At 46.3% G+C, this 115,343-nt stretch carries 91 protein-coding genes and 1 tRNA gene (1 of these 92 running past the window's edge); 67 read left to right on the top strand and 25 right to left on the bottom strand.

What is annotated here, in order from left to right; translation table 11 throughout:
- The 4 genes from clpX to rdgB all read right to left on the bottom strand — a co-directional run.
- On the bottom strand, positions 1 to 669 hold the 5' portion of the coding sequence (gene clpX, locus ACZ2XM_RS13715) for an ATP-dependent protease ATP-binding subunit ClpX (protein WP_490589595.1). The gene continues 609 nt to the left of window position 1, outside the view; 669 of the gene's 1,278 nt are visible here — the first part of the coding sequence; its start codon is at positions 667 to 669; the stop codon falls past the left edge of the window.
- Between the two features lie 143 nt (positions 670 to 812).
- On the bottom strand, positions 813 to 1,442 hold the full coding sequence (gene clpP, locus ACZ2XM_RS13710) for an ATP-dependent Clp endopeptidase proteolytic subunit ClpP (RefSeq protein WP_490589656.1): 630 nt from the start codon (positions 1,440 to 1,442) through the stop codon (positions 813 to 815).
- Positions 1,443 to 1,827: 385 nt separating this feature from the next.
- The gene (tig, locus tag ACZ2XM_RS13705; RefSeq protein WP_490589596.1) at positions 1,828 to 3,168 is read right to left on the bottom strand and encodes a trigger factor; all 1,341 of its coding nucleotides are present in this window, start codon (positions 3,166 to 3,168) and stop codon (positions 1,828 to 1,830) included.
- Positions 3,169 to 3,533: 365 nt separating this feature from the next.
- On the bottom strand, positions 3,534 to 4,244 hold the full coding sequence (gene rdgB / locus ACZ2XM_RS13700) for an RdgB/HAM1 family non-canonical purine NTP pyrophosphatase (RefSeq protein WP_490589597.1): 711 nt from the start codon (positions 4,242 to 4,244) through the stop codon (positions 3,534 to 3,536).
- A 695-nt stretch (positions 4,245 to 4,939) separates the two neighbouring features.
- Between rdgB and sodB the strand changes: the two genes are divergently transcribed.
- From sodB to ACZ2XM_RS13680, 4 genes are all read left to right on the top strand, one after another.
- Positions 4,940 to 5,569, top strand: a complete 630-nt coding sequence (sodB, locus tag ACZ2XM_RS13695; protein WP_490589598.1) for a superoxide dismutase SodB — start codon at positions 4,940 to 4,942, stop codon at positions 5,567 to 5,569.
- Between the two features lie 446 nt (positions 5,570 to 6,015).
- Positions 6,016 to 6,237, top strand: coding sequence for a hypothetical protein (locus tag ACZ2XM_RS13690; protein WP_490589599.1), 222 nt, complete (start codon positions 6,016 to 6,018; stop codon positions 6,235 to 6,237).
- A gap of 103 nt (positions 6,238 to 6,340) precedes the next feature.
- A complete protein-coding gene (gene sodN / locus ACZ2XM_RS13685) occupies positions 6,341 to 6,829 on the top strand; it encodes a superoxide dismutase, Ni (protein WP_490589600.1) in 489 nt (162 codons plus the stop codon).
- 1 nt (position 6,830) lies between these two features.
- Complete coding sequence (locus tag ACZ2XM_RS13680; protein ID WP_490589601.1) at positions 6,831 to 7,181, top strand: S24/S26 family peptidase; 351 nt, start codon at positions 6,831 to 6,833, stop codon at positions 7,179 to 7,181.
- A 30-nt stretch (positions 7,182 to 7,211) separates the two neighbouring features.
- On the opposite strand, the gene ACZ2XM_RS13675 is transcribed toward ACZ2XM_RS13680, so the two are convergent.
- The 4 genes from ACZ2XM_RS13675 to ACZ2XM_RS13660 all read right to left on the bottom strand — a co-directional run bounded on the left by ACZ2XM_RS13675 (position 7,212) and on the right by ACZ2XM_RS13660 (position 10,821).
- Complete coding sequence (locus tag ACZ2XM_RS13675; RefSeq protein ID WP_490589602.1) at positions 7,212 to 7,949, bottom strand: hypothetical protein; 738 nt, start codon at positions 7,947 to 7,949, stop codon at positions 7,212 to 7,214.
- 41 nt (positions 7,950 to 7,990) lie between these two features.
- Complete coding sequence (locus tag ACZ2XM_RS13670) at positions 7,991 to 8,962, bottom strand: DUF72 domain-containing protein (protein ID WP_490589603.1); 972 nt, start codon at positions 8,960 to 8,962, stop codon at positions 7,991 to 7,993.
- 61 nt (positions 8,963 to 9,023) lie between these two features.
- Entirely contained in the window at positions 9,024 to 9,413 is a 390-nt protein-coding gene (locus ACZ2XM_RS13665; RefSeq protein ID WP_490589657.1) for a diacylglycerol kinase, read from the bottom strand.
- Between the two features lie 418 nt (positions 9,414 to 9,831).
- On the bottom strand, positions 9,832 to 10,821 hold the full coding sequence (locus ACZ2XM_RS13660) for a polyprenyl synthetase family protein (protein ID WP_490589604.1): 990 nt from the start codon (positions 10,819 to 10,821) through the stop codon (positions 9,832 to 9,834).
- 754 nt (positions 10,822 to 11,575) lie between these two features.
- On the opposite strand from ACZ2XM_RS13660, the gene fadB reads away from it, so the two are divergent.
- The 7 genes from fadB to ACZ2XM_RS13625 all read left to right on the top strand — a co-directional run bounded on the left by fadB (position 11,576) and on the right by ACZ2XM_RS13625 (position 18,490).
- A complete protein-coding gene (fadB, locus tag ACZ2XM_RS13655) occupies positions 11,576 to 13,735 on the top strand; it encodes a fatty acid oxidation complex subunit alpha FadB (protein WP_490589605.1) in 2,160 nt (719 codons plus the stop codon).
- A 42-nt stretch (positions 13,736 to 13,777) separates the two neighbouring features.
- On the top strand, positions 13,778 to 14,950 hold the full coding sequence (fadA, locus tag ACZ2XM_RS13650; RefSeq protein ID WP_490589606.1) for an acetyl-CoA C-acyltransferase FadA: 1,173 nt from the start codon (positions 13,778 to 13,780) through the stop codon (positions 14,948 to 14,950).
- 197 nt (positions 14,951 to 15,147) lie between these two features.
- Entirely contained in the window at positions 15,148 to 15,561 is a 414-nt protein-coding gene (locus ACZ2XM_RS13645) for a hypothetical protein (RefSeq protein WP_490589607.1), read from the top strand.
- 332 nt (positions 15,562 to 15,893) lie between these two features.
- Entirely contained in the window at positions 15,894 to 16,469 is a 576-nt protein-coding gene (locus ACZ2XM_RS13640) for an isochorismatase family protein (protein ID WP_490589608.1), read from the top strand.
- Positions 16,470 to 16,603: 134 nt separating this feature from the next.
- Positions 16,604 to 17,248, top strand: coding sequence for an HD domain-containing protein (locus tag ACZ2XM_RS13635; protein WP_490589609.1), 645 nt, complete (start codon positions 16,604 to 16,606; stop codon positions 17,246 to 17,248).
- Between the two features lie 88 nt (positions 17,249 to 17,336).
- Complete coding sequence (locus tag ACZ2XM_RS13630; RefSeq protein ID WP_490589610.1) at positions 17,337 to 17,672, top strand: hypothetical protein; 336 nt, start codon at positions 17,337 to 17,339, stop codon at positions 17,670 to 17,672.
- 209 nt (positions 17,673 to 17,881) lie between these two features.
- Positions 17,882 to 18,490 carry a DUF1287 domain-containing protein gene (locus ACZ2XM_RS13625; protein ID WP_490589611.1) on the top strand — a complete coding sequence of 203 codons (609 nt, stop codon included), beginning with the start codon at positions 17,882 to 17,884 and terminating at the stop codon, positions 18,488 to 18,490.
- Between the two features lie 136 nt (positions 18,491 to 18,626).
- Here the strand turns inward: ACZ2XM_RS13625 and asd are convergent, their stop codons facing one another.
- On the bottom strand, positions 18,627 to 19,523 hold the full coding sequence (gene asd, locus ACZ2XM_RS13620) for an archaetidylserine decarboxylase (RefSeq protein ID WP_490589612.1): 897 nt from the start codon (positions 19,521 to 19,523) through the stop codon (positions 18,627 to 18,629).
- Positions 19,524 to 19,796: 273 nt separating this feature from the next.
- On the opposite strand from asd, the gene dtd reads away from it, so the two are divergent.
- The 4 genes from dtd to ACZ2XM_RS13600 all read left to right on the top strand — a co-directional run bounded on the left by dtd (position 19,797) and on the right by ACZ2XM_RS13600 (position 23,827).
- Positions 19,797 to 20,237 carry a D-aminoacyl-tRNA deacylase gene (gene dtd, locus ACZ2XM_RS13615; RefSeq protein ID WP_490589613.1) on the top strand — a complete coding sequence of 147 codons (441 nt, stop codon included), beginning with the start codon at positions 19,797 to 19,799 and terminating at the stop codon, positions 20,235 to 20,237.
- Between the two features lie 315 nt (positions 20,238 to 20,552).
- Positions 20,553 to 21,254: a phosphate regulon transcriptional regulator PhoB gene (gene phoB, locus ACZ2XM_RS13610; RefSeq protein ID WP_490589614.1), complete on the top strand. Its 702-nt coding sequence runs from the start codon at positions 20,553 to 20,555 to the stop codon at positions 21,252 to 21,254.
- Positions 21,255 to 21,387: 133 nt separating this feature from the next.
- The gene (gene phoR, locus ACZ2XM_RS13605) at positions 21,388 to 22,782 is read left to right on the top strand and encodes a phosphate regulon sensor histidine kinase PhoR (protein WP_490589615.1); all 1,395 of its coding nucleotides are present in this window, start codon (positions 21,388 to 21,390) and stop codon (positions 22,780 to 22,782) included.
- Positions 22,772 to 23,827, top strand: a complete 1,056-nt coding sequence (locus ACZ2XM_RS13600; RefSeq protein ID WP_490589616.1) for a hypothetical protein — start codon at positions 22,772 to 22,774, stop codon at positions 23,825 to 23,827. The genes phoR and ACZ2XM_RS13600 overlap by 11 nt, the downstream gene beginning before the upstream one ends.
- Before the next feature lie 51 nt (positions 23,828 to 23,878).
- Here ACZ2XM_RS13600 and ACZ2XM_RS13595 read toward each other — a convergent pair whose 3' ends face one another.
- Positions 23,879 to 24,424 carry a M23 family metallopeptidase gene (locus tag ACZ2XM_RS13595; protein WP_490589658.1) on the bottom strand — a complete coding sequence of 182 codons (546 nt, stop codon included), beginning with the start codon at positions 24,422 to 24,424 and terminating at the stop codon, positions 23,879 to 23,881.
- A gap of 500 nt (positions 24,425 to 24,924) precedes the next feature.
- On the opposite strand from ACZ2XM_RS13595, the gene ACZ2XM_RS13590 reads away from it, so the two are divergent.
- A complete protein-coding gene (locus ACZ2XM_RS13590) occupies positions 24,925 to 25,629 on the top strand; it encodes a 3'-5' exonuclease (protein ID WP_490589617.1) in 705 nt (234 codons plus the stop codon).
- A 64-nt stretch (positions 25,630 to 25,693) separates the two neighbouring features.
- Here the strand turns inward: ACZ2XM_RS13590 and ACZ2XM_RS13585 are convergent, their stop codons facing one another.
- Both ACZ2XM_RS13585 and ahr read right to left on the bottom strand, forming a co-directional pair.
- Entirely contained in the window at positions 25,694 to 26,617 is a 924-nt protein-coding gene (locus ACZ2XM_RS13585; RefSeq protein ID WP_490589618.1) for an alpha/beta hydrolase family protein, read from the bottom strand.
- Between the two features lie 364 nt (positions 26,618 to 26,981).
- Positions 26,982 to 28,061, bottom strand: a complete 1,080-nt coding sequence (gene ahr, locus ACZ2XM_RS13580) for an NADPH-dependent aldehyde reductase Ahr (protein ID WP_490589619.1) — start codon at positions 28,059 to 28,061, stop codon at positions 26,982 to 26,984.
- Between the two features lie 374 nt (positions 28,062 to 28,435).
- Here ahr and ACZ2XM_RS13575 point away from each other — a divergent pair, with 374 nt between their 5' ends.
- The 3 genes from ACZ2XM_RS13575 (at position 28,436) to ACZ2XM_RS13565 (ending at position 33,036) form a co-directional block, all read left to right on the top strand.
- Entirely contained in the window at positions 28,436 to 30,148 is a 1,713-nt protein-coding gene (locus ACZ2XM_RS13575) for a molecular chaperone HscC (protein ID WP_490589620.1), read from the top strand.
- 71 nt (positions 30,149 to 30,219) lie between these two features.
- Positions 30,220 to 32,115, top strand: a complete 1,896-nt coding sequence (locus tag ACZ2XM_RS13570; protein ID WP_490589621.1) for a J domain-containing protein — start codon at positions 30,220 to 30,222, stop codon at positions 32,113 to 32,115.
- 312 nt (positions 32,116 to 32,427) lie between these two features.
- The gene (locus ACZ2XM_RS13565) at positions 32,428 to 33,036 is read left to right on the top strand and encodes an LOG family protein (protein WP_490589659.1); all 609 of its coding nucleotides are present in this window, start codon (positions 32,428 to 32,430) and stop codon (positions 33,034 to 33,036) included.
- Positions 33,037 to 33,166: 130 nt separating this feature from the next.
- Here the strand turns inward: ACZ2XM_RS13565 and ACZ2XM_RS13560 are convergent, their stop codons facing one another.
- Together ACZ2XM_RS13560 and ACZ2XM_RS13555 are read right to left on the bottom strand one after the other, a co-directional pair.
- A complete protein-coding gene (locus ACZ2XM_RS13560; RefSeq protein ID WP_490589622.1) occupies positions 33,167 to 34,801 on the bottom strand; it encodes an FAD-dependent oxidoreductase in 1,635 nt (544 codons plus the stop codon).
- A gap of 281 nt (positions 34,802 to 35,082) precedes the next feature.
- The gene (locus ACZ2XM_RS13555) at positions 35,083 to 35,694 is read right to left on the bottom strand and encodes a YceI family protein (RefSeq protein ID WP_490589623.1); all 612 of its coding nucleotides are present in this window, start codon (positions 35,692 to 35,694) and stop codon (positions 35,083 to 35,085) included.
- Positions 35,695 to 36,326: 632 nt separating this feature from the next.
- Between ACZ2XM_RS13555 and ACZ2XM_RS13550 the strand changes: the two genes are divergently transcribed.
- Both ACZ2XM_RS13550 and ACZ2XM_RS13545 read left to right on the top strand, forming a co-directional pair.
- Positions 36,327 to 36,761, top strand: a complete 435-nt coding sequence (locus ACZ2XM_RS13550; protein ID WP_490589624.1) for a COG4315 family predicted lipoprotein — start codon at positions 36,327 to 36,329, stop codon at positions 36,759 to 36,761.
- Between the two features lie 539 nt (positions 36,762 to 37,300).
- Positions 37,301 to 37,582 (top strand): type B 50S ribosomal protein L31, encoded by a 282-nt coding sequence (locus ACZ2XM_RS13545; RefSeq protein ID WP_490589625.1) that lies wholly within the window; start codon positions 37,301 to 37,303, stop codon positions 37,580 to 37,582.
- 102 nt (positions 37,583 to 37,684) lie between these two features.
- Here ACZ2XM_RS13545 and ACZ2XM_RS13540 read toward each other — a convergent pair whose 3' ends face one another.
- The 3 genes from ACZ2XM_RS13540 to ACZ2XM_RS13530 all read right to left on the bottom strand — a co-directional run bounded on the left by ACZ2XM_RS13540 (position 37,685) and on the right by ACZ2XM_RS13530 (position 41,349).
- Entirely contained in the window at positions 37,685 to 38,434 is a 750-nt protein-coding gene (locus ACZ2XM_RS13540) for an SGNH/GDSL hydrolase family protein (RefSeq protein ID WP_490589626.1), read from the bottom strand.
- 209 nt (positions 38,435 to 38,643) lie between these two features.
- Complete coding sequence (locus ACZ2XM_RS13535) at positions 38,644 to 40,041, bottom strand: nicotinate phosphoribosyltransferase (RefSeq protein WP_490589627.1); 1,398 nt, start codon at positions 40,039 to 40,041, stop codon at positions 38,644 to 38,646.
- A gap of 228 nt (positions 40,042 to 40,269) precedes the next feature.
- The gene (locus ACZ2XM_RS13530; protein WP_490589628.1) at positions 40,270 to 41,349 is read right to left on the bottom strand and encodes a bifunctional nicotinamide-nucleotide adenylyltransferase/Nudix hydroxylase; all 1,080 of its coding nucleotides are present in this window, start codon (positions 41,347 to 41,349) and stop codon (positions 40,270 to 40,272) included.
- A gap of 287 nt (positions 41,350 to 41,636) precedes the next feature.
- On the opposite strand from ACZ2XM_RS13530, the gene ACZ2XM_RS13525 reads away from it, so the two are divergent.
- The 7 genes from ACZ2XM_RS13525 to ACZ2XM_RS13495 all read left to right on the top strand — a co-directional run bounded on the left by ACZ2XM_RS13525 (position 41,637) and on the right by ACZ2XM_RS13495 (position 50,505).
- Entirely contained in the window at positions 41,637 to 42,266 is a 630-nt protein-coding gene (locus ACZ2XM_RS13525; RefSeq protein WP_490589629.1) for a LysE family translocator, read from the top strand.
- A gap of 513 nt (positions 42,267 to 42,779) precedes the next feature.
- The gene (locus tag ACZ2XM_RS13520) at positions 42,780 to 43,835 is read left to right on the top strand and encodes a histone deacetylase family protein (RefSeq protein ID WP_490589630.1); all 1,056 of its coding nucleotides are present in this window, start codon (positions 42,780 to 42,782) and stop codon (positions 43,833 to 43,835) included.
- Between the two features lie 198 nt (positions 43,836 to 44,033).
- Entirely contained in the window at positions 44,034 to 45,308 is a 1,275-nt protein-coding gene (locus tag ACZ2XM_RS13515; protein WP_490589631.1) for an NRAMP family divalent metal transporter, read from the top strand.
- Between the two features lie 110 nt (positions 45,309 to 45,418).
- Positions 45,419 to 47,095, top strand: coding sequence for a thiamine pyrophosphate-dependent enzyme (locus tag ACZ2XM_RS13510; RefSeq protein ID WP_490589632.1), 1,677 nt, complete (start codon positions 45,419 to 45,421; stop codon positions 47,093 to 47,095).
- Between the two features lie 76 nt (positions 47,096 to 47,171).
- The gene (locus ACZ2XM_RS13505) at positions 47,172 to 48,533 is read left to right on the top strand and encodes an NAD-dependent succinate-semialdehyde dehydrogenase (protein WP_490589633.1); all 1,362 of its coding nucleotides are present in this window, start codon (positions 47,172 to 47,174) and stop codon (positions 48,531 to 48,533) included.
- Between the two features lie 235 nt (positions 48,534 to 48,768).
- The gene (locus ACZ2XM_RS13500) at positions 48,769 to 49,698 is read left to right on the top strand and encodes a LysR family transcriptional regulator (RefSeq protein ID WP_490589634.1); all 930 of its coding nucleotides are present in this window, start codon (positions 48,769 to 48,771) and stop codon (positions 49,696 to 49,698) included.
- Positions 49,699 to 50,139: 441 nt separating this feature from the next.
- On the top strand, positions 50,140 to 50,505 hold the full coding sequence (locus ACZ2XM_RS13495) for a DUF6984 family protein (protein ID WP_490589635.1): 366 nt from the start codon (positions 50,140 to 50,142) through the stop codon (positions 50,503 to 50,505).
- A 152-nt stretch (positions 50,506 to 50,657) separates the two neighbouring features.
- Here ACZ2XM_RS13495 and ACZ2XM_RS13490 read toward each other — a convergent pair whose 3' ends face one another.
- Positions 50,658 to 51,383, bottom strand: a complete 726-nt coding sequence (locus tag ACZ2XM_RS13490) for a tyrosine-protein phosphatase (RefSeq protein WP_490589636.1) — start codon at positions 51,381 to 51,383, stop codon at positions 50,658 to 50,660.
- A 305-nt stretch (positions 51,384 to 51,688) separates the two neighbouring features.
- Between ACZ2XM_RS13490 and nfuA the strand changes: the two genes are divergently transcribed.
- Both nfuA and ACZ2XM_RS13480 read left to right on the top strand, forming a co-directional pair.
- Positions 51,689 to 52,336 (top strand): Fe-S biogenesis protein NfuA, encoded by a 648-nt coding sequence (gene nfuA / locus ACZ2XM_RS13485; RefSeq protein WP_490589637.1) that lies wholly within the window; start codon positions 51,689 to 51,691, stop codon positions 52,334 to 52,336.
- 201 nt (positions 52,337 to 52,537) lie between these two features.
- Positions 52,538 to 53,836 carry an O-acetylhomoserine aminocarboxypropyltransferase/cysteine synthase family protein gene (locus tag ACZ2XM_RS13480; protein ID WP_490589638.1) on the top strand — a complete coding sequence of 433 codons (1,299 nt, stop codon included), beginning with the start codon at positions 52,538 to 52,540 and terminating at the stop codon, positions 53,834 to 53,836.
- A gap of 118 nt (positions 53,837 to 53,954) precedes the next feature.
- Here the strand turns inward: ACZ2XM_RS13480 and ACZ2XM_RS13475 are convergent, their stop codons facing one another.
- Entirely contained in the window at positions 53,955 to 54,968 is a 1,014-nt protein-coding gene (locus tag ACZ2XM_RS13475; RefSeq protein ID WP_490589639.1) for an adenosine kinase, read from the bottom strand.
- 50 nt (positions 54,969 to 55,018) lie between these two features.
- A complete protein-coding gene (gene rsmI / locus ACZ2XM_RS13470) occupies positions 55,019 to 55,858 on the bottom strand; it encodes a 16S rRNA (cytidine(1402)-2'-O)-methyltransferase (protein ID WP_490589640.1) in 840 nt (279 codons plus the stop codon).
- Positions 55,859 to 56,123: 265 nt separating this feature from the next.
- Here rsmI and ACZ2XM_RS13465 point away from each other — a divergent pair, with 265 nt between their 5' ends.
- The 8 genes from ACZ2XM_RS13465 (at position 56,124) to hisC (ending at position 64,551) form a co-directional block, all read left to right on the top strand.
- Positions 56,124 to 56,531: a YraN family protein gene (locus ACZ2XM_RS13465; protein WP_490589641.1), complete on the top strand. Its 408-nt coding sequence runs from the start codon at positions 56,124 to 56,126 to the stop codon at positions 56,529 to 56,531.
- 225 nt (positions 56,532 to 56,756) lie between these two features.
- The gene (locus tag ACZ2XM_RS13460) at positions 56,757 to 57,728 is read left to right on the top strand and encodes a BON domain-containing protein (RefSeq protein WP_490589642.1); all 972 of its coding nucleotides are present in this window, start codon (positions 56,757 to 56,759) and stop codon (positions 57,726 to 57,728) included.
- 138 nt (positions 57,729 to 57,866) lie between these two features.
- Positions 57,867 to 58,850 carry an alpha/beta hydrolase gene (locus ACZ2XM_RS13455; RefSeq protein ID WP_490589643.1) on the top strand — a complete coding sequence of 328 codons (984 nt, stop codon included), beginning with the start codon at positions 57,867 to 57,869 and terminating at the stop codon, positions 58,848 to 58,850.
- 145 nt (positions 58,851 to 58,995) lie between these two features.
- The gene (locus ACZ2XM_RS13450) at positions 58,996 to 59,250 is read left to right on the top strand and encodes a BolA family protein (RefSeq protein WP_490589644.1); all 255 of its coding nucleotides are present in this window, start codon (positions 58,996 to 58,998) and stop codon (positions 59,248 to 59,250) included.
- Between the two features lie 75 nt (positions 59,251 to 59,325).
- The gene (gene murA, locus ACZ2XM_RS13445; RefSeq protein WP_490589645.1) at positions 59,326 to 60,594 is read left to right on the top strand and encodes a UDP-N-acetylglucosamine 1-carboxyvinyltransferase; all 1,269 of its coding nucleotides are present in this window, start codon (positions 59,326 to 59,328) and stop codon (positions 60,592 to 60,594) included.
- Positions 60,595 to 60,859: 265 nt separating this feature from the next.
- Positions 60,860 to 61,537: an ATP phosphoribosyltransferase gene (gene hisG, locus ACZ2XM_RS13440; protein WP_490589646.1), complete on the top strand. Its 678-nt coding sequence runs from the start codon at positions 60,860 to 60,862 to the stop codon at positions 61,535 to 61,537.
- 284 nt (positions 61,538 to 61,821) lie between these two features.
- Positions 61,822 to 63,114 (top strand): histidinol dehydrogenase, encoded by a 1,293-nt coding sequence (hisD, locus tag ACZ2XM_RS13435; RefSeq protein WP_490589647.1) that lies wholly within the window; start codon positions 61,822 to 61,824, stop codon positions 63,112 to 63,114.
- A gap of 342 nt (positions 63,115 to 63,456) precedes the next feature.
- On the top strand, positions 63,457 to 64,551 hold the full coding sequence (gene hisC, locus ACZ2XM_RS13430; protein ID WP_490589648.1) for a histidinol-phosphate transaminase: 1,095 nt from the start codon (positions 63,457 to 63,459) through the stop codon (positions 64,549 to 64,551).
- Positions 64,552 to 64,714: 163 nt separating this feature from the next.
- On the opposite strand, the gene ACZ2XM_RS13425 is transcribed toward hisC, so the two are convergent.
- Both ACZ2XM_RS13425 and ACZ2XM_RS13420 read right to left on the bottom strand, forming a co-directional pair.
- Positions 64,715 to 66,388 carry an anthranilate synthase component I family protein gene (locus ACZ2XM_RS13425; RefSeq protein WP_490589649.1) on the bottom strand — a complete coding sequence of 558 codons (1,674 nt, stop codon included), beginning with the start codon at positions 66,386 to 66,388 and terminating at the stop codon, positions 64,715 to 64,717.
- Entirely contained in the window at positions 66,389 to 67,678 is a 1,290-nt protein-coding gene (locus ACZ2XM_RS13420; protein ID WP_490589650.1) for a beta-ketoacyl synthase N-terminal-like domain-containing protein, read from the bottom strand.
- 596 nt (positions 67,679 to 68,274) lie between these two features.
- On the opposite strand from ACZ2XM_RS13420, the gene ACZ2XM_RS13415 reads away from it, so the two are divergent.
- The 15 genes from ACZ2XM_RS13415 to ACZ2XM_RS13345 all read left to right on the top strand — a co-directional run bounded on the left by ACZ2XM_RS13415 (position 68,275) and on the right by ACZ2XM_RS13345 (position 89,664).
- Complete coding sequence (locus ACZ2XM_RS13415) at positions 68,275 to 69,603, top strand: EcsC family protein (protein WP_490589651.1); 1,329 nt, start codon at positions 68,275 to 68,277, stop codon at positions 69,601 to 69,603.
- 393 nt (positions 69,604 to 69,996) lie between these two features.
- The gene (rpsL, locus tag ACZ2XM_RS13410; protein WP_025646352.1) at positions 69,997 to 70,371 is read left to right on the top strand and encodes a 30S ribosomal protein S12; all 375 of its coding nucleotides are present in this window, start codon (positions 69,997 to 69,999) and stop codon (positions 70,369 to 70,371) included.
- Positions 70,372 to 70,560: 189 nt separating this feature from the next.
- Positions 70,561 to 71,034, top strand: coding sequence for a 30S ribosomal protein S7 (gene rpsG / locus ACZ2XM_RS13405; protein WP_490589652.1), 474 nt, complete (start codon positions 70,561 to 70,563; stop codon positions 71,032 to 71,034).
- A 600-nt stretch (positions 71,035 to 71,634) separates the two neighbouring features.
- On the top strand, positions 71,635 to 73,761 hold the full coding sequence (gene fusA, locus ACZ2XM_RS13400; RefSeq protein ID WP_490589653.1) for an elongation factor G: 2,127 nt from the start codon (positions 71,635 to 71,637) through the stop codon (positions 73,759 to 73,761).
- 213 nt (positions 73,762 to 73,974) lie between these two features.
- Positions 73,975 to 75,165, top strand: a complete 1,191-nt coding sequence (gene tuf / locus ACZ2XM_RS13395; RefSeq protein ID WP_490610537.1) for an elongation factor Tu — start codon at positions 73,975 to 73,977, stop codon at positions 75,163 to 75,165.
- A 413-nt stretch (positions 75,166 to 75,578) separates the two neighbouring features.
- Positions 75,579 to 75,654 (top strand) — tRNA-Trp (locus ACZ2XM_RS13390).
- Positions 75,655 to 75,705: 51 nt separating this feature from the next.
- Positions 75,706 to 76,188: a preprotein translocase subunit SecE gene (gene secE, locus ACZ2XM_RS13385; protein WP_490589744.1), complete on the top strand. Its 483-nt coding sequence runs from the start codon at positions 75,706 to 75,708 to the stop codon at positions 76,186 to 76,188.
- Positions 76,189 to 76,211: 23 nt separating this feature from the next.
- Positions 76,212 to 76,742, top strand: coding sequence for a transcription termination/antitermination protein NusG (nusG, locus tag ACZ2XM_RS13380; protein WP_490589745.1), 531 nt, complete (start codon positions 76,212 to 76,214; stop codon positions 76,740 to 76,742).
- Positions 76,743 to 76,866: 124 nt separating this feature from the next.
- A complete protein-coding gene (gene rplK, locus ACZ2XM_RS13375) occupies positions 76,867 to 77,298 on the top strand; it encodes a 50S ribosomal protein L11 (protein ID WP_490589746.1) in 432 nt (143 codons plus the stop codon).
- Positions 77,299 to 78,000, top strand: coding sequence for a 50S ribosomal protein L1 (rplA, locus tag ACZ2XM_RS13370; protein WP_490589747.1), 702 nt, complete (start codon positions 77,299 to 77,301; stop codon positions 77,998 to 78,000). It begins immediately after the preceding gene.
- A 413-nt stretch (positions 78,001 to 78,413) separates the two neighbouring features.
- Complete coding sequence (gene rplJ, locus ACZ2XM_RS13365; RefSeq protein WP_490589748.1) at positions 78,414 to 78,941, top strand: 50S ribosomal protein L10; 528 nt, start codon at positions 78,414 to 78,416, stop codon at positions 78,939 to 78,941.
- 101 nt (positions 78,942 to 79,042) lie between these two features.
- Positions 79,043 to 79,417: a 50S ribosomal protein L7/L12 gene (gene rplL / locus ACZ2XM_RS13360; protein WP_201498657.1), complete on the top strand. Its 375-nt coding sequence runs from the start codon at positions 79,043 to 79,045 to the stop codon at positions 79,415 to 79,417.
- 998 nt (positions 79,418 to 80,415) lie between these two features.
- A complete protein-coding gene (gene rpoB / locus ACZ2XM_RS13355; protein ID WP_490589749.1) occupies positions 80,416 to 84,522 on the top strand; it encodes a DNA-directed RNA polymerase subunit beta in 4,107 nt (1,368 codons plus the stop codon).
- Between the two features lie 236 nt (positions 84,523 to 84,758).
- Positions 84,759 to 89,006: a DNA-directed RNA polymerase subunit beta' gene (rpoC, locus tag ACZ2XM_RS13350; RefSeq protein WP_490589750.1), complete on the top strand. Its 4,248-nt coding sequence runs from the start codon at positions 84,759 to 84,761 to the stop codon at positions 89,004 to 89,006.
- Between the two features lie 133 nt (positions 89,007 to 89,139).
- Complete coding sequence (locus ACZ2XM_RS13345; RefSeq protein ID WP_490589751.1) at positions 89,140 to 89,664, top strand: DUF6586 family protein; 525 nt, start codon at positions 89,140 to 89,142, stop codon at positions 89,662 to 89,664.
- Between the two features lie 170 nt (positions 89,665 to 89,834).
- Here the strand turns inward: ACZ2XM_RS13345 and ACZ2XM_RS13340 are convergent, their stop codons facing one another.
- The gene (locus ACZ2XM_RS13340) at positions 89,835 to 92,591 is read right to left on the bottom strand and encodes a penicillin-binding protein 1A (protein WP_490589752.1); all 2,757 of its coding nucleotides are present in this window, start codon (positions 92,589 to 92,591) and stop codon (positions 89,835 to 89,837) included.
- A gap of 184 nt (positions 92,592 to 92,775) precedes the next feature.
- On the opposite strand from ACZ2XM_RS13340, the gene ACZ2XM_RS13335 reads away from it, so the two are divergent.
- The 11 genes from ACZ2XM_RS13335 (at position 92,776) to ACZ2XM_RS13285 (ending at position 110,329) form a co-directional block, all read left to right on the top strand.
- Complete coding sequence (locus ACZ2XM_RS13335; RefSeq protein ID WP_490589753.1) at positions 92,776 to 93,831, top strand: pilus assembly protein PilM; 1,056 nt, start codon at positions 92,776 to 92,778, stop codon at positions 93,829 to 93,831.
- Complete coding sequence (locus ACZ2XM_RS13330; RefSeq protein WP_490589754.1) at positions 93,831 to 94,502, top strand: PilN domain-containing protein; 672 nt, start codon at positions 93,831 to 93,833, stop codon at positions 94,500 to 94,502. Before ACZ2XM_RS13335 ends, ACZ2XM_RS13330 begins: the two co-directional genes overlap by 1 nt.
- Complete coding sequence (locus ACZ2XM_RS13325; protein WP_490589755.1) at positions 94,499 to 95,212, top strand: type IV pilus inner membrane component PilO; 714 nt, start codon at positions 94,499 to 94,501, stop codon at positions 95,210 to 95,212. The genes ACZ2XM_RS13330 and ACZ2XM_RS13325 overlap by 4 nt, the downstream gene beginning before the upstream one ends.
- Positions 95,212 to 95,757, top strand: coding sequence for a pilus assembly protein PilP (locus tag ACZ2XM_RS13320; RefSeq protein ID WP_490589756.1), 546 nt, complete (start codon positions 95,212 to 95,214; stop codon positions 95,755 to 95,757). Before ACZ2XM_RS13325 ends, ACZ2XM_RS13320 begins: the two co-directional genes overlap by 1 nt.
- Positions 95,758 to 95,783: 26 nt before the next feature.
- Positions 95,784 to 98,168: a type IV pilus secretin PilQ gene (locus ACZ2XM_RS13315; RefSeq protein ID WP_490589757.1), complete on the top strand. Its 2,385-nt coding sequence runs from the start codon at positions 95,784 to 95,786 to the stop codon at positions 98,166 to 98,168.
- A 185-nt stretch (positions 98,169 to 98,353) separates the two neighbouring features.
- The gene (aroK, locus tag ACZ2XM_RS13310; RefSeq protein WP_490589758.1) at positions 98,354 to 98,902 is read left to right on the top strand and encodes a shikimate kinase AroK; all 549 of its coding nucleotides are present in this window, start codon (positions 98,354 to 98,356) and stop codon (positions 98,900 to 98,902) included.
- Between the two features lie 193 nt (positions 98,903 to 99,095).
- On the top strand, positions 99,096 to 100,187 hold the full coding sequence (gene aroB / locus ACZ2XM_RS13305; RefSeq protein WP_490589759.1) for a 3-dehydroquinate synthase: 1,092 nt from the start codon (positions 99,096 to 99,098) through the stop codon (positions 100,185 to 100,187).
- A gap of 202 nt (positions 100,188 to 100,389) precedes the next feature.
- Positions 100,390 to 101,475 (top strand): hypothetical protein, encoded by a 1,086-nt coding sequence (locus ACZ2XM_RS13300; protein ID WP_490589760.1) that lies wholly within the window; start codon positions 100,390 to 100,392, stop codon positions 101,473 to 101,475.
- Positions 101,476 to 102,461: 986 nt separating this feature from the next.
- A complete protein-coding gene (gene gltB, locus ACZ2XM_RS13295) occupies positions 102,462 to 106,925 on the top strand; it encodes a glutamate synthase large subunit (RefSeq protein WP_490589761.1) in 4,464 nt (1,487 codons plus the stop codon).
- Between the two features lie 481 nt (positions 106,926 to 107,406).
- Complete coding sequence (locus ACZ2XM_RS13290; protein ID WP_490589762.1) at positions 107,407 to 108,828, top strand: FAD-dependent oxidoreductase; 1,422 nt, start codon at positions 107,407 to 107,409, stop codon at positions 108,826 to 108,828.
- Positions 108,829 to 109,039: 211 nt separating this feature from the next.
- Positions 109,040 to 110,329, top strand: a complete 1,290-nt coding sequence (locus tag ACZ2XM_RS13285) for an FUSC family protein (protein WP_490589763.1) — start codon at positions 109,040 to 109,042, stop codon at positions 110,327 to 110,329.
- Between the two features lie 32 nt (positions 110,330 to 110,361).
- On the opposite strand, the gene ACZ2XM_RS13280 is transcribed toward ACZ2XM_RS13285, so the two are convergent.
- Both ACZ2XM_RS13280 and ACZ2XM_RS13275 read right to left on the bottom strand, forming a co-directional pair.
- A complete protein-coding gene (locus ACZ2XM_RS13280; RefSeq protein ID WP_490589764.1) occupies positions 110,362 to 111,567 on the bottom strand; it encodes an ABC transporter substrate-binding protein in 1,206 nt (401 codons plus the stop codon).
- A 233-nt stretch (positions 111,568 to 111,800) separates the two neighbouring features.
- A complete protein-coding gene (locus ACZ2XM_RS13275; RefSeq protein WP_490589765.1) occupies positions 111,801 to 112,868 on the bottom strand; it encodes an ABC transporter substrate-binding protein in 1,068 nt (355 codons plus the stop codon).
- A gap of 599 nt (positions 112,869 to 113,467) precedes the next feature.
- Here ACZ2XM_RS13275 and ACZ2XM_RS13270 point away from each other — a divergent pair.
- The 3 genes from ACZ2XM_RS13270 (at position 113,468) to ACZ2XM_RS13260 (ending at position 115,169) form a co-directional block, all read left to right on the top strand.
- Entirely contained in the window at positions 113,468 to 113,764 is a 297-nt protein-coding gene (locus ACZ2XM_RS13270) for a hypothetical protein (protein WP_490589766.1), read from the top strand.
- 140 nt (positions 113,765 to 113,904) lie between these two features.
- Positions 113,905 to 114,675: a 3-oxoacyl-ACP reductase gene (locus ACZ2XM_RS13265; RefSeq protein ID WP_490589767.1), complete on the top strand. Its 771-nt coding sequence runs from the start codon at positions 113,905 to 113,907 to the stop codon at positions 114,673 to 114,675.
- 227 nt (positions 114,676 to 114,902) lie between these two features.
- A complete protein-coding gene (locus ACZ2XM_RS13260) occupies positions 114,903 to 115,169 on the top strand; it encodes a hypothetical protein (RefSeq protein WP_490589768.1) in 267 nt (88 codons plus the stop codon).
- Positions 115,170 to 115,343 lie beyond the last annotated feature (174 nt).

Raw genomic sequence — 115,343 nt, 5'->3', positions numbered from 1 at the left:
TTGCTGTACGCCTTCGCCCGATACATCACGCGTGATAGATAGGTTTTCACCTTTTTTACTAATCTTATCGATTTCATCAATATAGATAATACCTTGCTCGGCTTTGCCCACATCATAATCAGCGGCTTGTAGCAGCTTTTGTACAATGTTTTCGACGTCTTCTCCGACATAACCGGCTTCCGTCAAAGTGGTAGCATCGGCCATCGCAAACGGCACATCTAGCAAACGGGCAAGGGTCTGCGCTAATAAAGTCTTACCGGAACCGGTCGGGCCGATCAGCAAGATATTACTCTTAGACAGCTCAACCATGGCATCATCAGCGCCAATTTTAGCTTTCTTTTTATCAGCTGCTAACTTTTGGCTGACTTTGAGACGTTTATAATGGTTATAAACCGCAACGGCTAGCGCTTTTTTGGCAGAATCTTGACCGATGACATACTCGTCAAGATGGGCGCGCAGCTCTTTAGGTGTCGGCAGTTTTTTATTGACCCACGAGGTATCGAGGTCATCATCTGAGCCTTCCATACTGCTATCGCCATCAGCGATTAAGTCAGTGCATAGCTCAATGCATTCGTTACAGATATTCGCATCATCAGCGGCAATAAGCTGCTGAACGTCATCTTTTGCTTTACCACAAAACGAACATTGTGGGGTTTTATCTTTTGCCATATAGGCGCTCCTAAAAATTGAGTGTCCGGCGAAAATATAGGGATAGACTGGTCAAGTCCGGTCGGTTTTTTAGCCATAAATTTGCGACTAAAAAACGGCCAGATAAACTTAAAAGGGTCTACCCTTTAGCGTCGTGAGCGCTGTTACTCTTGTTCAGGGCGACGGTCTAGTACTTCGTCCACTATGCCATATTCTTTGGCTTCAGGAGCATCTAGCCAGAAATCACGCTCGACATCACGCTCAATTTTTTCTAGAGGCTGACCGGTACGCTCTGCTAGGATACGGTTAAGGCGATCACGAATCTTTAAGATTTCGCGGGCATTAATTTCGATATCAGTCGCTTGACCTTGCGCACCACCAGACGGTTGGTGAATCATCACACGAGCATTGGCTAGCGCATAACGCTTGCCTTTTTGGCCCGCAGCTAGCAAGAATGAGCCCATGCTATAAGCGCCGCCCATACAGATAGTAGAGACTTCAGGTTTGATGAAGTTCATGGTATCAAAGATAGCTAGACCTGCGCTGACCGAGCCGCCTGGTGAGTTGATATATAAGTGGATATCTTTTTCTGGGTTTTCAGCTTCTAAGAACAGCATCTGCGCCACGATTAAGTTGGCCATATGGTCTTCTACTTGACCGGTCAAAAAGATAACGCGCTCACGCAATAGACGTGAGAAGATATCAAAAGAGCGTTCGCCGCGGGCAGATTGCTCAACGACCATAGGCACTAGCGCATTGCTTGGCACTTGGCTTACAGACTGATGCGCGCTCATAAGCAAATCAAAATGCGGATTGGCGGTAATACGTTCGATGTCGGACATAATAATTTCCTATCGCTATAGTTATAAGAATTAGAGAATAAAGCGGGTAATGGCTAAAGGGTAAACAAAGCTAAGGGCTATTTTATCAATTAAAGCTAATGCTCTATACATTGCAGAGGATGGCTCTACCAATAAAGGCCGCGAAACTACGCTCGAATACTTGTCTTAATAGGGGGTAATAGCTATTTTATCAAGGGATAACTCGACAGTTTACCTATAAAAATGCCCCAACGTCACCGTTAGGGCATCTCAATCTTCTTATGCAGCAGGCTTTCGCAAGCGATACTGCAAATTCAGACAACGACTGACAGTGAGCAAGTGCTCTGCCATTCGAGGATTACATCCCAGGCTGTTGCTGCTGTGAAGCTAGCAAGTCTTGATAGCTGACCTCTTTATCAGTCACTTTAGCTTCTGACAATAGATAATCAACCACTTGGTCTTCTAAAACTACCGATTCGATATTAGCACGTTGCTGTTGATCGTTCGTGTAGTATTCGATAACTTCAGCTGGATCTTCGTAGTTTTCAGCCGCTTCTTTGATGAAAGTCTCAACGCGAGCTTGATCTACTTCTAGTTTTTGTGACTCAATGACGCGAGCTACGATAACGCCTAGACGGGCAGCGCGGATAGCTTGCTCTTCGAACAACTCATCAGGCAGCATGTCTTTATTGAAGTTGTCAGGGTTAGCGCCAAACTGTTGGGCGAAACGCTGCATCATCATATTACGCTGACGCTCGATTTCTTGATCAACCATAGCTTGTGGGACGTCAAATTCGTTTTTGTCTAGCAAGCCGTCAAAGACCGCTTGTTTGACTTGGCTACGCGCAGCATTTTTGATTTCGCGTTCCATGTTTTTACGGACGTCAGCTTTTAGCTGCTCAAGGCCGCCTTCTGTCACACCGAATAGTGCGAAGAATTCGTCGTTAAGTTCTGGTAGCTTAGACTCTTCCACTTTTTTCAAAGTGATTTTGAACTGAGCTTCTTTACCGGCTAAATCTTCAGCTTGGTATTCTTCTGGGAAAGTCACGTCGATAGTTTTTTCTTCGCCGGCTTTCATGCCTTTGATACCGTCTTCAAAACCAGGAATCATTTGGCCGCTGCCGATGACTAGTTTGAAATCTTCAGAGCTACCGCCTTCGAATTTTTCGCCGTCAACGCTACCTTCAAAGTCGAAAGTGACTTGGTCGCCTTCGTCTGCTGCGCCGTCTTTATCAGCAAACTCTTGACGCTGCTTTTGTAGGTTTTCGATCATCGTGTCGACGTCTTCTTCTGCTACTGACGCAGTATGACGCTCAACTTCAACTTCGCTCACGCCTTGGACTTCGATTTCTGGGAAGATTTCGACAGTTGCTTGATAAACTAAGAAGTCGTCTTCAAGTTTTACGTCGTCGATGTTAGGCATGCCCACAGCGCGGACGTCTTCAGCTTTAATCGCTTCAAAAACGGTATCACGGATAACGTCGTTGATCACTTCTTGCTGGATACCAGCGCCGTACTGGGCACGGATATGTGAAACTGGCACACGACCTTTACGGAAACCGTCGATTTTAGCGGTTTTAGCAACTTGGTTGATGCGGCCGTTGACTTTGTTTTGAATCTTTTCAACAGGTACCTTAACGGTAAGTTGAGTTTGATTGTCTGAAAGCTTATTAGTAGTAACTTGTAAATCTGTTGCCATGTTGAATACACCTTTGGGTTAATTGGGGGCAAACGGCCGGGCAAACTGGGCGCCGATAATCACCGATTGCCACGCTATAAGTACGAAATAACAGCTAAAAAAGCGGATTGCGGTTCAATTTGAACCAAAAAACTGGTCTTGCGGTAAAATTTTAAAAGTAGAATAGTATAGTCTATCTCACTATTAAAGTAAAAGTTATCTACTTGCGCTAGTAAAGGACTAGGTGAATAGCGGCTCTAGAGGACTGTCATGTCACTAATCATTGAGTCATTAGGCAAAAAAAGCTCATTTCACCAACCAATAAAAAACCACTAACCATCAAATAAAACCTCAGGAAAAACAAGCCGTTAAAAATCATAAACGCTTTATACCGTCGTCAGTTGTGGCAGTAATTTGGCAATAGCTTGGGCGCGATGGCTAACTTGGTTTTTCTGAGTACTGCTCAGCTCAGCGGCGCTACTGTTTAACTCGGGCAGCCAAAATAATGGATCATAACCAAAACCGTTGTCACCCCGCGGTGCCGGTAAAATTTCGCCTTGCCACAACCCTTGTGCAATAATAGGTAAAGGGTCGTCGGCGTGTCGCACCATGGCGAGGACACAGACAAACTGGCCGGCGATAGGCTCGTTAGGGTTATTAGCTAGGTTAGCGTTAGTGGCTTGGTTAGAATTGTTAGGACGGAAAGCCTGTAAGTCCGCCAATAGTTTGGCATTATTATTCGCATCATTGCCATGCTCGCCAGCATAACGCGCTGAATAAATCCCCGGCGCATTGCCCAATAGCGGCACACACAAGCCAGAATCATCGGCAATAGCGGGCAGACCACTGATACGACTGGCATGACGCGCCTTGATAATGGCGTTCTCTATAAAGCTTAAGCCGTCCTCTACAGCATCTTCGATATCCAACTGGCCTTGTGGGATAATCTCCACATCGAGCTCGGCGGCGGTGAATAGGCGCTGGAATTCAGCCAACTTACCTTTATTGTTACTGGCCAATACCCAACGTTTACCAGTCGGGTTAGAAGTGTCCAGGCTATCAGGAGTTCGCTGTTGCAAAGAGGTAGGGGAGTTCATTTTGCCTCGCTAGCTATTATTAAAGGTATGGGAAAAGAGTAAAAGGTAGTTGTCGATTGAGCGACTATTTATGAAAAGTAAGCTTGCCCTATAAGGAGTAAGTTTGTCGGCTAAGGCCACACGCTACAAGGTTGAAATATAGTCAATTGTATAACATTCGGTAACTGTGCTGCTGCCGCAAGCTTGTTATACTAGCTGACAAGACTTAAGACAACAGACTTTGACTGTGCTTTAGTTAAGATAAAAAAAGTCGTTGTTCTATTTTGCAAGACTACTGCAGTGCTGCTATTGGTTTAATACAGTCTATCTATAGATAGGCGAAACTAGAATAGCGTTATTAATAGCTAAGTTTTTTAGGGCACTCCCTTGTGCTGATAACTTCGCATAGGTAACATAAGTCGCTGTAGTAACTATCGATGTATAAATGATGAGCTATGTTTATACGTAATAGATAGCAGTTATAAATAGAAGTTAAGTAAGTTGGAGGGCTGCCACGTGCAGTCACATCATTATACTTTCAATAACAATTCAGCCATTTTGACCGAAACTCTGCGCTGCTGTAAGTGACTATTAATGAGTCTTTTGCACAGCACGAGTGTCCTAATATTGTCTATGAGACAGGATTAGAGCGCCATTAGTCTACAACGCTAGGCTAGAAAAAGAGAGGCGGTTAAACTAGCCAAGGATAAAATAATATGTCAAACATTACCCTTCCTGAACTACCTTACGCCAAAAATGCTTTAGAGCCACATATCAGCGCAGAGACGCTAGAGTTTCACCATGACAAGCATCACGCAGCTTATGTGAACAAGCTAAACGAATTGCTACCTGGTTCGGGCTTAGAAGACAAAACTTTGCCAGAAATCATCGAAGCTACTGCTAAAGATGACAGCAAGCAAGGTATGTTTAACCAAGCCGCGCAAGTTTGGAACCACACGTTCTACTGGAACTGCATGACCCCAGAAAACGGCGGCGGCGCTCCAACAGGCGATCTACAAGCGAAAATTGACGAAGATTTTGGTTCGTATGACAAATTCCGTGAAGAATTCAAAAATGCAGCTTTAACTCAGTTTGGCTCAGGTTGGGCTTGGCTGGTTGCTGACTCTGTAGGCGGCAAACTGTCTATCCTAAAAACAGCCAACGCTGACACGCCACTGGCTCATGGCAAAGTTGCTGTGTTGACTTGTGATGTTTGGGAGCACGCTTACTACATCGATTACCGTAACCGTCGCCCAGACTACGTAGATACTTTCCTAGATAAACTAGTGAACTGGGACTACGCAAATGCGAAATACAAAGGCCAAGACGCTGGCGTTGAAGAGTAAGTTTAGCTTATAAATTTACGCTTTAAGTTTAAGTCTGATGATAGAAAAGGATACCTTCGGGTGTCCTTTTTTTTGCGTCCGTTTTTTATGAATGGCGTTGTTATGACCACGGTCTATTTAATTAACTTAGCTACATAGTCGTAGGGATTAGTAAAAATAATGCTAGGCGAAAAATAACAAATAACTAGGTCTATGCTAGAGCACACTATCGACCAATGAGTTATATCTACTAAGTGGCAGCTTGCCCTAATGAGAAGAGTTTACATTTATAGTGAATAAAGGCATAAAAAAATATATAATACTGTTAAGTTTATCTAACTTATTGCATTTAATTAAGCTACATGACCAGATTGAATAGCTAAAATATTTAAGTAGGATAAGTACTTACTATAATTGCTGCATACAAGTTTTCTGCTATTTTGCCTGTGCCTATTTAGGAGCTCCCTATGTACCGTCTTTCTACTATCTCGACTGCCTGTAGTGCCCTGCTGGCCTTGGCTGTAAGTCTTACGATGAGCACGTCAGCTTTTGCTCACGCCGGCCATGACCATGCTGCGGACACTTCGCTACTGATGCATATGCTGTTTTATGGCAGCCTTATTTTGCCCATTGCACTAGGGCTTTGGTTTGGTTATCGCTATGTGAAGCAACACAAGGCTCGCCGCTAACGGTCAATCTTGACCGCTTATTCAGCACGACGTTATGACGTGAGTGCGCCTGCCTTGGCAGCGTCTCCCATTTATTTATCTTATGAAAATAAAGGAACCTGACATGCTACATTCTCTGCTTCAAAGACTCGATCGAGTGCGACCCATAACTACGGTATCGGCCCATTGCGATATCCCTTGCGGTATTTATGATCCGACCCCGGCACAGATTTATGCCCTTAGCGTATTGCGCTATTGCCAGCAAATTGCAGGCTTGAGCGATAGCTTGGAGGATCGAGCAAAGTTAGGGCGTTTGGTGGCGGATAAAGAAAAGCATGCCGAGGCCGTCAAGCACGAAGTGCGTATTATTTGGGGTGATTATTTTAAAGGCGACTTGCTAAAGAAATATCCAGACCTGCATGCCTTGACCCATGACATTATGCTAGCGGGCTCCGCAGCCAAACAAAGCATCAGTAGTGATACTGCCAAAAAGCTCGTTGTTCTATTAAACGAATTTACGAAAATATTTTGGGACTCAAAAGGTATTGAGACGTATCGCGCCGCCTGTCCATATGAGCCCAAAGTCGATACGGTATACCCGAAGCTGGGCTAGAATGAGCAAAACTGAGATAGGCGCTATGCTTAAAATTAGCTTATTAAAAGTAGATGGTCACAGTATGCACCCGGCGATTACGTCGGGTGTTTTTGTCTTGGTATGGCGTTGGCAAATAGCCAAGCACCGTCAGCGGTTACGAGTAGGCGATATCGTCGCAGTAGAGCATGCCCACTATGGCAAGATTATTAAACGTATCTGTCAAGTGCGCCTAGACAGCAATGGTCAGGTCATTGCTTTACGCCTGCGCGGTGACAATGAGTTGGCTAGTGTTAGCGAAGCCAGAATGGGCTGGGTGGGTGTGGATAGCGTGATAGGTAAGGTGGTTTATGTGGTAAAGGCTAAGCCTTAATTCACAATTTTCAATTTAACCTTTTTCAGGTTACCAGTAATTAGCGCCACGAATTTGGTTAGCTGTAAGCGCCTCGCTCGACGTATTCATTAAAGTCTCGGCCTTAGAAAATATTTTCTGCAATAAAGCTTGCTCTTTATGAGGCAAACGGTACTTAGTAATGAGAGTACTGTACGAACCTACGGACGGTAGATCCACTGAATAATGTAAATATAAGTCATCCTTTTCATAGGAGAGAATGACTTCTGACATATACTCACTTCCTGAACTCATTAAGTAGATATAGTCGTCAAGTTCATACTTTTCAAAACGCCAAGAGTTGTCAATTTGCCAAGTGCTTTTCCAGCCTAACCAAGAAGAGACAGCGTCTTGACCTAAATAGGGTAATGGCGACTGGTTTGACAAGCTATCTTGCACAATACAGCTAGGAAAGCTGTCCACCAATTTATGCAGGCTGATGACGCGAAAGTCGAAAGACAGCTCACGAGCTTCCCAGTTTTCACGCCGGTTGGTTAACTCGCCTTCGATGATATAAGACTGCAGTATCTCAGACGGGCGTTTATCCCACCAACCATTCAGCTCAGAATGCGGAGGTAGCCATAGAATAAAAGCTCGCCCTTCTAGAGCAAAATCCTCATTTCTACCGAGAACGATAGGGTAGTTTTGACCAACTTTTGGCAATAAAGTATCAAGCTCAATAACCTCTGCAAAACTTTGATCCCAGCATAGCTTAGACCACTGCATAGTTTGTAGCAGCTCAATCCTCATACAGCTCTCAACCTTAGCTTTTTAATAACTTATAAGACTTTCTATAAAACTCTAAAATTCAAAGCGGTCAAAGCCTCGCGCAGCATCGCAATATTATAATAAGCGTGCGCGTTTACCGAGTTTTGAAAGAAGACGTATAGCTCATCAAAATGCTGGCGTTGATTGGCAATTGCCTGTGCCCAGCCCTGCATTTCTTCGACTGTATAACGATAATCATGACGGTCACTCGCTGACATCGCCTCCCACCACTGTAAATTATTACCATGCATACGCAGATAGCCGATACGACTACCCGAGCTGGCCTCACTTTGTGTCAAGATAAAGCGCGAGGGTGGTAGTCCCTGCACTTTTGGATAATCCACACTACACCAAATCAGCCCTTGTGCGCGGAAGCTGTCGATGACTTGGGGCACGTGCCAGCTGGCATGACGGAATTCTATAGCTAACGGGTAGTCGCTAAACCAGCCGACCAATTGTGCGAGATACAGCCGGTGTGCTTGCGTGCGGTCAAAACCATGCGGGAATTGCAGTAGAAGGGGAGCGAGACAATCGGCTTCGATGATGGGTTTTAGTGCTTCAATAAAAGCTAAAGCGTGCTCGGGAGAGCCGGTGCGAGCATGGGTAAAGTCCTGATGTAGCTTGACGGCAAAGCGCACTTTGGCATCGGATTTGCGCAGCATCCCCGCAAAAGCTTTCTGGCCAATAGGCGCATAAAACGTACTGTTGACCTCTACTGCGCCATATTGCTTGGCATACTCAGCGAGGAAATCTGTTTTTTTGGTACCAGTAGGATACAGCGTACCGAGCATATCGGTGTCGCTATAGCCGCCTGTGCCTAAATAGACTGTGGGTGATAAAGACGACTGATCCACAAGAGCAGCTTGATTGGAGGACTCTAGCGAACTAGCAGATGTCAAGCCTGCAATGTCAGAAACCAGGTTAGTCTCTTCCTCAAGCCTTTCGTCATCAAATAAGACTTCAAAAAGGGGTAGAAGAGTATTATCAGTCGTCATAGCGTCGTCTAGTCCTTAGCTTTACCGGCTTATTTTATAAGTTAACTTTACTGTATCTACTCTACATCCCCCAGATAGCCAGCGACCATAAAAGGAACAGCAGCAGCAAGGCTAAAAATTGCGCGGCGGAACCGACGTCCTTAGCAATCTTGGCTAAGGGATGCTGTGCGGTAGAAGCATGGTCCACGCTCGCTTCAATGCCCGTATTAAATAGCTCGACAATGAGTGATAGAAAAGACCCTATTAATAGCATCATTTTAATAGGGAGGGCGAAAGGCACAAAGACAAGGGCAATAAACAATGCCAAATTTAGCCAAAGCACTTGGCGAAAGGCGGCCTCATTCTTATAAGCCGCTATAAAGCCATCGGTTGAATAGCCTGTAGCCTTAATAATGCGCTTAAAGCCAGTCTTGCCTTTGGTACTGCCGGCAAAATTATCGGCCGCTTGCATACCTGCTGAAGGGGTTTGTTCGGCATGGTCGTTATGCACATGCGTGGATTGCGGAGTCGATTTCGGATTAGACGGTAAGCTCATACAATATCCAAATAAAATGGACAGCGGCTAAGGCTGGATCTGATTTACAACGTTAGCGTGTCACGGAGCAAAAGGCAGCTTGTCACCGTGCTAGCCCTAATTTAGAGAATTTATTTTGCTTACTATACGATAAAAAGCGGTCAATACCCTGATTTTATTTGAGGATTAATGTTGGTTTTTGCTAATGCTGGTGGGTTGGCTGAGTTGACCACTATAAGATGGTTTTAGCAAAGAGACCCTTGGTTAATAAACCCTTGGTGAATCAGAGCAACAAAACGTAAAAAGGTGAGCCCGATAAGCCCACCTTTTTATATGTATAGCGTTTTTGCATCGGCTATTTTTGCCGTGACCATAACCAATCAGCCAACTGCATCAGCTCATTATCTAGACCAAAAGCTTGCTCAATAGCTTGTTTGCCCGCAGCAAATAACGACTTGGCATACTCACTCGCAGAGTCCACACCCATGAGTTTCACATAAGTGGACTTGTCGAGGCGCTCATCGCTACCGGCAGTTTTGCCCAAGTCATCCGTGGTGGCGGTGACATCCAAGATATCATCCTGTACTTGGAAGGCCAGACCGATATTGGCAGCAAAGGTCTGTAGTGCCTTTAGTTCTTCAGCATTAGCTCCGGCACATAAACCGCCCATCAGGGTAGCCGCTTCAATCAGTGCGCCGGTCTTATCCCGGTGAATAGCTTCAAGGGCGGTTTGCTCAACTGGAGCGTGTTCAGCATTCATATCCAGCATTTGCCCTGCCACCATGCGCCGAGCACGGGGGGCAAAAGTTTGGTTTAGACGCATAGCTAAAGCAGCATCAATGGGCGCAAAACCTGCAATATCAGCGCTTAATACTTCAAAAGCTAATGTTTGTAGCACATCGCCTGCTAGCAAAGCCGTGGCCTCGTCAAAGGCAATATGGCAGGTGGGGCGACCACGACGCAGCTCATCATCGTCCATGCAAGGTAAGTCATCATGGATGAGCGAGTAGGCATGCAACAGCTCAACGGCTAACATAGCACGGCGGCAAGGGTCGTTGAGACAGACTTGGTTTAAAGCCGCAGCGTCCGCATCATGAACAGTTTGCCCCCGCTGTACCGTCAAAAAAGCACTGGCGGCCAATAGCGGACGTACCCGTTTACCGCTGCCACTCATGGCGTAGTCACAAGCCTCCGCTATGGGGGACGGCAGGGCAGCGTGGTGTAATAAACGAGCGGTATCTTGGTTTAATAACTCAATAATAGAGGTTTTAGAGGCGGCAAAGGCAGAAGGGGGCAAAGAGGGTGCTGCCGCAGAAGGGGCAGAGCCTAGAGAGTCTGTAGTCATAAAATTTTCAGTAATATTAGTAGTAGCAATGGGTATCCGCCCAGTCTTTAAGGAAGGTTTTGGACTTTTATAAAGGCTTTCGTATAAGAGCCTTCTGTATAAGAGCTTTTCGTACATCGCCAGTCGCATTAAATTACGGACAACAGCAGCGCCGACCTTACTCTAGAACGGCTATCCTAATCGCTCCTTCAGTAGCTAAATCATGCCACTAACGGCCATTAAGGATTATTATAATAAGTATAACAATATTCCTCGGATAGGTGGTGTAGCATGTGTATTGAGTCCGCAATTATGAGACGACTCAAGCAACCGATTACAGCCCGTTGTTGCAAAATAAAAAATCGAGCTTAGTGTTAAATTTTGATTTACCTAGCGTTATTATTCCTGACTTAAATCGGCTGTTGTTAATTATGACTTATAAGTCAGAGGGAACGCTGTGACAGATGGGGGGCAAATCCCCTACACTAAGCTCTGAAAGCCAACGCGCTATTGCGACAGTCTCAGCGCTATTGTATAGCTATAAGCATTCTTATTAATAATCACCGTTTACCTCTACTACAAGACCGCAGTAGGATGAGTACGTTTGGCTCTTTGCATACGTCTCATTAAAGACTTACGACTGTAGCAGCACGCAACGCTTAATGTAAATTCGGCGCTGGCGTGTATTTAAGCATTCGCTGCAAAAGCGCACAGTCATTTCAAGTCACTGATAATTCTACTTGCACAATAACCCTAAAATAACTAGGAGCTACGAATGGTTTATCAAGGCAACCGCATCTCGGTGTCCATGCTAGATGATGGCATCGCAAACATGCAATTCAACGCAGAAAATGAGAGCGTCAACAAGTTTGATGCCGAAACTAATAAACAATTTGGCGAAGCCGTTAGCGCACTAGAACAAGCGAGCGACGTAAAAGGCCTAATCGTGACTTCAGGCAAAGGCGTGTTTATCGCTGGTGCTGATATCACTGAATTCGTCGGTTATTTCCGCAAAGAAGCGTCAGAGATTGAAAGCTGGATTTTAGAAATCAATGCTATCTTCAACCGTTTTGAAGACCTACCATTTCCGAAAGTTGCCGCTATCAATGGCGCAGCGTTAGGCGGTGGTTGTGAGATGACTTTGGTTTGTGAATACCGCGTCATGAGCGACAAAGCACAAATCGGCCTACCAGAAACCCAGCTAGGGATTTTCCCAGGCTTCGGTGGTACTGTGCGTACGACTCGCGTAATCGGCGTAGACAATGCTATCGAATTAATCGCTACGGCTAAAGCACAAAAACCTGCTGACGCTATTAAAGTTGGTTTGGTTGACGCGGTAGTAGCAGCTGATGACCTGCAGAATGCTGCCATTGATTTGGTTAAGAAATGCATCGCAGGCGAGCTAGATTGGCAAGCTAAGCGTGAAGAGAAACTACAGCCGGTCAAGCTAAATCAGCTTGAGCAAGCTATGGCAATCAGCAGTGCTAAAGGCGCTATCTTCGCGAAAGCCAACCCTAAGCAGTACCCAGCACCCGCTATCGCAATCGAAGCTATCGAAAAGCATATCAACTTGACGCGTGATGAAGCGATTAAAGTTGAAGCAGCTGGTTTTGTGAAAGCAGCGAAAACCCCACAAGCGGCGAGCATGGTTGGTCTATTCTTAAACGACCAAGCTGTGAAGAAACTGGCTAAGCAACACAGTAAGCTGGCGCATGATATCGACGAAGCTGCTGTATTGGGCGCAGGCATCATGGGTGGCGGTATCGCTTACCAAGCGGCCTCAAAAGGTCTGCCTATCATCATGAAAGACATCAAGGCTGAGCAATTAGACTTGGGTATGGGCGAAGCCAGCAAAATCTTGAGCAAAATGGTTGGCCAAGGCCGTATGACCCCAGCGAAGATGGGCGAGACGCTAAGCCGTATCCGTCCTACTTTGAACTATGGTGACTTTGCTGAAACCGATATCGTTATCGAAGCGGTTGTAGAAAATCCAAAAGTTAAGCATGCGGTCCTAAAAGAAGTGGAAGGTCTAGTGAAAAAAGACGCCATCTTAGCGTCAAACACTTCTACGATTTCTATCACGTATCTGGCTGAAGTGCTTGAGCGTCCAGAAAACTTCGTAGGTATGCATTTCTTTAACCCAGTACACCGTATGCCATTGGTTGAAGTTATCCGTGGTGAGAAGTCTTCAGAAGAAGCCATTGCTACCACTGTGGCTCTAGCGTCTAAAATGGGCAAAGTACCTGTTGTGGTGAATGATTGCCCAGGCTTCTTGGTCAACCGCGTCTTATTCCCTTACTTTGGCGCATTCGACTTGCTGCTAAAACAAGGCGCAGACTTCGTCCATGTGGATAAAGTCATGCAGAAGTTCGGCTGGCCAATGGGTCCTGCTTATCTGATCGACGTGGTCGGTTTGGATACCGGTGTCCACGGCGCTGAAGTGATGGCAGAAGGCTTCCCAGATCGCATGAAGCCAGACTATAAAGGCGCTATCAAGCATCTATTTGAAAACAATCGCTTAGGTCAGAAAAACGGCGTTGGCTTTTATAAATACGAGACCGATAAGCGCGGCAAGCCACAAAAAACGGCTGACGAAGCGACTTATGAGCTATTAAAAGCGACCACTGATGGCGACACGCAAACTTTCGAAGATCAAGTAATCATCGATCGTATGATGCTAGCTTTCTGCAACGAGACCGTTCGTTGCCTAGAAGACAACATCGTCGCGACGCCAGCAGAAGCCGATATGGCTATGATTATGGGCGTAGGCTTCCCACCATTCCGTGGTGGCCCATGCCGTTACATCGATCAGCTCGGTCTGGACAACTACTTAGCCCTATGTGAGCAGTACGCTCATCTTGGCAAAGCCTATGAAGCGCCACAGAAAATTCGTGACATGGCCGCCGCTGGTGAGACCTTCTACCCAACCGCCTAATAACGATGCCTATAGTTATAAAAAATTTGAAAGGAGCTTTAAATGACAACTTTAAGTCCAAATGACGTAGTCATCGTAGATGGCGTTCGTACCGCGATGGGTAAATCTAAAAACGGCATGTTCCGCCACGTGCGCGCTGACAGCATGTCTGCTGAACTGGTCCGTGCGTTGGTTAAGCGTAATGACTTTGATCCTAATGACGTCGAAGACATCATCTGGGGTTGTGTCAACCAGACTCTAGAGCAAGGCATGAACATCGGCCGTAACATCGGTCTATTGGCTGATATCCCTAAGACTGCGGGCGGCCAGACTGTCAACCGTCTGTGTGGCTCTTCTATGCAAGCGCTACATACGGCCGCTGCGCAAATCATGACCGGCCAAGGTGATACTTTCATCATCGGCGGGGTTGAGCACATGGGTCACGTAGGCATGATGCACGGTATCGATCTGAACCCTGCGGCTTCTAAGCACTATGCCAAAGCCTCAAACATGATGGGCCTAACTGCAGAGATGCTAGGCCGCATGAATGGCATCACTCGTGAGCAGCAAGATGCTTTCGGTCTTGAGTCACATCGCCGTGCTTGGGAAGCGACGCAAGCGGGTCGTTTTGACAATGAAATCGTCGGTATCGAAGGCCATGACGAAAACGGTCACTTGCAGCTATGCACGGTCGATGAAGTGATTCGTCCAGACGGTACTATGGAGCAAATGGCGAAGCTACGTCCTGCCTTTGACCCTGCCAATGGTACGGTAACTGCGGCGACCTCATCTGCCTTGTCAGATGGTGCTTCAGCTATGCTAGTGATGAGCGCGCAAAAAGCCAAAGATCTAGGTCTAAAGCCACGTGCTCGTATTCGCAGCATGGCTATTGCCGGTTGTGACGCGGCTATCATGGGTTACGGTCCTGTACCAGCCTCTCATAAAGCGCTTAAGCGTGCTGGTCTCACTATCGATGACATGCAAACTATTGAGCTGAACGAAGCCTTTGGTGCGCAGAGTTTAGCGGTATTGAAATCATTGAACTTGTTAGAGAAACAAGATATCGTCAACGTCAATGGCGGCGCTATCGCTCTAGGTCACCCACTCGGCTGTTCAGGTGCCCGTATCACGGTCACGCTATTGAACGCGATGGAGCAAAAAGACACTGAAATTGGTCTAGCGACTATGTGTATCGGTCTGGGCCAAGGTATTGCTACCATTATTGAGCGTGTTTAGCCTGTATTGAGCCTGTGTAGCTTTAACTAGCACAGGCACTAGGGTACGCCCTAGCGCTCAATATTAAGGTGTAAATTAATGCCACAAAAAACGCCCCTAGCTTAACGTTAGGGGCGTTTTTTATTGTTAGAATAAAGGGATTAGAGAGTGAAGAACAAGACACTGACCTTTACCCTGACAGTAAAAGGATAATCCTGATGACCGCACCAACTGCTAATAAGAATAACAGCATCACTTCTCCCAAAACTGCCGCCAAGCTGGCCCTAATAGCCCTTATCGGTGCTGGCGCAACGTGGTTTGCTACCCAAAAAAATCTAGCGGAGGTGCTTGCGCCCAATGCTAATGTGGATAGCTTACGACCGCAACTAATGCATGGGCGAGTGATTAAAACCCTAGAGCAATTTAGCTTTAGCAGTGCCGAGGGCGGTCAGTACCATATTTCTGATCCCAATAACCTGCTTGATAGTATCGCCAAGCAGCGCGGTATTGAAACCCAGCTATATGAGCTGCCTGAGGTCACTATTAAAGGGGTGGTTAGTAAAGTGGGTAACTATGGCCATATGGGCCGCTTTGAGCGACAAATTATCGTCACAGGTCTCGGAAAAGCTTAAGGTAGGTCTCGATAAAGCTTAAAGTATTATGAATTTGCCAAGTCAGCTGCAAGTCAGCTTTTAGGTAAGTTGTCTCTATTGTATCTACAGGGCAGCCTTAGCTTTGTCCTAGCGTTTAATTGCTGATCCTCATTGACCCCATCAGCAAAGTATGACTAAATGAGAGGGGCATTAGCTTTAATTTTTATTGGTATTTCATCAGGATGATGAGACCGATAAGCTAAAATCCTAATTAATAATTCTAATTATTAAAAGAGCTCTATTAGCCACTAGTCATATAAATACCGTCTTTATAAATTAAGTTGAATAACAACCGACACAAGGAGTGTGTTATGTCTACGATTACCACCGATAAAACCTATCGAATCATGCGTGAAAACTGCCAAGCCATGATTATCGATGTCCAAGAAAAGCTCACCCCACATATTTATCGTAATAAAAAAATATTAAGCAAAATCCTAGTATTAATCGAAGGGCTGCAAGCGCTCGATGTGCCCATTATGCTCAATGAGCAGTATAAAAAAGGGCTAGGCGAGACCCTGCCTGAAATTATGGCCGTATTGGACACTAGTAAAGCTAAGACGATAGAAAAAGTCACCTTTAGTGCCTGCGATAATGATGATACGTGGAACCATTTAGCGCAGCAAAACCGCAATGCTGTGTTGTTATTTGGGGTAGAGACCCACGTTTGCGTAATGCAGACTGCGTTGGATTTACTGGATAATGGTATGGAGCCTATTATTATTGCCGATGCGACGGGCTCGCGTAATGCTTATGACCGTCGCCAAGCGATTCGCCGGATGCGTAGAGCAGGGGCCGTTATCACCACGACCGAAGCGATTCTTTTTGAGCTATGCCGCTCAAGCAAAGACCCTGCCTTTAAGACCATTAGTAATTTAATCAAATAAAGGTTTAACGGCAGGGCTTGTGTTAAGACGTGAGTTGCTATTAATTTAATAAGTTGTCCTTATTTCAATAAGTCGTCCCCAATTCAATAAGCTGTCCTTAATGTTAGGGCAGCCCAACCCAAAAAGTGAGCGCTATGACTTCTCCAAACCAGCCATCATCATCTGAGCCAGCCTTAGCATCAGACATAAACCAGCATAAGCATGATATAGAGGATATTAGCCATTTTTTATTAGAGCTAGACGCCTTAAAGCATGTAGAGCGGCGCAATTATGTGACTGGTGGCGCGCGTAGGGAAAACTCTGCGGAGCACTCCTGGCATTTAGCCATGGCTTGTTGGTCGATAGCGGAGTATTTTAAGTTGCCGCTGAATCATGAGCAGCTATTAAAGATGGCCTTGATTCACGATTTGGGCGAGATTGATGCCGGAGACACCTATCTGTATGACACGCAACGCAATGATGCGCATCATGCAGAACGAGACGGTATTGTGCGTTTACAAAACGAACGCGGCAACGGTATTGGTAACCTCACTGAGCTGTGGGAGGAGCAAGAGACCGGCGCTAGTGCAGAGACCCAGCTGATTAAAGCGGTTGATCGCCTGCTGCCATTTTTATTAAATTTAAAAACAGACGGCGGTATGTGGCAAGCGCACCAAGTGACTCGCAGCCAAGTGGTGGCCACGCAAGCCTTTATTGCTAAGAGCTTCCCTGAGATGCATCATTGGTTAGCTAAGCAAGTGGCTTATGCTACTGAGCAAGGCTGGCTAATTGACAGTTAGTTTAAGGCGCTAAGCCCTTATTAACTATGGTTCATGCGCAAATTGCTATTTAACTGAATTTTAACTTGCCTCGTTATGGACACCTGCCATGAAGAAGCACACCGTTATTAGTCTGCAAGTAGGATGCTCTCTACTGCTAGCCTTGATAGCGGCGATTGCCTATGCCTGGCATTTGGGGATACTGGATACATTTGCTTATATGTATGAGAGCTTTGGCACTAAAGAGTCGCTATGGTTCCGTATCGTATTGCCCTACGCGCCCCATATTTGGCTGATAGCGCTAGTAGATGGTGTCTTGCTTGCTTATGTCCTAGGGCGTAAAAGAGCGCATTATTTATGGACATTATTGGGGTTTTTTACCGTTCAGCTCCTCATATTGCTAGCCGTCATGTATAGCTCGCAAGCGTATAGCAGTTTTGTATAATGCCAGATGGGTTGGGGTAGCGTGATTACCTAAGGCACAGACTCAATAAAAAAGTCTTGCAATCCCGCCATCCTTCGCAAAATGCGGCCTAACAAAGTGCTATCCGATGACTAATAATGAGGGATGAAGTATTGAACCGTCAGCACAACGCTCACTTAATTAAAAGTCGCTTAACTACCGTCCAGGATACTCAAGTCGAGGGGCAGGCTATGACTATAGTGAAGTCTATTGCAGCTAAAATAAGCATGGTGCTGTTGGGCTTAGTGATGACCAGCAGTATAGCGCTGGCGAGTCATAGTGCGTTGACCAGTAATGGGAGCAAACTGGCTCGCGATGCTAAAAAACAGATTGGCGTCACCACCAGTTACGACCCTACTTACCGTAAGATAGACTTTCCGCGTGGTGATGTGCCTATTGAATCAGGGGTGTGTACCGATGTGGTGATTCGCGCTTATCGTTTGCAGAATATTGACCTGCAGCAATTGGTGAATCACGATATGAAAAAGAACTGGGGCAAGTATCCCAAGATTTGGGGGTTAACCCAACCCGATAAAAATATCGATCATCGCCGTGTGCCCAATTTAGAAGTGTTTTTTGCCGAGCATGGAGAGAGCTTATCCAAGACCGATATTGAGAGCTTTAAAGCGGGAGACATCGTCACGTGGCGCTTGCCCAAGAGCAATTTACCTCATATGGGTATTGTCTCGAACAAGAGGACGGCTGAGGGAACGCCGTTGATTGTCCATAACATTGGCCGCGGTACCCAGCAAGAAAATATTCTTTTTGCTTTCCCTATCAAAGGTCACTATCGGTACTAATAACAGCCAGTACTAATAACAGCGTTTCGAAAGAAATTTAGTCAGCAAAAAGCCCTAAAGTAAAGCCGCTTCCTCTTATTGGAAAACGCTAAACTTTAGGGCTTTTTTAATGGGGTATAACGAGGCTTAGCGGGTATTATTTCGCGTTAGTTTTGCCCAATAGCTGACCCATTTGTACGGTGGTGTTGTGGTCCAAACCCGCTTGCCATTCAGTACCCGCTGCTTTTGGCAACAGGACAATCGCGGTCGAACCGAGGTAAAAACGGCCCAACTCATCGCCTTTATTCAAAGTCATATCATGCTCTTGCACCTGAATGCTGTCTGTACGCTGCAGCTTACCCGTAGCTACGGTCTCGATACCAGCAACAATCATCGCGCCGACCATAACCACAGACGCCATGCCAAAGTCAGTCTCGAACATACACACCAAACGCTCATTACGCGCGAATAAATCTGGGACACCCGCCGCCGTGGTATTATTTACGGAGAATAATGAGCCCGGCACATAGCGGGTCTTCACCAAACGCCCTGTGAAAGGCATATGGACGCGGTGATAATTACTCGGCGCTAGATAAACTGTAGCAAAGCTGCCATCCGCAAAGTAGTGACCATCATCACTATCGGCCAATAGGTGACCGGCCGTATAATAGGTGCCTTTGGCTTGCAATAGTTTGTCTTGCTCAATCTGGCCTATTTGCGAGATGCTACCATCGGCTGGCGAGACGATACCCTGCTCCGTAGCATCAATAGGGCGAGCCTCTTCCGCTAATTCACGGGTAAAAAAGTCGTTAAAACTTTCGTAGGCATTAAAGCTCTTGCGCTCGTACTCATCTAAAGTAATGCCATAAGCTTTAGCGAAAGTACGCACAAAGGCTTTTTTGACTAAAGGATGGCGACTGGCGGCAAAACGGCCAGCGACTTGGCTCAGGCGTTGCTGCGGTACCAAATGCTGGGCCGCAGTAAAAAGCTTGTCTTTACTCAATGGGTTATGGTTCAAAGTGTTTTTAAGCTGATCTTTTAAAGAGTTTTTCATGGTCATCACAGAGCGCTAATAGGCATTAGAATGAGAGTTAACAAATACTTGTGCTAGTTTATCATGATTCAAATATTAGCTGCGTTGAATTCTAGTTGCTACGCAATGATGGTATTAACTAACAGGCGCTAGTTGACCATAGCAAACCGGCTGAGGATAAAGTGGAGCGGGGATTTGCGGTCCGACTTAGCGCTAAATCCAACGGGCTATAAGTATTTATTTTACTATTTGTAATGGGTATTAATCATTAAAAGCAACGGATAAGGACTAATAATGAAAGCAGTCATTCAACGGGTTAGCCACGCCAGCGTGCAAGTTAATGGGCAAACTATTGGCGCTATCGAGCAAGGGATTTTGGCGTATATTGGCTTGGGTCACGACGACGATATTAAAATAGCGCACAGAATGATTGATAAAATTCTGACTTATCGACTTTTTGAAAATGCAGCCGGTAAGTTGGATAAAAATGTGCAAGAAATGGACGGTGGGTTGCTACTAGTATCGCAATTTACCTTGCAAGCGAAAACCGATAAAGGCCGTCGCCCTGATTTTGGCCCAGCTATGACACCAGAAGCTGCGCAAGCTTTGTTTGCTGAACTCAGTGCTTATGCTAGTGCGACTTACCCTAAAGTGGCCTTTGGTCAATTTGGAGCAAATATGCAAGTCCTAGCCAATAATGATGGCCCTATCAATTTCATTTTAGAGGTGAATTGAAGTTAGCAATAAACTGAGTTTAGAGAAGAGTGAATGGTCAGCAGTCATTGAGCTTTAGCAATATATTAGGGGCAATATTAGCCGTAAGGAAAGACAAATACCTGTTTATACTACAAATATCCCTATTTAAAAGAATAAAACCAACTTCTGTCCTACTTTGTCATAATGCTGTCATATTGGTAGGTTGTAATATAACCGTCATATTTCTGCCGAGTCGGGCAGCGATTCGCCGTCATGAGCCCGTAGTTACAGGCTAGGGTTATGGGCTTAATCATCAATAATAGTAGCAGCACATAATAATATTAAGGGTAGGGTATGAATAACGAAACGATTTTGGTCGTAGAAGATGAGCCAGCGATTCGCGAAATGATTATGACCACGCTAGAGATGGCAGGGTTTGACTGTGTGCAAGCGGAAGACGTGTCAGGCGCCCATCGACAAGTGGTCGACCATCGCCCTGCCTTAATTTTACTCGATTGGATGTTGCCCAATGGTCAGTCGGGGATTGATTTTTGCCGGATGCTTAAAAAAGACGAGTTGCTCTCTGAGATTCCGGTCATCATGCTCACCGCCAAAGGGGAAGAGGACAATAAAGTCCAAGGTCTCGATGCTGGCGCGGATGACTATATCACCAAGCCTTTCTCTACCCGTGAGCTCATCTCGCGAATCAAAGCGGTGTTGCGTCGCAGCAGCGCCCTGTCAGGGGATAAACCCATTGAAGCAGAAGGCCTCAGTCTCGATCCGGTCAGTCAGCGGGTGTCAGCCGATGGCAATCCAGTAGATATTGGCCCAACCGAATATCGCCTATTGGCTTTCTTTATGAGTCATCCTGAACGCGCCTATACCCGTACGCAACTGCTAGATCAAGTTTGGGGTGGCAACGTCTATGTTGAAGACCGCACCATCGATGTGCACATTCGCCGGTTGCGCAAAGTGTTAGAGCCATATAACTATGCGGTCTTTATCCAAACTGTGCGTGGCACGGGCTATCGTTTTTCTACACAGATTAGCGGCTGACCTGTAGCTTATGTTATTGCGTGCTGCCTTTTCTTGTGCGCTGCTTTACTTTTAATACCGCAATTTTAATAGCCTGATCTAAGGGTTATGCGCCTGCAGTGGTGAACCATCAGCCACCCTAAGTTGGATTATCATGAGTCAGCCGACCGCTTCGCAAAAATACGCCCTATTTTGGGCAGACTTTCGCTGGTTGCTATTTTGGATGGCGCTGGGCGCCTTGGTAGGGTGGTACTATCACGCCATCACTTGGGGCATCATTGCTGCGCTAGTGCTATTTCATTTATTACGCCTCTATGCCTTGCAGCGCTTTAGCCAGTGGGTCAGATCGCCTATCCAAACGCCGCCACCTGAGATGTCAGGGGGCTTAACGTTTGTGGCGACCCAACTATATCAAAGCCGCAGCAAAGAGCAAATCACCCAGCAAAAGATGATGGGCTTGGTCAAAAAGATTCGCAGCTCGCTATTGGCATTACAGGATGCGGTTATCTTGTTGGACGCGGATGACCGCCTAGAGTGGTGGAACCAAGCTGCCGAAAAAATGTTAGAGCTGCGCTCCGAGGATCAGGGCAATAGCATCTTTAACCTAATACCTCTCGAAGAGTTTCGCGAGTATTATGAAAATGCTGCTGCGCCCAATGATGGTATCCGTCTTAACTCATGGAAGGATGCGGCGCGCTACGTGCAATGCGAAGTGACCCATTTTGGTGATGAAAAACTCTTGCTTATCTATGATGTCACCCGCTTGCAACACCTAGAGCAGATGCGCAAAGATTTCGTGGCCAATGTCTCGCATGAATTACGTACCCCCTTAACCGTAATTATGGGCTATATTGAGACTTTTGCCGATCAGCCTGATATCGATCCAAAGTGGCAGCGCGGCTTTAGTCTAATGAGTCAGCAGACTCGGCGTATGAACAGTATTATCAATGACTTGCTAATGCTATCGCGGCTAGAGAATGAAGAAAAGCCCGAGCCAAAGTGTGTGGATATGCCCAAGCTGCTCACCCATTTATTCGATGATGCGCAAATTTATAATAGAGAGTATGGGCATCTAATCGACCTGCATTTGGACTCACAAGCCAATATTTATGGCTCCGAGATGTACTTGAACAGTGCGCTGCTGAATCTGGTCACCAATGCGATTAAGTATACGCCAAAAGGCGGCGAGATTAGTATCAGTTGGACGGCCGTCAAAGAAGGCTGTGTGTTTGCGGTCAGTGATACCGGTATCGGCATTGCGCCGGAGCATATCGAGCGTCTAACCGAACGTTTTTATCGGGTAGATAGTGGTCGTAGTCGCGGTACCGGGGGCACGGGGCTGGGTTTGGCCATCGTCAAACATGTCCTTTATCAACATGATGCCACCCTAAAGATTGAATCGAGCGAAGCGCATGGCTCCACTTTTAAAGTGTTCTTTCCTAAGGCTAGAATATGTGATGCCTGTAGCGAAGAGGGCTCCGAATGGCGTTGGGGTCAAGGGTTTATAGATAGCGAAGATGAAGATGAGGTGGATGACCATGACCAGTAAATTTAAGAGGAATCCTAATACTGCTATGACTATAGCTTTTGGCTTACTGCTATTCAGCTTAGCGTCGTCTGCCCAAGCCATTAGCTGTGAGACGCGGCTAAACCGGATTGTTTTGCCCGGCTACAATGCCGCCTATCCTAATGTAGCGAATCCCGCTATTAAAGCGACGTTAACCAATAATACCGCAGCCTCTAGTGTCATTACTATTACTAATAAAACCAACAAACTCGGCACTCTAATTATCAATAAAGCCAGTTTAACGATGACCGATTTAACCTCAGGCACTGCTAAGCCGGAGCCTTTAGATATTTACCCTGCCTATCTGCGTGATTATGTGGCCTTGTGCCTGACCCCGTCAGTAGATAGCGCTAAAAAAGAAGAGGCTTTATTAGTAAATGAGCTAATGGGCCGGCAAGCGGTACGTAAAGTCTCTAGCGCCCCGTATCAACGTTATAACTTTGGTCCGTTACTAAAAAACGTTACGAATGATAAAGCTATCGGAATTATCGGTGACGACTATAAAAGACTGATTATAAATATCGAGTCTGTTCAGCAGATGGCTGCAGGCAGTCAGCGCTATCAATTGCATGGTTATTCCAAGGTCGGGCGCAATCGTAATGACTTTGCTGGCAGGATGACGCTAGCTGATATTTATATCGCCACGCAGCCGAGCTTGGGAGTGGATGAGTCTTATAAAGGCATAGTGGATAAACAAGGGGTTGCCGTCTTTGATTATGTTTTATCCGAAGACCGGCAGCAGCCCTATAGTGGGGGTTTCGTCGGCAAGCTATATGTTAAGTGGTATACCTCAAAGCAAGATAATCAGCTGCATTTTGATGATATAGACCGCCACTCTGATGGCTATTTTAATCTAGTCTTCAACGGCGAATGGCGCAGTTATCGTGCAGGCAGCTTACCAAAACCGGCTATTTGGTCGCTGTATAATATGGCAGATATCCTAGCGCCTGATTTAAATATTGGCGCAGGCGAGTTTTATCCCAATCCTAGCTATCATAATAAAGGCTGGGCCGATTATAACTATTGATGGCGACTTTATTAAAAAGTTTCTGTCCTGCTTTGTCCCAACGGCTTAGTGCTAATTTTTGGCCAATAAAGGGTAGGGGTTGACCGCGCTGCCCTTAATATAAATCCCATAATGCACATGCGGTGGCGTGCCCTTAGCATTGCCACTGTCGCCCACATAGCCAATCACTTCTCCGGCATCGACCCAGTCGCCTTTGTGAATATCAGCAAATTCCTCAAGATGCGCATAGTAATGTCCCGCACCGCCAGGCCCCGCAATCACTACCACATTGCCCCCCAATCTATCCTGACCCACTCGCTGCACGATACCATGAGTCGTCGCGTGTATCGGCGTTCCCCGTTTTGCGAAAATATCAATGCCTTCATGGGTGCGCCCTTCACTACGGGCTCCGCCCCAGGTGTCGGTCAGATGCCGATCTATCAGCGGATTGGGGAGGCTGTTTTCCGTCGGTAAGTCCTGCTGCATCAAAGTCATATATTGCCAACTCTGGGTCGCATAGGGTTGCAACTGTTGCCGTAGGCTAGGAATCAGCTGATCTAACGCCATTAAAAATATGAGTAATATTGCTGCTTTAATCAGTAAGCCGAACAGGCGCATTAGCAATGGGCGTTGTGGGGGCTTAGGCGTTAAAGTTGATGGCTTGGCAATCAAGCTAGGTGCTTTGTGCTCAACGATGTTTTTAGGTTTAGGAGACGGGTTATCAGACATTGGCTAGGCAGTCGCTATAGGTAAAGGTAGCAAGGGAGGATCAATTTAGCATAACGGTTATAAAAGAGATGAGCATGAAAAATTGGTGAAAATAGCCAGCTCGTAAAAATAATCCCATAAGATAAAGGCTTGAGCCTAATCAACTTTAAGAGCTATAAACTTTAACTATTTACCCTAGAAAAAACCGCCGCTCGCACGCATTATAAAAGAAACTATTTATGATAAAGCGTGCTCCTCTATGCGGATTGTCCAGCTATAGTCAATCCACTCGAAATTTGACCTAGAGCCACTGATATAAGTTTGCGCCAGCCTCAGTCATATTATGACTTCTAGCCAGAAAATTTATATTAGTAGCTCATGATGTCCCCGTTTTAACTAGGATTGACTATATGACGATTCCTGAGACGCCAGCTATTACAGCCCTAGTCATCGATACTGAGACCGACCAAGGCCGCGATGCTCGGCCCATTCAAGTGGCCACTATTAATGCAGCTACCGGTTACGAGTGGATGGCTTATTTTAATAGTGGTCGACCTATCTCACCCTTTGTGACCAAAATTCATGGGATTACTGATGAAGATGTCGCGGGGCTTGATAGCTTTGAATTAGAAAAATTCGAGCTGAGCGATTATCTCATTGGCCATAATGTGCGCTTTGATTGGAAAGTTATTGGCCGACCCTCAGCGAAATTGATTTGTACTGTACGGCTGGCGCGTCTCGCTTTTCCTGAATGGCACCGCTATAGCCAGTCTAAATGTATCGAGCAGTTGCTAGGGTTAGAGGCCGCACAAGCTATGACGGTGGCAGCGCACGATGCCCTTGGTGATGCGCGGATGTGCTATCTGCTCTACCAAGCTTGCTGTGAGCGTTTGGGGATTGAGACTACGGATTTTGTCACGGCGCATAAGCTGTCTAATACCGCCAACCCTATCGCCAAAATGCCCTTTGGTAAGCATAAGGGTGAAGCAATTAAGACCTTGCCCATCGGCTACGTAAAGTGGCTGCTAGACAATGTTGGCGGCATGAAACCCTCGCTATACTCTGCGCTACAAAAACGGCTGAAGCAGGAAGAAACGGATGCTGATACTTACTAATTTTCAATAAGTGATTCTTTATTAATTAATTTAAGCCATTTCCCAGAATTACTCTTCACCCTTGTTAATCACTATGCTGCGTTAACCACGTTGTAGCCATCTCCCAGAGAGCTGGGGCTTTGCCAGCAAGTTTGCGGCTAAAATATTTCATATGACCAATCTCATTGAGCCCAAACTCTGCAGGCTCAACACGACGTTTTTCAGCCGCCATATTGGGGAAAACGCGTAGCATATCAGCGACATTTTTATCATTAGCAATATCATCATCGCTAAAGTACAACCATAGTGCTGGTGTCGTGACATCATCGTAATACTGCGTATGGATAGTTTTGCCAAAAGCCGTTTTGATATAGCCGGCACCATTACACCATTCGCGCCATTGTGCCGCCACACCACGCGGTAACGGCTCGCCCATGCCCATCTTGTCAGATGGGGTATAGCCTAGCGCTAGATTGCCTACCGGAATAAACGCATCCATAAAAAACATCGCTTTAGCGCGATAGGGCATAGTCATATTTTTAATACGACCAGACGAGCAAGCCACGTTAAATACCGAGGTCAGCGTATCATGATTGGGCATCAAGCCGATCAGCTGACCCCCGGCGCTATGACCGATTAAGTGATAGCTGGTATCAGGAAATTCGTCTTGTAAGGTCTGCAATACCGCCGGCAAATCATGGCGGCCCCAACTAATCAGGGAGGCATCACATTTGGCTAGCGGACAGGTGAGTGAGTCGCCGATGCCTTCATTATCAAAGGTGAGTACACCAAAGCCTTGCTCGGCCAAATAACTGGCGAAACTATGGTAAAACTGCTGCTTAATCCCGGTGGCGGGAGCAATCATAACGGCGGCTTTTGGCGTAGCGTTTGGTCGATAAAGCGTCGCTGCTAGTGGGCGATTGCGCTCCGTCAAAATAGTCAGCGATTCTTTGCTAAAGGGAGCAGCCGTGGTCTTGGCGGCGGTAGGTTGGTCTATAGTGTCAGTCATAGCGGGTCACTTGGTCTGTTAATCTAAGAATGTTTTTAGGACGTTATTATTATAAAAATACTTATTAAAAAGATAATTGATAAATGGTTAAAGTCTAAAAAATAAGTACCATTTTTAGGCACTTACAAGGCTCTCTAAAACCTAACCACCGCTAGTACAAGGATTAGGAATAGTTAGAATAAAAGTTAGTATTTAAATATAGGCAAGTTTAAATAAATTCGAGTCATAATAGGCCGTGCAACTGGTAAAAATTTTTATGGCTGGTTGTATGCCAAGAGCTTTCAAAGGCTGCAAAAAATTTCTTCCAGTCGCACTGTATTGGTTTTAAATCGAATCAACTATAGTTTATTCGGAATAAATGCCGTTATGTAAAGTCGTTTTTTAGCACAATACGATAGCGAGCTTTACCGGCACGCATATGCTCGATAGCCTCATTAATATCTGACATAGCATAATCTTCAGTGATGGGCTCGACACCCGCACGGGCAGCAAACTGAACCATTTGACGCAGTTCAGCAGCCGTGCCTGTAGGTGAGCCTGCGATAGCTTTAGCACCACTAATGAGGCTAAAGGCTTGCACGTCCAGTGGTTTCAATACGGCGCCAACGTAATGTAATTTACCTTCAGGCTTGAGTAGGCTTAGATACAGGTTCCAATCTAACGCCACGTTCACCGTTGAAATAATCAAATCTAAAGAGCTGCGAGCGGCTTTCAAGGCGTCTTTGTCTTTAGAGTCGATAATATGGTGCGCCCCCATTTCACGGATTTCATCATATTTTTCAGGACTGCTACTAAAGGCGGTCACTTCACAGCCCCAAGCGTTTAAGAAGTCTAGTGCCATATGACCCAGGCCGCCGATACCAATGACGCCGACTTTCTTACTAGCGTCCATTTGATGCTGGATGATAGGACGATATACCGTGATACCGCCACACAATAATGGCCCGGCTTTAGACTCGTCTAATTCAGCAGGTAAAGGAATCACCCATTGCCACTGCGCGCGAACTTTATCAGCAAACCCACCAGAATGGCCGACGATAGTAGCGACTGATTTTGGGCAAACGTTACCTTTACCTTCGATACAGACATCACAATGCTGGCAAGACTCAGAAGTCCAACCTAGGCCTACGGTTTGGCCGATCTCAAGCCCTTTTACAGCAGCGCCCATTCTATGCACTTTACCAACGATTTCGTGACCGGCGACGACTGGATATTGGCTTTGGCCCCACTCGCTATCGATGATAGATAAATCTGAGTGACAGATGCCGCAATAGCTGACCGCAATTTCGACTTCATCTACCTTTAACTCGCCGGCATCAAAGTCATAACGCTCAAGTTTGCCACCCGCTTCCATAGCGGCGTAGGCACGGATAGTATTGTCAGCATCGGCTGGTTGGTTATTAGTAGTTTTAGCATCAGTAGCTTGTGGCGTAGCAGTAGACATACAGCAGCTCTCTTATAGTTGGGATTAGCATAGGAAAAGGCGACAGTTACAAAAGTCAGCCCATAAGTCAACAGCATACAAAGGTCTAGCTAAGGTTACTATAGGGACTTAGTATCAGTCGTCTAAAAATTATCAGTGAATAAAGGGAGTTTAGTATCAGTACCTTATTATTTAAAATAACCAACAGACGTCTAATATTCAGCAGTTGCTATTAGGTAGATAATAACGACTTTGCGCAGTCCCAGTTAGTCTGTAGAACCACAATTATTCTACACAAATAATTAAAACGTATAACTGCTAACGCCTCATAAAATACTAAGCCATCAGCTGATGAGCGGTGGGCAAATTAACGGATAAACCATAGGGATAAAAGTATGATTATAGGTATCGACCTAGGCACGACGCATAGCCTATTGGCGATTTGGCAAGATGGTGCGGCGAAATTAATTCCCAATGCGTTAGGCTCGCTGTTGACCCCGTCAGTGGTGAGTATTGATAAGGATGGCTCGCTGCTAGTGGGGCAAGCGGCCAAAGAACGCCTGATTAGTCACCCTGAGCAGACGGCTAGTGTCTTTAAGCGCTTTATGAGCAGTCAAAAGGTTTATCGCTTGGGCACGCAACGCTTTAGTGCGGAAGAGCTGTCTGCTTTGGTGCTCAAGTCACTCAAGGCTGACGCCGAAGCGTATCTGGGTGAGCCAGTGACCGAGGCGGTGATTACCGTACCCGCTTATTTTAACGACCATCAGCGTCAGGCAACCAAGCACGCTGCGCAAATGGCAGGCCTGAATGTGCGGCGTTTATTGAATGAGCCGACAGCAGCGGCGATGGCCTATGGTCTGCATGAAATGGCAAAAGATAGCGAATTTCTTGTGTTAGATTTAGGTGGTGGTACCTTTGATGTCACGCTATTAGAGCTATTCTCTGGAGTGATGGAAGTGCGGGCGAGTGCGGGTGATAATAGCCTCGGTGGGGAAGACTTCACAGAGCTACTCGTGCAAGGCTTTATAGGTCGCTGTGAGCCGAGCCAGCCCTCGCATGAGTTTTGGCAACCCTATATCTCACTGTTACATGGTGAAGCAGAAACCTGCAAACGAACACTGACACATAGCAAACAGGCGACGATGACGATGGCTGTCGATGGGGTTATTTACACGTGGACAGTGACAGAAGCGGCGTTTGAAACCCTGTGTGAACCCTTATTCCAAAGGTTCCGTGACCCTATCGAGCGCGCAGTTCGCGATGCCAAGCTGCGTATTAAGACTCTTGATGAAGTGGTGCTAGTCGGTGGCGCTACCCGTATGCCGGTATTCCGCCAGTTGATGACCCGCTTATTGGGCCGTTTTCCATCCGTGCAGCTTAACCCTGATGAGACTATCGCTATTGGCGCGGCTATTCAGGCGGGTTTGGTAGCGGAAGATGCCGCCTTGGATGAGGTGATTCTGACCGATGTTGCTCCATATTCTATGGGGGTCGATACCACGATTGAGATTCGTGAAAATCAATATCAGCATGGGGTCTTTGCGCCTATTATTGAGCGTAATACGGTGATTCCGACCAGTAAAGTCCATACGTTCTTCCCCATGAATGACCAACAGACCAAGGTACAGTTTAATATTTACCAAGGAGAGGCGAGACTGACTCGTGACAATATCAAATTGGGCGAATTAAGCGTAGCGCTACCCGCCAGTTATCGCGGTAAGGCGACTGAGTTGCCCATCGATGTGCGCTTCTCTTACGATATTAATGGTTTGTTAGAAGTTGATATTGATATGACTGATAGCGAGCAGCGTTATAACCTAGTGATTCAAAATGGCGCTAAACAACTGTCTTATGACGAGATTAAAACCTCGAAAGACCGTCTGTCCAATCTCAAAGTGCACCCCCGCGACCAAGCGCAAAATCGCAGTTTATTAGCGCGGGCTGAACGACTCTATGCTCAGCGACTCGGCTATGAGCGCGAGCAATTGGCAAGGTTGATTGGTTGGTACGAAAGTATTCTAGATGGACAAGACCCGCAGCAGATTCGCCAAGCTAATACCGATTTGGGGCAAAGTCTAGAGCAGTTTGAACGGGAAGATTGGTTTTAATAGATAGTTCAGAATTAACGTGTATAACCTTATAAAAATGACCACTGCCAACCGCTATTAGAGATGAGAATATGGAAGACTGTTGGGAGCGTTTGGGAATTGCCCCCACTGCCGATACTGCTGCTATTAAAAAGGCTTATGCCAAGCAGCTTAAGTTTAATAAACCCGATAAAAATCCTGAGGGATTTAGGGACTTACGCGCGGCGTATGAGCGTGCTTTAGACGAAAGCTATTGGTATGCAGAGGATGAAGAAGAGGAAGGCGCCGCAGAGGGTTTTGTAGAGGTGGCGTCTTTAGCAGGAGGCACTGGAGCAGAGGTCGAAGCGTCTTATAATGAAGCTTCTGATAATACAATTAATGACTCTGCTACGAGAGCTGCATTAGCGGCTATTGATGAGCCGGTTATTCATGAGACTGTTAACAATGCCGAGGTAATAGAGCAGTCTGAAGCAACGGATTTAGAAGCCGCTGATTTTGACGAAACTGCTGTCGACGAAAGCTTGACCGCCGCTTTTTTTGCCCCCTCACCGTGGGCTGCCGAGTGGCAGCAGATTGCAGATGGTACAGACTCTGCAGTTGCTAATCGTGATCAACGCTTACAGACACTATTACACACCCAAATCAATGCTCCGCGCTCGCTTGATGAGCAAAATGATTTTGAAGAAGCGCTGTTGGTCTGGTTGGCTGAGCAACCGCCTGTATTTACCGGCAGCTATCAATTGGCCAAGACCTATTTTCATTGGGACAGACGTTTGGAGCATTGGTCGCGCAATGACTACCCTTGGTTTATGCTCGAATCGCTGGATCAGCGCTATCAATATGTTACCTATTTTCGCACACCAACGGCTTTTCGTGAGTTTCTGTCCCGTCATTTTCCTACTGTAGCAAGCTATTGGCCTATAGAAGACTTAAACCCTATAGACAGCAAAGAAACAGAGGCCGTTAATAAAGACGTAGTGCCTATTAAGCTAAAGCGCAGCCAGGTTTTTAGACAGCTGTTCTTTCCATTTCGAGTCACTGAGCTGGCGCAAGAGCTGACGGCTTTGGATGTAGAGCTAGACTACTATATCTATGACCATCCGGCAGCCAATGCCTTAGCACTGATAGCGGCTGATCATGATCATCAGGGGTTGACCGCGCATTATTGGCAGCATGACTCGCCGTTAACTGCTTTTAAAGGTTGGGTATTACGGCGGTTTATTTATCCGCAAGATTTTATTTTAATCGGTGGGGTTATTGCAGCGGTTTTAGGCGGTTTGTCTTTATTTTCTGAGCAGCCGTGGGAGAGCTTTTATAACGATGGCTGGGGCGTGTTTGCTGCGGTATCGCTATATTATTTATTTTGGCAATTGCAGTTGCGCTTATTTGCCACTCCCAATAAGTTTGTCTCCTACGAGCCTTGGCATACCGGTTGGCGCAATGCCAGTATCGCCTTATTTATCATGGGCTATATCAGCTGGCTAGATATCTCTAATCTAGACCCTTTGGCTATGCCCACCTCTGCAATATACTTTTTAACCCACGTGGCAGGGGCCAGCTTATTAATGGCGGTGACGACGCGGCAGAGCAATGGGGTCGTCACTGCGATCTCTTGGCATGCCGGCTTGCTGCTGTTGGTGCTTACCGTGCTCATTCCGCTGCTCGTGCTGCAGGTGGGTGAGGCGCCGTATACCAATCTTGAAACCTTACCCATTAGCCCGCTTTTTTGGTTGTTATTGGCCGCCCCAGCAGCGTTTATTAGTTTGGGTGACACCTATCCGCGGTTAGAATGGTTGGCCAATTTAGGCTATCAATTACTCAAGGTCTGGCACTATCTGATGTTGGTCGGTGGCTTTATCTTATTCACCTACTGTGCTGATATCTTACCCAAGATGGACTTTGGCTTCACTGCGCTAACGATTATGGTGATTACTATTATTATGGCATTCGGTATAGCCGTTATTTCAGAAACCTTTACCGAGAATTAGAGGGAGGATAGCCGGTAATAGTAGGGATGAGCATTTTGTAAACTTAACGGATTAAGTCTGTTAAAGGCTTTTATTGCTAGGCATCTGTATTCTAGTGTTCGTTTTTCTTGTACTCGCGCCTTATTTGCCCCACTATAGGACTAGGTGATTAAAACCAACTGTATTTAGTTCACTGCCACAATCCTAACCTTCAAATAGGGATAAACAATGAGAAACACATCGGGCGAAAATATGCCAAGCGCAGCAAGTAATCCACAAGAAGATAATTATAATTCCAACTATAAAGTACTAACCGGCACGGACCTAAAAAACATGGCCACTGCCGTAGATAAATCAGACATCACCCAGCCTTTAGTAGCCGTGTATTGCGGCTCACGTTCAGGTAATGATCCGGTCTATGAGCAGGCCGCTCATGAGTTGGGTAAGGCGCTCGCTGAAAATGGTTTGGGCCTCGTCTATGGCGGCGCTAGTATCGGTTTAATGGGCGCTGTCGCTGACGAAGCTATTAATAATGGTGCCCAGGCTGTCGGCGTGATTCCCACCTTTATGCTCAAGCACGAAATTGCGCATCAAGGCTTAACCAAGCTGCATTTGACCGACACTATGCACACGCGCAAATCTATCATGGCGGAATACGCCGATGCGTTTGTGACCCTACCAGGGGGTTTAGGCACGCTAGAAGAAATCATGGAAATCGCCACTTGGCGTCAGCTTTACCAGCACGAAAAGCCGATGATTATCATGAATATCAATGGTTATTATGACCGTATGATTGAGCACTTGCGCTATACCGCTGAGCAGGGCTTTATGACGGCAGAAGACTTTGAGCGCCTGATTGTATGCAATACGGTAGCCGAGGCGGTCGAGATGCTGCATCATGTGGTCAAAATCGAAGATAGACTCGATACGGATAGATTGTAGCAGGGCAGGCTGTCACGATTTAGCAGTGATAAATTAGCAGTGACAAAGCTTGCAGCGTAAAAAACAAAAGGGTTAAACAGTCTGTCTGTTTAACCCTTTTTTATTGCTTTAATTGATAGGTCTATTACCGCTAGCCCGCTGCTTGTGAGCCTGTATCAGTGGCTAATTCATTCATGGTTTCACTGACCTGTTTACCAGGAATGCCATGGTTCACTTTGCCCATCGGGGTGGGGAAATGGCGTTGTTTGGCTAAGGTCTGCGCAACTTCATCAATATTGGCACTCGTCACGCTATCCAAATAAGGCCAATCGTGAGTATGGCGTTTTTCTTCACCCTCTGCGGCTGCAGTTAATAAGCCTAACTTAATCAAGGTAGCCACGATTTCATCAGCCGCAAGTAGAGCGGACGAGGCTTTGACATTTTCGGCGCGCGCATAGCGCTTATCATCATAAAGACTGACATCAGCGACGCGTAGGGTATCGTCTTTACCAGGGATTTGCTGGCCCCCATATAAGGCATTGCCAACCGTAATGGCACTCTTAAAGCTGGGCAAATACTGCGCAACGAATTCAATAGCCCGCTGACTACGAGCCTTTAGCGCAAAGGGATCCCAACCTTCTTCGATATACTCCACATATTTATGCGGTAAGCTAGGCTGCGAGCTGTCATTGGAAGAGGCCACTAAGCCATCTTTAAATAACGTGATGTCTTTACTCATACCATGAATTTGAAAAAATCCATCGGGATAAGGCGTTAATTGCGCCATACCGTGTGGGGTACCGCGCTCGCCATAGATGATGATCTCAGGGATTTGGGCACCATCTAAGTCCCAATAGGTCACGTAAGAGGATTTAAACTCCACCATTCGCTCACTATCTACGCCGACCATATCGTCGATGATACCCGTTCGGAATCCACAAGCATTGATCAGATAATCCACTTCGACGCTGTTAATGTCTACCGGGGTTTCATTCTCTGTAGGATTAGCCGCTCCTTCAAGGATGGGCAGGTTATCTTCAATTTTTGGCTTGGCATTGATTTGATATTCAATACGCCATTTCGGCGAACCCGAAGCCGACTCACCCTTAGATGAGGGCAAGACTTGAATCACCGTAGTGTTGGTATGCACATGAGCACAAGGTTTGTCCGCTAACGCTAGAGTCGCTGATGCCGCTAGACGGAAGATATTCCAACCGTATTCTTGTGCCACGATAATAGGAAATTGTACTTTGTCCAAGTCCAAGTATTTCGCTACCGGTATCATCCATTCGTCTGTGGACTGTGGAATCTTCTGTTGTGGCCGCTTAGCTAACGCCTCTAAAGTAGCTCGGTCATACAGCTGATAGTAGTCGTCAGGCTCACCCAAGACTTTATTGGCCGGATCCCGCTCGATAAGCGCTCGGTAAGCGTCGGTCAAAATATCCAAGCGTGGCAGTAAGTCTTGCGGCGTGCCATCATCATGGGTAGGGACGGCAAACACAGTCGGACGCACATCAATGGTATAGGGATACAGGCGCAGGATATCGATACATTGCTCAAGCAGCGCCACGCAATCTTCATCGGGAATCTCACGATATAAGTTGCCGCCGGCATGCAAATGGCACATCGGCGGCCCATCAATCAGGCTAGCACTGCGCTCAAACAGATAGGTCTCTACCCCCAATTCAGCCAAACGAATCGCAATAGTAGAGCCCGCAGTACCGCCACCAATAATACCCACGCGAGTAGGGGTGCAGTCGTTATCTATATTATTTAATTTATTCATATTATTCATATATTCTTCTAAAGCGGCAGGCTAAGGAGTAATCGTGGCGCAGGGAACACCATCTCTCATTCATCGATACGATGAGCAATGTGCAGCGGTCACCAGCCAGTCGGCAAGCGCTGTCTGCGCCTATTGCAACATTAAGGCTAGCTAGCCCTCTGCAAACCGACGCCAATTGAGGCAAGCAGGACTATCTTAAAGCTAGGTTATGCTACCGCTTTTACCTATTTTCAACCCCCAATAAACGACCTAAGCAGTCGAAAATTATTGGCCAGTAGGGCTTAGTTCATTTTAATATAAGTCAGCTCGCCATCAATCTGAATAGGCACTTCATTAGTAATCACTTTGGCAAAAGTATCCATGCCATAAGCACTACGATCAATCACCCCAGTCGCTCGGAAGCCAATCACAGGCTCTTTAGTCATAGGACTCTCTGCGATTTTTTTCAAAGTGACGTTTAAAGTTAAAGGTTTGGTCTTGCCTAATAGGGTGAAGTCGCCAGTCACTTTTGCTTGCTGTGGGTTAATGAAATTCACGTCTGTAGAGACAAAGGTCATGGTTGGGTACTTCTCGCTATTAAAGAAGTCCTTAGTCCGTAAATGCTCATCTCGTGCCTCCCAACCGGTATCAATACTAGCGGTATCAACGGCAAAACGCATCGTGGTCTCGTTAGGTTTTTTAATATCGTAATGAACAGCGCCTTCTGCTTGTTTAAAGCGACCCATGGTCGTTGAGTAGCCTAGATGCTCGACTGCAAAGCCAATACGCGTATGCGAAAGATCTAACTCCCAATGTTGCGGGAGGGCAGGGCTACTAGCCGCCATAGCGGATAGAGGTAAGGTAGCGGCCAGCAAAAGACCAACAACGGTAGAGGTTTTTGTTATGTATTTCATAATAGAGCCCTATGACTTATTGTAAGGTGAGTAATAAAGTGAGATGTTGAAAAACAATTTGATAAAAAACAGTTTGATAAAAAACAGTTTGATAAAAAATAATTTAATAAAGAATTATCCTAATGACTAGCGCTGATTTACGGGTTAAGAGCATCATAGAAATGCTATTTATTATTGTAGAAAGTTATTATTGTGGAGCACACTATTGCCTAAAATTCTTTTTGTAAATTTTTAGCGGTTTTGTAGGGTTTTATGCAATGACAAAGCGGCCACATCTGTAGGTATGGTATATTTTAATGGCTTGAAAGTGCCCGCACAGCTGTAAAGAATACAGTCCAAAATCTTAACTAATGGATTTATGAAGGGGCGGGTTAATGACTAGTTTTTATAGGCCTTATCATAGCTATTTTCAAGCTGAATTACTGTTTAATATTGATACGCAACCTATATATTTAGCGCTTATAACGATATTCAAACGATTGTATTTAATAGTCTCTTTATCAATATTGATGGTTAAATAGGTTTCTGTTGAATAAGTAGTAGCGCTAATTTATTAGGCTGCTTAGCTAAATAGTTTACTGCTGTTTAACGCAAGATTGCCTACCTATAACTGTGCAACTAAAGGAATTACTATGAAACGGATGATTATTCTATCGGCCTTAACTGGCGTATTGGCTCTAACGGGTTGTTCCACCCTAAAAAATGTGGTGGGACAAGATGATTCGGGTATGCACGAAGCCCATAGCACCAATGCTAATACGGCCCCAGTCACGAGTAAAAATGGCGTATTAGTCGATTCAGCCAATCATATGACGCTGTATACCTATGATAAAGATTCTATGAATAAGTCAGACTGTGGCAAGGTTTGTTTGGTCGCTTGGCCTGCCTTTATGGCCCCTAGTGATGCCAAAGCTTCTGGTAAATTTGCCCCGTTTAAGCGTGAAGATGGCAAATATCAGTGGGCGATGAATGGTAAGCCTTTATACTTCTATGCCAATGACACGAAGTCTGGTGATAAGAATGGCGATGACAAGTTTGATGTTTGGCATGTTGTGCCTGCTAACTAAGCTTAGCGCTGTGGTAGAAATCAAGAATTGATTCTTAAGGTAGGGCGGGCTTGGCTAATAAGTCGCCCTATTTTTATGGGCGCTAGTTACGGATAGGATGATTCAAAAATTGACCTATTTATTAGCGGGTAAATGACGATTATAAGCTCCGCTATGTACATAGGCAGTCCACTCAATTTTGGGTGCTGAGTCACTGGTATCAGTTTGCGCCTGCCTCAGTCATTTCATGACTTCCAGACAGAAAATTTATGTCAGTAACTCGCTGTGTGCTAGCTTTAAATAAGATTGACTATAAGTAAAGCCACGCAAATCATCTTGCAACTGTCGCAAAAAATCGTTAAAATCGCCCTTTAAATTTCCCGCTGGGGAAGGCTAAGACTGCAAACTATTGGTGTCATGTGCTGGAATAAGCCAGTGATATGATAGCTGGTCGTTACTATGCCCCTTAGTGCCTCAGTTACGTACCCCGTAATCGTTAACCCTACTTATATAGGCTTAGCTCTATATTATGCGGTGCATCGGACTCAGAGAGACTTATCATGCGTAAAGATATCCATCCTAACTACCAAGAAGTATTATTCCACGACACGAATGCTGACGTATTTTTCTTAACTCGTTCAACGGTTAAGACCAAAACGACTCGTGAATACGAAGGTACTGAATACCCGTACTACCCACTTGATATTTCAAGCGCTTCACATCCCTTCTATACTGGCGAACAACGTAAGTCTTCTACTGAAGGCCGTGTTGCTAGCTTCAACAAACGCTTTGCAGCGTTTGGTGGCCGTAGCAAGAAAGCTACTACTGATTCTGCAGAGTAATTTTTCGCAGAACGGGCACAATAAAAACACCGCTAAATTAGCGGTGTTTTTTTATGGGTAAATTTTATGACTAGTTTTTAGTATTACTTAGTTTGGCGATGTCTAAATCAGTTTTTCTATTTGCGCGGCGAGCTCAGTAGCCCAATAAGCATAGGCTTTAGTATTAGGGTGTAGGCCGTCAGAGGCAAACATATCGTTGACATCAAAGTCGGCTTGGGTAAAGTCGATAGGCGCATAAGTGACATCTTCATATTGCTCACAAACGCGCTGCAAAGATTTATCGAGTCCAGCTGCTTTAGCACCAATAAAACCATTTAAAGGTTTCGGTAGTGCGGGCATCTGTGCCATCGGGGGCAGGCAAGGGAAGATAATCTGCTTAGCGCCAAATTTACGCTTGGCGACGGCGATAATCTCTTCGATTTGCATGCGCCAGCGTTTTGGTGAGACGCCTTTGGTGGTGTCATTCACGCCGACGTTGACGATCATAATATCGATAGGGGTAGCAGGCGGTTTGAGCAAATACAAACGGCGTAGGCTATCAAAACTCGTATGGCCTGAGGTTGCATGCAGTGCCCAATCGATTTGTGAGAACTTAGCTTGTAGCACAGGTGACGCTTGTAAATTAGCAACCAGCTGGCCACCGAGCGCTTGCTCTTGAGTATCGGTACCAACACCGGCTGCCGCTGAATCGCCAACGATCATTAAGTTTAAGGTTTTAGCAATCTGCGTGTTGTTAAGCTTGACGCTGCCATGACGTTCTCCCGTAGCTTCCGGAAGGCGCATCGCAGTGCGCTTCATTTGTTTGCCTTGATGGATGTAGAGCGGGATAAATAAGATGTCTTTTAGTTGCATAAGGGTCACTGGGTCATTTAGGGAGATAGGGGGCAATGAATTGCCTATTCTTTCAATATACTATTTTATACAGAGCAGAGCTATATCTCAGCAGTCACTCCTTTTTTATAGCGTTATAGAAAGCAAAAAACCCCGCCAATAATGACGAGGTTTTAAGTCTAAACCATTAGCTTATGACTAATTATGACTAAATGGGTCTTAAGCAACAACTACCAACCCGTGCGCTCACGAATCGTGGTTAAGCTATCATCAACCAGCAATTTACCATCGACGAAGACATCGCGAAGTAAGTTGCTACCGGTATCCGCTAGCGCCTCTTCTTTCACGGTGCTGACTTTGCCATTATCATCTTGAACTAATGCTAAACGGCCCTTTTTAGAGCGTTTAGAGCGGCTGGTAATGGGGTCTTTGAAAATTTCTTTCCATTCGCCATTGATACGTACGGCACTGGCTTTCATCGCCCAGCTCATCGTATCGCGGGTGACCTGCTGTAGTAGACCGCCACCCATACCAAAGGTGACGTTTTCAGCGCTAAAACCAGCGCCTATGACGGTATCAAGTATTTTACCCAAGCTTTGCGGATTGATACCATCGCCTTGGATGAGGCGCACGTAGTCCGGCAGCACCTTATAGCCTTTGCTATTCGTAGTCGTACCAAACTTCACAGCCAGACGCTCTAAAGCCTCACGCACGACCTTCGCAGGGTCGCCACTGTCCGGACGAATCACTAGAGTGCCGCCCATATTTTTGACATCTTCTTTTAGCGCGTCGCCCCAGATATTATCAATGGCATTCCAAAGGTCATAGCTGTCAGAGACTACCGCTACAGTATTGCCTTTACCGCCAAACTGCTCGAGCATATTGGCAAACGCGGCTTCCTCATTTTCACGGCCCCAAGCGGTCATCGTACTGTGCTCAGCCGCAGGAATTGAGAAGGCGGGCATGTCTTTATCCATACCATACCAACGACTGGCGGCGACCAAGGCGGTCAAGCTGTCCGTACCCGAGAAGTTGACCAAATGCGCCAAGCTGCCCAATGCTACAGTCTCCATGCTCGAGGCACCACGCGCGCCAAAGTCATGCAGCTTAAACGGCAGGCCTGCGGTGCTATCAGCGGTCTTTTCTAACGCTGCTTTGATAATCGTCTTACAGTAGTACGATAAGCTCGCTACCGTAGATGGGTACCAAATGGCACGCAATAATGAGGTTTCAAGGTAGCTCGGCAGCCAATAAAATTCAGGGTCGGTATTCACAATCTGGCAGACCACATTGGAAACGGGAACTTTCGTGCCTTCGGGTACTGCTTGGATGCGCACCGGCAGATAACCACCGTGTTTATCGACCAAACGCTCCCAACCAGACCGGTTAAACGGTAAGCCATGCGCTTTGATAACCATTTCAGCTTCATCAATATGCGCCATAGTAATGGGCTTATCGAGATACTCTTTGATATACGCTTGCAGACCAAAAAATATCACATCGTAGTCGCCACGACGCGCTTCGACATAGCTCGACATATACTCACTACCCGGCGGATACTGCAGCCAGTGTGAGGTCTTATAACTGTCTGAATTTAAGATTAAATTATCAAAATTGCTGGTAAACATACTCACAGAACTCCTCTGCTTTTTAAAATATCACGGCTAACTTGCGCCACGCTACTGATATTGATTTGGTATTGACTCAGTATTGACCTAATGTAATGCTTAAGGTTAATTAAGATGGTCATACTAAGTCAGTAGAGGCCAACTCGCCGTGATGGGAAGCCCTAGCCGTCTATCGGCAGGGGCGGAAACTCTAAGTGTTGTGGTAAGTTGCGCAGGCTGCAATAAATCCTACAGCCCCACCATCTTACAAATAATCGCATAATGGTCTTCAAACATCTTTTCAGCCTCTAACTCTGCGAGCGGTAACCAAAACGCTTGGGTCGCATCATCGCCACCTTTCACCTTGGGCAAGCCACCAGCGTCATTTTTTAGCTGAAAATAAAACGCTTGGGTAATCGTACGACCGCGAGACGAGCGGTACGGGTCATCGAAGGTATGTTGGCTGTGTCGCGAACCGCGCAGTACCGGCTCTGGTACCTTCAGACGGGTCTCTTCTCGCAACTCACGGACGCAAGCATCAAGCAAGGTCTCTTTTTGATCGATAAAGCCACCAGGTAATGCCCATAAGCCACGACCGGGCATGCCACGACGCTCGACCAATAAGATATGACCAGACTGCACGACCACCGCATCAGCGGTCATAAAGGTCGGTGGGTAGGGGGTGTTTTCCCATTGCTTCTTATAATTGTCGACGAACCAAGCTTCTTCTTGCAGTTGGTTGTATTCCTCAGTTTTTTTGAAGTCATCGAGGACCTTACGCGTCGAGTCAGGGGTGCGGTCTAGCGTGGGCGTCGCGCCCATCAAATAACCTTCGCGAACTGGGGTCGCCGATAGATTTTCATAATTAGGCACTGACACTGCCGCCCAATTTGGGAACAGTGACAGGTAATACGACGAGCTGTCTTTCGAGTGACCAATCAAGCCGATATCGGCATTCAAATCGCCGGTGACCGACTTCACGCCAGCTTGCACATATTGCAACCAGCGTGTGTCGTTATACAGCGCATCATCTAGCCCGACGCAATGAATACGGGCGGCATCTGCCTCTGAGTAGGCGCCTTTAATCATCTGCGCGCGCTCAGCTACGGAAAAAGGATTGCGCAAACTGCGCGGCAAATTCGCCGAGCCAATAAGCATAATGACTTTATCCGCCCGCTTTAGCGCCTCATCGATGACTGCCTTATGGCCCAAATGAAACGGCTGAAAGCGACCAATAAACACCAAATACTCAAAATGACGAGCATCGTCTTGCTTATTAGCGGGCTGCTTATCCGCCCCCACTGGGCTGTGCTCAGGCAATGTACTCATAAACGCAAACTCCTTGCGGTAACTGGCTATAACAACGGTCTAAACTCTAGCAATGGTCCAGCTCTACTTTGGTAATGGGCTACCAATAATGGCTTTATTATCACTGAATAACGCCAATACTGACACAGCGTTATACACACTGACAAGTGCTAGGTGGCGATACGCTACATAATTGCTAAGCTAGGGGAGAATTGTGGTTGCTAAGGTGGAGGGTGATGATAAGATTTAGTTTTTTGCAGCGCAGCTTAGCAATAACCAACAATCCTGTTTAGTGAAGGTAGACCAAGATGTTCGGTATTCAAAATTTTGAAGCTTTTTTAGCGGCCAGTATTATGCTCAATCTCATACCGGGCCCGGATACCTTTTATATTTTAGGTCGAAGTTTATCGCAGGGACGCATGACAGGGATTGCCTCTGCGCTCGGGGTATCTGGTGGTGCGGTTTGCCATACTTTGGCTGCTGCCATTGGTTTATCTGCCCTGATTACTGCCTCACACACGGCGTTCTGGGTGGTGAAATTGTTGGGCGCGGCTTATTTAGTGTACTTAGGTATGCAAATGATTAAGCACAGTAAAGTCGCCTTTCATAGCGTCGCTACAGGCCCCAATCGCCAGTTCTTCTCTGTTTTTAAACAAGGGGTACTGACCAATGCTCTAAATCCTAAGGTAGCGTTATTCTTCTTAGCCTTTTTGCCTCAATTCATTGATGCCAACGCTGGCTCGCCCTTTCTCAGTTTTATCATCCTTGGCATGACGTTTGTAGTGACCAGCACCGTATGGGGGTTTTGCTTAGCCTTCTTATCGTCAACTATCAGTCAAAAACTCAGGGAAAACCCTAAATATCTTGAGTACCTCAATAAGATGACCGGTACGCTGCTGATTGGCTTAGGGATTCGCTTGGCTTTGGATAAGTCGTAGCTTAGTGGGGCTTAAGGAAGCCGTAAGGCTGATGTTTTAAGGAGCCAATAATTAAACCATTAAGCTAGTGATAGAACAGCACTTCGATAGCGTAGAGTTGACTAGATTATCACTCGTTACGTCCAAAAAAATTCGGCATGTCCTACTCCCAACCCTCGTTTTTTGACGAGGGTTTTTTTATTGCCTAAATTCCGAAGTTATAGAAAAAATACGGTCACTCAAACGGTATCTATTCAAGTCTTTATCTTCATCAAAGCGTAGTCAATGATAGGGTATTAGCTATACTTATAACCGTTATTATTTTATATCGTTTGACGCTGATTATTTGGCGCAATATATTGTATATCAATACATTTGATACTTTTTTAGCAAAATTAGCTGCTAATTCATAGTTGGGTATTAAATAAAATAATATGACAATGATGCTGGTAAAGTTTTTTTAAAGCTTATTAATGGAGTAAGCGGTCTGTTAGTCATAGACCATAAAATTTTAGAGTAACAAGGATGTACTCAATGAAAATTTACAGTCACGAAAAGCAAATGCTACACCATCCGCAAAGTTATTTTTCTCGCGGTAAGATGCGTCAGCCGCAGGAGAAGCCTGAGCGTTTGACGGAACTAATGAAAGCCCCAGAGGCATTGGGCCTGACAATTACTACTGCAAAAGATTTGGGCATTGCTCCCATCTTGGCCGTCCATGATTTTGATTACGTCGATTTCCTTAAAAATGGTTACGCAGAGTGGGTGGCTGTAGATGAGGATTTGGGAACGGAGATTCAGACGACCATTTATGCCCCGCATAACAATGCTGCATTAGGAATCTTGGCCAAAGCAGCGAAGTATCAAGCAGATGGTAGCGCACCTATTGGTCAGCACTCTTGGGAATCTATCTACTGGTCGGCGCAGACTGCGCTTAATGCCGCAGAAAACCTATTAACCGCTCAAACTTTGACGGATAGCCCTGAGCAACACCAAATCCAAATATGCCTAACGCGACCTGCCGGCCACCATGCTCGCAAAAGCGCAGCAGGGGGCTTTTGCTATCTAAATAACGCCGCCATTATCGCTGAACACCTGCGCCAGCAGTTTCAAAAGATTGCCATTATCGATACCGATATGCATCACGGCCAAGGCATTCAAGAGATTTTCTACGATCGTAATGACGTGTTGTATACCTCCGTACATGGTAGCCCTATTAATTTTTACCCAGTCGTAGCCGGTCACGAGCACGAAAGAGGGGTCGGTGCAGGCCAAGGCTACAATGTCAATTACCCTATGCCGCATGGCACCGATGAGGCTGGGTTCTTCCAATATGTCGATAAAGCTATCGACACTCTAAAGCTATTTGATCCCGACGTTATCGTGCATGTTTTAGGCTTTGACGTCTATGTCGATGATCCTCAAGCGAAATGCGCGGTCAGTACGGCAGGGTTCAAGACGTTAGCGCAAAAGCTTAAAGCGCTTAATAAGCCAGTAATCGTTTTGGTAGAAGGCGGTTACTGCATAGAAAAACTCAATGAAAATTTGCAGTCATTTATGGTTGGATTTACCACAACAGGGGAGGAGTAGCCGCGTCGTAACCATTGATAGTTAACGATTACCTGATAAAGGATTTATAAGGTAACTGCTTGTTCAAATCATGATAAGGATGTTTAGTATGAGAACTTTAATTTTAAAGGCTCCCGATTATGCCAACCTGTATTCTGAAATATTAAATATAATTAATTGTCAGAACCAGTCTTCTATTATTACTGATGTGAGGTTTTTATGTCTAAGCAATTGACTCACACTTCAAGTAATAGCACTAAGCAGAAAGATTTTAGTTGGCGTACTCTTGGCCCTGGCATTTTATTAGCCTCGGCTGCTATTGGAGGATCGCATTTAATATCATCTACCCAAGCAGGGGCAACTTATGGTTGGCAGCTTGCAGGGCTTATTATAATAACCAATCTATTAAAATATCCATTTTTTCGTTTTGGTACTGATTATGTCTATGGTACTGGTGAGTCTCTAATCGCTGGTTATTATAAGAAATCAAAACTTTATTTAGGTATTTATCTGTTTTTGTCTATGTTTGCGTCGGTAGTTGGTACAGGCGCTGTTGCCTTGCTTTGTGCTGCTATTCTAGGATTTATGCTACCTGCTAGCCTTGAGTTATCAACAATTACCTTGTCTGTCATTGTTATGGTTATCTCTTGGCTATTTTTGGTTGCAGGACACTATAAGCTGCTTGATAGTGTTAATAAATGGATCATTATTGCTCTAACACTTGGATCTCTGGTTGCTGTCATTATGGCTGCAGGTAAGCCCAGCGTTATGACAACAGACTTTGTGGTAACTACGCCTTGGAATCTAGCTACTTTAGGTTTCCTTGTCGCTTTAATGGGCTGGATGCCTGCACCAATGGAGTTTTCTGCCATTAATTCAATGTGGATATCTGCAAAAATAAAGGCTGAAGACACTACTTATCGTCAAGGTCTAATTGATTTTAATGTAGGGTATTCAGTCTCTACTATTTTGGCATTAGTATTTCTAGCCCTAGGAGTATTTGTGCAATACGGATCAGGTCAAGAAATTCAAACAGCAGGGAGTGATTACGTTGGTCAGTTAATTAATATGTATACAGCTACTATTGGTGAATGGTCAAGATTCCTAGTGGCGTTCGTGGCTTTTATGTGTATGTTTGGCACTACACTCACAAGTGCAGATGGAACAGCTCGAGCAAACTCTGAATGTTTACGACTCTTTAGAGGGAATAAAGAGATTACTAATAAACAAATATTTTTTTGGACAACCTACGCTATTGTTGGTGGATTAATTATTATTATATTCTTTACTGGGCAACTTGGCTCAATGCTTAAATTTGCAATGATAGCCGCTTTTATTGCGGCTCCTATTGTCGGTGGTTTGAATTATTTATTAATTAAGGATTACAAAAAATTATCTACAGTAATGAATGTATGGGCAATTCTAGGGCTAATTTTCTTGACAGCTATTGCTTTGTTATTTATATCTAATTTATTAGGTTTTTTCACTGTCTGATACGTAAGTAAATAAGTGGTGGTTTCATAAGATTTTCATAGGACAGTCATAATAATAAAGTTAGTAAAAATTATTTTACCGAATTATTAAAAAATATTAAGGGAATAATAATGAGTAATACAATTCACGGTGGTCAAGCGATTGTAGACAGTTTAAAGCTACATGGGGTTAGTCGTACCTTTGTCGTACCGGGTGAGAGCTATCTCTCAGTACTGGATGGGTTATATAACGCGGATATTCAGACCGTAGTGTGTCGCCACGAAGCGGCTTGTACTTATATGGCGGATGCGCATGGTAAATTTACCGGTCAGCCCGGTATTGCTATGGTCACACGCGGACCTGGTGCTGCACAGGCTTACACAGGGATTCACACCGCCTGGCAAGACGGGGTGCCGATGATATTGTTCGTGGGTCTGATACCTATTGCCGATAGAGAGCGCGAATCCTTTCAAGAGTTTGACCCTAAGCAGTGGTTCTCCAGCCAATGCAAGCGAGTCTTCGTTTTAGATGAGGTTTCTAGATCCTCCGAGATTGTCGCCAAGGCTTTTCATGCGGCTTTAGAAGGGCGTCCTGGGCCGGTCGTGGTGGGGCTACCCGAAGATATTATCCAACAAGAATTTCGCGGGCAATTGCACCCAGTCATTCCTATTGCTGAAGGTTGCGTGGCTGAGGCCCCACTCAATACTGTGATAGCAGCGCTAGCCCAAGCTGAAAAGCCGCTGATTTTTGCCGGTGGCCAAAATTGGACGCCACAAGCCTCGGCACAATTAACACAATTTGCAGAAGATAACCGTATTCCTGTGATTCATGATTGGCGAGCTTCAGATCGGGTGGCTTTTGACTCTCCTGCCCATGCCGGCTATTTGGGCTATGGTCGCTCAGATGAGTGTGCGGCCTTAATCGAAACGGCGGATGTGCTGCTAACGATAGGCACAGTATTGGGGGATGTGGCTAGCGATGGCTATAAACTGCGCCAGTCTTTTGATAAACCAAACTATATCGTTAATTTAGACACCAGTTTGCGCGGGCATAGTGGTAGCGTAACTGACCATATTGTAGCCAGTCCTAAAGCATTTGTGCAGGCCATCAGTCAAACTTCGGTAGCTGGTGCCGCATCGCGTACGGCTTGGTTTGACTATTGCCACGAGCAGCAAAGAAAAGATTGTGCTTTTCCCGACTCGGCTGCATCAGAGGGTGCGCCAGGGAATATCACTACTGATGTAGCCGGTCAAACCTATGCCAGTATGACCCAAGTCATACAAAGCTTGACTGAGTTGCTACCCAAAGATGCGGTCTATAGCTTTGGCGCAGGCAATCATTGTTTATGGGCGCAGCGTTATTTGCCGACTCATGTCTTTCCCAGTCAGCTCAGTACTAGAAATGGCGCTATGGGGTATAGCTTGCCCGCAGGAATAGTGGCGGCTTTAGAGTCTCCGGAGCGGCTGTCGGTCGTGGTCACGGGTGATGGCGAATTTATGATGAATGAGGCTGAGCTGTCTACTTCTATACGCTATCAAGCGCCGGTATTGATTGTTTTAATGGACAATCAGCAGTTTGGCACCATTCGCCAGCACCAAGAGGCGCATTATCCCAATAGAGTGTCCGGTACTCAGTTGCAAAACCCTGATTTTGCTGCGCTTGCAAAAGCATTTGGCGCCCATGGCATTCAAGTAGCGAACAATAAAGATATAAAGTCGAGTGTAGAGCAGGCTATGGCGGTCGTAACCCAAGAGCGTAAGACGGTATTGCTACATGTATTGACTGACCCTGATGAGCTAATGCCTTAAGCTACTTATAGTAAGAAGTACCTGATAACAGCAATGAGCTGTTAGGATGAATATTTACTCATAACAAGGACGTATTATGACCAACTATCAAGTAGCAAATCCAGCGACTGGTGCCGTAGAGGCGCAGTACGAGACTCACTCTGACCAAGAAATACAGCAGCTCGTTAGTGCGACGCATACGGCTTATCAATCTTGGCGAAAAAGTGCGGTTGATGAGCGGGCGAAAATATTGAATAAGATTGCGGATCTGTACGATGAGCAGCGAGAACAGCTGGCTAAAATCATGGCTCGTGAGATGGGTAAGCCCGTTGCTCAAGGTGAAGGGGAACTGGCCTTAGTCAGTCAAATTTTTCGGTATTATGCCCAATACGGTGAGCAGTTTTTAGCGGCACCAGCGTTACCCGATGCCCCCAATGCGGTGGTCAGAAAGGAACCGATTGGGGTATTGCTAGGGATCATGCCATGGAACTATCCTCATTATCAGGTCGCGCGTTTTATCGCGCCCAATTTAATGTTAGGCAATACCATCCTGCTAAAACATGCCCCTTCTTGCCCAGAGTCTGCATTGGCTATAGCTGAGCTTTTAACAGAAGCTGGCCTGCCTAAAGAGGTATATAGCAATATTTTTGCGAGTAATGAGCAAGTGAAAGCCATTATTAATAGCTCGGCTGTGCAAGGGGTATCGCTGACCGGCTCTGAGCGAGCAGGCGCAGCGGTGGCGCAAGAGGCCAGTGCCGCCCTAAAGAAAGTCGTCCTTGAGCTGGGCGGCTCAGACCCCTTTATCGTGTTGGCAGATGCGGATATCGATCAGGCCGTAGAGTGTGCTTTCATTGGCAGATTTGGTAATGCGGGGCAGGCGTGCAATGCGGCCAAGCGTATTATTATACACGCTGATATTTATGAGGATTTTGTCGCCAAGCTGCGCGATAAAGTTGCCTCATTAGTACCAACCGACCCTTTGGACAAAGCTACCTTTATAGGGCCGTTATCCTCTAGCCAAGCTCTGGACACTTTACAGGCGCAGTATGATAGTGCCTTATCGCAAGGCGCCACTGAGTTGGTAGCGGGCGGCAGGATGGACCAACCGGGGGCTTGGTTTAAGCCGGCGCTCTTGGCTGATATCACCTCGGATATGCAAGCCTACTCCGAAGAGTTGTTTGGTCCGATTGCGATGGTTTTTAAAGCGGCTGATGTCGAGGACGCTATTCGCATAGCTAATGACACCCCTTTTGGTTTAGGGGCCTGCATCCATACGCAGGATATGGCTCAGGGTCAAGAGGTCGCTGAGCAATTGCAGGTAGGTATGGTCGCATTCAATCAAGCCCCTGGTACGGCAGCGGAGCACCCTTTTGGTGGGGTTAAACGCTCAGGCTTTGGTCGTGAGCTAGGCCCTTACGGTATGAGCGAGTTTGTCAACTTTAAGCTATATAGTAAATAAGCTGCGGTTCTTCGACTTATTATGACTCGGGCTTGTTATAACTCAAAGTTATTTTCACTGCATCCTATGTCGCCATACTCCTCTTAACTATATTATATTATGAGGTATAGAAGCTCTAAAAACTGTCCTAAAAACTTTGCGATTAAGCACTATACTGTCTTTATCTCCAATAGTTTTGGTTTGCTTTTTAGAGCTAACTTAGTCTCCTATAGTTAAGATGAGTACCGATATGGTCATGATGCAACAAAAACTAGCTGATAGCCTAAACTGGACTTTGCTGCATGTCCTAATCGTTATCTATGAAGAGGGGAGTATCAGTGCCGCGGCAAACCGCTTGAACATCACGCAATCGGCGGTCAGTCAAAACCTCAAAAAGCTTGAAGAACAACTGCAAAGCCAATTGATTATCCGTAATACCAAGCCTTTAGAGCTAACACCTATTGGGCATTATTGCCTACAAGTAGCCCAGACTATATTTACAGAAATTACTTCTATTGAGGCTATGAAGGGCAGCAACTCGCATCTTTTGGAAGGAGAAATCACGCTATTGGTGGCCAGCCGTATCCATAATCCAAAATATAATGAGTTTCTAGTCTATTTTAAAAAGAAATATCCCAATATCACTTTGGATTTGACGGTTAAGTCCAGCATGGATATTTTGAATATCTTAAAGCAAAAAAGCCCTGCCGTGGGCATCTGCTTAGCTCGCCATCTTCCTGAAAACCTCAATCATAAGTTACTATTTAATCAGCGTTATTATCTATACTGTGGTTATCACCATCCTTTATTTTCTGCTACTGAAGTGACTTTTAATAGTCTATTGACCGAAGACTTTATTGCCTTTAAAAGTGAGGATATTGGTGAGGTGCTTTCTCCTATTACTATTTTTAAGGAGAGCCATGACATCACCGGCCGTATTAGTGCTTATACCAATAATTTGGACGAAGCAGTTCGTTTAATCTATACCGGGTATGGCATCGGCGCTTTACCCGATCAATTTATTGCGGCGACTCATTTAGAGTCAAAGCTAAGACGGTTGCCACCAAAAGAGGGTATAGCTGATGTGCCCATTTATATTTTCTGGCATAAACACCGTGCGTTATCGCTGATAGAAGCAAAATTTATTGAAGAAATTACAGCGTATGAAAACTTTGAATTGATATGACGGTATTCCACTTAGCAATAGCCATTATCTTTGCACCTTTAACCCAACAACCCATTGAATTAACAAATAAATCACTGAAGGCGTAAGGCAGCTTTGACATGATAAAAGCACACTCATAAACAAGGATTGATTATGAAATTTACTGCAATACATTATAACGCTGGCACCTGTACTTGCCCAAAATGTAACTGCAACTGCGCGGCCACTTGCGACAAGTGCAATATGTGCGCGAAATGCTGCCAGTGCGGCGCCAAAGAATAAGCTGCAATATTTTTTATAGCGCAATAGCGTTGATATAAGTACTAGTAGAATGAGCACTTTGGGATAATCTCTCAAGGTGCTATTTTTTTGCCTTAAAATTGTATAGCCTATAGAGTAAGTGCCTAAACTTAGCCAATCTTATATTAATATATACTCAAAAAATACCACCGGAATTGCCCCATGATTAGACCGTTATCCCCTGATGAAGCTGCCTTTATCAAAAACCTGTTAAGCCTTTGCGAACTGCCTTATAAGAGTACCCAGCCTATCGAGGAGCTCTCTATCAATGAGATAGACGATGGCGGTATGGGGTCGTTTGAATTTTTAGAAGAGAGGCTGTCTGAGCGTCAAGTGGGGCAAGCTATCTTGGCGGCAACCACTTACGATTTGGATGGTCGCACAATCAGGGTTGAAATAACCGTAGATACCGAGGGCTATCTGTATCAACTGACTGCCGTTACTGAAGACGGCAAGCCTTTGCTATTTCCGTTAGGCAGTTTAGGCGTTTATAGTGATGTGAGCAGCCCCGCCAAAGCAGCAGAGTAAGCGATAGGGTAAATAAGGTTAGTCTTTCGAGCACCGTAAATGGGGCTTGAGTGAGCCTAGCAAAGGTATATCTTTCTTATAATGTGGCTAAGGCGCATAACTACTCATAACTACTAAGTCGCTAGTATTAGAGTGATGCTATAGCTATCGATTTAAGCGGCTTGTTTGGGCCGTTGCAGAGCGGCTAATTCTTGACGAATATCTGTCACTGTTGCAGGATTGAGCATCTTTTCTAAGTTCACCCAAATAGGGTGATAGCCAAAGCCGCCGGCGGTCATTTCCTGCTTTGCCGCTGCGATTGACCAGCCCTGATCAATGATGCGGTACATAGCAACGATTAAGCCTGTTCGGTCTGCACCATGATAACAATGGACCAATACTCGCTGATTCTGTGCCTGCAATTCTTTGATTTGCTGCAGTATTTGGGCGATTTCTTTAGGGGTAACGTGCCAAGACTTTAGCGGTTGATTGTATAAAGTCACGTCGGCATCTTCGGCCACATTAGCTAGTAGCTCTTGATCCTCGTCCTGATCAAAAAATCGCAAGCTGACGATAGCATTGATGTGATTGGCTTTAATGAGCGGCACGTCGGCGGCACGCAACTGCTCACTGCGAAAGAGGAAGTTATCGACTTGATAGAGGTTAGCGTCCTTATTGATAGACTGAGCCAGTTCGGGTAACTCAATCGGCGCTTCCGATTTTGCCGACCCATTATTCATTGAGATGCCAAAGGGTTGCGCGTCACAGCCCGTTAGACTGAGCACGCTCATCATGGTGAAAGGCAACAGCAGTTTGAGGAGTCGACGGCGGGTGTCATTAGCAGGGTGCTGAACAGTCGATGGGGACAGCGCTAAGCGCCGGTGCGCAATAAAATTCATGACCTCTCCTACTAACTTAACCTATGATCAGTTAAGGTTAGCACTATCTTCGCAATAGCAGTAGGCTTTAGTAGGGCCATAACCTTTATTTACAGATGACCGGCAATTTTATAAAGATAACCTGACGATAGTAATTACGGCCGAGCCAAGTTAATCCCTTGATAATTTTTCAATCACCGCCATAATGACACTACATATCCATATTTCACATGCTTTTGCATTGATGATTCACGATTTCATAATGAATGAGTCACAGTTGGCAGCAGCCAGCCCCTTTTTTCTTCTCCAATAAATGAGGTCATCTCATGACTGACACAGCGCAAACTTCTGCTTTAGATATCGACCAAACCGACATAAAGAGCAATATCACGATTACTGAGTCTGCCCAAGGCTATTTGGCAGATTTATTGTCAAAACAAGACACGCCGGGCATCGGTGTGCGTATTTTCGTTGAGCATGCCGGCACGCCACGTGCTGAGTGTTGCATGGCGTATAACCAGCCGGGCGAAGAAGATGCGGCTGATTTACAACTGCCTTATGAGCACTTTACCGCTTTTATTGAAGCGGCATCTGTGCCTTATTTAGAAGACGCCGTCATCGATTATAATAAAGACCGCTTTGGTGGTCAGTTGACCTTCCGCGCGCCCAATTCAAAAGTGCCAAAAGTGGGCGAAGATGCCAGCGTTGAAGAGCGTATTAACTATGTCCTGCAATCTGAAATCAACCCCGGTCTTGCCGCTCACGGCGGTGACGTGCAGTTGCTAGAATTGATCGATGATGAAGCCGGTCTGACTGCGGTATTGAAATTTGGTGGCGGTTGCCAAGGCTGCTCAGCGGTTGATATGACCTTGCGTCAAGGCGTAGAAGTTCAGTTAAAACAGCAAGTTCCTGAGCTTATGCAAGTGATCGATGAGACCGACCATACGCGTACTGAAAATGCTTATTATAAATAAGGGGCAGCGATTACTAAGCTAATCGCTACTGGCTGTTATTACTTATAATAATAACCATATTAATAATAAGTCATTATTATCATAAGAAAGCTGGGTTATCATGGTCGATAATCTGGCTTTTTTATGAGCTGCACTTTCTCCATATAACGGACTATTTTTATTTTTATACGTTGTTTATAACTTATTGATTAGGATTATTTTATGAGTGAGCAAACCCCAGAAAATAACCATCGTTTAGAGACCTTAGCGATCCATGCTGGTTATACCGTCGAGCCGACTACTAAGGCGGTCGCGGTACCTATTTATCATACTAGCTCTTATGCTTTTGATGATACGCAGCATGGTGCGGATTTATTCGACTTAAAAGTTGCGGGTAACATTTATACGCGTATTATGAACCCGACGAACGCCGTACTAGAAGAGCGTGTTGCCGCACTAGAAGGCGGTATTGGCGCGTTAGCCGTAGCTTCAGGTATGGCCGCCATCACTTATGCCGTACAAACCGTTTGTGAAGTAGGCGATAACATCATCGCGACCTCGACGCTTTATGGGGGTACTTATAACTTCTTCGCGCATGCTCTGCCACGTCAAGGCGTAGAAGTACGTTTCTTCGATCATAAGAATCCAGAATCTATCAAAGACTTAATCGATGATAAAACTAAGATGGTTTTTGCGGAAAGTATTGGCAACCCGCTAGGTAACATCGTGGATATTCAAGCGATTGCTGATATTGCTCATGCGTCTGGTGTGCCGGTAGTGATTGATAATACGGTCGCGACCCCAGTCTTGTGCCGTCCTTTCGAGTATGGTGCGGATATTGTTATTCATTCGCTCACCAAATATATGAGCGGTACGGGAACTTCTATTGGTGGCGCCATCGTCGATAGTGGTAAATTCCCTTGGGGCGATTATCCAGAGCGTTTCCCTATCTTAAACCAGCCAGATGCCAGCTATCATGGCGTTAACTTTGTGAAGGATGTGGGCGCTGCCGCCTTTATCGCCCGGGCTCGCGTAGCGCCATTGCGTAATACCGGTGCCGCGCTCAGCCCCTTGAATGCTTTCGGTATTTTGCAAGGTATGGAGACTTTGAGTCTACGTATGGAGCGACATGTGCAAAACGCCCAAGCTGTCGCGCAGTACCTAAATGACCATGATAAGGTTGCTTGGGTGAAATACGCCGGTTTGTCTGATCATCCCGATTACGAGCTGGCCAAAAAGTATATGAAAGGCACGCCATCAGCCATCTTAACTTTTGGTGTGAAGGGGGGTCGTGAGGCCGGTGCACGCTTTATTGATGCCCTTAACCTAGTCACGCGTTTGGTCAATATCGGCGATGCGAAATCTTTAGCATGCCATCCCGCGACCACGACCCATCGCCAGTTGAGCGACGAAGAGCTGGCCACCGCTGGCGTGAGTGAAGATATGGTGCGTTTGTCTATCGGTATCGAACATATCGACGATATCAAAGCCGATTTAGAGCAGGCGCTTGCTAAGGCTTAAAAAGTTTAAGTAAATAGTTTATAGATCATAAAAAACCCCGGCTTATTTTAAGTCGGGGTTTTTATCGTCTAGCTTGAGATAAGCCTAGGCTCAGTGCTCAGTAATGACAAGCCAGCTTTTACACCGCTAGGATGCTGCGAGCGATATCTTGGTATTGTGGTGCTGCAAGACGAGGACCCATCTGCTGAATCACTTGACTGGCTACGGCGCTGGCCAGACGACCACATTCTGGCAAAGTATATTTCTGTGACATCGCATAGAGGAAGGCACCAGCGTAGTTGTCTCCCGCCCCATTGGTATCGATGACATCGGCCACATTGGGAGTCGCAACCTCGATTAGCTCAACCGTACCGTCGTTGATAGTCGCAATAATAGCGCCATCAGCGCCGTCAGTGACTACCGCCGTTTGGCAGACATCGGTCAGGGCACGAGCTGCTGATTTTAATTGTTTTTTACCGGTGAATAGCTTGGCCTCTTCGCTATTGCAGAAGATAACCGCGACGCCATTACCAATCATTTCGTCCAAGCCTTCTTTGGCGAATTTGACTACTGCAGGGTCGGCAAAGCTGACGGCAATTTTTACATCGTTAATACCCGCTTGTTGGCGCAGTTTGGTCATGGCAGGTAGCACGCTCTCTGACATGGCGAGATAGCCTTCAAGGTATAACCAATCTGACTGGGTGAGGGCGTCAAAGTTGATGTTGGCTTCGCAGATTTCACTTGAAGTACCCAAATACGTTTGCATAGTACGTTCAGCATCTGGCGTCACAGCGACGACACAAGAGCCGGTCACGCCATTAGGCTCGATAGACTGGGTAGAGGTTGCCACGCCAGATTGGTGCAAGTCTTCAAGATAGAACTCGCCTTGCGCGTCATTGCCTACGCGGCAACCGTAAAAAGCCTTACCACCGAGGCTAGCGAAGGCAAACATCGTATTGGCAGCAGAACCCCCACCGGCTTGTTTAGAAGGCTCAATTTTAGCGTCCACGAGATAGTTTAATAAGGCGGATTGCTCCTCAAGGCTAGCGAGCGACATGTTGCCTTTCTCTAAGCCTGTCTGCTGTAACTGAGCATCGGATAATAGATACTCGTGGTCCACTAAGGCATTGCCTACGGCCATAACGTCATACATGGTAGTACTCCAAAATAAAATCGTGAATAAGGGGGGTGCTGATAACTAACTTAACTGGTCAGCTCTAGCAAGCGTTGGTAAAGCGCATTCTTTTTCACACCCGTAATATCGGAGGCGAGGGCGGCCGCTTTTTTTACCGATAGATCTTCTAATAGACGTTTAAGTAAGGCGTCGTGCTGCTCTAAATTCTCATTATCAGCTTTCGGTTGCCCACCAACGACGAGGACGATTTCGCCTTTTTGTTGGTTGGGGTCATTAGCGACAAACTCGCTCAACTCACTTAAGGTGGTTTTTCGCACGGTCTCAAAGGTCTTGGTCAATTCGCGGCAATAGGTCACAGGACGCTCGCTACCGAATACCGTAATCATATCCGCTAGACTGGCTAGGATACGATGCGGCGCTTCATAGAATATCAAGGTTTCGGTATTGTCCTTAACCCCTTCGAGCTGCTTTTGGCGACCATGGGTTTTGGCGGGTAAAAATCCGATAAAACTAAAGCGATCCGAAGGCAGGCCAGCGACCGATAACGCTGCGATAGCCGCACTTACGCCCGCTACGGGTACGACTTTTACCCCAGCCTCATGCGCTGCTTGTACCAATTGAAAACCAGGGTCACTGACTAAAGGCGTGCCCGCATCACTAATTAAGGCGATGGGGTGACCACGTTGAATCATCTCGATAATTTTGGGCGTTTGTATTTCGCTGTTATGCTCGTGGTAGGCCCAAGTCTGGCTGTCGATATTAAAATGGCTTAATAATTTGCCTGAGGTACGCGTATCTTCGCAAGCTATGATATCCACGGCTTTTAGAGTGTTGATGGCGCGCGGCGTCATGTCATCAATATTGCCAATAGGGGTGGCGACGATATATAGGCAGGCGGGGATAGACATGATAACCTCAGTAACGGATAGTAGAGAATGGCAAAATGGTACGCTAGGAATTGCGGGTCAGTGTATCACGATGTGCTACTATCAGGCGGTAGCAATCCTAGTAAATTCGAGTATAAAAATGCAAATACGGCCGCTAGAATATAACGTCTATCAGGATAAATCTATGCTTAGTCTGCTGTGTTTTAACCCGCTATGTTTTAACGTATTGTGTTTTAATCCCTTATATTTTAATCCATAGTTTTATCTATTCGCTAGGCTATCCCCTATGGCTCTAACTCCGCTTAAGCTGACGTCACCCAAACAGCGCCAAGGTAGCCGCTATGAGCAGCTGGCTTTAGAATATTTGCAGCAGCAGGGATTGACCCTAGTTGCTCAGAATTGGCTCATGGCCAAAGTGGGTGAATTGGATTTGGTAATGCTAGAGCAGGGCAATGCTTGGGATACGCTCGTTTTTATAGAAGTGCGGCAACGTAAACTGGGGGCTTTTGGCGATGCGCTCACCAGTGTAACCGCCAGTAAACAGCGTAAAATCATCAAGGCCGCGAGATATTTCCTACGCCAGCATCCTACCTACCATGACTATGAATGCCGCTTTGATGTGGTGGCTTTTAGTGATGAGGGCAGCGTGCCTGAGTGGTTGGCAGGGGCTTTTATTGCCAAAGCTTGGTCTTAGCACTCATTGGTAATTGCTCCCTGATAAAGTTGCTAATGCTGCTGAAGGTAGATACTGGCTACAGAATTTTTACGCAACTGGTATTTACCTGTTAGTCAGTTGATTTATGATAGCTAAGGCTAACGGCATTATTACCCCCTATTATTTTTAATTAAGATTAATTTTGGCCTGTTTTTAGGCAAAAGAGTTTCCACTTTTTTATTACGGCATAAGGGCACAATGAGTATGCTACTACAACGAAAAGCGCTATCAGAAGCCAGTCAACTCCATAAGCAGTCACGCCAACAGACTTTATCTGCGTCATCACGTCTAACGGCTATCATGACCGGTAAGCTACCGATAGCCTTAGCTTTATTAGGTGTGCTAGGGTTGAGCAGTTGTGCTTCTTTGACGCCAGTAGGCAATACCCCAGAGGCCACATCCAACGCCCCAGCTTACCCTTCTAATTATGGGGTAGCCGTGACTGAGCGCACCATATCGCAGCGTTTGCTAGACCGCAGTATTGCGCATACCGCCAATGTCAATATCAAAGCTTTAGACCCCGCTTTAGCCAATGATAGCCGTATCAGTATCGATAGTTTTTATAGTGAAGTGCTACTGTCAGGGGAGGTGCCAACCGAAGCGCTTAAGACTCAGGTTGCGGCTCTGGTACGCTCTATGCCCGATGTCCGCCAAGTGTACGACGAGATGACGGTGGGCCCGAATCGTGGCTATAGCTCGACGGTTCAGGACGGCTATATCACTTCTAAAGTAATGGCAAAAGTGTTGGCAAATAAAGACGTGAAATCCTCTCAAGTGAAAATCGTCACCAATAATGGCGTGGTGTTTATCATGGGCCGCATGACCCCGACCCAGCAAAGCCATTTGATTGATATTGCTAATCAAACGGTCGGTATTACTGAGCTGGTACTGCTAACGACTTTAGTGAATGATAATGGCGAAGTCCTCACTGAGCAGGATGTCATGCAGGAGCAGAACTTGGAAGCACCTGCCGTAAATGGACTAGAGAGCGTCAGTCCAACTAGCACTAGCAACCGTCGTTCAGTGCCTATCAATCAGGCACCGGCCGCTACGAGCACAGAAACAGGGGGTGGAAGCGCGCCTAATACTGTTAATCAGCCTGCGCCAAACCAAGGGTCTGATACTTCCGGTGGCAGCTCTTATATCGACTTATACCAAGACCAGGTAGCTAATTAATAAGTGGCTAATTAACCAGTAAATAGGCTTTATCACAGTAAGCGTATTGCCCAACCATAGCGCTTAAAACCGGTGTTTTATCGGTTTACTAGAGCCCTCTCTAGGTCGCTTCACTTTCCCTCAACGATGAGTCATGACATGGACGTTAATCCAAAAAATACTAAAGTCACCCGTACGTCTCCGCGTAAGCTAATGACGCTACCGTCCAGTCGCTTGTCTTGGGCCGTGCTAGTGGGAGCAGGGGCGCTAACAGCCTCCTTAATCAGCCAGCAAGCCGCCGCCTTATCGCCCCTTAATTTGGTCAATGCCATCAGTCCAGATGGTGGCGTAGGGGTCAGCAAGGATATCGCTTATGGTGAGGATGCTGCGCAAAACCTCGACGTTTACTACCCTAAAGCGCTGGCTAAAGCTGTGCGAAAAGGCAGTACCATCGAGCAGCGCTATCCGCTCGTGGTGTTCGTCCATGGTGGCTCGTGGGAAAACGGCAATAAGGACCAATATGCTTTTGTCGGTCAAAGCTTTGCGCAAGCCGGCTATGTCACCGCCGTGATTAATTATCGCAAAGCCCCAGAGTTTGTGTATCCCGCGTTCGTGCAAGATTCCGCTCAGGCTATCGCTTGGGTGCATCAAAACGCCGATAAACTCTATGCCAATCCACAGAAAATGGCGGTCGTGGGTCAGTCAGCCGGGGCTTTTAATGCTGTAGCGGCGGTGTCTAATGCAGACTTTTTATCCCCTTACGGCGTCACGCCTAGCGATATCAAAGCAGTGGTAGGAATCGCAGGCCCCTATAGCTATGACTTCCGCACTTCAGACACGCGCACGGTATTCCCAAAAGACGGCAATCCTAACACCATCATGCCAGACCGCTTAGTCAATTCAGGTACTGGCAAGTCGCAACCCGATTATCTGTTATTGACCGCTGAAAATGACGATATCGTCGGCGATGAAAACACCGTGAGAATGACGGCGGCGCTACGGGCTGCCAATGCAAAGGTACAAACGGGTGAAATCAAAAAAGCCAGTCATGCGACCAGTATTGCAGCTATGGCCACACCGTTACGCCGCTTAAATGATGTGCGTGAGCAGGTGCTGACCTATCTCGATGGCGAGTTAAAATAGCCTGCTGGAGAGTTGGTTTGATTTAAAACCGATATAGTGCCGCCTATTATAAATTCGTTGCGACTGTGCAGCGGTACAAGACGTGATGCCCATCTCTTGGTATAATCGCTAATTATTTCAATTCTAAACATCACAGGTAATCCCCATGAGCATGAATGCTGACGACTTAATCGCCTTTTTACAGCCGCATTTCCCCGGCGCTTTTATTCAAGCCGCCAACCAAGGTAACAAATTTGACGTGCGCGTCGTAGATGCTAGCTTTGAAGGCAAACGTAGTGTGCAGCGTCAGCAAGCGATCTATGGTTTAGTCAATGAAAAGATTGCTAATGGCGATATCCATGCCTTAAATATTCAAGCGCTAACACCGGCAGAGTGGGATGCGCAGCAAGCGGGTCAATAACTACTGACCCCAATTAGTGCCACCCTTTGATTGTCTGCCGTTTTATTTTCATTTTAGTTAGCTTTGGAACCCCTTATGGATCAATTTTTAATTACTGGTACCGGCCGTATTTCCGGTGAAGTCACTATTTCTGGCGCCAAAAACGCGGCGTTGCCATTGCTAGCCGCTATGATTTTGGCAGAGACCCCGACGACTTTACACAATGTCCCGTCCCTACAAGATGTGACGACGCTTATCAAGTTGATCTCAGGCATGGGTATCGTCATTAGCAAAGAAGGCAATACGGTCACGTGTAACACCAAAACTATTGATAGTTTCTACGCGCCGTATGACTTAGTGAAGACGATGCGCGCCTCTATCTTAGTATTGGGCCCATTGCTGGCGCGTTTTGGCGAAGCGGAAGTATCATTACCTGGTGGTTGTGCTATTGGTTCGCGTCCGGTCGATCAGCATTTGCAAGCTTTTGAAGCGATGGGTGCTGAAATCATAGTTGAAAATGGCTATGTCAAAGCTAAAGCTCCTAAAGGTGGCAAGCTGATTGGTTGTGAATACAGCTTTGATATGGTGACCGTGGGCGGTACTGAAAACGTCATTATGGCGGCAGCATTAGCTAAAGGTACAACTCGCTTAGAGAACTGTGCGCGTGAGCCAGAAGTCGTTGATTTGGCCAATATGCTAGTCGCTATGGGTGCCAAGATTGATGGTATCGGCACTGCAAATATGACTATCGAAGGCGTTGAGTCTTTACACGGCTGTGAGTACTCGGTAGTCCCTGATCGCATCGAGACCGGCTCTTATCTAGCGGGCGCCTTGATGACTGAGGGCGATGTGTTAACTAAACATACCCGTCCAGAACTGTTGCTGCCGGTCTTGAAAAAGTTCGAAGCGATGGGCGCGGTTATTAGCACAGGTGAGGATTGGATTCGCGCGCAAATGAAAGGCCGTCCCTTGCCAGTAGATATCCGTACGCAGCCGCATCCTGGTTTCCCAACGGACATGCAAGCCCAGTTAATGGCGGTTTGTTGTTTGGCCGATGGTACCAGTACTATTATCGAAAATATCTTCGAAAACCGTTATATGCACGTCCCTGAGCTTGAGCGTATGGGCGCGAATATTAAAGTAGACGGCCATACCGCTATTGTAAAAGGTGTGGAAAGATTTGAAGCGGCACCAGTTATGGCGACCGATTTACGCGCGTCTATGTCACTCGTTATGGCGGCGGCTACTGCTGAAGGGCAGAGCCTAATCGACCGTATCTACCATATCGACCGCGGCTACGAAGATGTTGAAAATAAACTGCGTGGTTTAGGCGTCAAAATCGAGCGTGTTAGCAGTAACGATTAGAGCTTGGTTTAGGCTTGCCAATTGTAGAAATTATCTAATAAATACTAGCGGTTGTAGGGTGGGTTCGCATCAGTGTAACCCACCGCATGTATCAACATTGTGGTTGGCTTACCTGCTATCTAAACGCTTTATATGGGTTTGATGCATCTAAGCCACCCTACAGCTTTTGCCGCAAATAACTGCTAGATTAAATTACTGCTAGAAAGACGCTTAACCTACGCCATAATTACCATTCATCACTTAAAATAAAATAATTGACCAGACTATGACTGAATCGAACGAGCTGCTTAACCAAGCTGATAATGACTTTAATGGTCTCACCTTGGCGCTGTCTAAAGGCCGTATTCTCAAAGAGACTTTGCCCCTGCTCAAAGCGGCCGGTATCGAATTATTAGAAGACGTTGAAGCGTCACGTAAGTTGATTTTTCCGACCTCGCATCCTGATGTGCGCGTATTAATTTTGCGGGCGAGCGATGTGCCCACCTACGTCGAACACGGCGCAGCGGACTTCGGGGTAGCGGGCAAAGACGTATTACTTGAGCACAGTACCAGCCATATTTACGAACTGTTGGATTTAGAGATTGCTCAATGCAAACTCATGACAGCTGGGATTAAAGGCGCTGAGTTACCCAATCGTCGTTTGCGGGTCGCTACTAAATATGTCAATGTCGCGCGCGCTTACTTTGCCAGTCAAGGTCAGCAAGTGGATGTCATCAAGCTGTATGGGTCTATGGAGCTGGCTCCGTTGGTTGGCCTAGGCGATTTAATCGTCGACGTTGTGGATACCGGTAATACTTTACGGGCCAATGGTCTCGAGCCGCTTGAGCATATTTGTGATGTATCGTCACGCTTGATCGTGAACCCGGTCAGTTATAAGCGTAAGTTTACGCTGCTTGAGCCAATTTTAGAGAGCTTTAAGACGACGATTGCAGAAAAAGTCTAGCCGTTATCAGATAAGATTTGCTAGGTTCGCTCTAACTTATCGCAATCATCAAAAATTTAAACCAGTGCGTCGCGTAAGATTTAAGTCTTGCGTGATACACTGGTTTTAATCGTTTTATTCCCGATATAATTTTAGTTACCCTATAGACCTTATAAAGTCAGCTCATACACAGCTTTTTTAATTCGACCGTTATAGGTGGTGTTTTAGCCTAATCTTTTTCAGCCTATAACCAGTCGATTAAGTTGTGAGTGGCATTAAAGATATTACCTTGCAGAGGACCCTTCATGCGCACCCTAACCAGCACTGATGCCAATTTTGACAGCCAGCTATCTGAGCTACTCGCATTTGAGACCGTGAATGATAAAGATTTGCTGACGACCGTAGATGATATTATTGACCAAGTTCGCAGCACGGGTGATGCGGCGGTGTTAAGCCTGACGCAACAGTTTGACCAGCATCCTGCCACTTCGATGGCAGAGCTAGAGCTCACACAAGAAGCGCTAGCCGAAGCTTTCGCAGGATTGGATGCCGAGGTCAAAGAAGCCCTAACGACTGCAGCGACTCGTGTGCAAGATTTCCATCAGCGTCAGGTACAAGAGACTTGGGAATATAAGGATCAGCTGGGCAACCGTTTGGGTCAGAAAGTCACGCCATTAGACCGAGTGGGTATTTATGTCCCCGGTGGACTAGCGTCCTATCCTTCATCGGTATTGATGAATGCTATCCCTGCGAAAGTGGCTGGGGTGCCAGAAGTGATTATGGTGGTACCAGCACCGAAAGGGGAATTAAATCCCTTGGTATTGGCTGCAGCGCATTTGTCGAAAGTTGACCGGGTATTTACTATTGGCGGCGCACAAGCGGTTGCTGCATTAGCCTACGGCACTGAGACGATTCCACAAGTCGATAAAGTCACGGGTCCTGGTAATAAATACGTGGCGGCAGCCAAGCGAGCCGTGTTCGGGCAAGTGGGCATCGATATGATTGCCGGCCCCTCTGAAGTTTTAGTTTATGCTGAAGGGGAGGCGGGCGATCGCGCTGATTGGCTAGCGATGGATTTACTCTCGCAAGCGGAGCACGATACCGTCGCACAGGCTATCTTTGTGACCACCAGTCAAGCCCAACTCGATGAAGTGGCGGCTGAGATTGAGAAAGCTTTAGCAGAGTTGCCAAAAGCCGATATCGCCCGTGCTGCGCTAGAGAATCGCGGCGCTTTAATCTTAGTAAAAGACCGTGCTGAAGGCATTAGCGTGATCAACCGAGTAGCGCCTGAGCATTTGGAATTATCCCTGGATGATCCTGATAGCGTGATTAATGATATCCGTCATGCGGGTGCCATCTTTATGGGTCGGCATACGCCGGAAGCTATTGGCGATTACTGTGCCGGTCCCAACCACGTGTTGCCAACGTCAGGCACAGCACGTTTTTCATCGCCGTTAGGGGTATATGATTTCCAAAAGAAAACCTCGCTAATCTATTGCAGCGAGTCGGGCAGTAAGCCACTAGCACAGACTGCCGATATCCTAGCCCAACGCGAAGATTTAGAAGCGCATGCTCGCTCGGCTCGTTATCGCAGCTAATGGGTTAGCGCATAGCCCACCTTTAAGCGGCTACTTTTACTTTTAGCTTTGTTTTTTAATGCGAACTAGGCAGCCTATATTCAGGCTGTCTTTTTTGAGGCTGCATTCTGCAAGGCTGCGTTCTTAAAGTCGAATAGAGCGCTTGCTAAGAGTGGCTGAGGTGGCTTTCAAGCGACGTTATATGTCGTTTAGTAGACGTTAGCCTAACAATTTCAGAGGGTAGCTATCGCCAGTAATTTTTTGCCGTGTTAGAATTCAGAGGTCTCTTTTTTGGTCTGACATTTGGCCATTGCCTATTGAATGATCTTCCTGTCATCGTGATATATCAAAGCGGAACTGCCAATGAGTGAGTATAAGATCGACACCAGACTGTGGTCTACTAAGGCTAAAAACCTTACCCCGTACGTCCCGGGTGAGCAACCACAGCACGATAATCTGTGCAAATTGAACACCAATGAAAACCCGTATCCACCGTCTCCCATGGTAGCCGCTGCCATCAGTGCTGAATTGGTTGAGCAAGCGACGAGCCTACGTCTATATCCGGCGCCAGAATCCGATACGTTACGACAGACGCTAGCTGAGCTGCATGGCCTGCAAACTGAGCAAGTCTTTGTTGGTAATGGTTCTGACGAAGTATTGGCCTTAGTCTTTGCCAGCTTCTTTATGAAAGAGCGCCCGCTATTAGCCCCCGATATCAGCTATAGTTTTTATCCGGTTTATGCAGAGACTTTTGGGGTGGATTTGGTGCAAATCCCTCTACGTCAGGACTTTAGTATCGATTCTGACGATTACCGCCAGCCTTGCAGCGGTGTGATTATTGCCAATCCTAATGCGCCAACAGGTTTGCTGCTATCGTTAGAGGTCATTAATAAGCTGGCCACTGAGCACCCTAATGCGGTCATCGTCATTGATGAGGCCTATATTGATTTCGCCCGTGCGGATGACGATCAAGAAGTTTCAGCCGTCAGCTTAATCAATGAGCATGACAACTTATTGGTCACGCAGACTTTCTCTAAGTCACGCTCGCTAGCAGGTCTGCGCGTGGGCATGGCCTTTGGTAATGTCTCTTTGATCGAAGCATTGACGCGGATGAAAAACAGCTTTAACAGTTTTCCGTTAGATAAACTTGCCCAAGCGGGAGCTACGGCTAGTTTGCTAGATAACGATTATTTTGTGCAGGTTTGCAATGATATTATCGACTTGCGTGAGACGATGACGGCCGGTTTAATTAAGCTAGGCTTTAACGTCTTGCCGTCACAGGCCAACTTTGTCTTTGCGCGACCGCCAGCAGGCAATGCGGCTGAAATCGCGGCTACGCTACGCAAGGAAGGTATTATCGTGCGCCATTTTAATAAACCGCGAATCAATGAATACTTGCGTATTACGGTAGGTACTGCTGAACAAAACCAACGTTTGCTTGCGGCGCTACAAGCCTAGACAAAGTAGCCTGTAGGGTACAAAAGCATTTTTTGTATTAGAAGATTAGCAATACAAAAGGGAGACGTTAATAGCGCCTCCCTTTTTTGATTATTTTTTTAATCGGTCTTTACCTATGTTTCATACGTTGCCTATGTTGCATAATTTTTAGCCGTAGTCTGAGCTATGAGTTGGCCAATACCCCTAATAAATTTCCTACCTTATCCACACATTCTTGATACTCCGCCGCACAGTCCGAGCCGACCGTAATACCGCCGCCTGCCCATAGGCTGACCTGCCCATCAGGATTGGCCTGTAAGGTGCGAATTAACACGTTCCATTGGCCGGAACCATCAAAGTTCATATAGCCTAAGGTCCCGCAGTAAGCGCCCCGTGGTGCCACTTCTAGCTCAGCGATGATCTCTACTGCCCGTTTCTTCGGAGTGCCGGTGATAGACCCTGCCGGCAAACTGCCAAATAATACGGTCAGCGGATGCACATTCTCTTTTATCGTCGCCGTAATGGTGCTGACCAAGTGATGGACGTTACTGAAACTTTCGATGGCAAAAAGTTTCGGTACTTTAACGCTACCGGTTTGCGCGTATTTGCCCAAATCATTGCGCAATAGGTCAACGATCATGACATTCTCTGCGCGGTCTTTATCGCTAGCTTCTAACTCATCGCGCAGTGCTCGGTCGCTGCTAGCATCATGGCCACGCGGACGTGTGCCTTTGATAGGTTTAGTACGGATATGATTAGCGCCGTCTGCACTGTTTTCAAACACCAAAAACAGCTCGGGTGAGCAGCTTAATAGCTCAAAATCAGCCAAACCGACATAACCGGCAAAAGGGGCGCTAGTATTGTTATGCAATGCGGGCAGATAGTTGAGCAGTGTGGCCGGTTTTGACTCACCTTTCGACTCTGTTAAGTCAGCCCGTTGGCCTTGCCAAGGTTGCGTGAGATTTATCTGATAGCTGTCGCCTTGATACAGATAGTTTTGGGTTTTGCTAAAAGCGGACTCGTACTGCGGATATTGCCAAATAGGGGTGAGCAGCAGTGGTGGTGGGGTTATTAATGAGATAGAAGTGGCCAGCTGCTGGTCAAGCTGAGTCAACTTAGCCATTAAAGTGTCGTAATAGGCAGAAGGTAGAAGGTCTTGTGCAGAAGGGTCTATCGTCAACTGCCAACCTTGAGCGCAAGGGCTGAGATAAATATCGTAATGACCTAAATAAGCACTGGGCTGTTCGGCCAAGAGAATGCCTTGCTGCGGGCTCAACTGCGGACTAAGTTGTTTGGCAGCAATATCATAACCAATAAAGCCCATCAGGCCGTGTTGGTAATGATTGATGTTAGGGGCTTCAATGGCACTAGCGGCAGCATCAGCGTTACTGTGATTGTCACTGCGACTACTTTGCTCATAACGCTGCGAATAGGCGATTAATTCCTCAATCCATTCTCGGTAAGTCGTGTCATAGCGCCACTCTTTTACTGGCAAAAAATGGCCTAAATTAGTATCAGTCGCGCGGGTAGTTTTAACTACAGTGATAGCAACGTCTTTATTGGCTGTCTCTTTATTACTGGCCTGTGCTTGATTAGCGGTGTCTGCGGCAGTGTTAGCCGTATTGAAGCCAGCGGGATAAACCTGCCATGCCACCTTAGGTAGGATGCCAATGACCGGATTACCCTCATTATTTAACCAACAAGCTTGGGCGTGCTGCAAGGTGCTAGCAGTATCCGCAGACAGCAACGCCAGCAAATGGGGTAATAACTCATGCGCCGCCAAGCCAGCAAACGGCCAACTTGATGGTACATGAGTTGAGGGCACTGTTAAGGATGCGGCGGCCAAATTGAGCTGCATTTAGGCCTCAAACTTTTTGACAATCAAGGTCGCATTGGTACCACCAAAGCCAAAGCTGTTGGTCATAATGGTCTGCAGCTTAGCTTCTCGCGTTTGGGTCACGATATCAAAGTCTTTGGCACCAGCGTCGAGGCTCTCAATGTTAATATTTGGAGCGATAAAGCCATCGCGCATCATCAGCAAGCAGTAGATTAATTCCTGAGCACCCACCGCGCCTAAGCTATGACCGGTCATAGACTTGGTCGAGCTAATGGGCGGTAAGTCTGAGTTGGTTGCGTTGTGCTTGCTCCCGTTTTCCAACTCGGACTGATAAGGGGTTTGATGCGGGTCAGTCAGAGCAGTAGCAATAGCATCGAGCTCAGTGATATCACCAAGCGGGGTGCTGGTACCGTGGGTATTAATATAGTCGACAGTGAGTAGACCGGCTTGCGATAATGCTTGCTGGATACAGCGCACCGCCCCTTCACCACTAGGAGCGACCATTTGCGCGCCATCAGAGCTGGCACCATAACCGACGATTTCCGCTAGGATAGTCGCACCACGTTTTTGCGCATGCTCCAAGCTCTCCACCACCACCATCGCGCCACCACCCGCGATGACAAAGCCGTCACGCTTACTGTCATAAGGCCGCGAAGCTAAGGTAGGGGTGTCATTGTATTGGGTGCTCATCGCGCCCATCGCGTCAAACATACACGACTGCGTCCAGTCTTCTGCCTCACCTCCACCCGCCAACACCATATCCAATTTACCCAATTGGATCAGCTCCATAGCATGACCGATACAGTGGACCGAAGTCGCACAAGCTGAGGAGAGCGAGTACGAAGCGCCTTTAATTTTTAACCCTGTGGCGAGTGCTGCCGAGACCGAGCTGCTCATGGTCTTAGGGACGGCCATCGCCCCAACGCCGCGCAGGCCTTTTTCTGTCATGGCGGCTACAGCTGTGACCACGTCTTGCGTTGAAGCGCCACCTGAGCCTGCTACCACGCCGACTCTTGGGTTGTTACCTACCGCCTCTAGCGTCAGTCCAGCATGCTCGATAGCGGCTAAAGCACTCACGTAACTGAATAGGGCGGCATCGCTAAAGAACCGCTTTAATTTGCGATCGATAACGCTGGTATCTAGCGCTTCCTTATCGATACTGCCACTGACTTGGCACTTAAAGCCTTTTTCGGCATAGACAGGGTTGAAGCGGATGCCAGAGCGGCCTTGTTTGAGCGATTCGGTGACCGTTGGTAAATCATTGCCAATACAGGAAACGATGCCAGCTCCGGTGATAACGACTCGGCGCATAATAAGATCCTTTTTTTTGCTAAAATGAGACGTAACTGTGAGGGGTTGAGGCCGTGTGCAAATAGCCTTAATGATTCAAGCTTGATTTCTTGATTTATAGCAGAGCAGATGACTGTTACTCAGTGCTATCAATGAATACTACTAATGAACACTGTTAAACCATGCGGTCAATCAGCACGTTTAATAAGTGTTATACACAAAGTAAAAAATGATGATTATATGGATAGTAATAGTATTTTATTGATATCAGTAAACGCGACTTTAATCACACTGGTTTATGAGACGCTATGATAACGCTAATTACTATTAATTTCATTAGCTAGCTAAGGATAGATTGTTGGTTTTTTGGTAGGTCGTCCTCATTATAGGCCTAGGTATACATAGCACTGCATTAAGATACAAAGCTAAAAACAGTGATAACATTGTTTGCACTGACAAGGGGGCAGGCTAGCCCTTATGCTAATGGCTTAAGAGGATTTGCTACTCCATTTTTTTTGCTCAATCATTAATGGCTAAGCTACTCAACTATTTATCTTATGACTTTATTTCCTTATAAATTTATTATCCAGCTAATAACAAACAAAAAGGACAGCAACATGGCTAAACGCAGCGCACTTTCTCAAGGTCTTGGTATCGCTAGCAAAATGACTCGCAACAATTTAGAGCGTGTCGGTTCATTTATTGATAGCGTCCATACTAAATCCAGCAATCCAAGAAAGTTTCAAGCGGTTGACCTTTCAGCGGCGGCGCAAAAGCAGGACTTATTGCGCGAACAGACCTTAAAGGCATCACAGCAGCTATTAGGCAAGCGCTTTGCTACTTATGGTAAATATGCCAAGAAAGTCGTACCAGATAGCGTCTTTAAGCAAGTGACGGATGGTGCCTTTGCTCAAGTAGCCAAATTAGCAGCCAACTGGAGCGATTTAGACTTAAAAGACGGTACTGATGTTACTGCGCTAAATGACACTGAGCGTTATGCGCTAGCCACTGATATTGCCAATCAAAACCGTGCGTTAGCGACTTTAGGTGGTATTACTGGACTAGCAGGTTTGCCAGGTATGCTAGCCGATACCTTATGGTTGCTACTTGTATCTTTGCGTACCATCTATCAGACGGCTGCTGTCTATGACCAACCATTGACCGGTAAGCAAGGCGCGCAGATAGCTTATTCGCTACTGTCTAATGCTGACTTAAGCAAAATGCAAGAGAAGCAGGCGTTACTAGCAGGATTAGGGGTAGCCAAAGGCTTAATCTCAAGTGCAGACAATCAAGGACTGCGCAATGAATTGAAGAATGTAGGCGCTAGCAATCAGAGCGTAACCTATTATGTTGAGCAAGTAGATAAAATTGCTTCACAGTTGAACTTTGATATTGACAGCTTAAGTTTACGTTGGTTGACTAAAGTATTGCCCGTGACTTCAGTAGCTATAGGCATGCACTATAATAGTCATCTCATTGAAGAAGTCATTGGTGTAGCGCAGGCGACTTTCAGTACTGACGGTACGAATGACCGCGCAGAAAAGCGTTTAATAGCAGATGATTCTGCTAAAGCGTCTACGGCTAAAGAAGAGGCGAAGTCTACGGAAGCGAAGCCGTCTACAGAAGAGAAGCAGTCTGCGGAAGACTCGGCTAATCAGGATCAAGCTAAGCAAGATAAAGCCGACGATAACAAGTCTACTGAGGATAAAGCTGCTGACGCTAAAAAAGACGAGGCTAAGCCAGAAGCGTCTAAGGCAACCGATGCTGAAAATAAGAGCGACGCTAAAGATACAAAAGTTGCAGATACCACAGCTGAAGATAAAAAAGCTAAAGACAGCAATGCTAAAGACAGTAAGTCTGCCCCTAAAGCGCAGCAGAAAACAGCAGACAAAAAAGACGCTGGTAAAGAAGATACTGCAGCGGCAAAGAAGCCCACTAACAAGTAGCTCAAGCGGGCTTAATTAAAGCCGTTATTACTAACTCTTTAATCATCAGAACATTTACGCGAGTAAGTGTTCTGATTTGTTTTTCATAACTAGTAAATAGTGTTGGTGACTATTGCTAGCAAGTCGTTAGCAAAAAGTCCTGAGCAAAATCAATACTAGCAAAGGGTTGGGCTGCCTTTATGCGTCGTTGCCACAAGACTGCATAAATTATTTTAAATGTAAAGTAGAATTGTCGCTTTATGGTTGAATTATAGCCAACATATCTTTATAATATACTGTCCTAAAAATGGGTGCGTCTAAGAAGTAGCTTAAAGTCAGCTTTTGAGCTGTTTTGCTATTATTAACTATAATCACGCATTTTTTTGTTATAAATGAACGGGAGAAGGATGCCTTATGGCAACAACTAACCAATTGATTCGCAAGGGTCGCAAAACCATCAAGGAAAAGTCAAAAGTTCCTGCGTTGCAAGCGTGCCCACAGCGTCGCGGTGTATGTACTCGTGTATATACTACTACCCCTAAAAAACCTAACTCAGCCATGCGTAAAGTATGTCGTGTACGTTTGACTTCAGGCTATGAAGTATCAAGCTACATCGGTGGTGAAGGTCATAACTTACAAGAGCATAGCGTGGTACTAATCCGCGGTGGTCGTGTAAAAGATCTACCAGGTGTACGTTACCATACAGTTCGTGGCGCTCTAGATTGCGCAGGCGTAAAAGACCGTAAGCAAGGTCGTTCTAAATACGGTGCGAAAAAGCCTAAGGCTTAATTTGTAACCACTTACTATTAATTATGCATGGGATAGGTGTTGCAACGGTCACCTTAATCTTATTAAAGATTAAAAGCCCTCTAGGCAGCATACCGCCATGCAGTAAGGCTGGCTGGTAGCAAAACCCTAGTAGCTCTAAGCACTGGGTGCTATGAATGCCAGACATCCCTGAAGACAAGGAAATTTATTATGCCAAGACGTCGCGTCGTCGCTACCCGTGAAATCCTACCAGATCCTAAATTCGGTAGCCAAACTATTGCCAAATTCATCAACCACGTGATGTTAGATGGCAAAAAATCTACTGCTGAGCGTATCGTTTACGGTGCACTTGAGACTGTTGCTGAAAAACGCAGCATCGAAAACCCAGTAGAGTTTTTTGAAGAAGTATTAGAAAACGTTCGTCCTATGGTCGAAGTTAAAGCCCGCCGTGTTGGTGGTGCCACTTATCAAGTGCCAATGGAAGTACGCCCCTCCCGTCGTACTGCCCTAGCGATGCGCTGGCTTGCAGAGGCCGCTTCTAAGCGCTCTGAAAAGTCTATGGCACTTCGTTTAGCTGGCGAACTAGCTGATGCTGCAGATGGCAAAGGTAGCGCTATGAAGAAACGTGATGAAGTTCACCGTATGGCTGATGCCAACAAAGCGTTCTCTCATTACCGTTTCTAATCCCTGTTACTAATGCTCATTTTTAATAAATGCGTTTAGCAATAGGGCAGTGAGTAGGCTCGTATTTGTGGTCTGCTCACTGTTCAGAACTTCTTTAACTGCCTGCTTTATAGCTATTAGTAGTATATTTGCTGCTAATAGCGTCTATATTTACTCATTCAGTTGAAACTAAGTGGATAAAACCGCATATAGTCTTGGTCGACCTATTGGCTAGCTTAAGCCAATACAGCCCACCTCGATAACAGCGTTACTCTACTGAAAATGAGATAAGTGTCCAAGTTGCTATCGTCTTACTCATTAAAGGTCATCTTTAGCTTAGCTAACAGACCAGGCTAACCAGCTATTGAGAGCGATGTTAAGCGTCATAAAAGCGTCACTGTAATCATCTACCCTGACCTTTTACTTTGGCTTTTATTCTTTGTGTACTATGGCATTATTTACTCTGGCATTGTCTGTGCATAGACGGTCACCAGTTTGGCAGCTACGGCGCTGAATAGGTTGATGACAGTCGTGCTAGCCAATGACAGTAATAGTTTTTAACACAGTAATAGTTTCAACGAAGATTACACCTACAATAAGATATTCCATTAGGAAAATATTATGGCCCGTGCAACCCCCCTCAAGCGTTATCGCAATATTGGTATTTCTGCCCACATCGATGCAGGTAAAACCACTACCACTGAACGCGTATTGTTTTATACCGGTGTCAGTCACAAATTAGGCGAAACCCATGAAGGGTCAGCCACTATGGACTGGATGGAACAAGAGCAAGAACGTGGTATTACTATTACTTCTGCAGCGACGACTTGTTTCTGGAAAGGAATGGCACAACAGTTCCCAGAGCATCGTATCAACATCATTGACACCCCAGGTCACGTTGACTTCACGATCGAAGTTGAACGTTCAATGCGTGTGCTAGATGCTGCTTGTATGGTTTATTGTGCCGTTGGTGGCGTACAGCCACAGTCAGAAACTGTTTGGCGTCAGGCTAACAAATATAAAGTCCCTCGTCTTGCTTTCGTAAACAAGATGGACCGTGTTGGTTCAGACTTCTACCGTGTTATGGACCAGATTAAAACTCGTCTAGGCGGCAACCCAATTCCAGTAGTTATTCCAATTGGTAAAGAAGACGATTTCGAAGGCGTTATCGATCTAGTTACTATGAAAGCCATCTATTGGGATGAAGCCTCTCAAGGTATGGAATTTGAAGAGCGTGATATTCCAGAAGAGCTAGTAGAGAAAGCTCAGGAATATCGCAGCATGTTGGTTGAAGTAGCTGCTGAAGCTAACGAAGACCTAATGAATGCTTATTTAGAAGGCGAAGAGCTGACTGAAGATCAAATTCATGCGGCCATTCGTGAGCGTACTATCGCTAACGAAATCATTCCTATGCTTTGTGGTACTGCCTTCAAAAACAAAGGCGTTCAGAAGATGCTAGATGCGGTTATCCGTTATCTTCCTAGCCCTGAAGAAGTCCCTGCTATCCGTGGTATTTTGGATGACAAAGAAGAGTCTGAAGGCACTCGCGTAGCTTCTGATGAAGCACCGTTCTCTGCCCTAGCTTTCAAAATTATGAATGACAAATACGTAGGTAACTTAACCTTCGTACGTGTTTACTCTGGTGTGATCAAGCAAGGCGATAGCGTTTATAACCCAGTTAAAATGAAGCGTGAGCGCGTTGGCCGTATCGTACAGATGATGGCAAACTCTCAAGAAGAGTTGTCAGAGATCCGTGCTGGTGATATCGCTGCTTTAGTCGGCATGAAAGATGTGACTACTGGTGATACTCTATGTGATGAAAACAACGTTATCACTCTAGAGCGTATGGAATTCCCAGAGCCAGTTATCTCTCTAGCTGTTGAGCCAAAGACCAAAGCTGACCAAGAAAAAATGTCTACAGCACTTGGCCGTTTGGCGAAAGAAGATCCATCATTCCGTGTTCATACAGACGAAGAATCAGGTCAGACCATCATCAGTGGTATGGGTGAGCTGCATCTTGAGATTCTAGTAGACCGTATGAAGCGTGAATTTAAAGTTGAAGCTAACATCGGTGCGCCGCAGGTTGCTTATCGCGAGACTATCCGTAATACAGTCGAGCAAGAAGGTAAATTTGTACGTCAGACTGGTGGTCGTGGTAAGTTTGGTCACGTATGGCTAAAACTTGAGCCGCTTGATCCAGCTGGTGAAGTTGAATACGAATTTGAAGAGAAAGTTGTCGGTGGTGTGGTACCAAAAGAATTCCACGGCGCGGTCGACAAAGGTATTCAAGAGCGTATGAAAAACGGTGTATTGGCAGGCTATCCTATCGTTGGTATTAAAGCCACGTTATATGATGGTTCTTACCATGACGTCGATTCGGATGAGCTATCGTTTAAGATGGCCGGTTCTATCGCCTTCAAAAAAGGCTTCATGGCGGCAAACCCTGCGCTACTTGAGCCTATCATGAAAGTTGAAGTAGAAACGCCTGAAGACTACATGGGCGACATCATGGGTGACCTTAACCGTCGCCGTGGTATGGTCCAAGGTATGGAAGATTTACCTGGCGGTACTAAGCAAATCCGTGCCGAAGTGCCATTAGCAGAGATGTTTGGTTATGCCACATCAGTTCGCTCAATGTCACAAGGCCGTGCTACGTACTCAATGGAATTCCAAAAGTACGCCGAAGTGCCTAAGTCAGTGTCAGAAGCTATCATCTCTAAATTCAACTCTAAAGATGACGACGAGTAAATTTATCTCGTTTTGTTGAACTATTGCTTGAGTTAGATAAGTGGATCGCGTCAATAACTTGTTAAAAGACTTGTTATTGATGTCGATTTACTTATAATATTTGACAGATTGCATACGCAATAAGCATTTTAATTAACTTATCTTAAATTGGTTCTACATCCATACTGCTTTAGTATTCGGTGTTTGACCCCTGATAAACAGAAGGATATACCCATGGCAAAGGCCAAGTTTGAACGTCTAAAACCACATGTCAACGTCGGTACCATCGGACACGTTGACCATGGTAAAACCACTCTAACTGCTGCTATCGCAACAGTAGCTGCCAAGACTTCTGGCGGCGAAGCTAAAGACTACGCAGCTATTGACAGTGCTCCTGAAGAAAAAGCTCGTGGTATCACGATCAACACTTCACACGTAGAATATGACACGCCTACGCGTCACTACGCCCACGTCGATTGCCCAGGTCACGCCGATTATGTTAAAAACATGATCACTGGTGCAGCCCAGATGGACGGCGCTATCCTAGTAGTATCTGCTACTGATGGCCCTATGCCACAAACCCGTGAGCACATCTTGTTATCACGTCAGGTTGGCGTACCATACATCGTTGTCTTCATGAACAAATGTGACATCGTTGATGACGAAGAATTGCTTGAGCTAGTAGAAATGGAAGTTCGTGAACTTCTATCTGACTACGACTTCCCAGGTGATGACACGCCAATCGTTAAAGGTTCAGCGACTGAAGCCCTTAAAGGTTCAGACGGTCAATACGGTGAGCCAGCTGTTGTAGAACTGCTTAACATCCTAGACACTTACATCCCTGAGCCTGAGCGTGACATCGACAAAGCATTCTTGATGCCTATCGAAGACGTATTCTCAATCTCTGGCCGTGGTACTGTTGTAACGGGTCGTGTTGAGTCTGGTATCGTACGCGTTGGCGACGAGATCGAAATCGTTGGTATCCGTGACACTCAAAAAACCACTTGTACTGGTGTTGAGATGTTCCGTAAATTGCTAGACGAAGGTCGTGCTGGCGAAAACTGTGGTGTACTACTACGTGGTACTAAGCGTGAAGACGTACAACGTGGCCAAGTACTAGCTAAGCCAGGTTCAATCACTCCTCACACTAAATTTGACGCTGAAGTATACGTACTGTCAAAAGAAGAGGGTGGTCGTCACACACCATTCCTAAACGGCTATCGTCCACAGTTCTACTTCCGTACTACTGACGTAACTGGCGCAATCCAATTACAAGACGGTACTGAAATGGTCATGCCTGGTGATAACGTTGAGATGGGCGTAGAGCTTATCCACCCAATCGCTATGGACAAAGGTCTACGCTTCGCTATTCGTGAAGGCGGCCGTACTGTAGGCGCTGGTGTTGTTGCTAACGTTCACGCGTAAGTCATAACCCTAAGCTAAACTGACGCTAGCCGAGCAATCGGTTAGTTGTTAGCTAAAAAGCCGTTCTCTTTGTTGAGGACGGCTTTTTTTTATTCTAAAATCCCTCCCTGACCCTCCCTTTAAAAAAGGGAGGAGATAAAAGCGAATATCTTTAAAGAGGTAGAAGGTTAAAGCTTTTAAGCCCCCCTTTCTCAAAGGGGGGTGGGGGGGATTTCAATTCTAAATTTATATGCTAGTGACCCAAAAAAACACTAAAAAAGATAAATCTGTAAAGATCTAGCTAACGCCAAAACCCACAGCACACCGAGCATAGACAAAAATAATTACTAAAATAGCTAAAGATTGCAGAAAAATCCCTGTTAAAACTTGCATTATGCGGCAAAGCTTGTATAATTATCAGCCTTAACACCCCTAGGCGATTGGCTCAATTGGTAGAGCATCGGTCTCCAAAACCGAGGGTTGTAGGTTCGAGTCCTACATCGCCTGCCACATTTGTTATATCTCACCACCTTATCTGTCCCTCTCCGAAGCGAGTTCTCTATGAGCAACAATCAGGATGACCTCGATACTAAGTTGTCTGATACTAAGGCGAGGGCAGGAAGTTTGCTGAGTAAAAAGACCAAACCGGCACCAGAAGGTTCGGCAGTAGAAGTTGCTAAAACCAGTTCAGCTAAAGATATTATGCTTTGGCTGGCTGCTTTTGCGGCTCTGATTGCAGCTACTTTAGGCAATCAATATCTACCCGGCTATTGGCAGCCTGCTAACGATGTATGGGTTCGCATTGGACTAATCGTTGTCTTAGTAGTTGTTGCTCTGATTTGTTTGGCAATGACGCACCAAGGTAGAGCTTTTAAAATTCTCCTTAGAGATGCTGCTGTCGAGCTACGCCGAGTCACTTGGCCGAGTAAAGACGAGACCTTCACGAATACGTGGCAGGTGATCGTCGTTATCGGTATCGTGGGCTTTATAGTTTGGTTATTGGATAACTTTTTTACTTGGTTCGTCGGGTTATTCATCGGTTAAATCGTCTTAATTAGGAGCGTCACATGCGTTGGTATATTGTCCAAGCGTTTTCTGGATATGAGAAACAAGTGCAGCGCTCACTTACAGAGCGTATTAATCGTAGTGAGTTTGCAGAGTCTTTCGGTGAGGTATTAGTCCCCACGGAAGAAGTCGTCGAAATGAAAGACGGCAAAAAACGCAAAAGTGAGCGTAAGTTCTTTCCGGGTTATGTGTTAATCCAAATGGAAATGAACGATGGTACTTGGCACATTGTCAATGAATGTCCCCGTATTATGGGCTTCATTGGGGGTACACCAGAGAATCCAGCGCCTATTACCCAGATCGAAGCCGACCGTATTTTAAACCGCCTCAAACAAGCTGAAGCGGTGCCAAGTCCGAAGACCTTATTTGAGCCAGGCGAAGAATTATTAGTCATCGATGGTCCATTTACTGACTTTAAAGGGTTGGTAGAAAAAGTGGATTATGAGAAGTCTAAACTGCAATTGACTGTAAACGTATTTAATCGACCCACTCAGGTCGAACTTGAGTTTAGTAAAGTCGAAAAGCTTAACTAAACATTCATGAACCGGGGAGCTTGCGTTGCCCGTGACTGTCTAAAGTACGACTGCCTCATTATTGAGGCATTGTTTTTTAAATAAGTCATAGCAACTGGCGTTATCACCCACCAAGGAGAAAATCATGGCTAAGAAGATTGATGGTTACATCAAACTGCAAGTGCCTGCTGGCAAAGCAAATCCTTCACCACCGATTGGTCCAGCTTTGGGTCAAAAAGGCGTGAACATCATGGCGTTCTGTAAAGAATTCAACGCCGCGACTGCTAGCATGGAACCAGGTCTACCAATTCCAACTGAAATCACGGTCTTTGCTGATAAATCATTTACATTTATCATGAAGTCACCACCAGCTGCATACTTACTACGTAAGGCTGCTGGGATTGCTAAAGGTTCTGGTGAGCCAAATGTAAATAAAGTGGGTAAAGTTACTCGCGAGCAGTTAGAAGAAATCGTAAAAACCAAAACTAAAGATCTTACTGCTGCAGATTTAGACGCAGCGGTACGTACGGTTGCTGGTACTGCACGTTCAATGGGTATTACCGTGGAGGGTGTGTAAATGGCTAAGCTAACCAAACGTCAAAAAACGATTCAAGAGAAAGTTGAACACGAAAAACTGTACACTCTTGAAGAAGCAGTAGAAATCCTTAACACGATTCCACCTGCTAAGTTTAAAGAATCTATCGATATCGCTATCAACCTTGGTGTTGATCCGCGTAAATCTGACCAAGTTGTTCGTGGTGCTACCAACCTTCCTGCGGGAACTGGTAAAACCAAGCGCGTTGCTGTATTCGCTCAAGGCGCTGCTGCTGAAGCCGCTAAAGAAGCTGGTGCTGACATCGTTGGTATGGAAGACCTAGCAGAGCAAATCAAAGCTGGTAACATGGACTTTGACGTTGTTATCGCTGCTCCAGACGCTATGCGTGTGGTCGGTCAACTAGGTACTATCCTAGGTCCACGTGGTTTAATGCCTAACCCTAAAGTGGGTACGGTTACGCCTAACGTTGCAGAAGCTGTTGCTAACACTAAAGCGGGTCAGGCGACTTATCGCGTTGACAAAGCAGGTATTATCCACGCGACTATCGGTCAAGTTGGTTTTACTGCTGAGCAAGTAGTGCAAAACGCTAAAGCGCTAATCAGCGATCTTAAGCGTGCTAAGCCTGCTACTTCTAAAGGTGTTTACATCAAGAAGATTACGCTATCTAGCACTATGGGTCCTGGTATCGCTATTGATGCTGTACCACACCGCATGGCGAAGTAATACTATTAATTTTCAGAGCGTTGAGCTTATATAGCCTTAACGTCTGAGAGCTAATAATTAGAATTAATAATCAGTTTTTAAGAATTAGGTCAGCGTAGTTCTTTGCTACGCTGTCTAAGACCGTAGGTAGAGACTGGCTTGTCGGTAGCATCAGCCACCTGCAAGGGGGTCTTGTTAATCGATATAACATGCAAGTGTTTATTGGCCTACGCAGACGGTGACCCATATAAAGTTTCGACATGAGAAAGTGGAGCTAATCCGCAATCAACGTCATTCTGATAATGGTGCCGTAATTAGTCGTTATTAACGTAAATCGGTTATGAATCGGTTTGTTTTAATGACATGTCGTATCAAGTCGATTGGTTGGGCTACTTCGGTGGTCGATCAAATTGATAAGATTAAGGAGTCAACTAATGGCATTAACGCTAGAACAGAAACAAAAAGTTGTGGCTGAAGTGTCTGAAGTTGCTGCGATTGCTTACTCAGCTGTAGCTGCCGACTATCACGGTATGGAAGTATCTCATTTAACTGAGTTACGTAACCGTGCCCGTGAAAAAGGTGTGGTCTTAAAGGTTGTGAAAAACACCCTAGCCAGACGCGCTTTTGAAGGTACTAAGTTTGAGTGCATGTCAGACAGTATGACTGGTCCATTATTATTGGCCTTCTCAATGGAAGATTTGGGTTCTGCTGCACGAGTCATTTTTGACTTTAGCAAAGAAAACAAAGCCATTGAAGCCAAATTGGTCTCAGTCGGTGGTGAATTGTTTGGTCCTGAAGAGCTTGAGCGTGTCTCAAAGCTGCCAACAAGAGACGAAGCATTGTCTATCTTGATGGCGACGATCAAAGCACCAGTAACCAAGCTAGCTCAGACTCTAGACGCAGTCCCAAGCAAGTTTGTTCGTACTGTAGCAGCAATCAAAGACGCAAAAGAAGCGGCTTAATTATTAAGCTAACTAATATAGAGCGATTACGCAGCGCCTAATTGGTCGCCGTAACGCTTTATTTCTACCCTAATTATTTATCAGATAAACGGAGAGTTCTCATGGCACTATCTAAAGATGACGTGTTAAACGCAATTGCTGAAATGTCAGTAATGGACATCGTTGAGCTAATCAGCGACATGGAAGAAAAATTCGGCGTAACTGCTGCTGTTGCTGCTGCGGCTCCTGCTGCTGCTGCTGCTGCTGGTCCAGCTGCTGAAGAAAAAGATGAGTTTGACGTTGTTCTAACTAGCTTCGGCGAGAAGAAAGTTGGCGTAATTAAAGCTGTTCGTGAAGCTACTGGCCTTGGCTTGAAAGAAGCGAAAGAATTGGTTGAAGGCGTTCCTGCTCCAATCAAAGAAGGCGCTAACAAAGTTGAAGCTGAAGAGCTTAAGAAAAAGCTTGAAGAAGCCGGCGCTACTGTTGAACTAAAATAGTTTAACCACCGCGTTTAAAAAAGAAGTCAGCAGTGCCTTGCATTGCTGGCTTTTTTTTACTATAATTATTAGCTTGACCTTTTGTGTCTGCCAGTATAGTACGCCAACAGCTATGGTTTAGCTGCTACCGTGCAATTTACTGTGATTAATTTGATGTGGCTCGTAGTCAATTTCAGCTAGAGTAGCAAAATTAATATTATTGATGGTTGGCTTAGTGCTGATTAGATTGATGATATTTAGCTTAGATTGCCGTAGCTTCACTCACGGTGGTAGATACCCTTCAAAAGGACAGACAATATACATGCTCGTACTCACGCTGATTGATAAGATACAATAATGTGCAGCTAGACATCACCAGATGTTTGGCATTTTTTCGTGCCTGAGCTTAAAATTTACAGTTTGGTGGCAGAGAAGTTAAACAGATTGGCATATATTATGTCATTGTTCTTTTAAATAAGCTGGTTATAGCCAGTTTTCGAACAATCAGATTGAATTCTATACAGATAGGCGTATTGATCTATCTGACCGCAAGTGTGCTCTCAACCCACATTCACTTGAAGTGAATTAATATATTTTAATTTTTATCTGCTTAAATCTTATTATAGCGAAAGCTAATAAGGTAGGGGCTAAGTTATCTTGATAGGTTTTGACCGACTACGGTCGTCTACTACGATAAGCTTAGGTGTATGACACGCTTAGTACTGTATTACGTTCAGCATAGTGTAGCAGAAAAAAATTGTTATAGAATAGTAACACAGCAGAAATAAATGATTTAGTACATAAAATTATCTATAAATACGCAGTATTAATTAGCAAGCACCGTTTAGCAAAGCCCTATTTAGTTATTTAAAGGCAATAGAAAATTATCAGCTCAGTTATAACCGTATTATTTATTAGCAAGTCGTCTTAAGTAATCTCGTTCCCGTTGTCAGATGACTGATATAAAGTTGTCATGATGATGTTTTCAATTTGTTTCCCGTCTACTGTAAGGACTCTCGATGGCATATTCTTATACTGAAAAAAAGCGTATTCGCAAAAGCTTTTCCCAGTTGCCCACTGTGATGGAAATTCCATACCTGTTGGCCATTCAAGTGGATTCTTATCAGCAATTTTTGCAAGAGCATAAAAAGCCGAAATCACGTGATAACACTGGTCTACAAGCTGCTTTTTCGTCTATCTTCCCTATCGAAAGTCACTCAGGTAACGCTGAGCTTCAATTCGTTGAGTATTACTTAGGCACGCCTGAGTTTGACGAGCGCGAATGTATCCTGCGTGGCTCTACTTTTGCTGCCCCTATGCGTGTGAAGATTCGTCTGGTCATCAAAGACAAAGACAGCAAAGATAAAGACAGCAAAGCCGCTATTAAAGATATCCGTGAGCAAAGCGTCTATATGGGCGAAATGCCTCTGATGACCAACAACGGTACCTTTATTATTAATGGTACTGAGCGTGTTATCGTCTCGCAGCTGCATAGATCTCCTGGTGTGTTCTTTGACCACGATAAAGGCAAGTCGCACTCAAGCGGTAAAGTACTTTATAACGCCCGTATCATTCCTTACCGTGGGTCATGGTTGGATTTCGAATTTGATGCCAAAGATTTAGTATTTGCTCGTATTGACCGTCGCCGTAAGCTATTGGCTACTATCATTCTACGCGCGCTAGGCTTAAGCACCTCTGAAATCTTAGATGTTTTCTTTGATAAAGTGGCCGTCTATAAAGGCGAAGAGCAATTTGAAATCGATTTAGTCGCTGACCGTCTACGCGGTGAGATGGCACAGTTTGACATCGTATCGCCAGAAGGTGATGTGTTGGTAGAGCAGGGCAAGCGTATTAATGCTCGCCGTATCCGTCAAATTGAAGAAGCTGGTATGAAAAAGCTGGCAGTACCTGATGAATACCTCTATGAGCGTATCTTAGGCGAAGACATCATCGTTGATGACGAAGTGATTGCGCGTGCTAATACGCTAATTGACCATGAATTATTGGTTAAGCTAAGCGAGCACGACATCAAAGACTTCACGATTCTATTTACCAACGATATCGATCACGGTACTTATATCGCGGATACTTTACGCGCAGACAGCACGTCGAGCCGTGAAGAAGCTTTGATTGAAATCTATAAAGTTATGCGTCCAGGTGAGCCACCAACGGTTGAAACGGCAGAGAAGCTGTTCGACAGCATGTTCTTCAACGCAGACCGTTATGACTTATCTAACGTCGGTCGTATGAAGTTCAACCGTCGTCTAGGTCTACCGTTTGAAGATACCGATAACCCAGACGTTCAGCGCGAGCGCAGTGTCTTGACCAACGACGACATCATCAACGTCTTAAAAGAGTTGATTGAAATCCGTAACGGTCGCGGCGAAGTCGATGATATCGATCACTTGGGTAACCGTCGTATTCGTTCAGTAGGCGAGATGGCAGAAAACCAATTCCGCGTCGGTCTAGTCCGTGTTGAACGTGCGGTTAAAGAGCGTTTAAGCTCTGCTGAATCAGACAACTTGTCACCACAAGATCTAATTAACTCTAAGCCAGTAGCGGCTGCGGTTAAAGAATTCTTTGGTTCAAGCCAGTTGTCACAGTTTATGGATCAGAACAACCCGTTGTCTGAGATTACCCATAAACGTCGTGTCTCTGCACTAGGCCCAGGTGGTCTAACGCGTGAACGTGCTGGCTTTGAGGTTCGTGACGTTCATGACACGCATTATGGTCGTGTCTGCCCGATTGAAACTCCTGAAGGTCCAAACATTGGTTTGATCAACTCATTAGCGGTATTCGCTAAAACCAACAGCTTTGGTTTCCTAGAGACCCCTTATCGCAAGGTTGTTGATGGCAAAGTAACGGACGAAATCGAATACCTATCTGCTATTGAAGAAGTAGGTACCGTTATCGCCCAGGCTGATTCGCCAATGAATGAGCAAGGCGAGCTTACTGATGAGATGGTCAGTGTGCGTAGCCAAGGCGAATTCGTGCGTATGCCAAAAGACAAAGTGACGCATATGGATGTGTCACCAAGTCAGGTGGTCTCGGTTGCTGCCAGCTTGATTCCGTTCCTAGAGCATGATGATGCTAACCGTGCCTTGATGGGCTCGAACATGCAGCGTCAGGCCGTTCCTACTTTGCGTGCTGATAAGCCTTTAGTGGGTACGAACATGGAGCGTCACGTAGCCCGTGACTCTGGTGTTTGTGTTATCGCTAATCGTGGTGGCGTGATCGAAGACGTGGATGCCTCACGTATCGTTATCCGTGTCAACGAAGACGAGATGAGCGCAGGCGAAGCCGGTATCGATATTTATAACTTGGTGAAATACACCCGTTCAAACCAGAACACTTGTATTAACCAACGCATTATTGTCAACCAAGGCGACGAAGTAGCTGTGGGCGATATCTTGGCTGATGGTCCTTCTACCGATTTGGGTGAGTTGGCCTTGGGTCAGAACATGCGCATAGCCTTTATGCCATGGAACGGTTATAACTTCGAAGATTCAATCTTGCTATCTGAGCGTGTGGTGAAAGAAGATCGCTTCACTACTATCCACATCCAAGAGTTGACTTGTGTGGCGCGTGATACCAAATTGGGTACTGAAGAAATCACTGGCGATATTCCAAACGTTGGTGAAGCAGCGCTATCGAATCTTGATGAAGCGGGTATTGTCTACATCGGTGCTGAAGTGGACGCGGGCGACATCCTCGTTGGTAAAGTGACGCCAAAAGGCGAGACTCAATTGACGCCGGAAGAAAAACTATTGCGTGCCATCTTCGGTGAGAAAGCTGCGGATGTGAAAGATACGTCACTGCGTGTGCCTTCATCGAGCAAAGGTACGGTCATTGACGTGCAAGTCTTTACGCGTGATGGCGTAGAAAAAGATGCGCGTGCCCGTGCTATCGAAAAGTCGCAGCTCGACAGCTATCGTAAAGATTTAAAAGAAGAGCTGCGTATCTTCGAAGAAGCGGCTCGTGGCCGTATCATCAACTTGCTTGATGGTCAGAAAGTAAGTGGCGGTGCCGGCTTTAAAGCGGGTAGCGTGATGGCTTCTGCTGATATGCAAGACATGAAGCTTGAGACTTTGCTAGACATCCAACCAGTCGAAGAAGAGATCGCTGAGCGTCTAACGCAAATCGCTGAGTTCTTGACGGACAAGCAAAAAGACATCGATAGTAAGTTTGCTGAGAAAAAACGCAAACTGAGTGCTGGTGATGACTTGCAGCATGGCGTTCAGAAAATCGTTAAGGTTTATCTGGCTGTTAAACGTCGTATCCAGCCTGGTGATAAAATGGCGGGTCGTCATGGTAACAAAGGGGTTGTGTCACGCATTATGCCGGTAGAAGATATGCCGTATGATGAGCATGGCAACACTGTTGATATCATCTTGAACCCACTAGGTGTTCCGTCACGTATGAACATCGGTCAGGTGCTAGAGACTCACTTAGGTATGGCAGCTAAAGGCTTGGGCGAGAAGATTGATGGCATGCTCAAAGCGCAAGCAGCCGTTAAAGATCTGCGTGAATTCTTAGACAAGATCTATAACAAAGTGGGCGGTGAGCAAGTTGATCTCGATAGCTTGAGTGATGATGATATCTTAGCGCTAGCGAGCAACTTACGCGGCGGCGTGCCTATGGGTACTTCGGTATTTGATGGCGCTGAAGAGAATCAAATCAAAGACTTGCTTGAGCTTGCCGACCTATCAAGAACCGGTCAGCAAACCTTGTATGATGGTCGTACAGGTCAGAAATTTGACCGTCCAGTGACCGTCGGTTACATGTACATGCTCAAATTGAACCATTTGGTTGATGACAAAATGCATGCTCGTTCTACCGGCTCTTACTCGCTAGTAACGCAGCAGCCATTGGGCGGTAAAGCTCAGTTTGGTGGTCAGCGCTTTGGTGAGATGGAAGTGTGGGCACTAGAAGCTTACGGCGCGACTTATACGCTGCAGGAAATGTTGACCGTGAAATCGGATGACGTAGAAGGCCGTACGCGGATGTATAAAAACATCGTCGATGGTGAGCAATACATGGACCCAGGTATGCCAGAATCGTTCAACGTATTGACCAAAGAAATCAAATCACTGGGTATTAATATTGAGTTAAAAGAAAACAATTAAGTCGGTATATGACCCAGTAGCGTCTTGGCGTAAGGTCAAGATGAGCTCGGTCTAATAGGACTTGTTTTTATCGCTAGGACTAAGGATTAGTTTCATATTTTATGAATAATAACCCCTTAGTCTTAGCCTATTTATCTCATCCCTATTCATTGCCTTCAGTCCTTTGGGGTTTGTTAGCCGCTTAACCGCCTCGCTAGTATTGACCCAGATGATGATAAAGATAACGGAGAAGCAGCTTGAAAGATTTACTCGATATTATGAAAAGCCCTGCCGAAAACAACGGCAACCGTGAGTTTGACAGCATTCAAATTTCACTAGCATCCCCTGACATTATTAAGTCATGGTCGCATGGTGAAGTGAAAAAACCAGAAACGATTAACTACCGTACTTTCAAGCCTGAGCGTGATGGTCTGTTCTGTGCCAAAATCTTTGGTCCAGTCAAAGACTTTGAGTGCTTGTGTGGTAAGTACAAGCGCCGTAAGTTCCAAGGTGTCATCTGTGAAAAATGTGGCGTTGAAGTCACTACCGCTAAAGTTCGTCGTGATCGTATGGGTCATATCGATTTGGCTAGCCCAGTCGCGCACATTTGGTTCCTAAAATCATTACCAAGCCGCATCGGTCTATTGCTAGATATGACCCTACGTGATATCGAGCGCGTTTTGTATTTCGAAAGCTATATCGTTACTGAGCCGGGTTTAACCAGCTTAGAGAAGTATCAGCTTTTAGACGACGAAGACTACTACAAAGCCCTTGAAGAGTTTGGCGATGAATTTACCGCTAAAATGGGTGCTGAAGCGGTTCAAGACCTACTAAAAGACATCGATCTTGATATCGAAATCGATGAGCTGCGCGAAGCAATTCCGCAAACCGGTTCTGAAACCAAGCTTAAAAAGATGTCCAAGCGTCTTAAATTGTTAGAGTCATTCCGTGATTCTAATAACAAGCCTGAGTGGATGGTTATGACCATCTTGCCAGTGCTACCACCCGATCTACGTCCTCTAGTACCACTAGAAGGGGGCCGTTTTGCCACGTCAGATTTGAACGATTTATATCGCCGTGTGATTAACCGTAACAACCGTCTCAAGCGTCTGTTAGAGTTGAACGCTCCTGACATCATCGTGCGTAACGAAAAGCGTATGTTGCAAGAGTCCGTGGATGCGCTATTGGATAACGGTCGTCGCGGTCGTGCTATCACGGGCAGTAACAAGCGTCCGTTGAAATCACTTGCCGACATGATCAAAGGTAAGCAAGGTCGTTTCCGTCAGAACTTGTTGGGTAAACGTGTGGATTACTCGGGCCGTTCGGTCATCGTAGTAGGTCCAACCCTACGTCTACACCAGTGTGGTCTGCCAAAGAAAATGGCCCTTGAATTGTTCAAGCCGTTTACTTACTCAAAACTATTGTCTCATGGTATCGCTACTACGATTAAAGCGGCCAAAAAGATGGTAGAACGTGAAGAGCCACAAGTGTGGGATATGCTGGCCATGGTTATTCGTGAGCATCCAGTGATGCTCAACCGTGCACCAACGCTACACAGATTGGGTCTGCAGGCCTTTGAGCCGGTACTAATTGAAGGTAAAGCCATCCAGCTGCACCCGCTAGTTTGTACCGCGTTCAACGCCGATTTTGATGGTGACCAAATGGCCGTCCACGTGCCATTGACGCTAGAGGCGCAGCTAGAGTGCCGTGCGCTAATGATGTCGACCAACAACATCTTGTCTCCTGCCAACGGTGATCCAATCATCGTACCTTCGCAAGACGTTGTACTGGGCTTGTACTACATCAGCCGCTCGTCTATTAATGCCAAAGGCGAAGGCATGATCTTCGCTACAGTCAACGAAGCCTTGCGTGCTATCGGCTCTAACGACTTACATGTGAACGCGATGATTAAAGTCCGTGTCACTGAGTCAAGCTTTGATGCTGAAGGCAATGTGACTAAAACCACTAGCCTAAAAGAAACCGTCGCCGGTCGTTTGCTAATCTGGAATATCATGCCAAAAGGTATGGATTTCGATGAGTGTAACCAAGAGATGACTAAGAAAAATATCTCTAAGTTGATCAACTCTTGCTACCGTAAGATGGGTGTGAAAGACAGCGTTATGTTCGCTGACCAATTGATGTACCTAGGTTTCGCGCAAGCGACGCTATCAGGCGTATCAATCGGTATGGAAGACATGGTTATTCCACCAGCTAAGAAAGAACTTATCGAAGCTGCTGACGCGGAAGTGCGTGAAATCGAAGACCAGTTTGAGCAAGGTTTCGTTACCGCCGGTGAGCGCTATAACAAAGTTGTCGATATCTGGTCACGTACCAACGATAAAGTCGCTAAAGCAATGATGGACAACTTGGCTACTGATATCGTAATCAATGCCAAAGGTGAAGAAGAAGAGCAGAAGTCATTCAACTCTATCTATATCATGTCAGACTCTGGTGCTCGTGGTAGTGCGGCGCAGATTCGTCAGTTAGCCGGTATGCGTGGTCTAATGGCTAAGCCAGATGGTTCAATCATCGAGACCCCAATTAAAGCCAACTTCCGCGAAGGTTTGACCGTACTTCAGTACTTCATCTCAACGCATGGTGCGCGTAAAGGTCTTGCCGATACAGCATTGAAAACGGCTAACTCGGGTTATCTAACTCGTCGTCTGGTCGATGTGGCGCAAGATTTAGTGATCACCGGTGATGACTGTGGTACCGAAGAAGGCTTGCTCATGACACCGCATATTCAAGGTGGTGAAATCATCGAGAAGCTGGGTGATCGAGTTCTAGGTCGTGTTACCGCTACTGACGTAAGCTACAATGAAGACCCAGACAAAGTCTTAGTACCAGCGGGTACTTTGATTGATGAGCATTGGGTTGACGTGCTTAACAACAACGCTATTGATGAACTTTGGGTTCGCTCAGTCATCACTTGTAAAGTCGCTCATGGCGTCTGTGCCCAGTGCTATGGTCGTGACCTTGCCCGTGGTCATAAAGTGAACATCGGTGAATCTGTTGGGGTTATGGCCGCTCAGTCTATCGGTGAGCCTGGTACTCAGTTAACGATGCGTACTTTCCACGTTGGTGGGGCGGCTAGCTCGACTTCAGTGGATAACAGCATCTCAGCACGTAACGCAGGTCAAGTGCGCTTCCATAACATGAAGACGGTTGAGCACGTAGACGGTCACTTAGTTATCGTATCGCGTTCTGCTGAAATCAGCATGGCAGATGACTTAGGTCGTGAGCGTGAGCGTTATAAAGTGCCTTACGGCTCAAGCGTGTTAGTGAAAGATGAAGACAAAGTGGAAGGTGGTCAGACCATCGCTAAATGGGATCCCCACACGCATCCAATCATCACTGAATTCGCGGGTAAAGCGACCTTTAGTGATATCACGGATGGTATGACGGCTACTGTGAAGGTTGATGAAGCGACCGGTATGAGCTCATTTGAGATTCTAGCCGCTCGTGACCGTCCAAGCGCTGGTAAAGACTTGCGTCCTGCTATCATCTTGAACACGGATGGTGGTAAAGAGGTTATTTACTTCCTACCTGCTGAGACGATTATTCGTGTCTCTGATGGTCAAGATGTAACGGCTGGCTCTATCCTAGGTCGTGTGCCACAAGCGACATCAGGAACTAAAGATATTACCGGTGGTCTACCACGCGTAGCCGATCTATTCGAAGCGCGTCGTCCGAAAGATCATGCGATCATGGCAGAGATGTCAGGTGTTGTGAGCTTTGGTAAAGAGACCAAAGGTAAGAACCGCTTTATTATCACTAATGAAGATGGCGAAATACATGAAGAGTTGATTCCAAAATGGCGTCAAATCAACGTCTTTGAAAACGAGACGGTAGAGCGTGGCGAGATCATCTCTGATGGTCCACAGAACCCACACGATATCCTACGTTTGAAAGGCCGTACGGCGCTTGCTAATTATATCGTTAACGAAGTCCAAGACGTTTACCGTTTGCAGGGCGTTAAGATTAATGACAAGCACATCGAAGTCATTATCCGTCAGATGCTACGTAAAGTAGAAATCACGGACGGCGGCGACTCTAACCACTTTAAAGGCGATCAGATTGAATACTCTGATGTGATAGCCTTGAATGAGAAGTTGGCGGGCGAAGACAAGTTCCCAGTTCAGTACGAGCGTCAATTGCTAGGTATCACTAAAGCCAGCTTGGCCACAGAAAGCTTTATCTCAGCTGCGTCATTCCAGGAGACCACCCGTGTTCTTACTGCTGCCGCTGTTATGGGTAAAGTCGATGAGCTACGCGGTCTGAAAGAGAACGTCGTTGTGGGTCGTCTGATCCCAGCGGGTACGGGTCTTGCTTATCATCAAGCGCGTAAAGAGAAAGCAGATGCGAAACTTTCTAAGCTGACCAGTACTAGCAAAGAAGTGGATACCGATGCTTTCAATCTAAGCGACACGCCTGAGAAGAAAGATTTCTCACGTTTCGATGAAGCTTTCGCGCAAGAGTTTAACCAAGACAGCCAGTCTGAGTAAGCGAAACTTGCGGTTCTAGGGTAATAAAATAAAAAAGCCAGCGCTAAGCTGGCTTTTTTTATGGGTAAAAACTAGGGTATAGTAGAAGCATATTCAGGCTAGCACTTCAATAATAGACCTACTAGGAACCCTTATGGCCGGTAAAACCCGAGTTGCCCAATACCAAGCAGACCGTACCAATCAAAAGTTATATTTTTGCCGTCTAGCTTGTAAAGCGGCGGCAGACGCTAACAATAAGCAACTGTATCAAGGGGAGTGTGAGACCGCGATCTTTCATCTACAAGGCGCGTTATTGGCGTTTTTACAGGAGCTTAGCCACTATTATGGGCTAGCTATTGCGCAGCCTACCGTAGCCTCTGTCAAAGCGACTTTAGCCCAGAGCACTCAAGTGTCACCTGAGATTCAGCGCTTGGAGCAATTGCTAGAGAGCGGTTTTTTAGCCGAGGTGATGCGGGCCTATAGCCGTTGCCAATATGCGCCTAAACCAGATACGCCAGAAGTGACTGCGGTGGGCCAAGGACAGGGCAGTAGCGATCTTATTGTTAATGTGGTCACCCTATCGAATCAATGGTTGCCCGATGACGCTACTATTCGCGAATGGCGTCAGCAGTTTCTAACATTGATTGAGCAATTGCGCTCAGGTATGGCAGAGTATTAGTTTTAATGGCTGCTGTTTCTTTATTTTTCTTTAGCACTCGGCAGCTTACTTGGCAGTAAAGGGCTAGGTAAAAACTCAGTCAAGATTTTACAACGCATAAGCATAAAAAAAGGCGGCTCAAATAAGAGTCGCCTTTTGCTTTTATACGTCAATCGAACCAGTAACGTCCATCAATCACCCATAGGAGGCATCTCTGTGGCTGGACTCACGGTAAGGGGACTTTGCGTATTTGCAGCTGGGCGCTCGCGGGACAACCGTGCTGCTGGAGAAGGCTCTACAGCAGGTCGCGTTGGGGTAGTAGGGGGTATGACCTCTACTGGAGGTAGCTGACGCTCTTTGGGTTTAGGCTTCACCGGCTTTCTGGTCTGATTGTCCTCTTTAACAGTCGCTTTCTTGCCTGTTTTAGGGTCTACCGCAACCACCCCTTCGTCAGTTACTTCCATAACGTCTTGCTGCTGCTTTTTCGATTTAGACTTATTATCGATAGATACCCATTGGTGCGGCGTTTTGGCCAGTTGGCCGCGCATAAAGTCAACCCACACCGGTAAGGCAGCAACCCCACCGTATTCGCTTCTGCCCAACGTATTAGGTTGGTCAAAGCCCATCCAAACGATAGCTACATTGCTGGGGTGGAAGCCGGCAAACCAGGCGTCTTTATAATCGTTCGTCGTTCCCGTCTTACCACCAATATCATCACGACCTAGCGCACGGGCCGGGGTTGCAGTACCACGTTGCACCACGTCACGTAGAATACCTGCCATCTCATAAGCGACAGATGGGGTTAAGATACGCGGTGCTTGGGTGGCCGCTTGGTATTGAGTAACAGGGGCTTTAAGACGGTCGGTGGCGGGCGCCGCATTGAATATTTTCAAATCTTCAGCCACGACTTTATCTTCGCCAGTACCTTCTGCATCAACCTCGCTATCAACACCGGCATCAGCGTCTAGGTCCGTAGCATCGGCTGCAGCGTCTTTATCAGAGCCAGCCTTGGCTTTTGCTGCGAGGGCTTTTTTCTCTTCTTCGGCGGCCAATTCACGGGCTTGCTTATCAGCTTTAATTTGCGCTTCGTTCAGCTTCTCTAGATTGTTGTTAAAGCAAAGGGCGCAGGCTTGCTGCGGATTTGCCTGAAACAACAACTTATTATCAAAGTCATAAATCTGTTCGATAAAGTAAGGCTGCACTCGGTGACCGCCATTAGCAAAGCTGGCGTAAGCGGTTGCCATCTGTAGTGGCGTGGCTTGCCCGGCTCCTAAAGCTAGCGATAGGGTGGTCGGTAGTTTTTCTTTATCTAGACCGAATTGATCTAATAGATTGCGCGCATCGGTAATGCCGACCGAGCGTAATAGACGAATAGAAACTAAGTTACGCGATAGGTAGAGGGCGCGACGCAAGGTCATATCGCCATAGAAACGACCGTCTGAGTTTTTCGGTTCCCAGCTGCCCACTCGCAGTGGACGGTCCGAAACAATACTGTCGGGACGATAGCCTTTTTCTAAGGCAGCGGTATAAATCAACGGCTTAATAGTAGAGCCCGGTTGACGCCAACCTTGCAGGGCACGGTTAAACTTACTGTGGTTATAGTTAAAACCACCGACCAAGGCATTAACACCGCCAGTTTCTGGATCGAGCGATACTAAGCTGCCTTGTACTTCAGGCACTTGCGTCAAACGCCATTGATTACCATTGTTAGAAGGGGTAACCCGGATGATGTCGTTGACAGAGACGATTTGCGAGGCATTGCTGGGATAGCCGCCCGTACGATTGGCGCTATAGTACTTTTTCGCCCAACTCATATCCGACCAGTTGACCGTGACTGTCTCGCCGCTGGGCAGTTCTGCCTCAAAGCTACGCGAAGAGACCTTAGTGACTTTAGCAGGGTACATATTGCCATAACGTTGGAATTTAGTTAGGGGCTCATCCTTGGCTTCCGGGCCACGCCAGCCATGACGCTTATCATAAGCCATCAAGCCTTTAAAGATAGCGGCCTCAGCTTGTTCCTGCGCTTCACTGTCCACAGTGAGCTTGACACGCCAACCGCTATTGACCACTTGCTCACCAAACTTATTGACCAACGCATAGCGGGCCATCTCAGCCAAATAAGGCATATTGACGTCGAGCTTCTCTTGATAACGATGCAAGCCGATAGGGGCCTTGCGGGCTTCGTCATGCTGCTGCTGAGTAATATAACCTAATTCTAACATCCGTCCGATAATCCAGTTGCGTCGTTCTAAAGCGCGTTCTGGATTGGCTACCGGGTTGTATTTTGAGGGAGCTTTAGGAAGACCTGCTAGCATCGCGATTTCGGCAATGCTCAAGCTCTCTAACGACTTGCTGTAATATTTTTTAGCCGCAGCACGAATGCCATAAGCCCCTTCTCCAAGGTAAATTTTATTGACATATAAGGTCAGAATTTCGTTTTTACTGAGCTCATCTTCCATCTTACGCGCGACGAATAATTCCGTTAACTTACGATTAAGCGTCCGCTCGGGGCTCAAAAAGTAGTTTTTGGCGACCTGCATCGTAATGGTGGAGCCACCAGTCTGACCATCATCATCAGTGACTACTTCGGTGACGGCGCGGCCTAGACCTTTAATACTAATACCACTATGCTCAAAGAAACTCGCATCTTCTGCCGCTAAAAAGGCATGAATCATGTCTTCTGGAATTTCTTCATAAGTCACTGGCAAGGAAATACGGTTGCCATACTGACCGATGAGTTTATCGTCTTTGCTATAGATCTGCAGCGGCATCTCAAGCGTGGCCGTTTTGATTTCATCAAGACTAGGTAAGGAGGGCGCCAGATACATCGCCATCGCATAAAAGCCGATAGGGACGGCCAAGACTAGAATAAAGGCGAGTGCTAGCGCAGCAATGACTAGGCCAACAAAAAATCGGAGCAGCTGAGCGGAAGAAGATTGTTTGAGCATAACTTAGCTTATAGTCTAGGATTCAATAAAGGCGTCATTATACCTTGAACCAGTTGCATACGTCTTACAAAATATATTACTGATTAAAAAGTGATTAAGTTATCTTGAATCTAACTATTAAGTAACGTATTGTATAGCGTTATTACAATAAACATCTAAATCAAGATGATAAAGGATAAAATTTGTGAGGTTATTCTCTTCTAAAGGCCGCCAGTTGGTGGGTGTGGATGTCAGTGCAACCTGTGTAAAGATGGTAGATATCAAACGCTTACAAGGCGTTTTTCATCTGCAATCCTACGGCATTGAAAGACTGGACCCCGGTGTGGTAGTCGACAAGCTCGTAGCGGACACAGAAGCGGTCGGTGAAGTGGTCTCTAGACTGGCCAGACGCTGTCAGGTGAGCGGCCAAAATGTGGCCTCAGCAGTATCTGGGTCAGCCGTAATTACTAAGATTATTGATATGGATGCCTCGCTTAGTGATTCGGAGCGTGATGCACAAATTCGTCTGGATGCCGATCAATATATTCCTTATCCTTTGTCTGAAGTCAACCTTGACTTTGAAGTCATTGGCCCCTCTTTAGTCAATGACCGCATGGTACAAGTGTTGTTAGCAGCTTCTCGCTCAGAGAACGTTGAACAGCGCGTTGATGCCATAGCCTTTGGCGGTATGACGACTAAGGTTATGGACATCGAGTCGCATGCTATTGAGCGCGCTTTTGCGCTTATGGTAGATAGCCTGCCCAATCATCCTGAGCTGGTTGCTTTGGTCGATATCGGCCATACCCAAACCACTTTATATGTCGCTAAAAACGGTGAATTCGTTTATAGTCGCGAACAGTTGTTTGGCGGAGCGCAATTAACGGAAGCCATTCAAAGCCGTTATGGCCTGTCTTATGAGGAAGCGACTATTAATAAGCGTGAGCAGACCTTGCCCGATGACTACTACAGTGAGTTGCTGATGCCTTTTATGGATAATGTGATTCAGCAAATTACTCGCTCTTTACAATTCTATTTTTCTTCTAGCCAATACAATAACGTCGACCACATTGTCTTGTGTGGGGGCAGTGCCGGTATTCCAGGCCTTGTCGGGATGGTACAGCAGAAGCTTGGCAATTCGACCTCTATTGCTAACCCTTTTATTAACATGTCAGTAGGGCCTCATATCGATAGCGAGCAGCTGTTACTGGATGCGCCAAGCTTAATGGTAGCTTGTGGGTTGGCCTTAAGGAGCTTTGACTAATGGCTCGTATTAACTTATTACCCTGGCGAGAAGAAGAGCGCGAACGCAGAAATAAAGAATTTATTACCTTAGTAGCGGCTATCACTCTATTGTCATTGTTAGCCGCTTTTGCAGCTTGGAGCTATTTCAACAATGAATTGGCAGAGCAGCAGAGTGCCAATGCTTTGATTGAGCAGCGCAATGCCGAGCTCGATGGCGCGTTAACTGAGATTACGGGTCTTGAACAGCGCCGTGAAGATATCATTTCGCGTATGCAAGTTATTCAAGATTTGCAGGGTCGTCGTCCGGTTCCGGTACACGTGTGGGATGACATTCCTAAAGCAATTCCGCCGGCCCTCTATATTAATAACTTTAAGCGCGAAGGCGATACGCTCACCTTGACCGGTCAAGCGGATAACCCGAACGTGGTATCGAGCCTCATTCGCAATCTAGATGCTAGCGAATGGATGGACAACTCTGCGGTACGTACCATTCAACAAAATATTTCAGCTTATGAAGCCCCTGCACCACTGACCACGGTTAAAGAAGGCGAGACGCCAAGGCCTATTTATCCGGAAGACAGTTATGTCCAGTTTGTTGTGACTACTGAAATTCAGTATGGCGTAGACAGCCCCGAGCAAGCTAAAGATCCAGCAGTGACCGCTGCGGCGCCTTCTGGAGATGCCCCATGAAGCTAACTAAGAAAAAATCACTCGTTAAAACCCCTAAAGCGGCACTAACCCCGAAAAAGTCTTTTGATTTTAACGAGTTTCGCCGCAGTTTTGAGTCTTTAGACAATCAGAACTATGGCAGCTGGCCCTTAGCAGTTAGAGTGACCGTCCTAGTAATGATTGTAGGCTTTATCGCTGCTTTAGCCTGGGCATTACCGATTAGCAGCAAAATTGACGAAATTACAGCGGCAGAAGCGCAGCAAGCGACTTTGCTAGAAGCTTATCGTAGTAAAGAATCTAAAGCGCGTTACTTAGATGCCTATAAATCGCAAGTTACGCAAATGGAAACTGAGTTTAATGCCTTGCTTAATCAGCTGCCTAAAGATACCCGCGTCTCAGAGCTGGTCGAAGGTATCAACATGACTGGGGTGGGCAGTAATATTCGCTTCCAAGACATCTCTGTTGAGCCGGAAGTGGAGCAAGAGTTCTTTATTGAGCAGCCCATTCGTATTGCAGCCTTGGGTGAATACCATCAGTTTGGTGCCTTTATTAGTGGGTTAGCAGCGTTGCCACGTATCATTACTATGCACGACTTTGAAGTGAATAACCCTCAGCCTTCTCTGGATAAGCTACCAGAGCTGACTTTAGTGCTGCAGACCAAAACTTACCGCTCTAAAGAAATTAATCCTGAAGCTTCAGCCACACCAGCACCTGAACAGGGGAGCAACTAATGGCTAACTCTATGTTTTTATCTAAGCCTGCCAAAATAGTCCTCTGTCTACTACCTGCTATCTTATTGAGCGCTTGTAGTGATCGCATAGGCTCCGCAGAGCAGCAGATGTTAGATATCCGTAATGCTCCTGCGCAGCCGATTGAGCCGCCGCCTAAAACGGAAATTGTAGATGACTTTGTTTATAGTGCCAATGTCTTACGCAGCCCGTTTATGCCGCCAAGCTTACTGAATGCGCAACTGGCCCCAATGAGCAACGAAGGGGTAAGACCTGATGTCATGCGAGTCAAAGAGCCATTAGAGCAATACGAGTTGTCACAGTTAATATTCCGTGGTTTGGTCATCTCACCAGAAGGTCAGCAGTATGGTCTAGTGCAGCGCCCAGACGGCACTATTGCTAGTGTCAAAGTGGGCGACTATATCGGGGTGAATGATGGTCGAATTGTCGAAATAACCTCTACGCAAATTAATTTAATTGAAATTGTCCCAGACAGTCGCGCAGGGTTTATTGAAAAACCAGCATCTCTGATGACACCAGCCGGCTAAATGGCAGAATTTTCGAGGATAAAATAATGACAGTTCGTAACCTGATTCGTAATTATATTGATAACAGCAAGCCACACTATCAGCCTAGCCCGGTTCGTCATCGTAAAACGCCTATAACGAGTACTCAGATGTCTACAAAATTCGCTATTCCTGCTCTTGCCGTCAGTATGATGGCCATCACCAGTGCTTCCTATGCGGCGCAGACTATCAACTCAGTTGCAGTCGTGCAGACGGCACCAGAGACTACGCAATTGCGCCTAGGCTTTGATGGGGCGCCCGTGATACCCGAGGCCTACCAACTCGAAAACCCAACCCGCCTGATTTTAGATTTTAATGACGTGCGTAATGGGGTGGCTCAGCGGCAAAAAGACTATAATGTCGGTAATGTGAATGACATTACCACCTTAAGCGATGACAGCAAAACCCGTCTAGTAGTGGGATTGAATGGCGACGGCGCTTATACCACAGCGGTGCAAGGCAACGACTTACTGCTAACGATGACGCAGCCACAACAGCAAGGGTTTACCCCAGCCGTAGCACCGATCGTCGCAGCGCCAGTATACTCGGCACCTGTAGTTTCGCCAGTGACCTCAGCCCCTGTGGTAGTCACTAGTAACCGCCCAGTAGTCAAAACGACCACGGCTCCGACAGAAACTATGGTCGTCCGTATCAACCCATTGTTAAACCCTGCTTCAGCGGCTACGGCGGTAGGCACACAGTATAGTTATGATGGTTTGAGTGCGCTCAATTATACGGCCGCTGGCGATGGGGGTAATGTCAGCATTGCCCTAGCAAACGATGCCATTCCTATCGATGTGCAGCGTCAAGGCAATCAATTGGTCATTAGAATGACCGGCGCTACTGTACCGCGTAATTTACTACGCCGTCTGAACGTCAACGGTGGCTTGGTCAGTAGCATCGATACCAAGAACCAAAACCAAAATGGTGTCATCACCATTAATATGCTAGAAGACTATGAATACCAAGCGTATCAGTCGGGCAATCAGTTAAACGTTAGTATCACCAAACCTGCCTTATTGCGTGAGCCGACGTTAGAAGAAAAAGTCTATACGGGTGAAGCGCTATCCATGGAGTTCCAAGACGTCGAAATCCGTAGTGTGTTGGATATCCTCGCTCAGTTTACCGATATGAACGTCGTGGCCAGTGACTCTGTTAACGGCAGTATCACCTTACGCTTGATTAATGTGCCTTGGGATCAAGCTTTAGACATTATTCTAAAAAGTAAAGGCTTGGGCAAACGCGAAAACGGCAACGTCATCTTAGTCGCCCCTGCTGCTGAATTGGCTGAGCAAGAAGCCAAAGAGCTAGAAGCCCAACAAGCGGTGCAGGCTTTTGCTCCTTTGCGCACAGAATATATCCGTCTAAGCTATGCTAAAGCGCAAGATGTGTTTAATTTAATTTCGCAAGGTCGTGGTGCGTCGGGTGGCACTAATAATGCTAACTCGCAGGATAGTGGCAGTTTGCTATCCAATCGCGGTACGGTGACGATTGATGAGCGTACCAATACGCTGATTATTAAAGATGTCGCTGCAAGTATCGAAAATATCCATTCTTTGGTCGATAAAATTGATATCCCAGTCCGCCAGGTCATGATTGAAGCCCGTATTGTCAGTGCCTCAGACAGCTTTAGTAAAGAGATTGGCGTGCGTTGGGGTATCTTGTCTAATGGGGCGGCAAACAATCGTAACTTGTTGGTCGGGGGTAGCAACCAGACTATTAATGATCTAAAAAACTTTACGGTTGAAAGTACGACCATCAACGGTCAGACAGTAACTTATCCTAAATATGATATTAGCCGTCCGGATAACTTAAACGTAGATCTCGGTGTAGCGAATCCAGCCGGTCGTATCGCTTTTGGTTTGCTCAGCATGTCAGACTTAATGCTGGATTTAGAATTGTCAGCTATGCAAGCAGACAACCGGGGTGAAGTTATCTCCACGCCCAAAGTTTTAACGACTGATAAGCAAACGGCTAAAGTCTCGTCAGGTACCCAGATTGCCTATCAAGAAGCGGCTGCTAGTGGCGCGACAGCCACCAGCTTTATCGAAGCGGCATTGAGCTTAGAGGCCACGCCAAACATCACGCCAGATGGTAAAATTGGTCTACAGCTAGAAATTAAGAATGGTACGCCGACTATTATCAATGGAGATGTGGCTATTGCAGAAGATGCTATTAGTACTAATGTCATCGTTGAGGATGGTCAGACCGTGGTCTTAGGGGGCGTGTTTAAAAACCAGATCTCTAATGGCGTTAATAAAGTCCCTTTCTTAGGTGACTTGCCTTTCATTGGTCGTGCCTTTAGAAATGATGTTCAGCGTAATGATAAACAAGAACTGCTTATTTTCATCACGCCAAAATTGATTAATGATGGGATTAGCCGTTTAAACTAAGCTTACTATGCGCAGCAGGAATACCCCTTAATTAACCCAAGAAGCAAGCTATAGGCTTGCTTTTTTTGGCTTTGATATTTGCGATATCGGGTAATATTTATGACTGTGCGGTCCGAGTAAGTAAAGCTTTACTAGCCATCAAAAGTGGGACATTGTATGATAAGCAATTTATTTGAGTAAAAACTATGTGGCAAGAGTTACCTTCGGTATTTTTGGTGGGTCCCATGGGCGCAGGCAAAACGACCGTAGGCCGGTTACTGGCAAAATACTTACAGCGCGACTTTGTCGATAGTGACTGGTATGTCGAGACACAGACAGGGGCTGATATCGCCTGGATATTCGATAAAGAAGGCGAAATGGGCTTCCGTGAGCGTGAGACTCGTGCTATAGATGAGCTGACGCTACGTTCCGGCATTGTGATGGCCACGGGCGGCGGCGCTGTTATGCGTGAAGAGAATCGTGAAATGCTCAAAACTCGCGGTATTGTGGTTTATCTCAATGCGCCAGTAGACATTCAGATGTCACGGACGGCCAAAGATAAGTCGCGGCCTTTATTGCAGCAGCCTAACCCCAGACAAGTCTTACAAAAGCTCTATGCCATTCGCGACCCTTTATACCGAGAAGTCGCCGATATTATTTTGCCTACTGGGCACACTTATCCCCGCCATATGGTGACCGAGCTAATCGGACTGTTAAAGCCTTATATTGAGGATCAGACTTCTTCTATAGAGTGATAGACGTCTATAAAGATAGTCCAGATTAAAGATAGTCCAGATTAAAGGTAGTTTAGATTAAAGCTGGTCGAGATGACCATTCAAACCGTTAGTTCGCTAGCACAAAATATTAATAGCTTTCATTGTTTTCGCTGCAGTCATCATCTTAACTCATTGCCATTCTTTAGCATTTATTAGCCAGTAGGATATCGTCATGTTGTCGCATTGTTTGACCGTTCACGCTCACTCGCATGATTACCCGATTGTCATTAGTCATAAAACTGATATGGCGGCACAAGTAGCGCCTTATATCGCTGGCAAGCAGGTCTTAATCGTCACCAATGACACGGTTGCGCCGCTCTATTTACAAGCCTTACAAGACGGACTAGCGACAAGGTTTGCGGTCTTTGTTTGTGTGTTGCCCGATGGTGAAGTCTATAAGACCCAAGACAGCATCAACCAAATTTATGATGCCCTAATGGACAATCACTGCGGTCGCGATGTCACCCTAATCGCCTTAGGTGGTGGGGTGATTGGCGATATGACCGGGTTTGCCGCGGCCAGTTTTATGCGGGGGGTCAATTTTATTCAAATTCCCACGACCGTATTGGCACAAGTTGACTCCAGTGTCGGCGGAAAGACCGGCATCAATCATCCGAAAGGTAAGAATATGATTGGGGCCTTTTGGCAACCACAAATGGTGCTAGCCGATATGGCCACCTTGCATACTTTGCCCAAAAGAGAGCTAGCGGCGGGCATGGCAGAAGTCATTAAATATGCGCTGATTATGGATGCTGAGTTTCTCGAGTGGTTAGAGCACAACATGGCGGCCATGATGCAGTTGGATTTAGATTTAATTGGCGAGGCGGTGAAACGCTGCTGTGAGTTTAAAGCCCAAGTTGTGGCGGAGGATGAACGCGAAGCGGGTCGGCGCGCCCTCCTGAACTTTGGTCATACTTTTGGTCACGTGATTGAGACCCATGAAGGCTATGGCAGTTGGTTGCATGGCGAGGCGGTTGCAGCCGGCATGGTACAAGCGGCAAAGCTATCGCAGCGTCTCGGTTGGATTACCGCAGCTGAGGTCAGCCGTATCGAGCAGCTGCTACTCTTAGCTGAGCTGCCGATTACCCCGCCGGCCATTAACACCGATACCGCGCTAGGGCTAATGAGCCATGATAAGAAAGTTAAGCTGGGTCAGATTCGTCTGATTTTATTAAAATCACTTGGCGATGCCGTGATTACAGACGAGTTTGCTCCTGAGTTATTAACTGCTGTCTTAGCCGAGTCAATGACTGCTGCGGTATAACAATGGCGCAGTGACTGTGTTTGATCTGCGGTTGATCTGCGGTTGATTTGCGGTTGATAATGCTCTATCAAACCGCATTTATTACCAACTGGCTATTAGCTTGCTTCACCTATTATTTTTATTTTCAGACCCGTAACTTAAGCTATATTGGCTAAGTTACGCCTCTAATGATTTGCCGTTAAAAGTTTAATAAGGAATTACCATGGCCGTCACAAGCCCCACCTCGCGCCCAGCTACTAGAGCGTACCGACGTTATGCTTTGATTTGGCTACTAATGACCCTAATCTTAGGCGTCGTGACGGCTTTGGTGTGGATGTTTGCCAAAACCCCGGCCGCCCGCACTACTATTGAAAATGCGCCCATTACCGCCAATGTCAGTACGGCAATAGACATTACCAAAACCACTAAAGTTGAAGCGTTACATGAGCTTGATGCTGATGTGCAGCCTATTGATTTTTCAGCGATGGTACGGGATTTGCGTGAGTATCCTGAAGAGTTTAAAGACAAGCGTTATTTGCTGAAAAATAAAGGCAAGTGGACCGTGCAGGTCATGAACGTTGCGGAAAATGACGTCATTGTCGATTATCTATTAGGCCGTGAAGACCGCAGCAAGTTTGCCTATTTCCGTTATCGTGATGACAATGATCAGCTGCGCTATATGCTGACTTACGGGATTATGAGCAGTGCCGAAGAAGCGATGGGCGCGTCCAAGCTGATGGACTTCGGCCTACCCGCCAATGTCCGGGTGATTCCGGAAGAGTTTAATCGCTATGTGAATAGTATTGATAACTATGAATTAGCAGACCCGGTAGTCGATTTGGCTGCCAATCGCAATCGCCAAGTGCGCCTGCAACCGACCCGCCGTGAAGTCCCGGTGCGTAAGCGAGCTACCCCAGCTGCTCAAGAGAATGCGAGTACTAATACAGACTCAAATAACTCAGCCAGCACCCAATCTGCGCGCCCTAGCGAAGAAAAGCGCAGTATTCGCAGTTCTGACGACGCGTCTGAGACGCTGGTAGTACAAGAAGAGCGTGTCGTTAATGCTGACAACGACGGTGTTATTGCAGCTCCGAAAAATGACAGTAATAAAACGGATGCGCCAGCCAGTAATAAGAATACAGCTACGCCACCAGCGGCCAAAAAAGACCCAGCACCAAAGCCCGATACCAGCAATAAAACCAGTGCAAAAGAAGGCAATAATAAAGACAAAGTTAAAAATAATAGTGGCAGTGCTGGTGCGGAATCTGGGGATGCTATCAAAGCATTGATTGAAGAAAAAAAGCCGTAATCTGACGTAAATCAGCGGCTAATGCATACCAATAGTAGGTTTGGCGTCAATAAATAAGACTGGATTTTTCAATTTTTATTGTCTAATATAACAGTGGGCGATGTTCAGTAGCGTTATGGTAAGTATTTTGTTGATTGATATCACTATTGGTAGCGGTCAACGCCATTGCTAAACTGGACTAACAGTATTGCGTATTATTAATGCACAATGTCTAGTCCGTCGACCTTGTTTTTGCAGGGGGAGTGCGGCTCTTATATTGATTGAGCGCAGCATGTTGATACCCAGTAAAAAGGCGCGGAGCAGCCCATAGGTTTGTCCGGCTTAATCTATGACCCTTTTTTGGTAGTGTTTAGCTCTTCATTAGAGCGGCGCCCTTGAATTCAGTCACGCTAAAGCTGCCATCCTATGGCCGCTTGCATCAAAGGGGAGGATTCACCGTTAGCGTTAACCATCATGGTTGGTCTTAACCGAGTCATCTACGACGCCGCTAGACGGTAAGTCGAATAAAGGGGAGAGTAGCCTCTAAAATCTGAGTCCGCTCACCCTAGAGCAGAGTCACGCACCATTTACTGCTCCAATAGCACCTCTGAAAACGTATGAGCCACAATTGCTTGGTTGATACAATTTACACAGTAAGAGTCTCCTATTGCTTCACAGCTTCTGGTCTTAATCCGTTAAGACAATCAGCATTTACCGGCCATCTGGCCTCAACCACCGTATGTCGATTCAGATACGCTGCTATTTTATAGCTCTTGCTACTCAACCGTGCCGCCTTTAGAAAGTGATAACCGTTGCGAGCCTAGCAAAACTAACGAAAAAATAGCCAGAAGTTCCATTATTTGTTTCGCTTACTGTCATTAGTAATACGCCTGTCTTAATACGTGCTTATATTGAGCACATCGCCCACCTGCCGTTCTACTTTGCGATTAGCGTGGCTCTCTTGAATTGAGAGGGTAACGTGGTCGGCCCACTAAAAAGGACAAGCGATGACAATGATTTCTGAACACCAACACCTAGCCAGCCCAGATGACTTCTCTGACAACTGCGGCTTTGGTCTCATTGCCCACATTGAAGGCATTGCTAGCCATAACTTGGTACAGACTGCTATCCACAGTCTCAGTTGTATGACCCACCGTGGTGGCGTCGCTGCTGATGGTAAAACTGGCGATGGTTGCGGCTTACTACTGGCCAAACCTGAAGTTTTCTTTCGCAGTATTGCTGAAGAATTGGGTATCACGCTGACGGATAATTACGCCGTCGGTACTGTATTCGTAAATGATGACCCGCAACTGGCTGCGCACAGCCAAAGCGTTTTTGATGAAGAGATTACCGCTCAAGGCTTAACGGTCGCAGGCTGGCGTGATGTCCCAGTAGATTTGGATATCGTCGGTGAGATTGGTCGTGAGACTTTACCAGTATTCAAGCAAATTATGGTCAATGCTGCAGACGACTTAGTCGCTGAAGACTTTAACCGCCGCTTATTTGTAGCGCGTAGAAAGGCCGAGCAGCGCCTAACCGACGATAGCTTGTTTTATGTGACCTCGCTAAATTGCCAGACGCTTATCTATAAAGGTCTGGTCATGCCCGCTGATTTGCCCGCGTTTTTCTTAGATTTACAAGATGAGCGTTTAGCTTCACACATTGTGGTTTTTCATCAGCGTTTCTCTACCAATACCTTACCGCGTTGGCCGCTGGCCCAACCCTTCCGCTACTTAGCCCATAATGGTGAGCTCAATACCATTACCGGTAATCGCAACTGGTCGGTAGCGCGTACTCCTAAATTAAAATCCGATAAATTGCCTGAATTAAGCGAGCTACACCCGTTGGTTAACCGTACGGGTTCGGACTCTTCTAGCTTAGATAATATGCTCGAGGTGCTGATTTCAGGCGGCATGAGCTTATTCCATGCGATGTCTATCCTAGTGCCGCCCGCGTGGCAAAATGTCGATAGTATGGACATGGACCTGCGCGCCTTCTACGAGTTTTATTCACAACATATGGAAGCTTGGGATGGCCCTGCCGGCTTAGTCATTCAAGATGGCCGTTATGCCGTGTGTATGTTAGATCGCAATGGTCTGCGCCCTTCGCGCTGGGTCACCACGAAAAACGGTTATATCACGGTAGCTTCAGAGATTGGCGTTTGGGATTACGAGCCGAAAGATGTGTTGGCGAAAGGCCGTGTTGGCCCAGGTCAAATGCTCGTGGTGGATACCATGACCGGTCAAGTTCTCGATACCAAAGCCATTGCTACGCAATTGAAAAAAGCGCACCCGTATCGCAAATGGCTACGCGAAGAAGCCACACGTATTCGCGATAACGAGCAGATGGAAGAGCAATTGGCTGAACAGGCGCTCAAAGGTGAGCCGCTGAAAGCATTGCAAAAGATGTATAACATCACCAATGAAGAGCGCACGGAAATTATCCGTCCCAACGCTGAAAATGGTCAAGAGCCAGTAGGCTCAATGGGCGATGATACCCCAATGGCGGTACTGTCTAGACAAGTCCGTCATGTGGCCGACTTCTTCCGCCAGCAGTTTGCGCAGGTGACCAACCCACCGATTGACCCGCTACGTGAGTCTATCGTCATGTCACTGCAGACCTGTCTAGGGGCGGAGACCAATGTCTTTAACCCTACAGCCAGAGATGCCCACCGTATTGTCTTAGCCTCGCCCGTATTATCCGCCAGTAAGATGGCCCAGTTAGAAGCGCTAGATGACCCCGCGTTTCAACATGTGCGTATCGACCTAAACTACGCTAGCGATATGCCTTTAGACGTGGCTATTAACGACCTGTGTGAGCAGGTAGCTACTGAGGTGCGCAGTGGTAAAGCGTTGATTATCTTATCGGATAAAGCCATCGTAGAGGGTAAGGTACCGGCCAATGCTTTGATGGTGACCGGTGCTGTGCATCATTATCTTATCGAGCAAGGGATTCGTACAGACGCCAATTTAATTGTTGAAACCGGCTTGGCGCGTGACTCGCATCAAGTGGCGGTATTAATTGGCTTTGGCGCCACTTGTGTCTTCCCTTATTTGGCCTATGACGTGATTGAAGACTTGGTAGCGACCGGTGAATTACTCGGCGATCCCATTCAAGCTCGCGTCAACTTCCGTAAGGGTCTGGATAAGGGCCTGCTCAAGATTCTATCGAAGATGGGAATTTCTACCATCGTTTCTTACCGCGGGGCACAGCTTTTCGAAGCCGTAGGTCTGTCAGAAGAAATCGTAGACTTATGCTTTAAAGGCGTGCAGAGCCGGATTAAAGGGGCTACCTTCGCCGACTTAGCGGCGGACCAAGCCATATTAGCCGCCAATGCGTTTAAGCGTCGCCTACCACTCGATCAAGGCGGTCTGCTTAAATTTGTCTTTAATAAAGAGTATCACGCCTTTAACCCCGATGTAATTCGTACCTTACATACGGCCGTGCGTACCGGCGATTATGACAACTATCGCGAGTATGCCAATCTGGTTAATAGTCGTCCGATTGCCACTTTACGCGATTTGCTAAAGCTCAAGACTGATCAGGCTATTGATGTCGAAGAAGTGGAAGACATTGCGCAGATTTTACCGCGCTTTGATTCGGCAGGGATGTCGCTAGGGGCATTGTCTCCCGAAGCGCATGAAGCCATCGCTATGGCCATGAACACTATCGGCGGTCGCTCTAACTCAGGTGAGGGCGGAGAAGACCCTGTCCGTTACGGCACCATGCGTAACTCGAAGATTAAACAGGTGGCCTCGGGCCGTTTTGGGGTCACGCCAGCTTATCTGAGATCGGCTGAAGTTATGCAGATCAAGGTCGCACAGGGCGCAAAACCAGGCGAGGGCGGTCAGCTCCCGGGCGGTAAGGTCAATGCCTTGATTGCCCGCTTGCGCTACTCAGTGCCAGGGGTCACGCTCATTTCGCCACCGCCGCACCACGATATTTACTCTATTGAAGATTTGGCTCAGCTCATTTTTGACTTAAAGCAAGTCAATCCTGATGCCTTAGTTTCGGTAAAACTGGTTTCGCGTCCGGGAGTCGGTACGATTGCCACCGGGGTGGCCAAAGCCTATGCCGATCTCATTACCATCTCGGGTTACGATGGTGGTACGGCAGCGTCACCATTGTCCTCTATCCACCATGCGGGCTCTCCTTGGGAGCTGGGTCTGGCAGAGGCGCATCAGTCGCTACGCGTCAATGGTCTACGCGATAAAGTCCGTGTACAGACGGATGGCGGCTTAAAAACCGGTCTAGATGTGGTCAAAGCCGCTATCTTAGGCGCAGAAAGCTTCGGTTTTGGGACCACGCCAATGATTGCAGTGGGCTGTAAATACCTACGCATTTGCCATTTGAATAACTGCCCAACAGGCGTGGCCACCCAAAAAGCGGTCCTGCGCGATGAGCACTTCATTGGTGAAGCTGAGATGCTGATTAACTTCTTTAAGTTTGTAGCGACCGAGACCCGCGAATGGTTAGCCGTGTTGGGCGTCCGCAGCATGGAAGAGTTGGTCGGTCGTACCGATTTACTTGAGGTCATCGAAGGCTTTACCGCCAAGCAGCGCAATCTAGATTTAACGCCACTGTTATACAGCCATCCCGCCAGTGTAGGCAAGCCGCATACCTGCCAGGTTGAGCGTAATGCCCCGTTTGATAAAGGCTTATTGGCCGAGCAGATGATTGCCGATATGATTCGACCTATACGCCAAGGCATGGGTGGAGACTTTAGCTATCACGTGGGCAACTGCGACCGCTCGATTGGCGCGCGTATTTCGGGTGAGATTGCAGAGGTTTGGGGCAACTTAGGCATGAAAGAGATGCCCATTCGCTTGCACCTTACCGGTACTGCAGGGCAGAGCCTCGGGGTGTGGAACGCCGGCGGGTTGCATATTGAGTTAGAGGGCGATGCTAATGACTATGTGGGCAAAGGTATGGCTGGTGGCGAAATTGTCATCTATCCACCAAAAGACTCGGTCTTTGCCTCGCAGCATACCGCAATTATTGGCAACACTTGTCTCTATGGGGCTACCGGCGGCAAGCTTTATGTGGCCGGCACCGCAGGTGAGCGCTTTGCCGTACGTAATTCAGGCGTGCATGCGGTCGTTGAAGGCACCGGGGATCATTGCTGTGAATATATGACCGGCGGCATAGTCACGGTCTTGGGTCGTACTGGGCTCAACTTTGGGGCGGGCATGACCGGTGGCTTTGCTTATGTGCTGGATTTAGAAGGCGACTTCTTTGACCGCTGTAACCATGAGCTCATCGATCTTCACCGTATCTCGAGCGAGCAGACAGAAGAGCATCGCATTCATTTACAGCAGATTATTGAGGCCCATGTCGAAAAAACCGGCAGTGCTTGGGGCAATAATATTTTGGCTGATTTTGACTACTATGCTCGTAAGTTCTACTTGGTCAAGCCCAAAGCAGCCAATATTGCCTCGTTATTGAAGACCACTATGGCGGACCCGCAATAGGCTTTCTTGACTTGCAGCCTTGGCCCATTAATTCTTAATCCGATGAGCTAAGGCTGGCAAGAGACCGTTTTAGAGAGACAAAACAGCGTTGCTATAGCCGTTATTCTAATATTCAGCATGACGGCTATAGGCAACACTTAACAGATACCCTCACAGCAGGTACGTGGCAAGGAGATTTAAGCGAAAAGTATAGAGTCGTTGTAAGACAACAGCGTAAGGTATTGCGTTAGGAAGCGGCTGAAGACCGGCATTATCTGGTCTTCGGTAACTTGGAATAAAAGTGCTCATATTAAGCGCATTTCTAGTCAGGGCAGCTTGCAGACGGCTTATGCTAAACGGGTTTGGCTACTATTGGCTGAGCACCGTTGGACTCAAGCTCTTAATCCTAAGAGCATTCGCTAAATCGCAATGAGGACCGCTCGTTATTAGCGCAGTTGTCCTTATCCCGTGGCCACGACTCACTTTAGGAGAATATATCGACATGGCAAAACGCTTACACAATAGTTTTCAGTTCTTAGATGTGCCGCGGATGGACCCTACCAAAAAGGATGTGGTCACCCGCGCTACCGAATTTGTCGAAATCTATCAACCCTTTGAAAGAGAAGCCGTCGCGCAGCAAGCCCACCGCTGCTTAGAGTGCGGTAACCCATATTGCGAATGGAAATGTCCGGTACATAACTACATTCCCAACTGGCTCAAGCTCGCCACCGAAGGGCAAATATTTCAGGCGGCAGAATTGTGTCACCGTACCAATACTTTGCCCGAAGTCTGCGGTCGCGTTTGTCCGCAAGACCGCTTATGCGAAGGCGCTTGTACCTTGAATGATGGCTTTGGCGCCGTCACTATCGGTAACGTCGAAAAGTATATTAACGATACCGCCTTTGCTTTAGGCTGGCGTCCTGACATGTCCGACGTCGTTTGGACCGATAAAAAAGTCGCTATCATTGGCGCCGGCCCCGCCGGTTTAGGCTGTGCTGATGTGCTGGTGCGTAATGGTGTCAAGCCTATCGTCTTTGATAAACGTCCGGAGATTGGCGGTTTGCTGACCTTTGGCATCCCTGAATTTAAGATGGAAAAGGATGTCATGCGCAATCGCCGCGAGGTGTTTGAAGGCATGGGTATTGAATTCCGCTTAAATACAGAAATCGGTACCGATGTGACTATCGATGAGCTGATGGCAGATTACGATGCCGTCTTTATGGGCATGGGCACTTATACTTATATGCGTGGCGGTTATGCCGGTGAAGAGCTCGATGGTGTCTATGATGCCCTTGATTTCTTGATTGCCAACGTCAACCGTTGCAACGATTGGGAGCAAGACCCGAGCGAGTATATCGACTTAAAAGGTAAAAAAGTCGTGGTACTTGGTGGTGGTGATACCGCAATGGATTGTAACCGTACCAGTATTCGTCAAGGGGCGGAGCAAGTCGTCTGTGCTTACCGCCGTGATGAAGAAAACATGCCAGGCTCGCGTCGCGAAGTCGTCAATGCGCGCGAAGAGGGCGTCGAGTTCTTATTTAATCGTCAGCCCACTGAAATCATTGGCCTCAATGGTAAGGTAACTGGGGTGAAAGTCGTCACCACCCAATTGGGTCAGCCGGATAACCGCGGTCGTCGTCGTCCTGAGCCAATTGCCAATTCGGAAGAGATTATCGAGTGCGATGCGGTGATTATGGCTTTTGGCTTCCGACCTAGCCCATCGGATTGGTTTGCAGCGCAACAGATTGAGATGGACAACTCTGGCCGCGTGGTGGCACTCGAAGAACAAGAGTATAAATTTCAAACTAAAAATCCTAAAATCTTTGCCGGTGGCGATATGGTGCGGGGCTCAGACTTGGTCGTTACGGCGATTTGGGAAGGCCGCGAAGCTGCTGAAGGTATTTTAGATTTCTTGAAGGTTTAAGCCCTTTTAGAGAGCTTAGATATTCAAAGTATAAGTTTTTAATAAATAACGCCTTCTATCCGTAGAGGGCGTTACTTTTTGCTATGCTAGGAGTAATAGGATAAATAGCATCTATATTTTTGCTATCTTACGCGCTTGCTTACTACGGTTTGATACCTCATACCGTAATGAGTCGTTTAAAAACTGCAATCGTTTAAAAATTGAGAGTGTCATGAAATCAGACAGGGGACAACCAGAGCAGAAGCACTCGCTATGGCAGCGCCTATCTGCCCCCTTTGTAGAGCCTTACTCCCGTTACCAACATGCGGATATTCTCCATGCCATGCGTTTAGGAGTGGCCGTAGTAGCGGCTTTATTGTTCAATAAAGTCTCGCAATTGCCGCATGGAGAGTGGACCACGATTACCGTGTTCATCATTTTAGGGCTACTGCAGTATCAAGGGGCTATTTATACCAAAGCGAAAGAGCGGGTCATAGGGACTTTACTGGGCATCTTAGTAGGGTTATTTTTAGTCTGGCTCAGCCAAGGACTAGGCGATTACCTATGGCTATACTATGCCTTGATTGGGCTAATTAGTGGGGTTATTGGCTATTACGCGGTCAAGCAATTGGGCTATATAGGCCTACTGACTGGGATTACCATGTGCATGATTGTCTCACACACGGCAGGCGAGATTGGCGTTGATGGGGTCTATCGAGCGCTTAATGTGCTCATTGGCACGCTGATAGCGGTGTTGGCCACTTTGATATTGCCTTTGAAATCGACGCTGATGTGGCGGTTTTTATTGGCGAGCAATCTAGAAGCTTGTGGGGATATCTACGTCAAAGTCGGGGCACATATTACCAAGAGTTTGGAGCCGTCCCCAGATCGCTACACACCATTACCGCTGCATGCGTTGCCTTATCGGCATCACTATACCTCACCAATGATTGAGGCCGACCATAGCATGGGTCTCGATCAAGGCGTGCCCATCGGGCAAGATATAGTGGCGAGCTTAAAACAGATTAATAAACGCTTGCTGGCCAGTCGGCCGCATCTGGCAGCGACCTCGCGGGAGTCGGGCATCGATCAGGCTACGCTTGAACATATTCAGCGTACGCACCGTAATATCATCGGGACTGTGGACTTATTATTAACGGCTGCTCCTAGGTTGGCTGAAATAGGCATCGATGCGGACAACCGCGAATTGCTAACCCATTATCAGCATGAATTGACCCAAGCTATGCGCCATATGGCCGCAGTATTGCGCAGTCCTAATAATGAGCTGTTTCGCCCCATCACACGTATTCAGGTTGCTGAGTATCCCAGTGTGCAACACCTCACTTTTGAGTGGCAAGGCTACTTTTGGTTGACGCAGAATTTGCAGGCGCAGCTGCAGAGTCTAAGCGATTTGCTACAGCAGACGGAACCGCAATGGTTTGCCGCTTCAGGGTTGCGATATCAACGCCGTGAGCAGCGCCGCATTCATGCGCAAGGGGGTGAGAGTGAGTTGGATATTTAGGTGAGCACATGGCTTAACTTGGCCCAGGTCGTCTAATTTTGCTGCTGCTGTTTAAGCTTCGTCCAGTAGTGCTCATAGAGGGCAAATGTTTCGGGGCTCAACGCAGTTTGCAAATGGGCATTTTTAAATTGTTTCGCGGTAGGATAGAGGGTGGTATTGGCTTTGGTGCTCGCTGACATGAATAAGCGCGCGCCTAGATTGGGAGTGGCATAGCCTAAATTACGGCTGATAATCTGCGAGTTTTCAGCCCGTAATATAAAGTTGATAAAAAGATGAGCCGCTTCAATATTCTGAGCATTTTTAGGAATAGCAAAACTATCAATCCATAATATAGCCCCCTCTGCAGGGTACTTATAAACCAAGTTTTTTTTGCCCTCTGCCTTGGCCAGCATCATTTCGCCGCTCCAAATCATACCAATATCGGCCTGATTGCTAATATAGGCGGTCCGAGTGGAGCCTGAAGGAAAAGCGGACAAGCTGGGTATTAATAGCAGCAACTTTTCGTAGGCTTGTTCGACTTCTTCTGGATTTTCACTATTGACCGAATAACCTAAGGATATCAATGCCATCCCAAAGACTTCGCGCATATCATTGGGCAGCACCAAAAGACCAGCGTATTCAGGTCGCCAAAAATCCTGCCAACCGTTAACCTTATCAGGGTCAATAGCTTGGGCATTAATAGCAATCCCTGTAGTTCCCCAAAGATAGGGAATAGAGTAGTTGTTGCCGGGATCGGCATCGGTACCTACTATCGCCGGATTCAATTGCTCAAAATTGCTTATTTTAGTTTTGTCGATAGGCTGTAGTAAGCCTTGGTTATGCATCCTGTCTATAAAATAGTTAGAAGGAACGATAAGGTCATAAGGGGGATTATTAGGAGCATTTTTAATATGCTCGTACATCTCTTCATTAGAGTCATAAGTGGTAGAAATAACGCTGATGCCGGTCTCTAATTCAAAGTTATCTAAGATTTGCTGCGGCATATACTCGTCCCAGTTATAGAGATATAAAACACCGGGTTTCTCTTGTGCGGCAGCATCTTCACTCTGTCCATTGGGCTGGCAAGCGCTCAGCAAAATCGCTACCGCTATTAATAGCATAGCCATTAAACCATAGCGTCTATGCGCATACCAAGACAGCAGACCAACCAAGTGAGCACCTTGTCTATGAGCATGCGGATAAGAGCGAGATTGAGCAGAAAGATCGGCTGATAAATCTCGAAAGGTTCGAGGACGCATAAAATAATCTTAAGTTTGCTAATGGGTCTGCAAGACAGCAGCGCTAGAATAAGTCGCCATAAACAGTCCTATCGTTGTAGCCGATAAGTAGGTTCTTTGGCGGAATTAGCAATAATGATTGTAATAATAAAAACGCTTTCTAAGTAAGGCAGTATTTGACTTAGAATACTACAAAAATGAGTAGCACAACAATGCTTTAATCACTGTTGTGCTGGCAAGGCTGCGAATAAGGTCTACGAGCGATTGGCTTTTAATTTATCCCAATATTGCTGGTAGATGCGTAGGGCGTCATCACCCACATCTTCTTGAAACTCTGCTTTGGCCAAGGTCGCCGCATCGGGATAGATAGCCGCATTGTTTTTAATCTCATCCGGCATCTGCTCGCGAGCTGCTTTATTGGGGCTGGCATAACCGATTTCATTGCTGATTATTTGCGCATTTTCAGGACGTAAAATATAGTCAATGAACTTATGAGCGGCGTCTGCATGAGCGGCGTTTTTAGGAATAACAAAGTTATCCATCCACAGTATCGCGCCCTCGGTAGGGTATTTATAGACCAGACTGGTCAAGCCATCGTCGTTGGCCATAACCGCTTCACCGTTCCAAATCATCCCCACATCGGTCTCGCCTTCGATATAAGGCATGCGGGCAGCATCTGAATTGAAGGTTTTTACGTTAGGCATCAAGGTAGTAAGATGCTCATAAGCGGCTTTAATCTCATCTGGGTTGGTGCTATTGCCTGAATACCCCAAGGTCAACAGCGCCATACCGAAGACTTCACGCATGTCATTGGTGAGCATCACTTTACCCGCAAAATCAGGACGCCATAAATCACCCCAACTCGATACAGTGGCAGGATCTACGGCATCCCCATTGATAGCCATGCCCGTGCTGCCCCAAAGATAGGGAATCGAGTATTTATTCTCTGGGTCGACTTTAGTATTCACAAAAGACGTATCTAAGTTATTAAAGTTGCTCAGCTTAGATTTATCAATCTCTTGCAACAAGCCTTCTTTCGACATTTTTTCGACATAATAGGTCGAAGGAACGGCCAAATCATACTGGCTAGAGTCATCCAATAGTTTTAGTTTGGCATACATCGCTTCGTTAGAGTCGAAGGTTGTATAGTTCACATCAATACCGGTCTCTTTTTCAAAACCATCTATAATCTCCTGCGGCATATACTCCGACCAGTTATATAGATTTAGGGTCTCGCCCGTAGCTGCGGCCGTCTCGCCATCAGCAGTTTCGGTTTTATTACAGCCACTAAGACCAATAGCGCCCACAGTAAGTGAGGCCATGAGACTGGCGCTTAATAGGGTGCGGTATAAGGGACGGCTTTGTGTGAAAGATGAAAATAGAATCGGCAATGTTGCTCTCCTAAACCAAAAATGAATAATATCTAAATAGCTATACCAGACGAGACAGTAAGGCTATCAAAATCAGTGATTACTAAAATCAGTGCTAAAAAAAGTCGCAGGGCTAAAAAGGCGAGATATTAAAAAACGCTTATGAAATCAGTATGGTATCACTGATAACACCGCCATTAAGTCTGCATAAGGACATTATAACAAAGGTTGAAAAGCGCATTGTAGTAGTAAAATAAGCAACTTTTATTCATTAATATACAAAATCTCTATATTTTTCAATGGTTAATCTATATATATTTCGAACTTTCGCAGGGATATGTAGCATAGTCGCTATCTTGCAAAATTGTTGCTGAATTGTCACTATGAATTAGGTGGGTATTCGGGTATGGTATACAGATAAATGTCGACTATTACGGTAAGTCATTGTAATAAATAGCTTACTAACACTCCTAACTGACTGTTTTAACCATATTTTTCAATAGCTCCTTCTCCTTTTCACTAACTTCCTCTCTATAAATAGGACAATGCAAATGACAACAATGACCCTAGTAAAGACGGCCCTAATCACAGGTTTTATGGGTACAGTCTTATTGCTAAATGGCTGTAGCAGCAGTAACTTACCCAAAGAATGTACCAATTATATTGATAAAATGAATGATATGACCCAAGGGATGGCTGGGGTGGCGGCGATGTCAGAAGATAGCCTAAAAAGAATGGAAGAAGAGTGGGGTAATATGAGCAAAGAAGAAAAAGAGCGTGCGACCAATGCCTGTAGCCAAGGCTTAGCGCAAATGGAGCAGATGGAAAAAATGATGAAAAAGCAGTAGGCGACCCGTTGAAGCTAAAAAAAGCACTGCTGTAGAGCTGCCAACCATAAGAAAGTTAGTGATTGCGTGTGGTTTTCTACAAGCCCAATTGAATCAATGCAATAATCCATAGTCATTGTTTATCATCATAAGGAATCACTATGCTATTAGCGAAAAAAGTCGTTATCGTCACAGGTGGTAGTCGTGGCCTCGGTGCCGCTACTGCCAAAAAGCTAGCTGAGCAAGGGGCAGCGGTGTGTGTTAACTATCTTAGCAGTCAAGATAAAGCCGAAAAAATTGTCGATGCCATCCAAGCTGCTGGTGGCCAAGCCATGAGCTATCAAGCCGACGTCACTGATGCTGAAGCCGTTCGGAATATGGTCGAGGCGGTGATACAGCGATTTGGCCGAATCGATATCCTAGTCAACAATGCCCTGCCCAAGTACCAGTTTGACCCATCAGCGGATTATACGAGTATTGAGACGGTCAGTTGGGAGCACTTTTCGCAGCAGATTGATGGCATCATCAAGGGGGCTGTCAATACCACCCAAGCCGTATTACCACAGATGAAGTCCCAGAATTTTGGCAAAATTATCAATATCTCGACCAATCTGGTTTATAACCCTGTGGTGACTTATTACGATTATACGACTGCTAAAGCCGCGTTAATTGGCCTTACCCGTAACCTGGCAGTAGAGCTAGGCCAGCATGGTATTCGTGTCAATTTATTGGCGGGCGGGCTGCTTAAAACCACCGATGCCAGTAGCGTCACCACTCAAGAAGTTTTTGATTACATTGCTACCACCACGCCTCTACGCCAGACGACCTCGGTGGAGGATTTCGCTGATGCTATTATCATCATGGCCTCAGATTTAAGCAATGCCATTACCGGTCAGTCTATCAGTGTTGATGGCGGCCTCACCATGCCGTAATGGCTAAGCTAATAGATCATTCGTTATAGAGCTACAAACCATACGAAGGTTACTGATTTCGTATGGTTTTTTTATGCCTGGCTTTGTATGGTGCGGGGTAGGAAATAAGCCGCTAGGTTTATTGAGTTTAATTTATTGAGCTTGCAGAGCAGGGCACATTAGCAAAAAATTTACTCTTAGTTTGAAAATAAAAATGATTCTGAACTGTATTAATTGAGGACACCATAATGAGCACCGATAAGATCGTCGGTATACTGACTGCCGTACTTGCCTTAGTAGGCTTAATGACAATGCTAAATTCAGGCACGTCTACGCCCATCGCTGCTTGGCCGTTTGAAACATTTCAAGGCATTGCTTTTAGTATTGGCTGGCTGACTAGCACGCCCGTTTGGTTGGCTTACCTACTTGCGGTCGTGGTGATAGTTCTCATTGCTTTTATTGGCTATAAAGTTGGCAAGTTGCTGTGGCGGATTGTGCGTAGGCTTGGTGAGTGAAATAGCTTGTTTAGTAAAATCTAATGCGTTAACAATCCACCCCTTGCCCCTCCTTTAAGAAAGGAGGGGTAAAATCTTGTGCTAAATCAGATAAGTGCGGTAGATACCATCTTGTTAAATCAGAATCAAGTGGTGATATGGGCTACTTGAGGCTGATAAGGCATTTGGTGTTTT

The sequence above is a fragment of the Psychrobacter sp. CoH-33_TS_01 genome, from assembly GCF_058189395.1.
Note: the sequence above shows the minus strand (reverse complement) of the source record. Positions and strands in the feature narration are given on the sequence as shown.

What these genes read in the sequence shown, in the direction of transcription:
- clpP (WP_490589656.1), bottom strand. Translation starts at nt 1,442, where the DNA reads ATGAGCGCGCATCAGTCTGTAAGCCAAGTGCCAAGCAATGCGCTAGTG.
- tig (WP_490589596.1), bottom strand. Translation starts at nt 3,168, where the DNA reads ATGGCAACAGATTTACAAGTTACTACTAATAAGCTTTCAGACAATCAA.
- rdgB (WP_490589597.1), bottom strand. Translation starts at nt 4,244, where the DNA reads ATGAACTCCCCTACCTCTTTGCAACAGCGAACTCCTGATAGCCTGGAC.
- sodB (WP_490589598.1), top strand. Translation starts at nt 4,940, where the DNA reads ATGTCAAACATTACCCTTCCTGAACTACCTTACGCCAAAAATGCTTTA.
- ACZ2XM_RS13690 (WP_490589599.1), top strand. Translation starts at nt 6,016, where the DNA reads ATGTACCGTCTTTCTACTATCTCGACTGCCTGTAGTGCCCTGCTGGCC.
- sodN (WP_490589600.1), top strand. Translation starts at nt 6,341, where the DNA reads ATGCTACATTCTCTGCTTCAAAGACTCGATCGAGTGCGACCCATAACT.
- ACZ2XM_RS13680 (WP_490589601.1), top strand. Translation starts at nt 6,831, where the DNA reads ATGAGCAAAACTGAGATAGGCGCTATGCTTAAAATTAGCTTATTAAAA.
- ACZ2XM_RS13675 (WP_490589602.1), bottom strand. Translation starts at nt 7,949, where the DNA reads ATGAGGATTGAGCTGCTACAAACTATGCAGTGGTCTAAGCTATGCTGG.
- ACZ2XM_RS13670 (WP_490589603.1), bottom strand. Translation starts at nt 8,962, where the DNA reads ATGACGACTGATAATACTCTTCTACCCCTTTTTGAAGTCTTATTTGAT.
- ACZ2XM_RS13665 (WP_490589657.1), bottom strand. Translation starts at nt 9,413, where the DNA reads ATGCAAGCGGCCGATAATTTTGCCGGCAGTACCAAAGGCAAGACTGGC.
- ACZ2XM_RS13660 (WP_490589604.1), bottom strand. Translation starts at nt 10,821, where the DNA reads ATGACTACAGACTCTCTAGGCTCTGCCCCTTCTGCGGCAGCACCCTCT.
- fadB (WP_490589605.1), top strand. Translation starts at nt 11,576, where the DNA reads ATGGTTTATCAAGGCAACCGCATCTCGGTGTCCATGCTAGATGATGGC.
- fadA (WP_490589606.1), top strand. Translation starts at nt 13,778, where the DNA reads ATGACAACTTTAAGTCCAAATGACGTAGTCATCGTAGATGGCGTTCGT.
- ACZ2XM_RS13645 (WP_490589607.1), top strand. Translation starts at nt 15,148, where the DNA reads ATGACCGCACCAACTGCTAATAAGAATAACAGCATCACTTCTCCCAAA.
- ACZ2XM_RS13640 (WP_490589608.1), top strand. Translation starts at nt 15,894, where the DNA reads ATGTCTACGATTACCACCGATAAAACCTATCGAATCATGCGTGAAAAC.
- ACZ2XM_RS13635 (WP_490589609.1), top strand. Translation starts at nt 16,604, where the DNA reads ATGACTTCTCCAAACCAGCCATCATCATCTGAGCCAGCCTTAGCATCA.
- ACZ2XM_RS13630 (WP_490589610.1), top strand. Translation starts at nt 17,337, where the DNA reads ATGAAGAAGCACACCGTTATTAGTCTGCAAGTAGGATGCTCTCTACTG.
- ACZ2XM_RS13625 (WP_490589611.1), top strand. Translation starts at nt 17,882, where the DNA reads ATGACTATAGTGAAGTCTATTGCAGCTAAAATAAGCATGGTGCTGTTG.
- asd (WP_490589612.1), bottom strand. Translation starts at nt 19,523, where the DNA reads ATGAAAAACTCTTTAAAAGATCAGCTTAAAAACACTTTGAACCATAAC.
- dtd (WP_490589613.1), top strand. Translation starts at nt 19,797, where the DNA reads ATGAAAGCAGTCATTCAACGGGTTAGCCACGCCAGCGTGCAAGTTAAT.
- phoB (WP_490589614.1), top strand. Translation starts at nt 20,553, where the DNA reads ATGAATAACGAAACGATTTTGGTCGTAGAAGATGAGCCAGCGATTCGC.
- phoR (WP_490589615.1), top strand. Translation starts at nt 21,388, where the DNA reads ATGAGTCAGCCGACCGCTTCGCAAAAATACGCCCTATTTTGGGCAGAC.
- ACZ2XM_RS13600 (WP_490589616.1), top strand. Translation starts at nt 22,772, where the DNA reads ATGACCAGTAAATTTAAGAGGAATCCTAATACTGCTATGACTATAGCT.
- ACZ2XM_RS13595 (WP_490589658.1), bottom strand. Translation starts at nt 24,424, where the DNA reads ATGCGCCTGTTCGGCTTACTGATTAAAGCAGCAATATTACTCATATTT.
- ACZ2XM_RS13590 (WP_490589617.1), top strand. Translation starts at nt 24,925, where the DNA reads ATGACGATTCCTGAGACGCCAGCTATTACAGCCCTAGTCATCGATACT.
- ACZ2XM_RS13585 (WP_490589618.1), bottom strand. Translation starts at nt 26,617, where the DNA reads ATGACTGACACTATAGACCAACCTACCGCCGCCAAGACCACGGCTGCT.
- ahr (WP_490589619.1), bottom strand. Translation starts at nt 28,061, where the DNA reads ATGTCTACTGCTACGCCACAAGCTACTGATGCTAAAACTACTAATAAC.
- ACZ2XM_RS13575 (WP_490589620.1), top strand. Translation starts at nt 28,436, where the DNA reads ATGATTATAGGTATCGACCTAGGCACGACGCATAGCCTATTGGCGATT.
- ACZ2XM_RS13570 (WP_490589621.1), top strand. Translation starts at nt 30,220, where the DNA reads ATGGAAGACTGTTGGGAGCGTTTGGGAATTGCCCCCACTGCCGATACT.
- ACZ2XM_RS13565 (WP_490589659.1), top strand. Translation starts at nt 32,428, where the DNA reads ATGGCCACTGCCGTAGATAAATCAGACATCACCCAGCCTTTAGTAGCC.
- ACZ2XM_RS13560 (WP_490589622.1), bottom strand. Translation starts at nt 34,801, where the DNA reads ATGAATAAATTAAATAATATAGATAACGACTGCACCCCTACTCGCGTG.
- ACZ2XM_RS13555 (WP_490589623.1), bottom strand. Translation starts at nt 35,694, where the DNA reads ATGAAATACATAACAAAAACCTCTACCGTTGTTGGTCTTTTGCTGGCC.
- ACZ2XM_RS13550 (WP_490589624.1), top strand. Translation starts at nt 36,327, where the DNA reads ATGAAACGGATGATTATTCTATCGGCCTTAACTGGCGTATTGGCTCTA.
- ACZ2XM_RS13545 (WP_490589625.1), top strand. Translation starts at nt 37,301, where the DNA reads ATGCGTAAAGATATCCATCCTAACTACCAAGAAGTATTATTCCACGAC.
- ACZ2XM_RS13540 (WP_490589626.1), bottom strand. Translation starts at nt 38,434, where the DNA reads ATGCAACTAAAAGACATCTTATTTATCCCGCTCTACATCCATCAAGGC.
- ACZ2XM_RS13535 (WP_490589627.1), bottom strand. Translation starts at nt 40,041, where the DNA reads ATGTTTACCAGCAATTTTGATAATTTAATCTTAAATTCAGACAGTTAT.
- ACZ2XM_RS13530 (WP_490589628.1), bottom strand. Translation starts at nt 41,349, where the DNA reads ATGAGTACATTGCCTGAGCACAGCCCAGTGGGGGCGGATAAGCAGCCC.
- ACZ2XM_RS13525 (WP_490589629.1), top strand. Translation starts at nt 41,637, where the DNA reads ATGTTCGGTATTCAAAATTTTGAAGCTTTTTTAGCGGCCAGTATTATG.
- ACZ2XM_RS13520 (WP_490589630.1), top strand. Translation starts at nt 42,780, where the DNA reads ATGAAAATTTACAGTCACGAAAAGCAAATGCTACACCATCCGCAAAGT.
- ACZ2XM_RS13515 (WP_490589631.1), top strand. Translation starts at nt 44,034, where the DNA reads ATGTCTAAGCAATTGACTCACACTTCAAGTAATAGCACTAAGCAGAAA.
- ACZ2XM_RS13510 (WP_490589632.1), top strand. Translation starts at nt 45,419, where the DNA reads ATGAGTAATACAATTCACGGTGGTCAAGCGATTGTAGACAGTTTAAAG.
- ACZ2XM_RS13505 (WP_490589633.1), top strand. Translation starts at nt 47,172, where the DNA reads ATGACCAACTATCAAGTAGCAAATCCAGCGACTGGTGCCGTAGAGGCG.
- ACZ2XM_RS13500 (WP_490589634.1), top strand. Translation starts at nt 48,769, where the DNA reads ATGATGCAACAAAAACTAGCTGATAGCCTAAACTGGACTTTGCTGCAT.
- ACZ2XM_RS13495 (WP_490589635.1), top strand. Translation starts at nt 50,140, where the DNA reads ATGATTAGACCGTTATCCCCTGATGAAGCTGCCTTTATCAAAAACCTG.
- ACZ2XM_RS13490 (WP_490589636.1), bottom strand. Translation starts at nt 51,383, where the DNA reads ATGAATTTTATTGCGCACCGGCGCTTAGCGCTGTCCCCATCGACTGTT.
- nfuA (WP_490589637.1), top strand. Translation starts at nt 51,689, where the DNA reads ATGACTGACACAGCGCAAACTTCTGCTTTAGATATCGACCAAACCGAC.
- ACZ2XM_RS13480 (WP_490589638.1), top strand. Translation starts at nt 52,538, where the DNA reads ATGAGTGAGCAAACCCCAGAAAATAACCATCGTTTAGAGACCTTAGCG.
- ACZ2XM_RS13475 (WP_490589639.1), bottom strand. Translation starts at nt 54,968, where the DNA reads ATGTATGACGTTATGGCCGTAGGCAATGCCTTAGTGGACCACGAGTAT.
- rsmI (WP_490589640.1), bottom strand. Translation starts at nt 55,858, where the DNA reads ATGTCTATCCCCGCCTGCCTATATATCGTCGCCACCCCTATTGGCAAT.
- ACZ2XM_RS13465 (WP_490589641.1), top strand. Translation starts at nt 56,124, where the DNA reads ATGGCTCTAACTCCGCTTAAGCTGACGTCACCCAAACAGCGCCAAGGT.
- ACZ2XM_RS13460 (WP_490589642.1), top strand. Translation starts at nt 56,757, where the DNA reads ATGCTACTACAACGAAAAGCGCTATCAGAAGCCAGTCAACTCCATAAG.
- ACZ2XM_RS13455 (WP_490589643.1), top strand. Translation starts at nt 57,867, where the DNA reads ATGGACGTTAATCCAAAAAATACTAAAGTCACCCGTACGTCTCCGCGT.
- ACZ2XM_RS13450 (WP_490589644.1), top strand. Translation starts at nt 58,996, where the DNA reads ATGAGCATGAATGCTGACGACTTAATCGCCTTTTTACAGCCGCATTTC.
- murA (WP_490589645.1), top strand. Translation starts at nt 59,326, where the DNA reads ATGGATCAATTTTTAATTACTGGTACCGGCCGTATTTCCGGTGAAGTC.
- hisG (WP_490589646.1), top strand. Translation starts at nt 60,860, where the DNA reads ATGACTGAATCGAACGAGCTGCTTAACCAAGCTGATAATGACTTTAAT.
- hisD (WP_490589647.1), top strand. Translation starts at nt 61,822, where the DNA reads ATGCGCACCCTAACCAGCACTGATGCCAATTTTGACAGCCAGCTATCT.
- hisC (WP_490589648.1), top strand. Translation starts at nt 63,457, where the DNA reads ATGAGTGAGTATAAGATCGACACCAGACTGTGGTCTACTAAGGCTAAA.
- ACZ2XM_RS13425 (WP_490589649.1), bottom strand. Translation starts at nt 66,388, where the DNA reads ATGCAGCTCAATTTGGCCGCCGCATCCTTAACAGTGCCCTCAACTCAT.
- ACZ2XM_RS13420 (WP_490589650.1), bottom strand. Translation starts at nt 67,678, where the DNA reads ATGCGCCGAGTCGTTATCACCGGAGCTGGCATCGTTTCCTGTATTGGC.
- ACZ2XM_RS13415 (WP_490589651.1), top strand. Translation starts at nt 68,275, where the DNA reads ATGGCTAAACGCAGCGCACTTTCTCAAGGTCTTGGTATCGCTAGCAAA.
- rpsL (WP_025646352.1), top strand. Translation starts at nt 69,997, where the DNA reads ATGGCAACAACTAACCAATTGATTCGCAAGGGTCGCAAAACCATCAAG.
- rpsG (WP_490589652.1), top strand. Translation starts at nt 70,561, where the DNA reads ATGCCAAGACGTCGCGTCGTCGCTACCCGTGAAATCCTACCAGATCCT.
- fusA (WP_490589653.1), top strand. Translation starts at nt 71,635, where the DNA reads ATGGCCCGTGCAACCCCCCTCAAGCGTTATCGCAATATTGGTATTTCT.
- tuf (WP_490610537.1), top strand. Translation starts at nt 73,975, where the DNA reads ATGGCAAAGGCCAAGTTTGAACGTCTAAAACCACATGTCAACGTCGGT.
- secE (WP_490589744.1), top strand. Translation starts at nt 75,706, where the DNA reads ATGAGCAACAATCAGGATGACCTCGATACTAAGTTGTCTGATACTAAG.
- nusG (WP_490589745.1), top strand. Translation starts at nt 76,212, where the DNA reads ATGCGTTGGTATATTGTCCAAGCGTTTTCTGGATATGAGAAACAAGTG.
- rplK (WP_490589746.1), top strand. Translation starts at nt 76,867, where the DNA reads ATGGCTAAGAAGATTGATGGTTACATCAAACTGCAAGTGCCTGCTGGC.
- rplA (WP_490589747.1), top strand. Translation starts at nt 77,299, where the DNA reads ATGGCTAAGCTAACCAAACGTCAAAAAACGATTCAAGAGAAAGTTGAA.
- rplJ (WP_490589748.1), top strand. Translation starts at nt 78,414, where the DNA reads ATGGCATTAACGCTAGAACAGAAACAAAAAGTTGTGGCTGAAGTGTCT.
- rplL (WP_201498657.1), top strand. Translation starts at nt 79,043, where the DNA reads ATGGCACTATCTAAAGATGACGTGTTAAACGCAATTGCTGAAATGTCA.
- rpoB (WP_490589749.1), top strand. Translation starts at nt 80,416, where the DNA reads ATGGCATATTCTTATACTGAAAAAAAGCGTATTCGCAAAAGCTTTTCC.
- ACZ2XM_RS13345 (WP_490589751.1), top strand. Translation starts at nt 89,140, where the DNA reads ATGGCCGGTAAAACCCGAGTTGCCCAATACCAAGCAGACCGTACCAAT.
- ACZ2XM_RS13340 (WP_490589752.1), bottom strand. Translation starts at nt 92,591, where the DNA reads ATGCTCAAACAATCTTCTTCCGCTCAGCTGCTCCGATTTTTTGTTGGC.
- ACZ2XM_RS13330 (WP_490589754.1), top strand. Translation starts at nt 93,831, where the DNA reads ATGGCTCGTATTAACTTATTACCCTGGCGAGAAGAAGAGCGCGAACGC.
- ACZ2XM_RS13325 (WP_490589755.1), top strand. Translation starts at nt 94,499, where the DNA reads ATGAAGCTAACTAAGAAAAAATCACTCGTTAAAACCCCTAAAGCGGCA.
- ACZ2XM_RS13320 (WP_490589756.1), top strand. Translation starts at nt 95,212, where the DNA reads ATGGCTAACTCTATGTTTTTATCTAAGCCTGCCAAAATAGTCCTCTGT.
- ACZ2XM_RS13315 (WP_490589757.1), top strand. Translation starts at nt 95,784, where the DNA reads ATGACAGTTCGTAACCTGATTCGTAATTATATTGATAACAGCAAGCCA.
- aroK (WP_490589758.1), top strand. Translation starts at nt 98,354, where the DNA reads ATGTGGCAAGAGTTACCTTCGGTATTTTTGGTGGGTCCCATGGGCGCA.
- aroB (WP_490589759.1), top strand. Translation starts at nt 99,096, where the DNA reads ATGTTGTCGCATTGTTTGACCGTTCACGCTCACTCGCATGATTACCCG.
- ACZ2XM_RS13300 (WP_490589760.1), top strand. Translation starts at nt 100,390, where the DNA reads ATGGCCGTCACAAGCCCCACCTCGCGCCCAGCTACTAGAGCGTACCGA.
- gltB (WP_490589761.1), top strand. Translation starts at nt 102,462, where the DNA reads ATGACAATGATTTCTGAACACCAACACCTAGCCAGCCCAGATGACTTC.
- ACZ2XM_RS13290 (WP_490589762.1), top strand. Translation starts at nt 107,407, where the DNA reads ATGGCAAAACGCTTACACAATAGTTTTCAGTTCTTAGATGTGCCGCGG.
- ACZ2XM_RS13285 (WP_490589763.1), top strand. Translation starts at nt 109,040, where the DNA reads ATGAAATCAGACAGGGGACAACCAGAGCAGAAGCACTCGCTATGGCAG.
- ACZ2XM_RS13280 (WP_490589764.1), bottom strand. Translation starts at nt 111,567, where the DNA reads ATGCGTCCTCGAACCTTTCGAGATTTATCAGCCGATCTTTCTGCTCAA.
- ACZ2XM_RS13275 (WP_490589765.1), bottom strand. Translation starts at nt 112,868, where the DNA reads ATGGCCTCACTTACTGTGGGCGCTATTGGTCTTAGTGGCTGTAATAAA.
- ACZ2XM_RS13270 (WP_490589766.1), top strand. Translation starts at nt 113,468, where the DNA reads ATGACAACAATGACCCTAGTAAAGACGGCCCTAATCACAGGTTTTATG.
- ACZ2XM_RS13265 (WP_490589767.1), top strand. Translation starts at nt 113,905, where the DNA reads ATGCTATTAGCGAAAAAAGTCGTTATCGTCACAGGTGGTAGTCGTGGC.
- ACZ2XM_RS13260 (WP_490589768.1), top strand. Translation starts at nt 114,903, where the DNA reads ATGAGCACCGATAAGATCGTCGGTATACTGACTGCCGTACTTGCCTTA.